Below are 113685 nucleotides of genomic sequence, written 5' to 3' on the forward strand. Positions count from 1 at the left end.
CGAGGATGACGCCTACGGCTTCATCCCCGATCACGGCGAGCCACCCTTTGCCGCGATCGCGCCCGACCTCACCTGGCACGTCGCGGGGCTTGCCAAATGCATCGGCGCCGGGCTTCGCGTCGCCTATGTCGTTGCGCCCGATGCGCGGTCCGCCTGGCCCTTCATGGCGGCGATGGCCGCCGCCAACGTCATGGCATCGCCGATCACCGCGGCGATCGCCACGCGGTGGATCGAGGACGGGACGGCCGACGCGATCCTTTCCTTCGTCCGCGACGAGGCCCGCGCCCGCCAGCGCATGGCGCGGGAAATCCTCGACGAGGGCTCGTTCCGCGGCGATCCGCTCGCCTTCAACATCTGGATGCCTCTCCCCGCCGGGTGGACCCGCTCCGCCTTCATCGGGCAGATGCGCGGCACGGGCATCGGCGTCGTCGCGAGCGACGTCTTCGTCGCCGACAGCGCGCCGCCGCCGGAGACCGTGCGTCTCTGCCTCGGCGGACCGATCACCCGGGAGAACCTGCGCAAGGTCCTCACCTTCGTGGCGCATTCGCTGGAGGATACGCCGGAGCGCGCACCGAGTTTCTGGTGAACGTGCTCCAGCCCCTCCAAGCCGCCTCGCCGAACGAGAGGCCCGAAAACCCGTGCCAGCGACAGCGTCTCGAGGCCATCGGCGGCTGGCGCGGGGTGGGCAGCATGGGCCTCGTCCGGCTCCGGCGGACGACGACAGTTTCCTGGGCCAGGCGGACAAAATGTTCGGCCTGAGGTGGCTCCTCGAGATCCGAGGTGCCGCAACGGTCATACCAGCGTCGAAGCTTAAACAAAGCAGGCGGATCCGGTTTTCAGCATAACGGATGCCGCAATATGGCACTTGTTCTGGCATACAGGGGAAGCATGTTTCGACCGACGCTCATCGCCCTCCTCGCCTGCGTGACCCTTCTCCCCGCCAACGGCGCCTCAGCTGCCGAGGGGGAGGAGAAGCCTCCTGCTCAAACGGCCGCGAATTTTGGCCGGGAAACCTGCCGCTCGATCGAGGACGAGGCGGCCCGCAATGGCTTGCCCGCCTCCTTCTTCGCCCGCCTGATCTGGCGGGAAAGCCTGTTCAACCCAAAAGCCGTCAGCCCGCGCGGCGCGCAGGGCATCGCGCAGTTCATGCCCGGGACGGCCTCGGAGCGCGGCTTGGATCCGTTCGACTCGACGCGGTCCCTTGCCGAGTCCGCGAAATACCTGACCGAGTTGCGGAGGCGCTTCGGAAGCCTCGGCCTTGCCGCCGCCGCCTACAATGCCGGTCCCGGTCGCGTGACGGCCTGGCGCAAGGGTGGGACGGTGCTGCCGGGCGAGACGCAGGATTATGTCATCTGGATCACCGGACATTCTGCCGAGGACTGGTCGGCCGCGAAGAAGTCGCTGGGCGTCCTGCCCATCGCCGACGACATGTCGTTTGCGACGGCATGCCGAAAGCTGGCCGCGCGGGGTCTTACCGCCAAACTGCCGCCTCCCTCCTTGCGGCGGTCGGGCTGGCAGGCGCTGTTCGCCGCGGGGCTCGGGATCACGCAGATCAAGGCATCCAAGCCTGGGCGGACGCGCGTCGTGATCGATCTCAACCACGCGCAGAAGTCCAAGGCGTCCCTGTCGAAGCCGAAATAAGCGATATCCGGGCGGGTGTCGTAGAGTGCGCCCAGCTCGAACTCATCCAGAGCGCGCCTCTGCCGCCACGCGCGGAAGGCGTCATCCAGAGGAGCGAAGGTCAAGGGACGCCCGACCTTCCGCATTCCATGACGCACCCTGGAGCCGACGCCTGGCCCCCTAGCCGGCGACCGGGGGCCGCCAGTCATTGGTCCGGGCCTAGGCGGCATTGGTCCGGGGACGCTATCGCGGACGATGCAGGCTGGTCATCCTCTTCTCACTGGAACGGCCGAACGGGCCGCCGGACAACGAGGAGACGATCCATGACAAAGATGAATTGCATCCGCCGCACGTTCGCGACCGCCGCGCTGGCCCTCGCCGTTGCCGCGTCGCCCTTGGCCCTGTCGCTGAGTACCGGGTTCCATGCCGCAACGGCCGCGGCCAAGGATGGCGGCTCCGGCGGAGATTCCGGCGGCAACTCCGGTGGCTCTGGCGGCGGAGGCGGCAACCGCGGCGGCGGTTCGGGCAACGGCGGATCCGGCAAGGACGGCGGTAGCCGGGGCGGTGAATCCCGCGGCGGTGGCGATGACAACGGATCCGACGGCAACGGCAGCAGCGGCCGGGGCGGCGAAGCCCGTGGCGGCGGCGACGACAACGGTTCCGACAGCAACGGATCCGGCAATGGCGGACGCGGTCGTGGTGGCGAGGCCCGCAGTGGTGGCGACGACAACGGGTCCAGTGGAGCCGGATCGCGCGGCCGCGGCGGGGAGGCCAGAGGCGGTCGTGAAAGCGAACGGAACGATGACGACAACGACGCCAATGACGACCATGGCGGCCAACGCAAGGGCAGCCGTGCCCAGCGCGACGATCGCGCCGCCAGCAGACTCGGCAATGTCGACGACGTCGAGGCCAGAACCGAGGATGGTTTCAAGTTCGAGATCGAGAACGGCCGCTTCGAAATGAAAGACCAGAGAGGCCGAACCGTCGTGGAACGGCGGGCGACTGCGGAGGATCGCGCCAGGATCTCCGACCTTCTGCAGTGAACGCCCGGCTCAACCGCTGGACACGCGGCTCTGCGCGAGGATCGCCGCTTGGGTGCGGTTGCGGACGTTCAGCTTGGCGAGAATGCTGGTGACGTGATGCTTCACCGTCTTCTCCTGGAGGTCCAGCCGCAAGGCCACCGCCTTGTTGCTGAGACCGCTGGCGACGAGCGTGAGGATTTCCTCCTCGCGCTCGGTCAGCCGCGCCATCGGGTCGGCGGGCGGCGTGGCGGCGGGCGTCCGCCGCCGCATCGTCGACAGGATACGGGCGGCAAGGTGCGGCGGGACATAGCTCTCGCCGCGCAAGACCGCATCGAGCACCTCGACGAGGCTATCGGATCCAACCCCCTTCAGGACATAGCCGCGGGCGCCCGCCTCGAGCGCCGCGAAGACGTCGTCATCGCTTTCCGAGGCGGTGAGGACGACGACGAGAATTGCGGGAAGGCTTTCGCGGATCCGGCGGACCGCCGACAGGCCGCCGCCGGGCATCGACAGGTCGATCAGCGCGACGACCGGCCTTGCCGACGTCGCCAGCGCCACCGCCTCGTCTGCGTCGGCGGCCTTGCCGACGACGGCATAGTGGCCCGTCTCCTCGAGGCTCAGCGCCACGCCGGCCCGGAAAAGCGGATGATCGTCCGCCACCACCACGCTCACGGGTTCGCTCATGCCGTCAACTCCGCGGTGGTGCCATGCCTCAGCGTCATTTCGAGCCGCGTTCCGGAAAAGCCGCTCTCGACGGCAAAAGTCCCGCCGAGGCTCTCGATCCGGTCGCGAAGCCCGGTGAGGCCAAGTCCCGACGCCGCGTCCGCCGCAAAGCCCGATCCAGCATCGCGGACCTCGACGACGACCGCCTCCCCCTCGACGCGTGCGGCCACCGCCTGCCCGCGGCCGTCCGCATGCCGGAAGGCGTTGCTGAGGCCCTCCTGAACGAAACGGTAGATGGCGAGCTTCTCGGCCGATGCGAGCACCGGATTGGTGCCGGGCGGTTGCAGCGTGACCTCGGTCGCCGTCCGGCGCTCATGGGCGAGCACCGCGTCGCGGAGCAGGGCGTCAAGTGCCAGCGTTTCGATGTTCGGGAGTGCCAAGCCGTGGCAGATGCGCCGGATCTCGATCAGCGCATCGCCGAGGAAGCTGCGGATGGGCAGAAGCTCCGCTGCCCGAGCCCCGAGCCCTGCGGCAAGGGAAAGGCTCCCGAGCCGGAGCGCCGCAAGGCCGAGCAGCTGCGCCGGTCCGTCGTGAAGGTCGGCGCTGAGCTGACGCAGCGTTCGCTCGTTGATCGACGAGACGCGGGTTGCGGCATCCCGCACGCGCCGGCCGAGCCGATGGTTCTCCTCGAGAAGGTCCTGCAGGTCTAGCACCTGCCTTTCCAGGGCGATGCGCTGGCGGGAGATGGTCGAGCTTCCGCGCAGGACGATGCCGAACAATGCCCCGATCATCGCGACCGTCACGGCGCCGACCACGATCCAGCTGCGCACGCGCGCGGCGAGGAGGCTGGATTCCAGTTCCTCGGCATGCTCGTAGAATTCGGCGACCGCGACGGTCTTACCGGACCAGGGGGCGCGGATCGGGTGGTAGATCTCGAGAAGCGGAACCCCGGCATCGCGCTCGAGGGCATCCTCTTCATCGGTCAGATCGTCGAACTCCGCCGCGACCTTTCCCTCCCAGGCCTCGCGCAGGCTTGTCGTCGGCTCGAAGCGCTTCCCGATCAGGCTGGGCTCGCTGCTGTAGATGATCAACCCGTCGCGCCCCCAGAGCTTGAAGGTCTCGATCCGCTCGCCCAGCGCCCCCGTGGACAGCGTCTCGTCGAGGGCGCTCCTGGCGCCTTCGCCAAGCACGTTCGATCCGTCGATGTCGGGCAGCAGCGGCGAGATCACGCCGTCGACGTAGAGCGCGGTCGCCGTCGCGGTGTTGCGCGTGACACTTTCGGTGATCTGGCTGGTGACCCAGAAGCCGATCGTCAACATGCCCGCCAGAAGCACGGTCGCGCCGCCGAGGAGATACTGGCGGGCGAGCGTCAGCACCCGCCATCGGCGGAGGGTGGGCGCAAGAAGGGATGCGAAAGACCTCATCGCCGACCATCCTAGCCGGTTTCGCTCGCCCGGACATGGGACCAATGCGCAGCGTTCCATGGGACCTTGGTCCGAAGCGTTGGCATGGCCCAGCGGTCATCCTGCCAGCAAGGGTATTGCTGGAGGCATGGACCCGCGATGCGATGGAGGGATGCCATGAAGACGGCCATGATGCGCAAGACGATCGCCCGGACCGGGCTTGCCGGTCTCCTCGCCAGCGCCCTGCTGGTCCATGCCGCTCCCGCCTTCGCCCTCGGCGACGACACGCCGGCGACACCGACGTGCAAGCGGGGCGAGGTCTATGACGGGAAGCTCAAGAAATGCGTGAAGCGCGCAGGCGCCAACCTTACCGACGACGCGCTCTCCGACTACGCCTACGCTCTCGCCAAGGAGACAAGGTTCGAGGAGTCGCTGGAGGTGCTGGACACCCTGAAGCAGCCCCATACCGCCAAGGCGCTGAACTATCGCGGCTACGCCACGCGCAAGCTCGGGCGGACCGAGGAGGGTATCGGCTACTACCTCCAGTCGGTGAAGCTCGATCCCCGCTATGCGCGGGTCCGCGAATATCTCGGCGAGGCCTATGTCATCCAGGGCAAGCCGGATCTCGCGCGGCAACAGCTCGCGGTCATCGAAACGCTCTGCGGCACCTCCTGCGAGGAGTACCGGGATCTCAAGGAGGCCCTCGTCGACTGACCGGACGGCCGGCGCGGGGCTTGCGACCCCGATGGCACCGACCTCAGCCGGGCGAGGCTGTCTGGCACGTCGCTTGCCACACCGGCCCGGCAAGACGCCACGTCTCGTCGCCGGCGCCCTGACAACGCGCGTGCGGTGTGCCGGGTTGTCTCATTTTCCGCGTTCCTGGTCGCATGATCAGAAGAGGATGGCGTCCATCGCTTCGTCCTGGCCGTGACCGGGACCTTCCGCGGCCACCGACGATGCCGCCGGGACGTTCCGGCCGACGACGGCGGCAAAGATCTCGCGTTCCTCGGCCATCGTGTAGTCTTGCGAGAGGATCTCGTCGATTGCCGCCATTTCCTCGTCGCTGGCGTCTGTCTGCGGCAGTTCCGCGGTGATTGCCGCCAGCGCCGCGCAGAGGGCGTGCAGCAGCGCGCAGCCCTCGATATGCGGCGTCATCATCTTGCGGATGGCGGTCACGTCGGCGGTCAGGGAAGACGCGGCGGAAATGGCGGAACCCAGTTCTCGCGACGACGACGCCTGGGCCTCGCCGAGAACCGCGCTCGTGCTGGTCAGCCGCTCCTCGACGAGGCTGTAGGCGGCAGAGATTCCGGGCAGGATGCGCAGGCTGAGGTCCGTCGTGTCGATCGCCGCCCGATCGACTCCCTCGCGCACGCGGTTGGCCTCGTTGCGCGCGATCGAGGCCTGCTCGCAGATGACGCGGGCGATGTAGCCGATCGTGTCGTCCTCGCTCTTTACATGTGCCGCGCGCACGGCGGCGTTGAGACCGGCGATCTTGAGGTCGTGCTCGAGCTGGTCGAGCTTGCCGGTCATGTCGATCAGCGACTGGGTCGCCTCGGCGCATCGCGCAAGGCTTTTGCCGAGGCGAAGGCGGGCCTGCTCGCCGTCCTTGAACTGCGCCTGAAGGTGCTGCGCCTCGGTGTCGAGCATGGCGCCACCGCCGCCGTGAACAAGCTGGCCGAGAATGTCTTGGCTTTGAACGACCTGGCCGCCGATCTCGGCCAGATGGCCGTCGAGTTCGCCCATTTTCGTTTCATAGAGGCGCCGGAGATCGTCGAGCTGGGCGATCTCGAGCGCGGCAATGCGGCGCAGCGCCGCCGGGCGCGAGTGCTCGGCGATCGGGGGGAGGCCCGCGTCGATCAGGCCCTTGCTGTGCAGATCGGCCATGCGGCCGAGATTGGCGATTGTGTGCTCGAGCCGCTGGCGCGCCATGTCGTGGAACTGCAGGCCGGCGACGATGCCGCCGATCGCCTTCCAGATCGAGGTGAAGGCGGCATGGGCCGCTTCACGCCGCTCGGACGACGCTCCTTGCTGCTCGTCAAGATGGGCCGCGAGCGCCAGGAAATCGTCGATCAGGCTGGTTCCGTCGAGGCCTGTCTGCGACTCGAAGGCGCGGCTCTGGGCAAGACAGCGACCGAGCAGCTGCGTGCTCTCGTCGATACCCCGCGCGACCCCCTCGCCGACCGAAACCAGCTCGGCGACATGGGCGGTGAAGGGGCCGAGCTCATACTGCCCGTCGCTCATGCCCTCGACATGCGCCCGCGCGATGAGAACGACATAGTCGAGAAGCCGGAAGACCAGGACCACCGCCGTGCTGCCGGAGACGGCGATCTCGACGGAGCCGCGCAGCCGCGCGAGCGCCTCGCTGCGCTCCCGGGAAAGATCGGCGGTGGTCTGCGAAACCGCGGCGGCGGTCGCCAGCCCTCGGCGCATCTCGCCGATCTCCTCGCCGACGAAGATCTCCGTCGAGCGGCGGATGCCGTCGCGTACCTGCGACACCTTGCGGTGAAGGTTCTGAACCTCCTCTCCGACCGCCATATAGACGGCCTCGCTCGAGACGCTCCAGCCATGGACCGCCGTCACAAGGCGGCCCACATCCTCGAAAGAGCCCGGTTGCGCAGCAGGGGACCTGTGTTTACGCAAAAATTTAGTCCCGTTCATTGTCGAAACACCATCCCGGGCATCCGGCTACGACGGCCCAGGCCGCGGCACCGATCGCCGGCGGGAATGCCAATGGTCAAAGCTTCAGAACCTGCCGGACCACGTTCATCAGCATGTCGCCCTGCGCTGGCTTAACCAGCCAGCCGGTGGCCCCGGCCGCCTTGGCTTCCTGTCGCTTGTCCTGCTGCGATTCAGTGGTCAGGAGAACGATCGGCAGGAACTGAAGACCGGCCATCTTTCGGACGGTGCGGATGAGATCGATGCCGTTCATGGCGCCCATGTTGAGATCGGTGATGATCATGCTCGGCTTCAAGCCGCCCTTCAGCTTGGCGACGGCCTCCTCGGCGCTCGCCGCCTTGGTGACGCCGATGTCGTTCATGCTGAACGTCATTTCGAGGCTCATCAAGATGGTGGGCGAGTCGTCGACAATCATAATGTTCGTGGCCATCTCCATCTCCTTGAAACGCCATGGTGCACGAACACTAGATCAAAAAGGTGGATGCCCAGTTTACTGCAGGAAGATGCCTTAATCACTCTACTATTCTTATTGACGGCACATAATACTATCTCGCAGGCTTCGCATTCCGGTTTAGGCGATAGCTGGAAAAAGGTTCGCAAGCTGGTGGGAAAGGCGGTGGTAGTCGGCAGCCCCGCGGCTCGACGGCGCGTGCGCCTGGATCGGCCGACGCGCAGCGAAGGCGTCGGCGATTTGAATGTCGGTGCGAATGCCGTCCATCAGGCGCTCGGGCCCGAACTCGCGCGCGAGCTGCGCGAGCGTTTCGGCGTGATGGCGAATGCGCAGGTTCAGCATGATCGGCACCAGCCCGAGGAGACGGATATCGGGATTGACGGTGGTCGCGATCCGCAGGAACACGCGGGCGAGTTGCCGGACGCCTTCCGCCGACAGCGCGTGCGGCATCAGCGGGACGAGCACGCCATCGGCCGCCGCCAGCGCGTTGACGAGGAGCATGTCGAGCGAGGGCGGCGTGTCGATGATGACGAGGTCGAAGGCCTTGCGAACCGCGTCGCTCCCAAGCTGACGCCTCAGCGTTGTCGGACTTTGCCCGCTGGCGTCGCCCATGAAAGCCTGGTCGGCCGGCGCGACCCACACCCCCGGATGTCCCGATGGCTGAACGGCCGACAGAAGGTCGAACCCCGAATCCGAGAAGATGTCGTGGACCCGCGGGACGCCCCGCTGCGCGACGATGCCGAAGCCTATGCCGGAATGACCTTGCGTATCGAGATCGACGAGCAGCGTGCGCAAGCCCCGCGCCCCGGTCTCGGCCGCCAGATTGACCGCGGTCGTCGTCTTGCCGCTGCCGCCCTTGCGGTTCGAGATCGCGATGACGCGGCTCGTCGTCATCTCATGCCGGCCGTCAGCGCCGGCATGATCGCACGGGCCAGCGCCACGTCCCCGGGCGCAGCGCAGACGCGCGCGCCACTGGCGATGACGGCCTGGAAAAGCGCGGTATGAAGGCTGGCGCAAGCCGAGAGGTCGACGTCCGCGGTTGGGGTGGCGCGAAGGAACTCCGTCAGATCCAGCGCTTCCTCAACGGCACAATGTCCTTCGAACCGGACCCGTCCTTCTTCGTAGCAGAGCGGCATCACAGCAGTTCCTTGAGATTGAGGACGAGGAGCACCCGGCCGTCGCCGAGGAGCGTCGTGCCGGAATAGCCGGGGATGCGCGACAGCACCCCTTCCAGCGGCTTCAGAATGACGTCGAGACCCTCGCGGAAATCGTCGATGACGAGCCCGACCGGGTGGCCGGCGACGCGGCAGACCAGCACCGCCTCCTCGTCGATCTCCGCAGGCGCAGACGCTACATCGCCGATGTGCAGCAGGCTCTGCAGGCGCACCAGCGGAATGACCGCATCGCGCAGGACGAAGGCCTCCGAGCGCTTGATGGTCCGGATGGCGGCACGCGGCACGCGCACGGTCTCGACGATCATGTCCATCGGCACGCCGTAGAGATTGTCCGCCGCCTCGACGACCATCACGCGCGCCACCGCCATCGAGAGCGGCAGCGTCACGCGGGTCAGCGTGCCGGAGCCGAGCCGCGTCGACACCTCGACGCTGCCGCCCAGCCGCTGGACGGTGGTCAGCACCACATCCATGCCGACGCCGCGGCCCGACAGGTCCGAGACGGTCGCCGCGGTCGAGAAGCCGGGGCGATAGATGAGGTTGACGGCGTCCTGCTCGCTCAAGGCTTCGGCCGTCTCGGCGTCGATCACGCCCTTGGCGACGGCAGCCTCGCGGACCCGCCGGTGGTCGATGCCGCGGCCGTCGTCGCTGACCTCGATGACGACGCTGTCGGCCTCCTGATAGGCCTTCAGCCCGATCTGCGCCTCCGGCGACTTGCCGGCCGCGGCGCGTTCGTCCGCGGTTTCGATGCCGTGGTCGAGCGAGTTGCGCACGATGTGGAGGAGCGGGTCGCCGAGCGCCTCGACGATGGTCTTGTCGGCCGCGGTGTCGCCGCCCTCGATCGTCAGCGCGATGCGCTTCGACAGCTTGCGCGAGAGATCGCGCACGAGACGGGGAAAGCGCGCGAACACCTCGGAGACCGGCAGCATGCGCACCTGCATGATCGCGCCTTGCATCTCCTGCGCCAGGCGGTCGATGACCGCGTACTGCTCCTTGATGTCGCGGCCCATCTCGCGCGAGCCGTAGACGTCCTCGGCCTTGCGGGCGAGGAAGGGCAGGCTGTTCTTCGAGACCACGAGCTCGCCGATGAGGTTCATCAGCCGGTCGATCTTCGCCTGGTCGACCTTCAGCGTCTTCTGCCCCGCTCCTGCGGTAGCGGCGACGGCGCCCTCCCCGGCTGGCGTCGATGCCGGCTCGCCGGGCGGCGCGGCGGCAGGCGGCGGCGTTTCACCCGCGTCGACCCCGGCGGTCGTCAGCCCGTCGATGAAGGCGATGACCCGGGCCGGCGACGCCTGGCGGACGGCCGCCGCGAGCGCTGCCTGGAGGGGCACGTTGAGATCCTGCCGGCCGAGCGCCGTCAGCACGTTTCGCAGCGTCGCGCCGACCGCGCCGAGGCGGCGGGCCAGATCGCCGGCCATCGACAGCTGCCGCCGTTGCGCTTCCAGGAGCTGCCGCACGACGACGCCTTGCCCGCCTGAAGGCATGGCGAGGGCTGTCGTGCGCGCGCCGCCCGCCGCGAGCGGCGCCGCCGCGCCGTTTTGGGGCAAGGCAAAACTGCCCGACGTGACGGCATCGACGAGCGCCGTCACCAGCGCCCGGTCCGGGCGATCGGCGCCGAGCCCCGACTCCAACCAACGCAGGGCACACGCCGGCCGCGAGGCGGGTCCCATCAGATGCAGGAGGACGCCGCAGGCCGCCTGCAGCGAGGCGAGATCATCTTCCGCGAGATGGGCATAGGCATTCTGCGTGAAATCGTCCCAGACAGGACTGTTGTCGGGATCGCCGGCGAGTTTCACGAGGTCGGAGATCGCCACGGTCGCGATCTCGATCTGCTCGATGTCGTAGCGGAAGAGGTGCTCGACCTCCGCTTTCGGCGCGACGGTCAGCATCTGCAGGTCGAGGAGGCAGCGATAGGGGTCGAACTCGGCGAGCGGCGGGAAAGGCTCGCGGGGGGTGGTATCGAGGCCGAGGAGATCGGGCAGCTGCAGGGCGGTGCCGAGCGGATCGGTGCCGTTGTAGAAACAGCCCTCGTCCGGCACGTAGCGGACGGCCAGCACCGTATCGCCGGAGAGGACATGCCGGAAGGCGGCGATCCTCTGCGCCTCGGAGAAGGCGCCGAGCCAGGCGATCGGCGGGCGGCGGGACGGGTCCGCGGCCTCGAGAGGCGCGGCATCGGCCCCGGGCGCGCTGCCGGCGCAGGCGCGCAGATCCGTCACCATGCCCCTCGAAATGCCGTCGGCCTCCAGCGGCAGCGTCTCGTGGCGTTCGAGATGATCGATCCATTCGCCGACGCGGTCGAGGCTTTCGAGCAGCCGGTCGACGATCTCCGGGCTCAGCGCGAGCTCATCGACCCGGATCGCGCCCAGAATGTCCTCGGCGGCATGGACGAGCCTCGTCAGCGCCACCACCTCGAACAGGCCCGACGAGCCTTTCAGCGTGTGCACGGCCCGGAACACCTCGTTGACGACGGCCGCATCCTGCGGGTTGTCTTCGAGCTTCAAGAGGCCGGTGGCCGAGGTCTGAATCAGATCGCGGGCCTCGGGGATGAATTGGGCGAGCAACGGGTTCGTCACAGCGGCACCCCGGTCATCAGGCGCGCGGCGGCGGCAAGCGCCACCGGCTGCGCGGGCTTCAACATATAGAGATTGGCGCCGAGTTCCAGCGCCCGGACCTCGTCGTCCGCGGCCGCCTCGGTGCTGATCATCAGGACGGGAACCGCGGCCAGCGACGGCTCGCGGCGCAGCCGGTCGACAAGCGTGAACCCGTCCATTTTCGGCATGTTCACGTCGATGAGGATCAGGTCGAAACGGCCGAGCATCGCGCGCTCCAGTCCTTCCAGGCCATTGACGGCCTCCTCGACGGCGAACCCCTCCTTCTCCAGGATGTCGCGGTAGAAGAGGCGCATGGTGATGCCGTCATCGACGACGAGGATGCGTTTTGGGTCCATGTGCGCCTCAATCGGCCCCTCTGGCCTTCTGGTAGATGATGGTTCCGGCAAAGCTGCGGGGGGTGAACAGCGAGGAGATGCGGCTCATGCTCTCGGAATGCCCGAGGCAGAGGAAGCCGCCGGGCTTCAGGCAATCGTAGAACGCCTCCACGGTCTGGCGCCGCGACAGATCGTCGAAGTAGATCAGCATGTTCCGGCAGAAGATCACGTCGATCTCGCGGTAGCGCGCCATTTGCGCGGGGTTGGCGACATTGACCGCCGAGAAGTCGACCGAGCCGCGGATCTCCTCGCGCAACTGGAACCGGCCGGGGCCCGCGGCGGAGAAATACTTCTCCCGCAGGGCCGGCGTCAGGCGGTGGATGGCCCGCTCGCCATAGCTGGCCTGCCGCGCCTCCATGAGAACGCGCGTATCGATGTCGGACGCTCGGATCTCAATGCCGAAATCATCCGCCCGGTCCCAGTTCTCCAGGATCTGGATGGCGATCGAATAGGGCTCCTCGCCGGTCGAGCACGGGACCGACCAGATCGAAATCGTCGAACCCTCCGGGCGGGTGCGGGCGATCTCCGGCAGCACCCCGTCGATCAGCGCCTTGAACTGGTAATCCTCGCGGAAGAAATAGGTCTCGTTGACCGTCATCGCGTTGACGAGATGCTGCAGCTCCTCGCCGGAGGCCTGGAACCGCAGCGTGTTGAAGTATTCGCCGAAGGAACGTGCCCCGGTCTTCTCCAGCCTCTCCTGGATCCGCCGCTCGACGAAATAGCCCTTTCGGTCGGTGAAGGAGATGCCGGTCTGCCGGTAGAAGAACTCGTTGAACTTGGCGAACTCCTCCTCGGAGATGACGCGCGCGCTGGCTCTCAGCGCCTGTGCGGCGACGGTCGTCATCAGGATGCCCTGATGCGGCGAAGCGCGACCTCGACGGCGAAGGCGATGAACGGCTCCCCGGCAAAGCGGTCCGCGAGCGCCTCGAGCGGCGCCACCGCGCGGTGGTCACCGATCTCCGTCAGGCCGTCGACTGCGGCGGCACAGACGTTGAGATGCCCGTCGGTCTCGATGACGCGCTGCAGAAGAGCCGGGGCGTGCCGGTGCGCCATCTTCGACGCGATGTTGACGGCGAGAATGCGCAGGTCGCTGTCATCGCTCGTCAAGAGCGTGCCGAGCAGCGGCTCGACCTCGTCGGGCATTGCAAGGAGCGCGTCGACGACGGCGCTGCGCAGCGCCGTGTCTTCGACCGAGAGATAGGCGGTCAGCGCCCCCGCGATCGCCGGCGACCGGTTGTCGATGAGGGCGTTGAGGATCGCGCCGCGCACGCTGACGGCAGGCTCTGCGGCGAGGTGCGCGACGAGGAGGGCCGCGCCCGCTTCGGTCGAGGCGAGCCCGCGCGCGGCGCTGCGGCGCTCGGCGGCGGCGGGGGATGCGAGAAGCCGGCTCTCGGCCTCGGCATCCCGCGGCAGAGGGGCCGGCGTGTCCGCCGGAGCGGCGTCGATCTTCTCTGGTCTAACGAGCGCCATGTCGGTTTCCTCTCGGTTCGGCGGACGGCGCACGCGACAGCCAGGCGCTCAGCTGTCCGGCGATGCGCTCGCTCGGCAGGACCAGCGAGGCCCCGCCGAGCTTGATGAGTTCGTTGGGCATGCCGAAGACGACGCAGGTGCGCTCGTCCTGGGCGATCGTCCGCCCGCCCCGCTGCTTCAACAGCGCCATCGCCTGTGCGCCGTCATTGCCCATGCCGGTAAGCTGGACGCCGATCAGGCTGGTGGCGGGCATGACGTCGAGGGCGCTGGTGACGAGCCGCTCGACGCTCGGGTGCCAGAGATGCTCGCGCGAGGCCGGCACCGGGCTTGCGACCGGCCCGAGCGGCCCGCGGGTGACCAGCAGGTCGGCATCGCCCTTGGCGATGTAGATCGTGCCCGGCTCGATCGGCATCTGGCGGTTGGCCTCGACGATCGGCAGCGCGGCGATGTCGTTGAGACGCCGCGCGAAGACGCCGGTGAAACTGCCGGGCATGTGCTGCGCGACGAGGACCGCCCAGGGAAACCCCGCGGAGAGTTTCGGCAGGATCTGTTCTAGCGTGCCCGGACCGCCGGTAGAGACACCGACGAGGACGAGGCCAAAACGGGCGGTGGTGGTCCCATCGGCTTTGCCCCCGGACGGGGCGGCGGCGGACGGACCGGCGCCGGACAGCGAACGGTCGGCACCGGCAAGGCCGGATCTGGCCTCGGCGATGCGCCCGCGCAGCGACGGCGCCCGGCGGACCCGCGCCTCGGCGGCGCCCCGCACCTTGGCGAGGATCTCGCGGTGGATCTTGTCGATCGACAGCGAGATGGTACCGCCGGGCTTGTGGACAAAATCGACGGCCCCGAGGCTCAGCGCCTGCAGCGTCGTCTCGGCGCCCTCCTCGGTGATCGAAGAGACCATGACGACCGGCCGCGGGCTCGCCAACATGATGCGGGACAGGCAGGTGATGCCGTCCATCTCGGGCATGTTGATGTCGAGCGTCACGACGTTCGGATCGAAGTCGTCGATGGCGGTCAGCGCCTCCACCCCGTTGCGCGCCGTGCGCACCTCGATGTCGGGCTGCGACCCCAAGAGGTCCGTCAGATGCTTTCGCATCAAGGCGGAGTCGTCGACGATGAGTACCTTGATCATGCCGTCCTCCGCTCGGCCACGCGCCTTTGACCCGTGCCGTCAGGCGGCCTGCGTCAGCGCTTCGCTCTCGCCGACGTTCAGAAGCTCGACGACGTCGAGGAGGAGGATCATCCGCTTCTGCTCCGCGAGATTGGCGACGCGCTTGATTAGCCGCTGCTGCTCGCCCGACAGGCTGGGCGCCGCGCCGATCGCCGACGCGGGAATGCGGATGACCTCGGAGACGGAGTCCACGACGAAGCCGGTGCGGGCGCCGCGGACGGTGAAGACCATGATGCGCTGCCGGTCGTTGCGCGTGGCCGTGGCGAGCTCGAAGCGGCGGCGCTGGTCGATCACCGGCAGCACGATGCCGCGAAGGTTGATCACCCCCTCGATGAAGGACGGCGTGTTGGGGATGCGCGTGAGCTGGTCCGGCACGCGCACGATCTCCTGCACGGCATCGATGCTGACGCCGTATTCCTCATTCATCAGGCGGAAAACGACGAACTGTTCCTCGTCGGCGGCGACCCGCTCGCGCGGTTCGCCGCTGTCGATCTCCATGGTGGTCATACCGTCCTCCGTTGCGCCGACGACCTCCTTCAGGTCCTGGATGTTGAACATGGTTTCCGCCGAGAGGACGGAGACCAGGCGCTCGCCGCCCTGCAACCGGCAGATCGCCTGGATGTCGTTGCCGGGCCCGGCCTGGCCGAGGAGGCTCGGCACCGGCTCGACCTGCGAGCGGGCGACGCGCAGGACTTCCTTGACGCTGTCCATCACGACGCCGACGGAAAAGCGCCCGTCGCCGCCGAGCGAGACGACGACGACCTTGTTGGCCTCGGTCAGCCGGACGGCCGGGAGCCCGAAGAGCTCGCGCAGCGAGACGAGCGGCAGCAGCCGGTCGCGCAAGGTGATGACGCCGAGCACATGGCCGGGCGCATTGGGGACGTGGGTGACGACCGCCGGCATCTGGACGATCTCCTGCACGGTCTCGATCGGGAAGGCGTATTCCTGCCCCGCCACCTCGAAGCTGACCAGCTGGTCCTCGTCGGCCAGACGCTCCTCTTGCGTGTCGGTGTTCGGCTTCTGGCCGCCGTCGGCCTGGCGTGCGGTGCTCGCCGGGCGGTCGAGGATCGCGCTGAACTCGCGCTGGACGAGGCGTTTGGCGTCGAGGATCATGACCATCGAACCGCCGTCCACCGCCTTGATCATGCCGGTGAGGACGTCGGTATCGACGAGCGTGCCGATGGTCTCGGCGGCCTCGATGCGGTCCGCCTCGACGGTGACCACATTGGCCATGCGGTCGACGACGAGGCCGACGGCATGGCCGCGGTCGAGCACGACGACGCGGGTGGAATCATCGTGGGCGAGCGCGGGAAAGTTGAAGGCATCGCGCAGGTTGATGACCGGCAGCACGGTGCCGCGCAGATTGGCAAGGCCCTCGAGCGAGCGCGGGCTGAGCGGCAGCCGGACGATGTCGGGGAAGCGGATGATCTCCTGAACTTCCGACAGCGACAGCGCGAACATCTCGTCTTCGATGTGGAAGATCACGAACTGTCGGGTCCCACCGGCACCGCTCTCGGCGCGCCCGGCACCCTTCTCTTCGCCCGCGGAGGGCGCCTCAGCCAAAACCGGCATGACGGAAATTCCTTTTCTGGGTGCAGGATGAAGCGCAGGCGGCGCGCGCTGGTGGAAAAAGGGCCGGGCAGCGTCCCGCCGCCCGGCCAAAGGCTCAGGAGGCCTGCAGCTCGTCGGCGAGCGAGGCGATCTCCTCGATCGCGGCCGCGAGCTGCTCGGCGCCCTTCGACTGTTCGCGCGCTGCGGCGGCGGCCTCGGTCGTCGAGCGCGTCGCCTGGTTGGCGGCGGCGCCGATCTGCTCGATGGCGACCTGCACCTCGCGCACCAGCCGGCCGATCTCCTCGGCACCGGCGAGCGTCTGCCGGTTGCCCTCGAGGACGGCGGCCATATCGGTGCCGACGGTGACGAGATTGGCCGAGATCAGCTTGTTGCGGTCGACCTCCACCTCCGCCGCGTCGGCGATGCTCTGAAGGTCCTCGCGCACCGTGACGATGGTGTCCTGGATCGCCTTGACGGTATCCTTGATGCGGTCGGCATTCTCGGCGGAGTCGCGGGCGAGATTGCGGATGTCGGTGGAGACGACGGCAAAGCCCTTGCCGAACTCGCCCGCCCGCGCCGCCTCGACCGAGCCGTTCACGGCCAGCATGCTGGTCTGGATCGAGACGGTGGTGATGGCGTCGACGATCTTGTCGATGCGCCGGCTGATCTGCTCGATGCCGCTGATCTGGTCGCGGCTGGCGCGGCCGGTGACGACCGAATGCGCCACGCCCTGGATCAGCGAGTCGATCGCCGCCTTGTTCTCGACGAGGCTCGCGGAAATCTCCTCGACCTGATCAAGCGCGGCGCGCGCCCTTGTCTGCGAGAGGTTGGAGCCCTTCTCGATCTGGCTGATCGCGGCGGCCGATTGCTGGGTCGCGGCGCCTTGCTGCTGGGCGCCCTGATTGATCTGGTCGAGCGCGGTCATGATCTGGGTCGAAGCCCGGGTGATCTCCTCAACCGCGCTCGACAGTTCCTCGGCGGCCGAGGCGACTTCCTCCGCGCTCTTGCCGACATTGGCACTGTTCTTCAGCTCATCCGACAGGGCTGCGAGTTCCTGTGCCGCCTGCTCGCTCTGCCCGAGCGCCGCGGTCTGCTGAGCGATGGTCTTGCTGACCTCTTCGCAGGCCGCTCCTTGCTCCTCGGCGGCGGCGGCGATGATCTCGGCGCCCTTGTGGGCCTCGCCCGCCGCTGTGTTCGACTCCTCGTTGGCCCGCGCGATCTCCCGGCACGCCGCGACCAGCTCGGTCATCGCACCGCGGATCTGCGTCAGCCGGTCGGTGACGACGACGCCCTTGCCGGCTTCCGCGCGCGCCGAGGTCGCGGATGTCGAGATGCCCTCGGCGACGAGCTTCACGCCCTCCTGGATCTGCGTGATGAGTTCCTGGATATCGCGCGCTGACTTCTCGCTGGTCTCGGCGAGCGTTCGCACCTCGTCGGCGACGACGGCAAAGCCCTTGCCGTGCTGCCCGGCGCGCGCCGCCTCGATCGCCGCGTTGAGGGCGAGGAGATTGGTCTGGTCGGCGATGCGGGCGACCGCCTTCACCACCTCGCCGATCGTCGATGCCTGGCGGTCGAGTTCCTCGACCATCTTGGCGGAGTTCTCCTGGCGTTCGGACGCCCGCGACACCGCCGAGATCGAGCTGGAGAGTTGGTTGCTGACATCCTGGATCAGGCCCTGCAGCGTCTCCGTCACCTTCACCGACGCATCGGCATTGTTGCGCGCGTCGAGGATAAGGGTAGCGCTGCGGGCGACCGCCTTGACCGATTCCTGCGCAGCACCCGAGGCCTCCTCGGCACCAGCGGCGATCTGATCTGCAGACTTGCGCAGCTCTTCGGCCGCCGAGGCCGATTCCGCGACGCCCGCCGAGAGCTGGTTCGCCGCCGTGGCGATGCGCTCGGCCGCCTTCTGGTGCCGCGCGAAGGTGCGCGCCTGACGCTTCTGCGCCTCGGCCACGAGCCTGACCCCGCCGACATGCGATTCCTCATGGTTGATGAACGATCCGGGCGTGGTCCGGACAGCACTTTTCTTCGTGAGCGCCATCGGCCTCATCCTTCCTGATAGTGATGGGTTTCGTTGCTGCGGTCGAAAGACGGCTGCCACGCGAGCCAGATCGACTTCCCGTCGATGTCGAGGCCGCATCGGTCCTCAGCGCTTGATCGGCCAACGTGGCGGCATCAGCAACTCATAGGAACGAAGGCTTGCGCAAGCCTGTTTTAATTTGAAATTATACTTGTAATGGAATATTCTAATCTGATATTATCGTTTTATATCGTAAAATAAATACAACTTACGAAAAGGTACGTATACAATTACTTTAAAGCGGGGATGGCTTTATAGACCCCCGTCGATCGCGGGGCCCTCCCTTCGCTGGGCCGAGCGCGACCGGAGACTGCGCCGCGCGCGCCCGGGACCCAAGACGCGTTATCGACCCGCGTTCACGCCGGGCGCTTGAGAAGGCCGTCGATGAAGATATCGAGGAGGCGCATGACGTTGGCTTCCCAGCCGGGCCCCTTGCCCATCATCGACATCCCGACCAAGGCATGGAGCACGTCCTCCGGCGCGACGTCGTGGCGGATTTGGCCTGCGGTCACGGCTTTCCCGAGAAGCAGTCCGATCGCCCGCGTCAGGTGCTGGAAGGAAAAGGCGTAGACGTCGGAAGACTTGTCCACCGCCAGGGCCAGCGCCGTCAGCATGCCGTGCTTGGTGGCGACCAGCTGGATGCCGCCGCGCGACCATTGCCGCAGGGCCTCGACGGGATCGGGCCCCTCTGAAAGGCGCTCGGCAAGACGCGCCAGCTCCTCGACCTCCCGGCGGTAGACGGCCTCGAAAAGTGCCTCGCGGGTCGGGAAATGCCGATAGAGGGTGCCGATCCCGACCCCGGCGCCCCGCGCCACCGCCTCGAGACTGGCCGCGGACCCGCCGCAGCGGAACACGTCGACTGCGGCGGCGAGCAACCGCTCCCGGTTCCGCACGACGTCGGCCCGCGGCTTGCGCATTCCCTTCTCCGGTTCGCTTGCCATCTTACAGTTTGGAACTCCTCGAAGCTTGTAAGCGGAGGCGCCCTCCGTATATGCTCTGCGAACGTCGCACGGGGATCCGTGTGGACGTGTTTTGCGGGCCAGCCGTGCAAAAGTCACGGATGGTCCCGGTTGATACCGCACGAGACGGGGGAAAGCATGGCCCACTCCATCCGACTGACCATTAACGGGGAGGAGCGGCGGATCGACCTCGACGATCCCCGCGTGACGCTCCTCGACCTCCTGCGCGAGCGGCTGGACCTCACGGGGACGAAGAAGGGTTGCGACCGCGGGCAGTGCGGCGCCTGTACGATCCTGGCAGATGGCCGGCGGATCAATTCCTGTCTCGCGCTGGCGCTGAGCTACGACGGCGCGGAGATCACCACCATCGAGGGCCTGGCGGAGAACGGCACGCTGCACCCGGTCCAGGCCGCCTTCATCGAGCATGACGGCTTCCAGTGCGGCTTCTGCACGCCCGGCCAGATCATGAGCGCCGTAGGTCTCCTCGCAGAGAACCAGGCTGGCGGGGACCCGGAGCGGGTGCGCGAGGGCATGAGCGGCAATCTCTGCCGCTGCGCCGCCTATGCCGGCATCACCGAAGCGGTGCTGGAGGCCGGCCGCCGGATGGCCGCGTCGGCCGGGGAGAAAGCGGCATGAGAAACTTCGACTACGTGCGGGCAATGAGCGTTGCCGAGGCGGTCGCCGCCGCGGCCGGGCCGGATACGGCGTTTCTCGCCGGCGGCACCAACCTCCTCGACCTGATGAAAGGCGACGTCGCCCGCCCCGGCCGCCTCATCGACATCACCCATCTGCCGGGCCTCGACAGCATCGAATGGCAGGCGGACGGATCGGTGCGCATCGGCGCAATGGTGCGCAATGCGGACCTCGCGCATGACCCGCGCTTTGCTGCGGCCTACCCGGCCGTTGCCGAGGCGCTCCTGTCTGGAGCGTCCGGACAGTTGCGCAATGCCGCGACGGTCGGCGGCAACGTGATGCAGGAGACCCGCTGCCGCTACTTCTACGACACCGCCAGCGCCTGCAACCGGCGCGAGCCCGGCAGCGGCTGCGACGCGCTCGGCGGCGAAAACCGGCTGCATGCGGTGCTTGGATGGAGTGACGCCTGCATCGCCACGCACCCTTCGGACTTCTGCGTCCCCCTCGCCGCGCTCGGCGCGATGGTGGAACTGGAAGGCGCGGCAGGTCGCCGGCAGGTGCCGATGGCAGACTTCCACCGCCTGCCCGGCGACACCCCGCAGGACCGGACGGTGTGCGCGCCGGGCGAGATGATCGTTGCCGTCCTGCTGCCGCCGGACGCATCGGCCTTTAGCGGTCATTCGCGCTACCTTAAGGTGCGCGAGCGGACGTCCTATGCCTTCGCCGTCGTGTCCGCCGCGGTGGGCCTCGACCTTGAGAATGGGCGCATCCGCGCGGCGCGCATCGCGCTCGGCGGCGTCGCCGCGCGCCCCTGGCGCTGCACGGCGGCCGAGGCGGTGCTCGTCGGCCAAACGCCGAGCCGTGAGGCCTTTGATCGGGCCGCCAAGGCCGCGCTCGAGGGGGCCACGCCCTCCGGCGATAATGCCTACAAGATCGTGCTCGCCGAGCGCATTGTCGCGCGCGCACTGCAGCTCGCGGCAGCCGGCACGCCGGAGCGCCTTCCGGCGCTTCCGGCATCGCCCTTCGCCGCGCAGTCCAAAGGGGACCTCCATGTCTGAGACCACCTTGAACGAGACCGGGACCCGCCGGCGGCACGGCTCCAACATCGGCCAGCCCCTCACCCGGCGCGAGGGCGTCCTGAAGGTGACGGGGGCTGCGACCTTTGCGGCCGACAATCATCCGGCCGGCATGCTTTATGCGGTCGTCGCCACCAGCACGATCGCCCGCGGCTGCGTCACCTTCCTCGACGAGGCGGCCGCGCGGGCGCATCCCGGCGTCGTCGAGGTCTTCACCCCGGCAAACCGCCCGCCGCTGGCGTCCGATCCGGACGAGAAGTCCAACCCCTTCATGTTCCGGATGGACCTCCTGCAGAACGCCAGCGTCCGCTATCCCGGACAGGCGATCGCGCTGGTGGTGGCAGAGACGCTGGAAGCAGCGACCGAGGGCGCCCTGCTTCTCGCCCCGCGCTACGAAGCCGAGCCGGCGCGCACCGGCCTCGACGGCGCCGAAACCTTCTCGCCCGACGTGGTCGGGGCGGGCAACCCCGCTTTTGAGGAGACCGGCGACCTCGACGGCGCACTCGCCGCGTCTGCCCACCGCATCGAGGCGGTCTACGAGACGCCCGCGCAATACCACAACGCGATGGAGCCGCATGGCGTCGTCGCAAGCTGGGAGGGCGACACTCTCTCGCTGGACATGCCGACGCAGGCGCTCGGCATGGCCCAGCAGCGCATCGCCGGCCTCTTCGGCATCGCGCCGGGCGACATCCACATCCGCAGCCCCTTCCTCGGCGGCGGTTTCGGCTCCAAGGGCTTTCCGGCCGGGCCGCAGGTGCTCGGCATCCTCGCTGCACGCGCGCTCGGCCGCCCGGTCAAGCTGGTGCTGCGCCGGGAGCAGATGTACGGCCCCGTCGGGCACCGCGCCCCGACGCGCCAGGCGATCAGCCTCGGCGTCTCCGAGGACGGGGCGCTGCGGGCCATCGGCAACCACACCCGCACCGCCTCCAGCACCTTCGACGACTTCCTCGAGCCGGCGGCGAGCGTTGCCCATACGCTCTATGCCAGCCCCGCCATCCGCACGAGCTATGAGGCGGTGCGGCTGGATACCGGAACGCCGATGTTCATGCGGGCGCCCGGCGAGGCGACGGGATCGATCACGCTGGAAAGCGCGATCGACGAGGCCGCCTTCGCGGTCGGGATGGATCCGCTGGACTTCCGGCTGAAGAACTATGCCGAGGTCGAGCCGATCTCCGGCAAGCCGTTCTCGTCGAAATCCCTGCGCGAATGCTACCGGCTGGGCGCCGAGCGCTTCGGCTGGAAGGGGCGCCCGGTCGAGCCGCGCGCGCGCCGCGACGACGCCGGCCTCCTCGTCGGCTCGGGCGTCGGCACGGCGACCTTCCCGGCGCTGATGTTCCAGGCCAACGCCCGTGCCACCATCCACCGCGACGGCAGCGGCCTTGCCGAAATCGGCGCGCAGGACATGGGGCAAGGCGCCTGGACCGCTCTCGCCCAGATCGCGGCGGACGCGCTGGGCCTCGGGATCGACGAGGTCGAGTTCCTGTCCGGCAGTTCCGATCTTCCCGATGCCGGGATCGCGGGCGGATCGGCGCATACCGCGACCGCCGGCATGGCGCTGCACTCAGCCGGCGTCAACGTGATCGCCAAGCTCGCCGAGATCGCCACCACCGACGAGCGCTCGCCGCTGTTCGGCGCCGGCAATGTTGGAACCGTCGCCGTCGATGGGCGCCTGGTGCGGCGCGATGACGAGAGCCGGGGCGAGAGCTTTGCCGACATCCTGCAGCGCGCGGGCCTCGACCTCGTCACGGCGGAAGGCAAGAGCGCCGGCGATCCGGCGGCGCAGGAAGCCTACGCCATGCATGCACACGGCGCGGTCTTCGCCGAGGTGAAGGTCGATCCCGATCTCGGGCAGATCCGGGTGACGCGCCTCGTCGGCGCTTTCGCGGCCGGGCGCATCATCAACCCCAGAATGGTGGAGAGCCAGCTTCTTGGCGGGATGGTCTGGGGCGTGTCCTTCGCGCTGCACGAAAAGGCGATCACGGACGCGCGCTCCGGTCGTATCCTCAACGCCGATCTCGCGGAGTACCACATCCCGGTAAACGCCGACGTCCCGTCGATGGAAGCCATCCTGGTGCACGAGGACGATCCGCACGTGAATGCCCTCGGCATCAAGGGCGTCGGCGAGATCGGCATCACCGGCACGGGCGGCGCCATCGCCAACGCGATCTGGCACGCCACCGGCAAGCGCATCCGCCGCTTCCCGATCGGCCTCGCCGATCTTCTCGACTAAGCCGGCGAGCCTCCTGCGACGGAGCGGTTCTCTCCGTCGCAGGAGGATTTTCGTGCGTTAGAGAGACGAAGCGCGGGACGGTAGAACCGCCCCTCCCTGTTTCGGGGTCAGCCGATATCGGCGTAGGTGCATCCGGCCTTTTCGAGGGCCTTGTCGACCCAGGACCGGTCGACCGTGCCGGCATCGGTCTCCTCCATCTGCCGCGTCTCGGCAGCGTGCTTCCTCTGCGCCCCCGCGAGCACGGCCGCGGTGTCGCCGCGGGCGACGGCGAGGACTCCGTCCATGTCGCCCAGCATCAGGTCGCCCGGCGCGATGGTCATGCCGTCGAAGGCGATGGGGTAGCCGATCTCGCCAGGGCCATCGCGGTAGGGGCCGCGGTGGTTGATGCCGAGGGCGAAGACGGGAAGGTTGCGGACGAGGAAGGCCTCGGCGTCGCGCACCGCACCGTAGAGCACGAAGCCGGCGACGCCGCGCTTGATCGCGTGTGCCAGCATCAACTCGCCCATCAGCGAATTGGTGAGGTCGCCGCCGGCGTCCATGACGATGATGTCGCTGGGCTCGGCCATGTCGATCGCCTTGTGCAGCATCAAATTGTCGCCCGGGCGCGTGCGAACGGTCAGCGCAGGCCCGGCAAGGTTGCCATCCTTGTGCATGGGCCTGAGGCGCGGGCCGGCGGAGGCGAGGCGCGACATGGAATCGCTGACATTGGCGACCGGCAGCGCGCGAAAAGCCTCGACGGTGGCGGCGTCGACGCGGGTCCAGTGGCGGTTGATTCTGAAGCCTACGGGCATGGTGGCACTTCCTGTTGGGGTCGGGAGATCAGGCGGCGAGGGTATCGGGATGCGACAGACTGGCGGCGTCCGGCGCCTTACCGTCGAGCACGTCAATGATGTGGCGGGCGGCAATCTCGGCCATGGCGCGGGCCGAGCCATTGGTAACGCCGCCGATGTGCGGGGTGGCGACCAGCGTGCCGAGCGGCCAGAGCGGGCTGTCGGCCGGCGGCGGCTCGACCGCAAAACTGTCGAGCGCAGCGCCGGCAATGCGCTTTGCGACGAGCGCCTCGGCCAGCGCCGCCTCGTCGATGATGCCGCCGCGGGCGGTGTTGACGATCAAGGCGGTCGGCCTCATCAGCGCCAGCCGGCGGGCGTCGATCATATGCCGTGTCTCGGTGGTCAGCGGGCAGTGCAGGCTGATTATGTCCGCGGCGGCGACGAGGTCGTCGACGGTCTTCGCCTCGGTATAGCCGGCAGCCAGAATCGCCGCGGACGACATCGGGTCGTAGACAGTGACCTCCATGCCGAGCGCCTCGGCAAGCCGCGCGGTGTGGCGGCCGATGGCACCGAAGCCGACGAGGCCGATCAGCGATCCCGCGATGTCGCGGCCGATGAAGGTCGGTTTCGGCCATTCGCCGGATTTCACGGCGCGGTCGAGCGGCAGGACTTCCTTGATCAGCGCCAGCGCCAGGGCAATGGCGTGCTCGGCGACGGCGAGCGAGTTGGAGCCGAGCGAACGCAGCACCGGGATGCCGCGGGCGTGGGCGGCGCGCAGGTCGATATTGTCGATGCCGACGCCATGCTTGACGATTACCTTCAGCTTCGGCGAGGCGGAAATGACGAGGTCGTTGACCTTCCCCTGGCGCACCATGATGGCGTCGACGCCAAGGTCGCGCGCCCGCTCCGCCACGACTTCCGGCGCGTCGTAGGGCGGCGAGAAGAAGACGTCGATGTCGTGGGCGTTGAGGAGGGCGATGGCGCTCGGGGCGATCTGCGTGTGGGTCACGAGGATCCGGCGGCTGCGGCCGCTGCCATTGGGGGTGTCGCTCATGGCGAGGGCTCCTGGACGGACAAAGGGTCTAGCGGCGTTCGGACAAAGCGATGACGGCTTTGGCGCGCGCGGCGATCGGCGCGTCGATGAACCGGCCCTCGAGGGTGAAGGCGCCGGTGCCCGCGGCAGCAGCCTCGGCATTGGCGGCGACGACCTTCCGGGCCCAGGCGATCTCCGCCTCGGACGGGGCGAAGGCCTCGTTGAGGACGGCGACGACGCTCGGGTGGATGCAACTCGCACCGTCAAAGCCGAAGTCGCGCGCCTCCCGGGCGGCGAGTCTCAGGCTCTCGACATCGCTGTAATCGGCGACGGTGCGCAGGAGGCCGAAGGAGAGGACGCCTGCCGCCTTCGCCGCCATGTGGATCAGCTGTTTCGGCAGCTTCAGCACCTCCGGCGTCGGCTGGGCGCCCATGGCGGTGGCGAGGTCCTCGGCGCCGGCGCTGAGGGCAAGCACGCGGGGACCGGCGGCGATCGGCCTTGCGTCGAACACCGAGCCCGGATCCTCGATCAGCGGCACGAAGACCATTGGCTTGCGGCCGAGCTCGGCCTCGATCGGCGCGATGTGGCGGACGATCGCATCAAGGAGGTCCGGCGTAGTGACCTTCGGGATATAGAGCCCGTCGGCGCCGGCGCGGCAGGCGGCTTCCGCGTCCGGCAGCAGGCGCTCGCCGGAATTGTTGACGCGCACGAAGGTGGTGGCGCCCTTCTGGCCGACGCTCGGCACGGTCCGCGACAGCGCCTCCCGCGCCGCCGTCTTTTCCGAGGGGGCGACGGCATCCTCGAGGTCGATGATGACCGCATCCGCCCCGCGCTCGTGCGCCTTGGCGATGAATTTCTGGCTGCTGCCGGGGACGTAGAGGAGCGAGCGGATCATGCCGCGGCCTTCGTCGCTGTGGCAATGGCGGCGATGGCTTCGGCATCGAGGCCGATCTCGCCGAGGATCTCGGCATTGTGCTCGCCAAGGGTCGGTGCCGGGCGGCGCCAGACGCCGGGCGTCGCGGAAAGGCGCGGCACGATGTTGTGCATCGGCAGCGAGCCGTTGTCGGCATCCTCGACCTCGACGACGATGCCGCGTTCCTCGAAATGCCGGTCGGCGGCGATGTCGGCGATGTCGAACACCGGGCCGACCGTCGCGCCGGCCTCGCGCATGATGGCAAGGCCCTCGTCCCGGTCCCGCGCGGCAAACCAGGCGCCGACGGCCTCGTCGACGAGGAGGCGGTTGCGCACGCGCTCGCTGTTGGTGGCAAAGCGCGGATCGGTCTTCATCTCGGGGTGGCCGATAATGTCGAAGATCCGCATCGTCACCGCCTGCATGGAGCCGGACAGCGCGACGAACCGGCCGTCGCGGCAGCGGTAGATGTTGCGCGGCGAGACGGTGTTGGAGCCGCTGCCGACGCGCTCCTTCACCTTGCCGGTGAGCCGGTGGATCGAGGCTTCCGGGCCGAGGACGGCGAAGATCGGCTCGAGCAGCGAGAGGTCGATGACCTGGCCGTGCGCCATGCCCTTCTCGCGGGCGAGCAGCGCCATGGTGGTCGCCTGCGCGCCGAACATGCCGGAGATCATGTCGGCGAGCGCCAAAGGAGGAAGCACCGGTTCGCGGTCGGGAAAGCCGGTGCGGGCGGCAAAGCCGCTCATCGCCTCGACCAGCGTGCCGAAGCCCGGCAGGTGCGCATAGGGGCCGGTCTGGCCGAAGCCGGAAATGCGGACGACGATGAGTTCCGGATTGAGCTGAAGCAGCGCGTCGGGGGCAAGGCCCATCTTCTCCAGCGTGCCCGGCCGGAAATTCTCGACGAGGACGTCGGCGGTGCGGATCAGCGTCCGCAGCGCCTCGAGCGTCGCCCCATCGCGCAGGTTCATCACCACCGAGCGCTTGTTGCGGCCGTAGGTCTTCCAGTGCAGCGACTGGCCGTCATCCTTCCAGTCGCGCAGCGAGTCGCCGGACGGCGGCTCGATCTTGATGACGTCGGCGCCGAAATCGGCGAGCTGCAGCGTCAGCATGTTGCCGGCGACAAGTCGCGAGAGATCGACGACGCGCACACCGGACAGCGGACCGGTGGCAGCTTTGTCGAAGCGGATGACGTCTTTTTCAGTGCTCATGGGCGCCTCACTTGCCGTCCGGTTCGGCCGGGAAGATCGTCGCGGCTTCGGGCGGAATGCGGATGAAGACCTCGCCTTGCGCGATCTCCTCGGCGGTCTGGATGCGGAAGCGCGAGCCGGCGCCGGCGACCTCGTACTGGTAGACCGAGCCGAGATAGGTGCCGTGCTCGATGCGGGCGGCGATCGCATTGTCCTGCGGGCCGGAGACGATCTCCAGCCGCTCGGGGCGGACGGCGACGACCAGCGTGCCGTCCGCCGCGGCGCGGCCGGGCAACGTGCGGATGCGCGAGCCGTCGGCCAGTTCGACGTTCGGAAGCCCGTCGACGTCGCCGCCGAAAAGCTTGCCGGACAGGAAGTTCGACGAGCCGATGAAGTCGGCGACGAAGGCGTCGGCCGGGGTGTTGTAGATCTGTTTCGGCGTGCCGAGCTGGCGCAGATGCCCCATGCTCATCACCGCGATGCGGTCGGAGACGGCGAGCGCCTCGGACTGGTCGTGGGTGACGTAGATGGTGGTCACCTTCAGCCGCTCCTGCAGCTCGCGCAGCCAGACCCGCGCCCGCTCGCGCAGCTTGGCGTCGAGGTTGGACAGGGGCTCGTCGAGGAGCAGCAGGCTCGGCCGGTAGACCAGCGCCCGGGCGAGCGCCACGCGCTGCTGCTGGCCGCCCGACAGCTCGAACGGATAGCGCTCGGCATAGGGCATCATCTCGACCAGCGTCAGCGCGTCGCGGATCCGCTCCTCGCGCTCGGCCTTGCCCATTTTCCTGAGCTTCAGCGGAAAGGCGAGGTTGTCGGCGACGCTCATGTGCGGCCAGAGCGCATAGCTCTGGAAGACGAGGCCGATGTCGCGGTGCTCCGGCGCGACGGAGATGCCCTTGGCGCCGTCGAACAGCACCTTGTCGCCGATGCGAATGGTGCCGGACGTCGCCTTGTTAAGGCCGGCGATGGAGAACAGCGTCGTCGACTTGCCGCAGCCGGAGGGGCCGAGAAGGGTCAGGAATTCGCCCGACGGCACGGTGATAGAGACATCGTTGACGGCGGTGACGTCGCCATACTGGATGGTCAGACGGTCGAGGACGAGATCAGCCATAGATCTTGGCTCCCAGTACGCGGCGCGCCAGAAGCACGAAGACCGCGGTGATGACGACTTGGATGGTGGCGAGGGCCGAGACCGGGCCGTTGTCGCCCTGGGCGACCAGCTGCAGCATCGTGGTGCCGATGATCTCGGAGCCGGGCTGGTACAGGAAGACCGCCGTCACGTATTCCTTGAAGAAGTGGATGAAGAGGAGCGCGAAGCAGGAGAACAGCGCCGGCTTCAGGATCGGCAGGATGATCCGCGTCACCGTCGTCCACCAGTCCGCCCCCGAAATGCGGGCGCCGCGGTCGAGCTCGTCGCCGACCTGCGAGAGCGCCGGTGCGATGGCCCCGAAGCCGACCGGGATGTAGCGCAGGATGAACGCCAGCATGAGAATCCAGATCGTGCCGCGGATGACGTCGAGACCGGGAATCCAGACCACGGCATAGAAGAAGCCAAGGCCGGCAATGATGCCCGGCAGCGAGCGCGGGAACAGCGCGACATATTCCAGCGGCCGGGCGAAGCGGAACTCCGAGCGCCGGGCGACAAGGGTGATGATGGCGATGAAAAACGTGCCGACGACGGCGCCGACGAGCGAGATCAGCACCGAATTGCCGATCGAGCGCATATAGGAACTGGAGTTGAAGATCAGCTCGAAATTCGCCGTCGTCATCAGCTTGTAGAAGGGGATCAGCGGCGTCAGGAAGGTGACGCCCGCCCGCATGAAGATGCCGGCGAAGATCGCGACGATGGTGGTGAGGACGTAGAAGGCGACCACGGCAAAGGCGACCCAGCGCCAGGGGCCGAGGTCGAGCGTCGAGGGCCGGGTCGCCTTGCCGCGCACGGTGACGAAGCGGCCGCTGCCCTTCATCAGCCGCCCCTGCAGCCAGACGAGGAAGCCGACGACGAGGAGGAGGATCAGCGAAGCCGCGCCGACAATGCCGTAGTCGGGCTGCACGGCGGCGTTGATGCCGCGGTCGTAGAGGAAGGTGGTGATGGTGTTGATGCCGCTCGGCGCGCCGAACAGCAGCGGGATCGCCAGCATCTCGATGCCGATGACGAAGTTGAGGACGGCGGAATAGATGATCGCCGGGCGCATCATCGGCACGGTGACCGACCAGAGCGCGCGGAACGGGCCGGCGCCGGCCGACCGGGCGGCATCCTCCAGCGAGGCGTCGGCCTTGGTGACGGCGCCGAGGCACATGAGGTAGGCGAGCGGCGCCTGACTGAGGCCGGCGACGATGCCCATGCCGGTGATGGAATAGAGGTTCCAGGGGATCGTGCCGATCCAGCCGCGCACCGCGAGCGAGACATATCCGGACGGGCCGTACATGGTGAACCAGCCGAAGGCGATCACGAGGTTCGACACGAACAGCGGCCAGAGCAGCAATTCGCCGAACAGGCGGCGGAACGGCAGGTTGGTGCGGCCGACGATCACCGCCATCACGGCGCCGAACACCTGCGCGACGACCATGGTCAGCACGGCGAAGGCCGCCGTGTTGAAGAAGATCCCAAGGATTTCCGGATCGCCGAACAGACGGCCGAAATTGCCGACGGTCATGCCCGCCGCGGTATCGTAGAGCGGCTTGTCGAGGAAGGCCTGGACAATGATCGGGGCGATCGGCCCCACCACCATCACGGTGGTGAGGGCAAAGACTCCCCAGAAGATCAGCCGCGAGCGATCGAAGCCCACGGTCGACCCCTTGTCGGCGGTCGTGGCTGTCATGGCGATGGTTTCCGGTGAAGGGTCGGGAGCGGGACGGACGTGGGTCCGTCCCGCAGCGGAAGCGCGGTTATTCGCCCTTCAGGGCGGCGTTCCACTTGGTGACGAAGGCTGGCGCCTCGTCGATCAGCTTCTTGTCGAAGCCGGCGAGGATGACGTTGTCGGGGCCGATCAGCTGCTCGATGCCCTGGAAAGTGTAGCGGACGTCAGCCTCCGCGACGTCGCCGCGGTACGGCACGAGCCCGCCCTTGCCGACGAGGGTCTGGCCGGCCTGGCTGAGGGTGTAGTCGACGAAGAGCTTTGCCGAGTTCGGGTTCGCCGCCTGCTTCGGGATGCCCATGCCGCGGAGCATGACGATGGTACCGTCGTCGGGGAAGGCGAAGCCGAGCAGTTCGCCGCCCGGCTGTTCCAGCCGCGGGAAGATGGTGATGCCGGAGACCGCGACGCCGATGACGTATTCGCCGGTGGCGATCTTCTCGTTCATCGGCCCGCCCGAGGTCTCGCCGCGGATCATCTTGCCGATCTGGCGAAGCTCGTTCCAGCCGGTGTCGCCCTTCTTGGCCATGTAGTTCCACCAGGCGGCGAGGCCGAACGAATTGCGCGCGGCGTCATAGGTGGTGATCTTGCCCTCGAAGCTCGCGGGATCGGCGACCGCCGCCGCGACCAGCGAGGCAAAGCCCTTCGGGCGCTGCTCCTCGGTCAGGAGCGCGGCATTGTAGGTGATGACCAGCGGGTCGGCCGAGAGCACGTAGACGCCAGCATAGGGATTGGCGAAGTCCGGCAGCTTGGCGAGCTCGGGGCTCTTGTAGTCGAGCATGCGGCCGTCGGTGCCGTAGTTCGCCCAGCGGTCGTTGGCGCCGGAGATGAGGACGTCGGCGGTGCGCGAGCCGCTGCCGGCCTCGGCTTCCCAGCGTGAATGCACGGTGCCGGAGCCGAGATCGAGGGTCTCGATGTTGATCCAGGGATAGGCCACCTTGAAGCCGGCAATCACCGGCTGCCAGTTGTTGTCGGCCATGTTCGAGTAGATCACCAGACCCTTTTCGGCCTTGGACGCCTCGATCGTGGCGGCATAGTCGGCGGGATAGCCCGCCGGCACGCCTTGCGCCGAGGCGCCGGTGGCAAAGCCCGCGACTGCGGCGCCGACGACGAACGCGGCCAGTTTCTGCTTCAACATTCTAATTCCTCCCAGGGTTCTTGCTGCTTGTCCGGCTCCGCCGCGCCAGCGCCTCCGATACGAGGCGGGCGGTTTCGACGACGATGCCGGTGATCCCGGGGACGTTGGCCTCGATGCGGTCCCGCGGCCCGGAAATGTTGATGGCGGCGACCGCCCGTCCTTCGGCGTCTCGTACCGGCGCTGCGATGCCCGCAGCGCCCTCGACCACGCCCTTGAGGTTGACGCAGAAGCCGTCCACCCGCGCCGCCGCGACCGTCGCCGCCACTTCGCCGCGCAGCTCGGGCGCCAGATGGCCGAGATAGGCGTCGAATTCGCACCGCTCGAGCCCGGCCAGCATCACGATGCCACTCGCCACCTGGTGCGCCTTGCGGAGCTTGGAGATGTCGCGGTCATAGCGGATCTCGCGGGCAGGCAGCACCTTGGTGAGGTAGCGCACCTCCTGCTTCTCGGTGATCGCCAGGAACCCGGTCTCGTTCGAGGCGGCGACCGCGTCGCGCAGCGGCGCTTCCGAGAGCCTCAGAATCGTGCCCCAGGCCTCGCGGCCGGGACCCGCCTCGCCGGGCAGGCGGATGAGCAGATAGGTGCCGTCGCCGAGCCGCTCGAGATAGCCCCGATCGGCCAGCTGGCGCAGCAGCAGCAGCGTGCTGCTCTTCGGCAGGTCCAGCGCCTGGACGACGGCCGCCAGCGAGACGGCGCCCGCCTGCAAGGCGAACCATTCGAGCATGTCGAGAACGCGTTCCGACCCTCGTCCACTCACTTTACATCCTCCCGCCGTTCATTATTTTGAACGTATTCATTACAATGAACGTACGGGTGGCGGGACACCCTGTCAACCGCAGCGGGAAACTCGACGAAATCCCGGCCGAACGGCTTGGGCATGTCGGCCTCCTGCAGAGGACGCCATCGCCGGTCGGGTCCTCTTCAGCCGTAAAGGCGGGATGTGATGCGCTGGCATGGTTCGACAAAGCCATGGAGCGCCGGAGCTCCAGACCAGTGCGAGCCGCGCTTTTGCATGTCCGCCTCCCCCATCCGCGAGCCGGCGCCCCTCTTCCGCCAAAAGCGGCCGTATGCTCTACGCGGCCGCATCGGCTTCCCCAGCCGACATCGTGGATGCGGGACGCGCAGAGAACCCGCAGGGGTCGGCGGGACTGGTCCGCGTCGATGATCGAGTAAACTCGGCGCCGGGATCCCTGGCAGCAGGCGCCGCTGCAAGGGCTGCTGGCGCCTACAGAAGGCGGTCGTTCCTGGCGATGGCTGGGCACCTCGCCACGGTGCCAAGCGCCCCAAACCCACAGGATGCTGGAAACCCGATGACGATGCTGCAAGCCTTCACCCTCGAGACCGTCCACCGGCTGCCGGACAGGCTGTCGACACGCCAGCGCTTGCGGTTGTGCCGCCATTCTTTTGACGCTGTGCTCCGCCTTGAAGGGACTGGCGATGCCTGCAGCGGTGTTGTCGCCAATGTCGTCGACGTATCCAACGTCAAAACCGCCTCCGGGCTGGTTCCCCTGTGTCGGCAGGTAGCAACGCTAGCAAACGAGGCGTGCTGAGATGGCGGCAACCGGCGAAACCGCCCTCGTCCTCTTCTCCGGCGGACAGGATTCCACGACCTGCCTCGCCTGGGCGCTCGAGCGCTTCGACCATGTCGAGACGGTCGGCTTCGACTACGGCCAGCGCCACCGCATCGAGCTCGACGTCCGCCCGCGCATCCTCGACAGGCTCAGGCGCGAGTTTCCGGAATGGGGGGCAAAGATCGGCGAGGATCACCTCATCGACATGGGCGTCCTCGGGCAGATCAGCGACACCGCGTTGACCCAGACGTCGGAAATGGCCATGCAGGCGAATGGCCTGCCGAACACCTTCGTGCCCGGGCGCAACCTTCTCTTCCTCGGCTTTGCCGCGGCGATCGCCTACCGGCGCGGCGCCAAGCACCTCGTCACCGGCGTCTGCGAGACCGACTATTCCGGCTATCCCGACTGCCGGGACGATACGATGAAGGCGATGCAGCTCGCCCTCAATCTCGGAATGGAAAAGCGCTTCGTCATCCAGACGCCGCTGATGTGGATCGACAAGGCGCAGACCTTCGCGATGGCCGAGGCCCTCGGCGGCGACGTTCTGCTCGATCTCGTCCGGGAGGAGACGCACACTTGCTACGCCGGCGACCGCACGCACCGGCACGACTGGGGCTATGGGTGCGGCGACTGCCCGGCCTGCCAGTTGCGGGCGCAAGGCTGGGAGCGCTTTCGAGCCTCCGCCGCAAGCTGAGGCCGGACGGGTCCCACGCGCATGGCGCTCGGCGACCGGGACGGGCTCGCCCCGGCGGTAAAGCGACACCAGCCCGTGCGGACGACGACAGGCCTTAAGCCTCAGAAACGGTAGCGGAGCGAGCCGATGACGTTGCGGCCCTCGTCGAGGTAGCAGTAGCCGGACGAGCAGGTGGCCTCGCGCTTGTCGAAGAGGTTCTTGGCGTTGATCTGCGCGCTGACGCCGTCGAACTTCGGGTTCGCCTTGCCGAAGTCGTAGGACAGCGAGGCGTCCACCAGGATGCGCTGCTCGTTGCGGAAGGTGTTGGTGTCGTCGCCGAAGCTTTCGCCGACATAGCGGACGCCCGCGCCGAAACCGAGGCCCTCGGCCGCCCCGCTCTGCACGGTGTAGTCGCTCCAGACTGAGACCTGGTGCGCGGGAATGCCAGAGGGGAACATGCCCTCGTTGTTGCCCGCCGTGATCTCAAGATCGAGATAGGTGTAGGCGGCCGTGAGGTTCAGGCCGGCCATCAGGCTGGTCGTCGCCTCCAGCTCGAAACCGCGGGACTCCACCTCACCGCGCTGGATTTGACCCAAGAGATTGTCCGGATCCTGTGCGAGGACGTTGCTCTGCCGGATGCGGAACAGAGCGGCGTTGACGGCGAGGTTGATGTCATCCGGCGCGTATTTGACGCCGATCTCCTCCTGCTCGCCCTCGGTCGGCTTGAAGGTCGCGCCCGTCGCGCTGCGCCCGATGGTCGGCGCGAACGAGGTGGAATAGCTGACATAGGGCGAGATGCCGTTGTCGAAGAGGTAAGCCAGACCCGCCCGGCCCGAGAACTTCTCGTCGTCCTGCTCGCTGCCAAGCGCGTTGATGTGGTCGAAGTTCTTCGTGGTCAGCCAGTCGTAGCGCCCGCCGAGCGTCAGGACGAAGCGCTGATATTCCATCTGGTCCTGCAGATAGAGCCCGGTCTGGCTCTGCTGCGTCGTCGTCGACACCAGGTCGAGCGACGGCGTCGCGATCGCCTGCGCACCGTAGTTCAGCCGGACGAGGTCGAGATCCGGCGCCGGACCGAAACCGAAGGCGTCGTCGACATCGACATAGGAATAGTCGACCCCGCCGAGCAGCGTGTGCTTGACCGGGCCGGTGTCGACATCGATCTGCGCCTGGTTGTCGACGACGAAGGAGTCCAGTGCGTCGACGATGCGCCAGGCCGAGCGGCTGGCCGTCAGCCGGTCCGCCGAGATGCCGTCGATCTGCGTGTACTTCACGTCGGCGTCGACATGGGCGTAGCGCAGGTTCTGGCGCACCGTCAGAGTATCGTTGAACCGGTGCTCGAACTCGTAGCCGATGCGGCCCTGCTTGCCGTCGAAGTCGCCGAAAGCGGGATCGCCGGACTCCAGACCGGTGATCCCGCCGTTTTCGTTGACGAAGGACGCGTTGCCGCCGGTCGTGAAGTCCATGTACTCGCCGAGGACGGTGAGCTGGGTGTTGCGGTCGTCGGAGCGCAAGGTCAGGGCGGGCGCGATGAAGACACGGTCGTCCGGCGCACTGCGCAGATCGGTATCGGCGTCGCGGGCAAGCCCGGTGATGCGGTAGAGGACGTTGTCGCTGCCGCCGAGCGGCCCCGAGGCGTCGAAGCTTGCCTGGGCACGGCTGTTGGAGCCGACCTGCGTCTCGATCTCGCGGAACGGCGTATCCGTCGGCCGCTTCGAGACGAGGTTGACGATGCCGCCGGGCGAGCCGCCGCCGTAGAGGACCGAGCTCGGCCCCTTGAGGACGCTGATGCCCTCGAGGCCGTAAGGCTCGGTCTTGAAGATCGAGAAGTTGCCGGTCAGCTCGCGCAGGCCGTCGCGGTAGACGCCGGTATAGGTCACGTCGAAGCCGCGGATGTAGAAGCTGTCGAAGCGCGGATCGAAGCCGAAAGCGCCGACGCGGACGCCGGGCGTATACCCCAGCGCCTCCTTCAGCGTCTGGACCTTGCGGTTCTCCAGCTGCTGGCGCGAGACGACGTTGACGGTCTGCGGCACCTTCTTCAGCGGCGTGTCCGTCTTCGTCGCGACCGTCGCCGACCGGGCGACGGCGCCGTCCGTCTGCAGCCCGCCGCCTTCGCCGTCGCCCATCGTCGCACCGCCAGCGCCGGCTTCGAGCGTCACGGCATCAAGGACGATCGTGTCCTGAGCAAGGGCCGCCGATGCTCCGACCATGGTGAGGCAGGAGCAGCTGAGCAGCGCGGCGCAGAGGGTGCGCGTCGGACGATCGGATGGCGACATGATCAGATGGGTCCTGCTGGCAACGGCTTGATGACGGGTGCCAGCACGATTAGAAAAACATGATAACGAGAGTCAACATTAATCAGCCGGCCGTGATAACCCTGAGACGGGCACAAACGGCGAAAGCTTTCCTTTCGTCAGGAACTTGGGCCTGTTCAGGGCTCGAGCAACCCGGAATGAAAACCAGCCACTGCGGCAAGAAGGACACAAGTATTGGACCCGTTCCAAACAGGCACCGAAGGCCGGCCGGCCCTCCTCTCCGACACGCAGATCTTCGATCTGACGGGAGAGTGCGGCGATGTCTGGCGGCTTTTCGTCTACTTTCCGAAAGGTGAGGCGCCGCCCGGTGGATGGCCACTTCTCGTCCTCACCGACGGCAATGCGGTGATCGCCACCGCCGTCGACGCGCTGCGTGTCCAGGCGGCCTACCCCATGGGGACGGATGTCCAGCCCGGCGTCATCGTCGCGGTCGGCTATCCCCGTGACGAGGCCTATGATCCGCTGCGGCGCTCCTATGATCTCTCGCCGCCGCCCGGCCGGACCTACCCGCCGTTCACCGAGAGGGGACCCGACGTCGTCACGGGCGGGGCGGACCGGTTCCTGCGCTTCATCGAGCGCGAGATGCTGCCGTTCGTCGCGACGCTCGCGCCGGTCGACCCGGCCCGGCGAACCCTCTTCGGGCACTCCTTCGGCGGGCTCTTCGCCTTGCATGCCCTGTTCTCGCGCGGCGCGACGTTCCAGCGCTTCGTCGCGGCCAGCCCGACCATCTACTGGGAGGACGGCCTGCTGCTGGAAAGCGAGGCCCGGTTCGTCGCCGCGGAGCGGGACCGCGACATCGAGGTCCATCTCTCCGCCGGGGAGCACGAGGGCGAGACGCTGGCGCCGTTCCAGTACGGACGTGACGATACGGACAAGCGGCTCGAGCATGCCCGGACCGCACAGACGCTATCGCTGACCCAGGCCATGGCCGCGCGCCTCGCCACTCTGCCGCACCTACGGCTGGCCTATGAGACCTATGCCGGCGAAACCCACATGACGATGCTGCCGATTGCAGTCTCGCGCGCCGTCCGCGTCGCCTTCCGCATCTCGGAATAGCGCATCCAAAAAGATAGAGCGTCCTTTGTGCGTCCTTCCGGACGCACGGCGCTCTAAAGCGGCACCGCAACGCCGATGGCCGACCCCGGCCGCGGCAGCACTTCCATCGCCATGCCGTAGACGCTGTCCAGCACCGGCGGCGACATGAAGCCTTCAGGCGTCTCGTTCGCGACGAGGCGTCCGCCGCGCAAGGCGACGATCCGGTCGCAGAAGCGGGCGGCCATGTTGACGTCGTGCAGCACGACGACGACGCAGAGCGAGCGCTCGTGCGAGAGGCGGCGGATCAGGCTGAGGATGTCGATCTGGTGCGCCACGTCGAGCGCGGAGATCGGCTCGTCGAGGAGGAGGCATCCGGCATCCTGCGCCACCAGCATGGCGAGCCAGACCCGCTGGCGCTCGCCGCCGGACAAGGTGTCGACGTCCCGCTCGGCAAGCTCGAGCGTTCCCGTCCGCGCCATCGCGCCTTCCGCCTCGGCGGCGTCGGCCTCGGTGAAGCGGCCGAGGGCGCCATGCCAGGGATAGCGGCCGAGGCGCACGAGTTCGCGGACCCGCAGCCCGGTGCCAGTCGGCAGGTCCTGCGGCAGATAGGCGACGCGCCGGGCAAAGTCGCGTGCGCCCCACGCGCCGAGCGGACGCCCCTCGAAGCGGAGAGTGCCGCTGGTCGGGCTATTCTGGCGTGCCAGCATCTTCAGAAGCGTCGACTTGCCGGAGCCGTTCTGGCCGACGAGGCCGATCACCTCGCCATGCGGGAAGGACAGGGTCAGCGGCGCGAGGATGGTGCGGCCGTCCGCCTCGAAACTGACGGCATCGAGTTCGAAGCCTGTCCGCGACATTTTCGTCGCTGGCGGGACGGGAACAGCAAGGTTCATGGCGTGCGCCTTTGCAGAAGCCAGAAGAGAACCGGCGCGCCGACGAGCGAGGCGACGAGGCCGGTGGGGAGCTGGAACGGAAAGGCAACGACGCGCGCCAGCCAGTCCGCCGCGATGAGGATGGCGGCGCCCGTGGCGGCGCTGAGGAGCAATGCCGGGGCCATGCCGCGAACGCCGACAAGACGCACGAGATGCGGGGCGATAAGCCCGACGAAGGTCAGCGGACCGACGACCGGGGTGGCCACCGCCGTCGCCAGCGCCGCGAGCGCCAAAAGGAGAAGCCGGCTGGCGCGCACGCCGAGGCCGAGACTGCCGGCGGTGGCGGGGCCGAGCGTCAGAAGGACGAGCGGCCGGCCGGTCGGGAGGGCGATCAGCAAGACGAGCGCGGCAGCGCCCGCCGCCATCAGCGCGCCGAAAGGCTCCACCGTCGTGGTCGCGCCCGCCATCCAGGAGAGCAGCTGTACCGCGCGCGGATCGCCGCCGGCCGACAGGACGCCGATCACCGCATCGAGCAGCGCCGAGATGGCGATCCCCGCCAGCAACATGCGCTCGGGCGCAAAGCCGGAGCGGCGCCCGAGCAGGAGGATCACGAGCAGCGTCGCGAAGGCGCCGGCAAAGGCGGCGAGTACCGTGCCGCCCGGCGAGAGGCTGCCGGCGGTGAACAAAGCGATGGCGACGGCAAAAGTCGCGCCGGCGCTGACGCCGAGGATTTCGGGACTGGCCATCTCGTTGCCTGTCAAGCGCTGCAGCACGAAGCCGGCCAGCGCGAGAAGAACGCCGGCGGCGCCCACCGCCATAACCCGCGGCCACCGCCAGGGCAGGATCGCCGACAGGTCGGACAGGCCAAGCCAGTGCCACCCGCCCGCTGGCGATCGCCCGAGGAGCAGCGCTGCGGTGACCAAGAGGAGCAAGCCGCAAACCATCGCGGCGACGACGAGCCATGACCTGTTCCCGCCGCCGATCGCCCGTGGCGCCCGCGCCTGCCGGGTCGGCGGCCGCAGGCCCGCCTGCAGGCGCGGCAGCAACCAGAGCAGGATCGGCGATCCGAGGAGCGCCGTCACGGCGCCGGTCGGCACGAGATCGGCGGACACGCCGGCCGCCAATTGGACCGCGAGATCGGTCAAGAGCAACAGCAGCGCCCCGATCACCCCGGACCACAGCAAGCGGGCGGAAAAGTCGCGGGCGCCGGCCAGCCGCGCCATGATCGGCGCGACCAGGCCGACGAAACCGATCACGCCGACGGCGCTGACGGTGACCGCCGAGAGCGCCACCGCCAGCGCGACCGCGCAGAGCCGCAGGCGCGCCACCGGCAGGCCGAGGCCCCTCGCCGCCTCATCGCCGAGCTCGATCAGCGACAGCGGACGCAGGAGGAGAAGCGTGAAGGGCGCGGCGATCGCGAGTCGTACGGCGAGGTCCGCGGCCGGGGCCCAGCTCTGCTGGCTGAGCGAGCCGCTGCCCCAGATGAACAGGCTGACCAGCCAGCGGCTGTCGATCAGCGTCAGCACCGAGGCGAGTGCCCCGCAGTAGAGCCCGACGAGGAGACCCGACAGGACCAGCGGCACCGGAGCGAAATCCTGCCGACGCGCGAGCGCGAACACCAGCGCTGCCGCAAGCGACGAGCCGAGGAGCGCCACGAGGTCGCGCCCCCAGCCCAGCAGCGCCGGGGCGAACAGCGTGGCGAGGGCGAGCGCCAGCCGCGCCCCGGCGTCGATGCCAAGCGTCGTCGGCGAGGCCAGCGGGTTGCGCAGCGCCTGCTGGAGCATCGCGCCGGCGGCGGCCAGCGCGGCGCCGCACATCACCGCCATCGCGAGGCGCGGCAAGGTGGAGTGGAGGAGGACGAGGCGCTGCGGATCGTACCCTGCGGCTCCCGTGCGCCACAGCGCGGGGAGATCGGGACCGAGGAGGATCGCGGCGAGGACGAGGGTCGGCAGCGCGAGCGCGAGGGCCAGGAGCGCGGGTCCGCGCCGCTGTCTCAGAAGGCCGGCGACCGGCATGGCGGCGGTCACGCGCTGCCCTCCAGCGCATCGAGCAGCAGCGCGGCGAAGCGGCGGGCCGACGGCACCCCGCCGAACACCAACACCGGCGGCAGGACGGGCACCGTGCCGCCGCGCACGAAGGGCAGTTCGCGCCAGAGCGGGCTGTCCGGCAAGGTCGCGGCGACGTCGTCGGGCATGTAGTCGGCCACCGCGAAGGCATCGCCCAGCGCCACCAGCTGCTCGAGGCCGACGGTCGAGAAGCCCCAGAAGTTGGCGGGTTTTTCCCAGGCATTGCGAAGGCCGATGCGGTCGAGAACGTCCTGGTAGAGGCCCGGCCGCCCGGTGACGCGGACATGGCGCGGGTCGATGAAGGAGAGGACGGCAACCGGGCGGCCGCGAAACCGCCGGGCGCGCTCGGCGCAGACGTCGAAGAAGCGCTCGGTGTCGGCAAGGTATCGTTCGGCCTCGAGCGCCCGGCCGGTGAGCGCGCCGACCTCCCGCACCGCCGCCATCGCTTTCGGCAGCGGCGAGCCGCCCTCGGAATAGACCGTGATGCGTTTGACCTCGGCAATCCGCGACAGGCGCTCTTCGGCCAGTCCGACATAGTCCGTGGTCAGGATCAGGTCGGGCCGGAGGGCGGCCAGCAGTTCCATGTTCGGATCGAGACTGGCGCCAAGGTCCACCGTGCCCGGCGCCAGCGGCGGCTCGGCGACCCATTTCCCCCAGTCGCGGGCATCGGAGATCGCGACCGGCGGACAGCCGAGAACGATGAGGGTCTGAGCGAGCGCGTAGTCGAGCGTCACCACCCGCAAGGTGGAAGCATCGGACGATCGCGCGCGCAGGACGAACGGGGAAGCGAGAAGGGCGGAGAGCAGCGCGCGACGGCAAAGATCCGGCGTTCGCGCCGGGCTGACGGGCGACAGCTCACCCGTGGCAGGCGGCACTCCGTGTCGCTTGGGAATGACGGATATCCGCGAACCTGGCGTCATCAAGATCTGGTATCCCCGATCAACCCTTCGAGCCCTAGGCCCTCCAGCGCTGGTCGAACAATAAGTAGAGTGTGCTAGTCAAGTTTATTGTGAGCGTCAGCGCCGATGATGAACCGGCGGCGGCCCAGTCGCGGGCGTGCCCGGGACGTAGGCCGAAAGCCCGTTTGCAGCGTCATCGCCTGCGGGAACAATCGGTTTTACAGGAGGCCTAAGACGATCACAGCCGCCGGGCGGCGACCCTTCCCATGGCCATGAAGGCCTTCTTCTGCTCGGGCGTCGGTTCGCTGCGCATCGGCTCGCGCGAGACCACGCAGACGGCGCCGAGCGGCTGTCCGGTCTCCGGGTCCGAGAAGGGCGCGCCCATGTAGGCGCGCATGCCGTCGCCGGTCACCAGGGGGTTCTCCGAGAAACGGCTGTCGCGTGCAAGGTCCGCGACGACGAGCGGCTCAAGCCCGGTCACCGCATGGGCACAGAAGGAGATGTCACGGGGCACATCGGCAGCATCGATGCCATGCCGCCCAATGAGGATCACCTTCTCGCTGCCGACCAGCGACACGAAGCCGATCGGCGCGTCCATGATCTCCGCGGCGCTGCGCGCGATGGCGTTCAGCGCATCCGTCGCGCCCGGCGTGATCCCGGAGGCGGCCTGGTCTGCCCGGACCGCTCTCTGTTCGTCGTCCACGACGATCGGCGGCTTCGGGTCGGACGGCATGTCGGGGGTGGCCATGACCCGGTTCCGGCCGGTCCGCTTTGCTTCATAGAGCGCTGCGTCCGCCAGCCGGATCATCTCCGCCGGATCGACGTCCTCAGGGGCCTCGGCCTGGCGCGTGGTACAGCCGACGCTGATCGTGACCACACTGTCCGGCGCCTCGTTGCCGCGATGGCGAATGCCGAGGCGCTCGATGGCCGACACGATCCGGTCGCCGACGATCCGGGCCGCCCTTTCGTCGCTGCCCGGAAGGATCACCGCGAACTCTTCGCCGCCGTAGCGGGCGGCCATATCGTGGGAGCGCACGCACTGCTCGACCGCCGCCGCCACCCGCCGCAGGCAGTCGTCTCCGGCCTGGTGCCCGTGCGTATCATTGAACCGTTTGAAGTGATCCACGTCAAGCAGCAGTAGCGACAGAGGCTTGCCATCGCCGGCTGCGCGATCCCACTCGAGCGCCATCTTCTCGTCGAACTGCCGCCGGTTGGCCAGTCCGGTCAGGCCGTCCTTGTTGGCCAGCTGCTCCAGGCGGGCATGAACCTTGTCGAGCTCGAGCTCCGCTGCCTTGCGCTTGGTGATGTCGCGCAGGACCACGAGATAGCCGTCCTTCTCGGAAATGCTGCCATAGCGTCCTTCGACCCAGACCTCCCGGCCGCTTTGGTGCCGCAGGCGATAGACCGCCTCTGCCGGCTCCTGACGCTCGCGGCAGGCCGCGACGATCCCCTCGACCAGCGGCCAGTCGTCGGGATGGATGAGATCGCGCGTCTTTTGGCCGATCAGCTCGCTCGGGTCGTAGCCGAGGACCCGGCGGCAGGCCGGCGACACGTATCGACGCGTCAGGTCGCTATCGAGCCGCATGATGATGTCGGACGCGTTGTCGGCCAGCAGCCGGTACTGCGTCTCGTTCTGCAGCGCCGTCTTCTCTGCCCGCGCCCGGTTCGCCAATTCCCGCCGGACCAGAAGCCCCAGGGCCAGCGCGATGACGGACAGCAGAACGAGCACGGCGCCAATCTGCGCGGCTCGGGTCCGCCAGCCCGCATAGACCGCCGCCTCGTCCAGCGCGACATTCATGATCAGCGGCAGGTCACCGACCCGGCCAAAGGTATAGATGCGCGGCAGGCCATCGACGGCGGCGACGCCGGAGAACGTGCCCGCACCCTCGGCGATGAAACGGCGGATGTTGCTGGTGGCGGAAAAGTCGCGCCCGATCTGGTCATCGCGGTAGGGCGTTCGCATCAGCATGACGCCCTTGGCCGAGAACAGGTTGATGCTGTCGCCCGGCTGAAGCGCCGCGCGTTCGAACAGGCTGCGGAAATAGTCCAGCCTGACCGTGCCGACGACGACGCCCGCAAAGGCCCCGTCCGCGCTCTCGATCCGGCGGCTGAGGGCGATCACGACGTCGTCTCCCGTCAGGCGGCGCCGGAACGGGTCGCTGAAGTAGATCCCCTCAACCTTTCCGTCCCGCTGCACCTGGAAATAGTCGCGATCGGAGAAGTTGTCGGACCGGTGCGGGTTCGCCCCGGCGTCGCGCACCACATTGCCCGCCGCATCGAGAACGAGAAGGCTGGTGAAATAGGGATCCACCAGCACGCCCTCGAACAGGTAGGCCTGCTGCAGGTCCGGCGCGAGAGAGGCGATCCGGCCGCCCGTCAGCTTCGCCGCAACGCCCGACAGAACCCGGTCGTAATTGCGCAGATTGCCCTCGATGTCCTGCGACAGCACGCGGCGAAGATTATCGGCGTTGGCGACGGCGGTACCATAGGTGTCCCGGCGCATCTCGAGGAGCGCGAACGTCGACGCGCCGCAGAAGCCCATCAACAGGACTGCCAACAGAATCCAAAACCGCCCGCGCTGTAGAAAAGACATCAAACCGAATCCCGACTGGCCTTCGCCGTCTTCGAGTGTGAGTTTGGCGACGCACCGCAAGCACTGGTAGCGATCTTCGATTTTCGATTCGTTACCAGCTAAGATAATATTCAGGGAGACTTCTGTTTGCCGGGCTAAACCGGCACAATTTTATGTGCTTTCGGATCGACCGGACGCCGCGTCGCGCGAAATGTCCTTCGGACAAGCCAGCCTGGTGACTGTCACGCGTGGGACGCTAGCCACAAAAGACTGAGGGAGCAGTTCCCCTGACCCAAGCAGAGGCTGCGTCATTCCTTAAGTTATTTGAGGCTAGACTCTCAGCATCAGCTTTCAGCGGCAGCATCGCATGTCCTACCCCATCCTCGACGGCGAAAGTGAGCGCCTAGCCGCGCTCGAAGCGTTTGGCATTCTTGGGACCGCGCCCGAACACGAGTTCGACCGCATCGTTGAAATCGCCTCGCACGTCTTCAGTGTCCCGATCGCCCTTGTTTCGCTGGTGGACCGGGACCGCCAGTTCTTCAAGGCAAACGTCGGCCTTCCCGTCTGCGAGACGAGCCGCGACGTTTCCTTCTGTACCTACGCGATGCTGGGCGACGAGGTGATGGTGGTGCCGGATGCCACCAAGGATTCCCGCTTCGTCTCCAACGCGCTCGTCACAGGCGAGCCGTTCATTCGTTTCTATGCCGGCGCCCCGCTTATTTCGGCCTCGGGCCACCGTCTCGGCAGCCTCTGTCTCATCGACCATCAGCCCCGGCCGGGACTATCAGAGCAGGAGCGCCTGTTCCTCGTGAACCTTGCCTCTCTGGTGATGGACCGCATGGAGTTGCGGCGGCTCGAGCTTGCCAACAGCGCCAGCCGAAGCCAGTTCCAGAACATTGCCATGACGTCGCCGGATGGCATCATCTGCGCGAACGGTCACAACATCATCACGTCCTGGAATAGCGCTGCCGAGCGGATGTTTGGTTATAGCGCGGAGGATGCAGTCGGGCGTTCGCTCGACATGATCGTCCCGCCGGAACTGCGCGCTCAGCACGGCCGCGGGCTTGCCCGCGTCGCAGCCGGCGGCACCGAGCGCATCATCGGGACCTCTCAGAACCTGATGGCGTGCCGCCGAGACGGCTCCGAGTTTCCGATAGAGCTTTCGCTGTCGCGCTGGGTCGAGAATGGCGAGCCGAAGTTTGGCGCCATCCTGCGGGACGTGACGGCGCGCAAACAGGCCGAGGAGCAACTCCGTTACTCCGCCGAACACGACAGCCTGACCGGCCTCCTCAACCGCGACAGCCTTCACAAGGCGATCGCAAAGGCCTCCGCCGCCGGCGTTTCGATGACGCTTCTCCTTCTCGACCTCGATGGTTTCAAGGACGTGAACGACACTCTGGGCCACGCGGTGGGAGATCAGGTCCTGCAAGTGGTGGCCCGGCGTCTATCGGGCATCATCGGCAAGAACGATCTGCTCGGCCGTCTGGGCGGCGACGAGTTCGTCGTGTTCAGTGCCGGATGGGGCGATCCGCTCTTGGCGGCTTCACTGGGGGAGCAACTCATCTCCTCCATCGAGGCACCCATCGAGCTCGACGAGCAGCCGATCTACATTGGCGCCAGCATCGGAATTGCCACCTCCTGCGACGATGCCGGCGACGCCTCCACCCTTCTGGGCGACGCCGATCTCGCCCTCTACCAGGCGAAGGCCGACGGCCGTCACCGGGTCCGCATCTTCACGCCGGGACTGCGCGCGGCCATGACGACGCGCAGCAGCGTAAGTTCGGGCCTGCGCAAGGCGTGGGAGGAGGAGGAGTTCGAACTCTACTATCAGCCGCAGGTCCGGCTGTCGGACAACAGCCTCTCCGGGGCCGAGGCGCTGATCCGCTGGAACCGCCCCGAACACGGCGTCGTCGCCCCCGGGGCCTTTTTGCCCGTCCTGGAAAGCGGCCTTCTGTGTGTTCCCGTGGGCGAATGGGTCTTGCGCACCGCCTGCGCGCAGGCCGCGGCATGGCGAAAGATGGGCCTTGCCGACTTCCGCATCGGGGTGAACCTCTTTGCCGCCCAGTTCCGGACAAACGATCTCGCTGAAACGGTCGAACGGGCGCTGTCCGATCACGATCTCCCGGCAAGGGCGCTCGAACTCGAAATCACCGAAAATACCATCCTGCGCAATGAACGCAGCATCACCAAAACGCTGCATCACCTCAAATCCATCGGCGTGGGCATCGCCTTCGACGATTTCGGAACAGGCTTTGCCTCGCTGAGCATGCTGAAGGACTACCCGGTGACACGCCTCAAGATCGACCGATCGTTCATCAGCGGGATCGGCGGGGATGCCAAGGGCCAGGCGATCGTCGAAGCCGTCATCCGGCTGGCGGCGGGCCTCGATCTCGACGTCATCGCTGAGGGCATAGAGATGGTGGACGAAGCGGATTACCTGCGGGCTATCCGCTGCCCCGAAGCACAAGGATACATGTTCGGCCGCCCCATGAAGGCCGTCCAGTTCGAAGGCCTGTTCTGTCCTGTACAATCGGACCGGTGGACGGCCTGATCGAGCCGTTTGCTGGCGACCGGATCAAGCCGGCTGAACGCTACCCGCGTTGGGAAGCGACCCAAACTAGTGCTTCAAGCGAAACAACGCGGCCAGCTTCTGCGGTTCCCTCGCAAGCCTTCGCAGGCGCGGGCCTCGCAACGGTCGCGGTCATCCCGCGATCGAGGTCGGATGAGCGTCTGGCTCACACTTTCTCCGTCTGCCCCTGAGGCGCCGGGATGACGCCCCGGATCCGCTCCGCCAGCTGGCGCATGGAGACCTCGGTCTTCGACAGAACCTCGTCCGCCGCCGCGTTCAGCGTCCGCCGCTCCTCGCTGGTCAGATCCATCGAGGAGAGGACGACGACGGGAATATCGGCAAGGTCCGGCCGCGCGCGGAGCTCGCCGAGAAAGTCGAAGCCGTCCATGATGGGCATGTTGAGGTCGAGAAGGATGAGATCGGGACGCCTTTCCTCCAGTCGCTCGAGACCGAGCCGGCCATTCGTCGCCGAGGCGAACTCGAAGCCGAGCCGGCGCAGCATGGCGCCATAGCGGCCGAGCGTGTCCTCGTCGTCGTCGATCGCCAGCACCAGCCCGCCGGGCGGCTCGCGAAACCGGTCCATCACGCCCTTCAGCTTATCCCACTCGACCGGCTTCACCAGGTAGTCCGTGGCGCCGAGCGCATAGCCGAGCCGCTTCTCGTCGAGGCTGGAGATCATCACCACCGGAATGCCCGACAGGACCGGGTCCTCCTTCAACTCAGACAGCACCGACCAGCCGTCCTTCTTCGGCATGGTGACGTCGAGCAAGATCACGTCGGGCACGATCGCCCGCGCCATTTCGAGGCCGGACACCCCGTCCGACGCCGTCCGCACGGCATAGCCTTCCTTGGTCAGGAACCGGGTGACGAGGTCACGGGCATGCGGATCGTCATCGATCGCCAGTACGGTCCCGGCGGGACCGGGCAGTGCGGGATCGCCACCCGTCGGCAGGATCGGCTGGTCATGCTCGTCCTCGGCGACGATCGCGGGGACGCGGATGGTGAAGGTGGTGCCCTTCCCTTCCTCGCTGGCGACGCCGATGTCGCCGCCGAGCAAGCGGCAGAAGGCGCGGGTGATCGCGAGACCGAGACCGGTGCCCCCGAACTTGCGGGTCGTTGTCTCGTCGGCCTGGGCGAAACGCTCGAACAGGCGCTCGACCTGCTCCTGCGTCATGCCGATACCGCTATCGGTCACCGCCAGCGTGATCCAGTCCCGCGACCCGTCCGACTTGCGCTCGGCGGAGAGAGTGATCGTGCCGCTCTCGGTAAACTTCGAGGCGTTCGACAGGAGGTTGAGGAGGCACTGACGGATCTTGACCTGATCGGTGTGCATCTCGCCGAGCGCGCCATTGTGCGCGATGACGAGCTCGTTGGACTTCTTGGCGACCAGCGAGCCGACGGTCGCGGCGACATCGTCGAGCACGGCAGCGAGATCGAAGGTCTCGGCATAGAGGTCCATCCGCTCCGCCTCGATCTTCGACAGGTCGAGCACGTCGTTGATCAGGCTGAGGAGGTGGCGGGCATTGCTCTCGATCTTCTTGAGGTCCGGCAGGAGATGGCTGTGCCCGAGATCCTCGACCTCTTCCTCCAGCATTTCGGCATAGCCGATCACCGCCGACAGCGGCGTGCGCAGCTCATGGCTCATATTGGCAATGAACTGGCTCTTGGCCCGGTTGGCGTTCTCGGCAACTTCCTTGGCCGCCAGGAACTCTTCCTCGAGCGCGCGCTGCTTGGTAACGTCGGTATGCGTGCCGAACCAGCGCAGGATACGTCCGTCCTCGCCCAGGATCGGCACCGCCTGCCCAAGGAACCAACGCAGGCTTCCATCCGCCGCCGTCAGCGGGAAGGTATCCTCCCACGGCTCACCGGAGGCGAAGGCGGCGCGGTAGCTGGCATCGACGCGCTCGGCATGGTCCGCAGCGATGACCGTCGACCAGCCTTCCGCGGCCATCCGTTCGGCGTTCGTGCCGGTGTAGTCGAACCAACGCCGGTTGTGCCAAAAAATCTCGCCGGACGGCCGCGCCATCCAGGCAAGCTGCGGAATGTTGTCGGCGACGGCGGTCAGGCGGTGACTGGTTTCGCTCAGCTCCGTGGCGGTGCGCAACTGCTCTGTCGTATCCAGCACGAAGACGCCGACGCCATGGGCGCCGGCTGTCGTTCCCTTGGTCGGGAAGGCCGAGATGACCGCCCGGCGCTCCCCGCCTTCGCCGAAAGCAAAAGCCCGGTCGGTAACGGTTTCCTTTGATTCGAGCACACGGTTTAGGATCGGCAGGAGCCAGTCCTTGGCCTTGTCGGTTCCGGTCGAGGCGATGATCCCGGCAAACTCGCGGTTGGCGCGCACCAGATGGCGGTCGGCGTCGAAAAAGGCTGTGCCGACCGGGGCAGCTTCCAGCAGATCGCTCAGGAGGTCGGCGGCGGCCCGCAGCTGCCTCTGCCTTCGCCGGGCGACGGTGACGAGGTAGAAGGCGGCAGCGATGGCGGGAAGGAAGAGGCCCACCTGGAGCCAGGTCAGGAAGCGCTCGAAACGGGTGTTGCCGTCGATCACCTCGCTGGACGCCTGCTTCATCTCGCCAATCGCCTCGCGCAACTGGCCCATGATCTCACGGCCGACCCCGCCGGTAATCAACGCCGAAGCCGCGTCAAAACCCTGTTCGCCACGGGTTGCGACCACCGAGTCGATGAAATCCATCTGCTGCTGCGCAAGATCCTGGATCACCTCAAGTTCCTCGCCGTCGGCCGAGGCGCTGGCCAGCGTCTGCGTCACCGCATCCAGCGAGACGGGAAATGTCTCTGCGGCCTGACGGTAAGGCTCGAGAAAAGCGTCGGTGCCGGACAGCACATAGCCCCGCATGCTGCTCTGGGCTGTCGTGACCGTCGCTTGCAGGTCGGACAAAGCCACATTCAGCGCCGCCTGCGCATTGCTCGACATGCTCCGGGCATGGCTGGCCCAAAGGCTCCAGGCGAACAGCGGAACGGTCACCACCAGAACGATGATACTGGCAACGAACCCTGCGGAATCAGCGCGGCGACCGGGGGCTATACCGCGACGGGCGGCACCCAACATATTGATCGCCATGGAGCGGCGGTATCCTTGTCTAGCGACGGATGCCGAAACGGCAACGCGCACGATTACGTGAGGCTAACTGCTTCATGATACACGCAGAACCGCCCGAGGTTCCGGCATTTTGATCGCTGCCCATTTCTTCGTCTAGCAGATGTGATCAAAGCGGGGTGATAAATTGCCTGACTAGGAGCGTTAGGAAGCGCGAACACCGGATGCAGAGCCGTGAAGGCTCAAGTCGCCGCGTGCGGCAAGTTTTCCCCGCCGTCGGCCCCTGTCGCGCCGTCAGTCACCCGCATGACCGCGGCGCAGGATTAGGCTCGACGGAGCGTCGCCGAGACGCCCCGCCGGTCCGGCGTCAGGCTTCGTGATGGCTCTCGCGACGAACATCCGCCGACTTCACACCATCCTTGCGGTCGACGGATACGTCGGCGCGCGTGTCCCTGCGGTCCATCGAGGGCGACAGGATGTCGACGGTCGCTCGACCCGACGACACCTCTCCGCGGCCGGAGACGTCGGCGACGTAGGAGCGGACGCGCGCGCGGCCGTGGCTGACGTCGCGCGTGCCAAGCCGGGGGTTCGCATCGGCCAGCGCCCCGGTGTCGGCATGATCCGTGCCGAGCGTATCCTGCCGGACCGGCCTGCTGCTTTCACCAAGAGAAGAGTGCCTCGGACGAACGCCCGAAAGCGCATTCAGGCGCTCGATCGAGCCGATCGCATAGTCGGTCGGACGGTTCCAGCCATCCGCCTCCCAGGACGAGGCCCTTTCGTCGAGGTCTGCGGCCCCCTCCGCCTCGAGGATATCGGAGACCGCATCGAACTGGGCTTCGGGACAGGTCACCGTCACGACGGACCCACCGCGTCGAACACCTTCGGCATAGGTGTCGCGGTCCTCGTCGCCCATGAAGAAGTCCGCAAGCGATGCGAGGAAACCCTTATCCGCGGGCTCGCCAGCGGAAGCGGTTCCGTCGTGCAAGGCGACGTTCGCGCCGGCAATGCCGAGGTGCGCCAGCCTGGCGACGGCGGCCTGGGCCTGCGTGCGGGTGTCGAAATAGGCGGTGATGGTCTGTGTCATGGCATCGTCTCCCCTTTGTCTTCGATGGGCTGCAAGTCTTGGTCGCCGCTGGTTCCCCCCGCCATTGGCGGATTTAATGGGACCGTCGGTTCAGCTGGCCTCGCCGATGCGCTGCGGCGGACGTGGATTTCTTCGCGCAGGAACAATCGCTTGGTAACCACGAGGACCTCCTCGACGAGTGAGATGATCGTGACATCCCCCTCCTGTCGAACCCGGGGCGCCTCATCGACCTCCCGGTCCACTCGAACCCGCGTTACCTCCACGGGTGCCGCATCGAGGTCATGAACGGTGGCGTGAACTAACGTTTCGGCCCCGGCAGCGGTCGGCATCCCCGCCCCGCCGGTCGTTACCGTGATCCTGTCGATCCGCACCATTTCTTCCCGGCGAAGAACGACAGGAGGCGTGACTGGCGCCTGATCACCGCAAGGCATTCAGGCCGTCCGGCGCGAGGGCATCAGGCGGTCGGCCCGGAAGGGATGGCCAAGGTCCGGACGCTGGCCGAGCCAACCCGTGATGGCCCGGGGAACAACGACAAGGCCGGCGATCCGGGTGCTTGCTATAACGTTGCCGAGCACGATCCTGCGCGCGTCGCCGCCGCCTTCTGACGAAAGCTTTTCAGCTTTGGCTGTGCTGGGAATCGCGATCGCATTCTTCATCTCGTCGATCATCTGCTGTCTCCTCCACCCACGGGGACGATCGACGGCGCGATGACGCGGCGAACGCCCCGATAGGACCGTCAAAGCCTGCGCTAAAGTGCAGCATGGCCCGTAGGTCACGAAAAAGATGGAGCGGCGTGACCAGATCAAAAAGGCTTAAAAGAACCAATTCGTATGGCTACTATTGGCTCTTCTTGGGATCTTTGGGGTCCTTGCGGGATGAACGCCCTGTCAGGCCGCGCTGGCGGGCCCAGACCACGGCGGCGCCGCGGCGCGCGACCTGAATCTTGCGGTACAGCGATCCGATGTGGTTGCGCACCGTATGCCGCGACAGGTTCAGCGTGGACGAGATGTCGGCATCGCTCAGCCCCTCGCAGATAAGCTCGAGCACCTCGCGCTCGCGGTGCGACAGCATGTCGAGTTCCGGGCTTGCAGCTTGGCCAGGCGTTCCAGAACGGGCATTCGCCAGTTTCTCGACGATCTTGCGGCTGAACCAGGTGGCATCCATCATCACCGCGTCGATGGCCTCGATCAGGTCGACCTCGGTTTTCTTCAATTCGGTCACGTCCGAGATGATGCTGAGAATGCAGTCTGCGTCGTCGATGACGATCCGTTCCGCCGCCAGCCGGCAGTCGCGTTCCGATCCATCGGCATGGCGGATGCGGAAATCGAAATCGCGCACGGACCCGTTTTCGAGAACCTGTCTCTCGAACGCAGTCCGGACCTCTGGATCGGCCCAGATATGAAGGTCCGGCGCCGACCGGCCGATAATCTGTTCGCGCCCGTATCCCGTCAGTGCGGTATAGGCGGCGTTGACTTCGATGAAGCGGAAGCCCGCTAGCCGGCTGATGGCGGAAGCGACCGGCGACAGCTTGAAGGCCTTCGAGAACCGCTCTTCGCTCTGGCGCAGCGCCTTTTCGGCGCGCCGCCGTGGCTCGAGATCGGCGAAAGTGAACAGCATGCAGGGCTCGTCCGACAGCTCGATGGGCTGTCCAGCGACAAGGACGCACTTGGTCGACCCGTCCGGCAGCGTGAGATCGGATTCGTTCTGCGGAATGGTCTTTCCCTCGCGCAGGCATTCCAGGGCATTGTCGCGCCCCCGCGAGCCCGCCAGCACGTCGAACTCGAGGGCGGTGCGGCCCAGGATATCGTCCGGGGAGAAGCCGGTCATGTCGAGGAAACCGCGGTTCACCCGGACGAAGCACTGGTCGGAGATGCGGCAGATCATGGCGGGTGCCGGATTGGCGTTGAAGGCGCTCTCAAAACGGTCCTCGGCGTCGTAGCGCGCGGTCTCGTCCTCGACGATGAGCACCAGGAAATCAGGTTCGCCATTCTCCCGGGTGATGACCTGAAAGCGCAAGGCATGGACGCGGGTCTCGTCCGGTTCGCCGTCCAGCCGAACCTCGGCAATGGACGGCTCGCAGACCTCACCCGCCATGGCCCGGGCAACCGACAGGCCTGCCTCGCCGTCGGCATGCCGGTCGCGGGCCGTCAGCCTGAAGCGTTTGCGGAAATCCTCAATGTCGAAGCCGAGATCCTCGATCCGGTCAGCTCCGTACATCTTGAGCACGGCTTGGTTCGCCCAGACGATGCGCTGATCGAGACCGACGAGGATGACACCGTCGCGCAGACCCGCAAACAGCTGATGGAGCTGATGGTGTGTTCGGTCCTTCGCGGCGGATGACTTCGTCATGGCGGCACTCTCAGGCAGATCTTGGCAGGTATCGGCAAGAGGGCCCACGGCCGGTCGGGCCACCCGCGGGCCTCCTCACCGGTGTTTGCGCCTCAGGCGGACTGGGGGATGACGCTGATCAGCCTGTCCTCGCCCGGCGCCTTCGACGGCTTCAGCTTCAAGGCCTGGTCAGGCTCGACGCCCCGGCTGCGGGAGCGCGGCTCCAGCGTCACCGTCTCACCGGTTTCGAGCGAGCGCTCGACCGCGGCGAGCACCCGCATGTCCATAAGCCCCTCTTCTCCATCCGCCTCCGGATCGCGCCCCTCGAGGATGCAAGCCGAGAAGTATTCCGTCTCGTTGCCGAACTGGTCGACTGGATCGAAGGCGTGCTCCTCCTTGGTCTTCTCCACCGTCTCGACGTAGGTGATGCTGGTCGTCGCGCCGAACATGAAGCACGGCGAGGCGTGGATGCTGGCCTTGGTGCCCATCAGATCGAAGGACTCCGATGCGGCCACCGCGTAGCTGACGGTGAACTGCGCGACACGCTCCTGCGGGAAGAGCAGCGTCACGGCGACCGTGTCGTGGAAATTGAAGCCGCGGCTCGGCGTCTTCGTGCCGACGGCATGCACGGCGATGGGCTCGGCGCCGAAGAGGTTGCGCACGGCATTGAGAGGATAGGTGCCCATGTCCGGCACCGGGCCGCCCCAGTAGCCGTTATGGCCGCGTGAGTTCTTCTCGGCGACGTCCTGGGTAAAGGTCGACACGAAGCTGCGGAGCTCGCCGAATTCGCCGTTGCGGGCGCGGGTGATCATCTCGACTGTGCCGGGCTCGTGGTGAAGGCGGTAGGCGATCATCAGCTTGGCGCCGCTCTTCTTGTGGGCGGCGATGATCTGTTCAGCCTCTTCGACGCTCGACGCCATCGGCTTCTCGAGGAGCACGTGAATGCCGGCTTCCAGCGCCGGGACAGCATACTCCAGATGGAGGAAGTTGGGGGTCGCGACATAAACGGCGTCGATCTCGCCGGAGGCCAGGAGCTCGCCATACTGCTCATAGCGCCAGGCCTTGATGCCATAGAGCTTGGCCAGCTTGTCGGCCTTGGCGGGATCGCCGGTGACCAGCGCCACCAGCTCCGAATTGCTGGTCTGGCCGATGCCGGGCATGAAAGCCTGCTGCGAGATCTGTCCGCCACCGACGACGGCATAGCGGATTTTCTTTTTCATTCCGAACATGGGGCTCTCGTTTGGGGAGGTGAAAAGTGGGGTCGAGGGTCGAAAGGGCGGGACCGGTCAATTGTTCCCCGGTACCAGCCAAGCGCGCTCGCCAATGCGCCGAGCCGGATCATTCGCAGGAGCACAGCGTGCCGCGACGGATAGGGTCGCGGAGCACGTCGACGTTGGAGAGGGTGGTGATGGTGTTCGTGCCGGTTTCGCGGGGCGGATCGGCCTGACGCATGGCGCCTGATGCTGCCGTCGGACGCTTGAAGCCGACACCTACGCATGACGCCTACGCTAACTTCACGCCTAAGCTTGGAGCGTACACTTCCGCTTCCACCGCTTGCGCTGCTGCGTCCGCTTCGTCATCCCGGGCTTGACCCGGGATCCATTCCAAATCGCCGTCACGATCGAGAACGGCGGACCGCTGTGATTGAACCGGAGCGGCGTAACAAGCGCTGAGGAATGGATCCCGGGTCAAGCCCGGGATGACGAAATTTCAACGACTACGCCAAGGAGGGAGACGCAACAGGGTAAGCATACGCACAGGGGAAGGCGGAGCAGGTCCACCCCGCCGGCGTCAGTCAGGCCACTCATGGTCTTCAGCGTATCGACCACACCACCTCCGCGCTGATCGTATCTTGGCCCTCACGCCGAACCGCCTCTCGCGCCGCGTGTCCTCACCGCGAAATACGTACGCCACCGAACCAAGACGCCGCGTGGCTCACGATCCGCGGAGCCGGAGGAACCTCCCCCTTCCCTTCGAGATTGGCAGGAACCGTTCGCCAGGTGGAAAGTCCGCCTTTCCTCTCGGCTCTTGCCAAAGACCCTCGCGTCGCCGGCCCCATTTCCGCGTTAGGATTTCCGGATGAAGACACTTCCCATCATGCTGCTGGCTGGCTTCGCCGCCTGCTCCGTCCCCGCGATCGCCGCGGCCCAGCAGAACTCAGCACCCGCCGCCCAGCTGGAGCAGGTCGCCGCCTTCCCGCACCAAGTCACCGGCGTCACCGTTGCCGAAGACGGCCGCATCTTCGTGAACTTCCCGCGCTGGACGGAGGATTCCCCGGTGTCGGTTGCAGAAGTCATGAAAGACGGCAGCATCAAGCCCTACCCGGATGACGGCTGGAACAGCTGGCGCAATGCCCGCAAGGACGAGATGACGGCGGTCGATCACTGGATCTGCGTCCAGAGCGTCGTCGCCGACGGCCGCGGCAGCCTCTGGGTGCTCGATCCCGCAGCGCCGGCGCAAGGCACGCTGGTGCCGACCGGGCCGAAGCTCGTGAAGATCGATCTGAAGACCAATGCCGTCGCCCAGACCATCGCCTTCGACGAGACGGCGGCGCCGCAAGGATCCTACCTCAACGACGTCCGGTTTTCGCCCGATGGCAAATACGCCTACATCACCGATTCCGGCGCCAAGGGTGCGCTGCTGGTCGTCGATCTTGCGGCCGGCAAGGCCAAGCGTCTGCTCGACGGGCACCCCTCGACGCAGCCCGAAAAGGGCCTCGTCGTCACGGCTGACGGCAAGCCGGTGCGCCGGCCCGATGGCCGCGGCGTGGAGTTTGCGGCCGACGGCATCGCGCTGACGCCGGACGGCAAGACGCTGTACTGGCAAGCCATCAAGGGCAAGACGCTCTACCGCGTACCGACCGAAGCGCTCGTCGCGGGCCTCGAAGACGGCAAGGATGTCGCCGCCAGCATCGAGCCTTACGGTGAAAACGGCGTGGCCGACGGCCTGATCATCGGAAGAGAGAGCGGGCACATGTACGTCTCCGCGCCGGAAGAGGATGCGGTCAAGATCCGCGACCTCACGGCCGGCCCGTCGGCCAAGCCCGAAATGCTGGTCAAGGACGCCCGTCTCCGCTGGCCCGACACGTTCGGAGAAGGGCCGGACGGGACGGTCTACGTCACGTCCTCGCACATCCAGGACTCGGCCTTCTACAAGCCGGGGGCACCGGCCAGCCTGCCGACGGAACTGTGGCGCATCGTCTTCGACAAAACCGCCGACGGCGCGGCACCGAAGCCGTAACGAAAACGGAAGCTGGCAGTGCGACGGCGCCATAGCGGCGCACTGCCTTCAATGCGAGCCTCCGTCCGAGGACGGAGGCTCCGTCCGCGGACGGCGGCTTTGCTTTACCGGCGGATGTCGCCGTTATCGGACAGCACGCCGGCGCTTTGGAAGAAGACGATGGCCGCGTTGATGTCGGCCTGGATGGCAGCGTCGGCTGCGGCGCCATCCCGCCGCTCAATCGCGGCAAGAATGTCGTAGTGATGGGCGATCATCGCCTCGCCGCCGCTGGCGTAGACCGAGGCGATGAGCGGCCCCATGCGCAGCCAGAGGCTCTGGATCATGCCATGCAGCACCGGCAGGCCGGCGGCCTCCGAAATACCGAAATGGAAGGCTCGGTTGAGCCGCACCGCCGCAGCGACGTCGCCAGACGAGCGCGCGGCCTCGTTCTCCTCGACGATCCCAGCGAGTATAGCGACGCCTGCGGCATCGACCGCGTCCGCGGCGAGCCTGGCGGCAAGCCCCTCCAGCCGCAACCGGATCAAACGAACCTCGTCCAGCTGGTGAGCCGTCATGCGCGGCACCCGGATATCCTTCGGGCCGCGCCACTCCAGTGCATGCGCCTCGACGAGCCGCAATATTGCGTCGCGCACGGGCGTCACGCTGACGCCGAGCTGGTCGGACAAGGTCCGGATGCGCAGCTTGTCGTCCGGCTTCAGCACGCCATCGGTCAGCGCCTGCGACAGCCGCGCATAGACCCCCTCGTAGAGATTGCGCCGGTCCATCGGCTGAAACCCGTCCATCGCCTTCCGTTCTTCCTCAGCCCGTTTCGACCCACTCCGACGATGCCGAACCGCCGCTTCCCATAAGCCACATCAATCTTGACGCATGATGCATCAAAAAGCTATCGTGGCCGCGTCGCCTGTACACGACGCCTCTCCCCGCTGGACCTTTGATGCAACAGCCGCCGGAAGACGACATCCTGAACGCCCACTGGGAACTCTGCGGGATGGCGGAGGTCGAAGCGCTGACCGCGTCCGTCTTTGGCGTCACCGGCGAGGCCAAGCGCCTGTCGAGCGAACGCGACGAGACCTTTCGGGTCGAGTCCGAGCACGGCCGCTTCACGCTGAAGATCGCCAATCCGCTCGAGGACGTCCGGGCCCTCGATTTTCAGGCGGATGTGCTGCTGCACCTGGAAGTCATGCCGCTGCAGGTCCCCGTGCCGAAGATGGTGAGAACGCTCGGCGGCGAGACGAGCTATGCCTTGCACACGGCGGGCGGAAGCCGCCGCTTGCGGATGATGACCTATCTCGACGGTGAATTGCTGGGCGCGACGCCGGCCAATCCCCAGCTTTGCCACCAGCTGGGGCTGGCGCTCGGCAGCCTGTCGGCGGGCCTTGCCGGCGCAACGGCGCGGCCGCCGGCGGGAAAGCTCCTCTGGGACCTCTCGCATTTCGCCGACCTCGCCTCGCTCGTCGGCTTCGTCGCCCCGGAGCGGCGGCCGGGCGTCGAGGCGGTCCTCGACTGCTTCCGCCGAACCGTCCTCCCCCTGCTCGGCGACTTGCCGGCGCAGGTGATCCACAATGATTTCAATCCCTACAACGTCCTTGTCGACCCCGCGGCACCGGATGACGTCGCCGGGATCATCGACTTCGGCGACATGGTGTTCGGGCCGCGGGTGGCGGATCTCGCGGTGGCGGCATCCTACCAGGTGTGGAGCGAGGACTGGGCGGAGAAGCTCGCCGCCCTGCTCAGCGGCTTCTCGGCGCGGCGACCGCTGGAGACGATCGAGATCGACGCCTTGCCGACCCTCATCGCCGCGCGGCTGGCGATGACGGTGCTCATCACCGAATGGCGGGCGGACCTTCGCCCGGCGGAAAGGGATTACATCCTGCGCAACCACCGCACCGCCTGGGGCGGCTTGCAGCGCCTGTCCGCCGTCCCGGACGCCGACCTCCACCGCCTCATCCACGACAGTTGCAAGGCCTAATCCGATGACGATGGTCAATGCTTTCAGCGCGGACGATTTCGCCCGCCTCAGCCCAGACGAGCAGAAGCTGATCGAGCGGCGAGAGAGGGTCATGGGTCCGGCCTACCGGCTGTTCTACGAGCGCCCCATCCACATTGTCCGGGGCGACGGCGTCTGGCTCTACGACAAGGCCGGCGATGCCTATCTCGACGCCTACAACAACGTCGCCTCGCTCGGCCATTGCCATCCCGGCGTCGTCGAGGCGATCACCCACCAGACCGCCATCCTCAACACCCACACACGCTACCTCCACGACAGCGTGGTCGACTATGCCGAGCGGCTGACGGCGACGTTTCCGGCCTATCTCAGCCAGGTCATGCTGACCTGCACCGGCAGCGAGGCGAACGACCTCGCCGTGCGGATGGCGCGCTCGGTCACCGGCGGCACCGGCATCATCGTCACGAGCCTCGCCTATCACGGCGTGACCGCGACGGTTGCCGAGTTCTCGCCATCGCTCGGCTCGTCCGTCGCGCTTGGGGCCCACGTGCGCACGGTCGCGCCCCCCGATCCCTACCGCCAGTCGCCGGAAGAAGCCCGCGAGCGGTTCGGCCGCGACGTGCAGCACGCGATCGACGATCTCCGGCGCCATGGCATCCAGCCGGCGCTCCTCATCGCCGACACCATCTTCTCTAGCGACGGCGTAATCCCGGAGCCCAAGGGGTTCCTCGCGCCGGCGGTCGAGGCGATCCGCCGCGCCGGTGGACTGTTTGTCGCCGACGAGGTGCAGCCGGGCTTCGGGCGCACCGGCGACACGATGTGGGGCTTCGAGCGCCATGGCGTCGAGCCCGACATGGTGACGCTCGGCAAGCCGATGGGCAACGGCTACCCCATGGCCGGCCTCGTGGTGAAGCCCGCGGTGATCGCCGAATTCGGCAAGCGCAGCCGCTACTTCAACACCTTCGGCGGCAATCCCGTCGCCGCATCCGCGGGCATCGCCGTCCTCGATGCCTTGGCCAACGAGCGCCTACAGGAGAACGCCCGGACAGTCGGCGCCTATCTCTGCGAAGGCCTCTCGGCGCTGGCGGAAGACTATCCCGCCATCGGCGACGTCCGCGGCGCCGGCCTGTTCATCGGCGTCGAAATGGTCTCCGATCCCGAGACGAAGACGCCCGACGCCGCCGTCACCACCCGGCTGGTCAATGGCCTGCGCGCACGGCGCGTGCTGATCTCGGCCTCCGGCCCGCACGCCAACGTCCTGAAGATTCGTCCGCCCCTGGTGTTCTCGCGCGACAACGCCGACACTTTGATCGCCGCGATGCGCGATACGCTGCAGGCGATGTAACCATCTACCCACCCCCCTTTTCCGCGCCCCCTTTCCCCCGCCGGGCGCATCGCCAGATAGGGCTGCATGGCCGATCTCGACGCGTCCTTGCTGGCCCGGTTCCAGCGCCTCCCCATCGGCTACAGCGAGGGCGACTACCGCGGCCGTCGCTATGGGCTGACGGTGCGCACTTCTGCGGACGGCCGTCGAAGCTGGCTTTTCGGGGAAGACCTCGGGGGCGGGCCGCATGTCAGCGGCAATCTCTACCGGTTGAGGGACCGCACGCTTCTGAAGCCGTGCGAGATGTCGCCGGACAAGGTGATCGACTTCATCCTGCATTTCCAAGTCGCGCCGTGAGCGGCAGCGCCGGCGCAGCCTCGTCCAAAGGCTTCAAACCATCAGGACTTGCTCGGCGTGGAAGTCGATGAGGGCCCGTGCCAGACCGACAACGGGGGCGGACGGATCGATGATGATGGCTTGAAGGGCGCATTTGTTGCCGAAGTTGGGGCCCTTCCCGGAACGCCGCTCGAGGCCATTTACTGAGGCACGGCGAAGGACGCATTGCACCGGCGCATCGAAGATCGCCCCCCGGCGTCGGCACGATCGAGGCGGTCGCTGCCTTCGATCGGCTGCTGGCGGGTCTCGCCGCAAGGGAACAGGCCTTGCCGATGAGCGCCCACGGCGACGGCCTGCATGCCGCAGCCACCGGCAACAAGGCGATGGCGGATGTCCATCGACCTCGACACCCCTTTTGGAGAGAAGCCATGAAGATCGACCTCACGGGCAAGACCGCCCTCGTCACCGGCTCGACCGCCGGCATCGGCTATGCCATCGGGCTCGGCCTTGCCAAGGCCGGCGCCGCCGTCGTCCTCAACGGCCGCGACAAGGGCCGCACGGACGCGGCGGTGGCGAAGCTGAAGAACGAGGCGTCCGGCGCGGATGTCCGCGGCGTCGCGGGCGATGTCGGGACCGCCGAGGGCTGCGAGGCCATTATCGCCGCGCTGCCGGACGTGGACATCCTCGTCAACAATGCCGGCATCTTCAATCCGCAGGATTTCTTCGACGTGCCCGACGCCGAGTGGGAGCGCTTCTTTGCCGTCAACGTCATGTCGGGCGTGCGCCTGTCGCGCGCCTACCTGCCGGGCATGCAGGCGAAGGGCTGGGGCCGCGTGCTCTTCCTGTCGTCGGAATCCGGCCTCAACATCCCCGTCGAGATGATCCACTACGGCATGACCAAGACCGCTGACCTCGCGCTGTCCCGGGGCCTTGCCAAGCGGATGGCCGGCACGGGCGTGACGGTCAACGCCATCCTGCCCGGCCCGACGCTGTCGGAGGGCGTCGCCGACATGCTGGCGGGCGAGGTCAAGAAGACCGGCAAGCCGCTGGAAGAGGTCGGCGCCGACTTCGTCAAGGCGCACCGCTCGACCTCGATCATCCAGCGCGCCGCGACCGTCGAGGAAGTCGCCAACCTCTGCGTCTACGTCACGTCACAGCAGGCCTCGGCCACGACGGGCGCGGCGCTGCGCGTCGATGGCGGCGTCGTCGACACCATCGCCTGAACTGACGAAAGAGGCCGGGCTGCGTCGCCTTGGATTTAGCGTCGCTGCGCGGTGCCTATTCCGCGGCTAGTTGGGAGACGTGAGCAGCCGCGGCGGCGTTGGCGGTACTGAGGTGATCGGCGAGGTCGCCCTGTCCGCCGACGAGCGCCGCCACCAGCGCGCCGACGAAGACGTCGCCGGCGCCGTGGGTGCTGACCAGCGTCACCGGCAGCGCCGGCAGCGAGACGACGGCACCGCCGCGTTCGAGGCCGGCGACGCCATCGCCGCCCGCCGTGACGACGACCACCGGATAGCGCGGCGACAACTGCCGTGCGGCGGCGGCGGCGCCCGCGAGGTCATCGATCGCGTCCGAGCCAAAAGCCTCGGCCTCGATGGCGTTGACGACGAGCACGTCGACGAGGGCCGCGAGGTCCTCCGACAGATCGCGGGCGGGCGCCGCGTTGAGGCAGACCAGCGCGCCCGCCTTTTTCGCGGCCTTTGCGGCGGCGACGTTGACGGCGTCCGGCACTTCGTTCTGCAGGATCAGGGCACGGGCACCATCCCATAGCGCCGGGTCCGCAACGGCATCATGCGAGATCTGGAGGTTCGCCCCGGAGACGATGACGGCGCCGTAATCGCCCTCGGCGTCCGAGATCGCGACGCTCATGCCCGAGCCGACGGCGGAGAGTTTGGCGATGTGCCGCGGATCGACGCCGCCGGCCTGCAGATTTTCCAGGAGGAAGGCGCCAAACCCGTCATCGCCGATGGCGCCGGCCATGCGCACATCGGCGCCCGCCTGTGCGGCGGCGACGGCCTGGTTGCCGCCCTTGCCGCCGAACTTCGGGCGCCAAGCGGTGCCGGTCACCGTCTCGCCCTTGCGCGGCCGGTCCGGCGCGTCGACCATGATGTCGTAATGCAGGCTGCCGACGACGACGACGACGGGAAGGCTCTGGCTCATGTGCGTCTCTTGGCCTTGACGGCCCCCATGGTGGCGGAAAGGTTCTGCTCGGCGGCGGCGAGGTCGCGCTGGGCGACCGCGGCGAAAACCGCGTCGAACAGCACGAGCTGCGCGATGCGCGCGGCGGCGTTCTCGCCGAGCAGCGGTGAACCTTGCGCCGTCGAGCAGAGCACGACGTCGGCGATCCCCGCGAGCGGCGAGCCGGAATAGTTGGTGAGCGCGATGGTGCGGGCGCCGCGCCGGCGGGCCAGCTCCAGCGGCTCGATCACCGCATTGGTGTTGCCCGAATGCGAGAAGGCGATGGCGACGTCGTTCGGCCCCAGCAGGGAAGCCGACATCAGCATCATGTGCGCGTCGTCGAAGACATTGGTGCGCACGCCGATCCGCAGGAACTTGTGCGCGACGTCGCGGGCGATCTGCGCCGAGCCGCCGATGCCGTAGAGGTCACGCTGGCGCGCGCCGTGGATGAGGTCGGCGGCTCGCTCGAAGGCGACGGGGTCGAGGATCGACAGCGTCTCCTCGAGCGCATGGATCGAGGTACGGAAGACCTTCTGTGCGATCATCGGCCCGGTATCGTCGGGCGACAGCTCCTGGTGCAGGTCGGCGGTCGGCAGCCGGTTGTAGTCGGTGATGCCGCTGCGAAAGTCCTTGAAGCCGGTGAAGCCGAGCTTCTTGGCGATCTTGACGATCATCGCCTCGGAGACCCCGGCATCCTCGGCGATGCTCTTCAGCGACGTCGCCCCATCAAAGTCCCGCCGTCCGAGGATCATGTCCACCACCCGCGCCTCCAGCGGCGTCAGGTGGGGCATCATCATCCGGATATGCGGCCCGATGGTCCTCGGATCGCTGTAAGAAATGTTCATCCCCGCCCCCGCGTCGCGCGATCGATCAGCATCGCGACGAGGATGATAATGCCGGTGGCGAGGAGTTGGTAGAACGCCTGGACATTCAGGAGCGTCAGGCCGTTGCGCAGCGAGCCAAGGATGATGGCGCCGAGCAGCGTGCCGACGATCGAACCCTTGCCGCCCATCAGCGAGGCGCCACCGATCGCCGCGGCGGCGATGGCATCGAGCTCCCAGAGATTGCCCATGGTGGGGTCGGCCGCGCCGAGGCGGCCGACAAGGATCAGCGCGGCGACCGCGGCGAGCGCGCCGGAGATGGTGTAGCTCGCGATCTTGGTCATCGCCACCGGCACGCCGGCGATGTGCGAGGCTTCCTCATTGCCGCCGACAGCGAGGAAATACTCGCCGAGCGGCGTCTTGTTGAGGACGATCCAGACCGCCAGCGCCAGGACGGCGACGATGATCACCGGATTGGGAATGCCGTAGACGCTGGCGTTGAACAGCGCGCGGAACTCCGGCGGAATGCCGAAGATCGGGTTGCCGCCGGTGTAGATCAGCGCGATGGCGCGGTAGAGCGACAGCGTGCCGAGCGTCACGATGAACGGCTGCAGGCCGCCGAACGAGACCAGCATGCCGTTGATGGCGCCGGCGGCCGCGCCGAACAGGATGGCGGCGGGAATGGCGAGCGCGATGGGCACGCCCGCCAGCATCAGCGCGGCGGCGACCACCGCCGACATCGCCGCGGTCGGGCCGACCGAGAGGTCGATGCCGCCGGCGATGATCACCAGCGTCATGCCGAGCGCCACGCAGGCGTTGATCGAGGACTGCTGCAGGATGTTGACGAGGTTGCGCTCGGTCAGGAAGTTCGGCGTCAGCACCGAGAAGACGACGACGATGACGACGAGGCCGAACAGCGTGCCGGCATCGCGCAGGCCGAAATTGAGGAAGCGGCGGCGCGGGGCGGCGGGGGCGAGAGTGTCGGTGGTAGACATCGGTCAGTGCTCCCGGGGCGACGAGACGGGGCTCGCAGCGTCGTTGGATTGGGGAATGGCGTGCGCGACGATCGCTTCCTCCGTGAGGTCGGCGCGCTCGATGGTGGCCGCGATCCGGCCCTCGCGCATCACGAGGACGCGGTCGGAAACCCGCAAAACTTCGGGCAGTTCGGAGGAAACGACGATCACGGCACGGCCCTCGGCGGCAAGCCGCTCGATCAGCGCGTAGATCTCGGCCTTGGCGCCGACGTCGATGCCGCGGGTCGGCTCGTCGAAGAGGAGGATTTCGGCGCCGGCGGCGATCCAGCGGCCGATGATCGCCTTCTGCTGGTTGCCACCGCTGAACTGGCCGATTGGCCGCTCGATCATCAGCGGGCGAAGGTTCATCTCCCGCATCAGCTTCTCGCTCTCGCGCTTCAGAGCGCGCTGCTGGACGAAGCCAAAGCGTGAGAAACGGCGCATCGACGAAAGGCCGATATTGGCGCGGATCGACCGGCGGGCGACGATGCCGTCGCGCTTGCGCTCTTCCGGCAGCAGCCCGAGGCCGGCGGCGATCGCGGTGCGCGGATTGCCGAGCTTCAGGCGCTTGCCCTTGACCTCGATCTCGCCGGCTGTCGGCCTGTCGACGCCGGCGACGAGGCGCAGCAGTTCGGTCCGGCCCGCGCCGACGAGGCCGGAAACGCCGAGCACCTCGCCCCTGTGGAGGCGGAAGCTCGCATCCTGCACCGCGGTGCCGCGCGACAGGTTGCGGACGTCGAGGATGACGTCGGACGTGGCAAAGCCCTTGTGTTCGGCCTGGGCGAGTTCGCGGCCGACCATGCGCGAGATCACGCCCGCCTCGGTGGTCTCGGCGAGAACCACGTCGTCGACCTTCCGGCCGTCGCGCAGGATGGTCGCCGTCTGGCAGACGGTGAAGACCTCGTCCATCTTGTGCGAGACGTAGATCACGGTGACGCCGCGGGCGGCGAGCTGGCGGATCAGGACGGCGAGGCGGTCGAACTCGGCCGGCGTCAGGCTCGACGTCGGCTCGTCCATGGCGATGACCTTGGCGTCCTCCATCACGGCGCGGGCGATCTCGACGATCTGGCGCTGCGCGACCTTCAAGGTGCGGATCGGCACCGAGGGATCGATCCCCGGATCGAGCGAGCGCAACGCCTCGGCGGCGGCACGTTCCTGCGCGGCCCAGTCGACGAGGAGGCCGCCGGCCTTCTTCAGCGGCCTTCCGAGAAACATGTTCTGCGCGACCGTCAGCTCGGCGACGTGCTGCAGTTCCTGGTGAATCATCGCGATCCCGGCCTGCCTTGCGCCGACGGGGCCGCGTCCGGCAACCTTGACGCCGTCGATCTCGACATGGCCCTCGGAGGGGTCGAAGATGCCGGAGAGAATGCGCAACAGGGTGGATTTGCCTGCCCCGTTCTCGCCGAGCAGGCCGTGCACCGTGCCCCGCGGCACCGACATGGTGACGCCGTCGAGTGCGCGGATCGCGCCGAAACTCTTGCCGACATTGGATAGCAGCAAACGTTCGCTGGTCATCTCCTGGCCCTCCCGACCGCAGTTGACGACACCCGGGCTGCCCGCATCGCGCGGGGCCCGGGTGCCTGTGGCTTACTTGGCCGGAGCGGCCAGCAGCACCTTGCGGAGCGCGTCGCCCTTGACCGCGTAGGTCTCAACGTTGTCCTTGGTGATCAGCGCCTGCGGCGTCGTGACGACGCGCGGCAGCGCCTGCTTGCCGACGAGGCGCAGCGCCGTCTCCATCGCGACTTCGCCGGTCAGCATCGGGAAGCTGTCGACCGTGCCGGTCAGCTCGCCGGCGCGGATCGAGGCATAGGCGTCGGAGATGCCATCGGTGCCGAACACCACGACCTTGTCCGACAGACCAGCAGCCTTGACCGCCTCGACGACGCCGAGCGCCATGCCGTCATTGTTGGCGTAGAAGCCGAGGAGGTCCGGGTTCTGCTGCAGGATGGTGGCGGCGGCATCGTAGGCGACCTGGCGATCCCAGTTGCCGGGGACGCTGGCGACGACGGTGAACTTGCCGTCCTTGGTCACCGTCTCGGTGAAGCCCTTGGTGCGCTGGCCCGCGGCGAAGACACCGGCCTGGCCTTCGATGACGGCGACCTTGCCGCCCTCTGGCCGGTTGTCGATGAACCACTGCGCGACCCGCACGCCGTTGTCCTGCTGGACATTGCCGACATAGTGGCGGGCGCCGGGAATGACGGCGTCGTTGACGTTGACCACCGGCACGCCCTGCTGCTCCGCTGACTCCAGCGCCGGCTGCAGGTTGTTGTCGGTCTGCGGCGAGAAGAGGAGCGCGCTGAAGCCCTGTGCCAGCAGTGTCTCGGCGATCGAGAGCTGGCCGAGCTGGTCGCCTTCGCTCGATGCCGCCTGGTAGGCGACCTCGACATTGTGCTTGGCCGCGAACGCCGCATAGCCCTCGCCGAGGGTGCGCCAGTATTCATTGGTCAGCGTCTTCGACACGCCGCCGACCTTGGTGCCCTCGGCAATGGCCGGAAGGTCGCCGAACTTCGCCTGAAGCTCGGACCAGGCGATGCGGTCGGTCTCGGTGTCCGAGTTCAGCGGGGCCAGTTCTTGCGCGAAGGCCGAACCGGCCAGTAGCGAAAGTGTGCACGCGGCGACGAGCGCCTTGATACGAAAGGTCATTCTATCCTCCACAGATATTCCCGGACACTCTCCCGCGGTCCGGTTCGCGATGGGTTCAGGCCGCGCCGATCAGCGCTGCGTTGACGATCGCCTGGCTGGCGACGGCGTCCTGCCGGGCCAGCGCATCGCCGAGACGGTTGTCGCCCTCGAGGCTGTCGGCGACGGCGAGCAGCCGGTTGACGGTGGCGATGTTCACCTCGCACTCGGCGACGGGATCGAGGCCGCTCGCATCGGGGAAGGTGTCGAAGTAGAGTGCGCCGTCATAGCCGTCGCGGCGGATCTGGCGGAGCAGCTCGAGCGTCGCGCGCAGGTGCACCGCGCCGACCATCAGGCCGTCGTCGCGCTTGGCGTAGCCGTCGTTGAGGTGGACGCCGAGGAGGCGGCTCTTGCGGTGGATCAGCGCTGCGGCAAAAGCCGGTTGCTCGTCGGCATAGAGCACGTGGGCGAAGTCGAGCGTGACGCCGAGGTTCGGCGAGCCGGCTTCCTGGATGGCGAGGAGCGTCGTCGCCGCATCCGGCAGGAGGCTGTAGGAGCGCGGCTCGTTCGGCTTGTACTCGATCGAGATCATGCACTCCGGATCATGCGCGGCGACCTCGCGGATGCCCTCGACCTCCCAGGCCCAGACCTGGGCGTAGTCGACCTGGAAATTGTAGTCGAAGCCGTCCTGGCCGAGCCAGATGGTCATCAGGTTCGAGCCCATTGCGCGCGCAGCGTCGATGCCGCGCTTGGTGAGGTCGATCGCCTCGCGCCTCACAGCTTCGTCGGGATTCGTGAAGGCACCGAGCTTGTAGGCGGGATTGGTGTAGTAGCGCATGGCCAGGCCGTTGACGGCGAGGCCGATGTCGCCGATGCGCCGTCCGACCGCGACCGGATCTTCCGAGACATGATCGGGATAGTTGAGGTCGAGGTCCGTCAGCCCCTTCGCCGTTGCAGCACGCTCGGCCATCTGCAGCATGCTGGGCTTGCCATTGAGGTCGGGCCAGTAGGTGTGCTGCGACGAGGCAAAGGAGTTGAGCCGTGTGGCGAAGCGCGTGATTGACATCAAAACCGTCCAAGTCCGTTCGTGTTGTTCAACACAAAATCTAGAATACTTGTGAAGTTGTCAAGTCAGTCTAGCGCAAGCTGGCGCGATCGGTCACGGGCTCGCGCGGCCGGACAGCCGGTGGCGCGGCCGTTCCGACGGCAGACGCCGGCGATATCTTTTCCAAGGGAAGAAGTTCGAAACGGGATCGAGTCGCGTCGAAGGCGCGCGGACGCTGTGCGGGGCGTCGCGGCGGGACGGAGCCTCGTGCGACGGACGGCCTTTTAAAGGCTGGCGTCTCGGCCTTTACGGATGAGCGCAAAAGTGTGGGGACGGCCGAGAAATCGGCCATCCCCGCTTCATCGGGTACCGCGATCGATCAGACGGCGAGGAAACCGCCGTCGATCGGCAGGACGACGCCGGACACCATGCGGCTGTCGTCCGACAGCAGCATGGCGATCGCGGAGGCGACCTCCTCGGCTTCGGCAAAGCGGTTGAGGGGATGGCGCACCTTCATCGGTGCGCTCTTGACGTCGTCGCTCCAGGCGGCGAGCGCAAGCTCGGTCAACGTGATGGTGGGCGCCACAGCATTGACGCGGATGCCGTGCGGGCCGAGTTCCTTGGCCAGCACCCGCGTCGCGCCCTCGAGCCCCGCCTTCGAGGCGGCATAGGCAAGGTGGTCCTGGAAGCCGCGGTGGCCGGCGATCGAGGTGATGTTGACGATCGCCCCTCCCCCGCCGGCGGCAATGCGTGCCTTGGCGAAGGCCTGGCTGGTGACGAGCGCCGCGCGCAGGTTGATCCCGACGACCGCATCGAAGCCTTCGTCGGTCATCTCCAGCACGCTTTCGAGGACGTTGATCCCGGCGCTGTTGATGAGGTAGTCGCACTGTCCCGCTTCCGTCATCGCGGCCCGTGTGGCCGCCGTGTCGGCGAGATCGACGAGGATCGTCTTGGCGCCGATATCTGCCGCCAGGCGGTCGAGGTCGGCGGCGGTCCGGCCGAGCGCCACGACGCTCGCGCCGCGGGCGGCCATCAGCTCGGCACAGGCCCGGCCGATGCCCTTGCCGGCCCCGGTGATGATGACGCTCTTGCCGGCGAACTGCATGGTGATCCTTTCGGTTGGCGAAACTGCCTCCCGCGGGGCTGCCGGGACGTGGCTGTTCCCGCGGGAGGCGACTGCGGCTTCAGACGCGATCGAAATTGGTCGGCAGGACGATCATGTCGCGGATGGTGACCGTGCGCTTGCGGGTCAGCATGTACTCGACGGCATCGGCGACCTCAGAGGGATCGATCAGGCTGCCGGACTCCTTGGCCTTGCGCAGGTTCTCCTCCGGCCAGTCGGCCAGCAACGCCGAGACGACGGGACCCGGCGAGACCTGGCCGACGCGCACGCCATGCGGGATCATCTGCCGGCGCATGGTCTGGACGAAGCAGTTGATCGCCCATTTCGAGGAGGCGTAGACCGGCTCCCAATAGGTCGGGTAGTGGCCCGCGACCGAGCAGGTGACGATGATGTCGCCGGTCTTGCGCTCGATCATGTGCGGCGCGACGGCATGGACGTTCTTGATGACGGCGTTGACGTTGAGGTTCAGCATCTTGTCGATGGCCTCTGGCGTCGTCTCGGTGAGGTCGCCGCCGATATAGGTACCGGCATTGCAGTAGAGGATGTCGATGTGATCGACCTTGGTGAGGATCTCCGGGACCATCGTCGAGCAGCTGTCGGCGTCCAGGAGGTTCGTCACCTGCGGGATGGCCTTGTCGCCGAGCCGCGTGGCGATCTCGGTGAGGCTCTTCTCGTTCCAGTCGACCATCACCACGGTCGCGCCCTTCTCGAGAAGAAGCTCGGCGGTGGCGAGGCCGATGCCGGACGCCGCGCCGGTGATGACGGCGATCTTGCCGTTGAGGGATTCAGACATGTCGTGCTCCGTTTTCGGGTGTTGTTTGCGGCCGGCGGTCAGCGCCACTCGCGGCCGATGTAGATGGCGATGAGGATGATGCCGCCCTTGATGACGTCCTGCAGGTACGGGTTGATGCCCACGAGGTTGAGGCCGTTGTTGAGGATGCCGAGGAGGACGGCGCCGATGAGGGTGCCGATGATCAGGCCGCGGCCGCCGGCGATCGCCGTGCCGCCGAGGACGACAGCGGCGATGGCGTCGAGTTCGAAGCCGACGCCGGCATTCGGCTGCCCGCTCATCAGGCGGCCGGACAGGATGACCGCGGCGAGCGCCGAGGTCAGGCCCGAAATGCCGTAGACCGCAAGCTTCACCCGCCGGGTCTTCACGCCGGAGAGCTGGGCGGCCAGTTCATTGCCGCCGAGCGCGTAGACGTGGCGCCCGAAGGCGGTGCGCTGCAGGAGGACCCAGGCGATGGCATAGATCGCCAGCATGATGAGCACCGGGACCGGCACGATGCCAACACGGCCGACACCGAACCAGGAGATCCAGCTGGGCAAGCCGCTGATGGGATAGCCGCCGGAATAGATCAGCGCCAAGCCCCGCGCCATGCCCATCGTGGCGAGCGTGACGATGATCGCCGGCATGCGGCCCCAGGCCACCAGCACCCCGTTGGCCAGGCCGATGGCGATGCCGAGACCGATGGCGACGACGAGCGCGAGACCGGCAGGCAGGCCGGAATTGACGATCAGGCCGGCCGTGACGGTGCCGACGAGCGCCATCACCGCGCCGACGGAGAGATCGATGCCGCCGGTGAGGATGACGAAGGTCATGCCCACCGCCAGGATCCCGACGATCGAGACCTGGCGCAACACGTTGAAGATGTTGCTGATGGTGAAGAAGTTGTCGCTGGCGAGCCCCATCAGGCAGGACACGACGATAAGGCCGACCAGCGGCAAGGTCAGCTCGGATCGCAGGATCCGCCAGACGCCGGCCAAGCGGTCCTTGCGCTCGGTTACTGTTGCATCAAGCGACATGTTCTGCCCTCCCGGTCGTCGCAAAAGTCATGATCCGTTCCGCGCTGATGTCCTCGCCCTCGACGGTCGCGACGACCGCCCCGGAGCGGAAGACACAGACGCGGTCGGACATCCCGATCACTTCGGGCAGCTCGGACGAGATCATGATGATCGCGTGCCCCCGCGCGGTGAACTCGCGCATCAGCGCGTAGATTTCGGCCTTGGCCCCGACGTCGATGCCGCGCGTCGGCTCGTCGAAGATCAGGACGCGCATCTGGTGGTTCAGCCAGCGGGCGATGACCACCTTCTGCTGGTTGCCGCCCGACAGCGTGTCGACGCGCGCATGCGGGCCTTGCGCCTTGACCTGCACCTGCGCCATCGCCGTCTCGGTACTGGCCTGCTCCTTCTTGCCGTCGATGAACCAGCCGAGGGTGCGGTACTTGCCGTAATTGTTCAGCGAGACGTTCTGTAGAATCGAGAAGCGGGTGATGAGGCCCTGTTCCTTCCGGCTCTCCGGCAACAGGCCGATGCCTTGTGCCAGCGCATCGTCCGGCCCCGACAGCCGGGTCTCGCGCCCGTCGACCTTCATCTGCCGGCGGGACGCCGGATGGGCGCCGAGCATGGCGAGCACCGTCTCCGTCCGCCCGGACCCGACGAGGCCGGCAAAGCCGAGGATCTCGCCCTTGCGCAGCTGGAAGCGCGAGGACGGCCCGTTCTTCTTCAGCTGGATCGCCTCGACGTCGATGACGACGGGCGCCTGCGCATCACGCGGCGGCTTGGGCGGGAAATTGGTCTCCAGCTTGCGGCCGACCATCATTTCCACCAGCCGGTCGTTGTTGATTTCCGACACATCGCAGTCGGCGACGTAGTTGCCGTCGCGCAGGACCGTGATCCGGTCGCAGATCTCGAAGATCTCCTCCAGGTGGTGGGAGATGAAGACCACCGCGACACCTTGGCGCCGGAGCTCGCGCATGACTTTGAAGAGGTGCTCGACCTCGCTCGGCGTCAGCGTCGCCGTCGGCTCGTCCAGCACCAGGATACGCGCGTCGAGCGACAGCGCCTTGGCGATCTCGACGAACTGCTGCTGGGCGACCGACAGGCGCTTGACGGGAACGTCCAGCGGCACGTCGACACCCAGCCGCTGCATGATTTCCGCAGCCCGCCGGCGCATCGCCTTGCGGTCGAGCAGCCGCAGCGCCCCCCGTATCTCGCGGGCGAGAAAGATGTTCTCGACCGCGTTCATGTGCGGGATCAGGCTGAATTCCTGGAAGACGATGCCGATCCCGGCCTCGATCGCCTCGTCGTAATTGGCAAACGCGTGGATCTTGCCGTCGATGGCGATCGTCCCCTCGCTCGGCTTGATGATGCCGCAGAGGATCTTCATCAGCGTCGACTTGCCGGCGCCGTTCTCACCCAAGAGCGCATGCACCTCGCCGGCGCGCACCGTCAGGTCGATCCCGTGCAGCACCTCGATCCGGCCGAAGCTCTTCTTGATCCCTCGCAGTTCCAGCATGTGAACTCCTGTCGCGATTGGGAAGGCCCCCGCCGCCGGGGCGGGGGCCCAAGGAACTACCAGCTGAATTCGGCAGCGTTCTTGGAATCGACCACCATCACGTCGATCGGCACTTCCTTCGGGACGACGCGCGCGCCCCACTTCTGCGCCAGCGCCATCGCGAGGCCGACACGCACCTGGTCGCGCGGGAACTGGGCGGTGGTCTCGATGAACGGCGAGCCGTCGGCGATGGCCTTGACCGCTTCCGGCGCGCCATCAACCGAGGTCAGCTTGACGTCGCGGCCAGAGCCCTGGATGGCGGCGAGCGCGCCCATGGCACCGCCGTCGTTGACGGAGAAGATGCCGGCAAGGTTCGGCTGCGACTGCAGGATGTTCTCGACCACGCCGAGCGCGACCGAGCGGTCCTGGCGGCCGTTCTGCGTCGTCACGAGCTTGATCTCGGGCGACTCCGCGAAGGCCGCCTTGCAGCCCTCGACCCGCTGCAGGATCGGCACGACGGCGATGCCGTCGAGGATGGCGACCTCGCCCTTGCCGCCGAGCGCGTCGGCCAGATACTTGCACGACTTGTAGCCGGCATCGCGGTTCTTGGAGCCGACGAAGGTGTCGACCGGGCCGTTGGCGTTGGCATCGACGGCAACGACGATGACGCCCTGGGCCTTGGCAGCCTGGACGGCGGCCTCGACGCCGGCGCTGTCGGTCGGGTTGAGGAGCAGGATGTCGATGCCCTGCTGCAGCATGTCCTCGACGTCGGAGATCTGCTTGGTCACGTCATGGCCGGCATCGGTCACCACGACCTCGGCGCCAAGCGTCGCGGCGGCTTCCTTGAGGGCCTCCTGCATCGAGACGAAATAGGGGTTGTTGAGCTCCTGGAACGTCATGCCGATCTTCAGCTTGGCATCCTGGGCGGCCGCCGGCATGGCGGTGGTGGCGGCGAGCGCCGCCATCGAGACGGCGAATAGGGTCGACTTCAGCATGGTATTCCTCCCGGGTAGAACGCGGATATCGTCCGCAGATGTCCGAGCAGCCGTGACTGCCGGATGTGACTGCCCCTCGGCGAGCGGCAGGATTCTTCAGTCGGCGACGACGTGTTCGCGGTTGGCGGCGAACGTCGCGCGAAATTGCGAAGGCGACATGCCCTTCAGCTTCAGGAAGTATCGGTTGAAGTTGGACAGGTTGGAGAATCCGACCTCGTAGCAGATGCCGGCGACCTTCGTGCCCGGCTCCGTGAGCAGCATCTGGCAGGCGAGATCGATGCGCAGCTGGTTGCGGTAGCGGACGAGGGTCGTGCCGGTATGCCGCTTGAAGGAGCGGGAGAAGACGCTGGTGCTCTGCCCGACCATGTCGGCGAGCTCGGCCTCCGGGACGGGCTGCGTCAGGTGCTCGCGCAGATGGGCGATGGCACGGTTGATGCCGCTGTCCTTGGTCTGCGTGAGGTTCGGCTCGAAACTGAGGCTGGCGAGCACCTCGTGCTCTCCGGCCGCGAGATGACCGAGGATATCCCAGAAGAGCGCGATCCGGCGCAGCCCCTGCGCGTCGAGCAGCTGCTGCATCAGCGGGTACACATTGGCGCTGGTCGCCCGGTCGAAGAGCAGACCGCGGCGGCTGCGCACCAGCAGCGGACGCAGCGCATGGAGCTCGGCGATTGCCGCTGACGACGCCTCGATGAACTCCTCCGGAAACTGGATGACGATCGAACGGACAGGAACGGTGTCGCCCTCGGCGACGTCACTGATCCAGTTCTGCGGCAGATTGGGACCGGTCATGATCAGCTGGCCCGGTGAAAATTCACCGGCGAAGTCGCCGATGCAATACTGCCCGGACGTCTCCACGACCAGGTGAATCTCGTATTCCGGATGGTAGTGCCAGCGCACCGTCCGAAACGGATAGCCGTGAGCCCATGCCGCAAAGGACTCGCCCTTGCGGATATGAACCAGCTCAAGGTCCGGTTGCATCAGTGATTTCCTCCCCTGCCTGTCGCCCCTTTCGGGAGGACGGACCTTGGCTCCTCAACCAAGTTCCGCGCGACCTGCATGTAGGGAGGATACGGGCGGAGGGCGGCGTTCCGCTACATTCCCACGCCGCTAAGCCTGATACTTTTTTGGCCGACCAACATCAAAAATTCGGTAGACCCTGTTTGGTGGGAATGGACATCGGCAGTGTCTTCCGGAGAGCGCCGCGCTCTCAGCCCGCGCTTGCCGAGCGTTCGTCGTAGATGAGTCCGGCGAACGCCGAGCGGCGTCAGCGTCCGGTCTTGGTCGAGGAATGGAAGTCCGGAGCCTTTCCGGCGACCCATTTCACGAAGCGCGCGACGGTCTCGTTGTCCGTCAGCGGCGTGCCGCTCTCGGCATGGCGGACGAGTTCGCTCGCCGAGAAATTGGCGTCGATGGTTTCCCGGCAGATCGGGTGAACCGGGACGGTGTCGCGCCCGCCGCGGCTCTTCGGGATCGGGTGGAAGCGGTCCACCGTCTTGCCAAGCGGGCGTCCGCAGAGCCAGCAAGGCTCTGCCGGCGCGATGGCCGCAGCCTCGTCTTCGAGCCAGCTCGCGTCGCGGATCTTTCGTGCCATGTCTCAACTCCCGGTCGATCTTGCCGCGTCCGCGGCATCGGGTCCTGTCATCCCGTTTCGGCGGGAGTGATGGGCCGAACCCGCGGGCGGGGTCAAGCCGGCAGGCGTCAGAGCAGCATCACCCTCGGGACACGCCTTGCCCCGTTCACGCGGCGGCGCCGGCCGGCGGGCGCCGTGTCAGGCGCCGAGCCGGTCGAGCAAGCGGGCCCAGGCGGTGAGGCCTGTGCGGAAGCTCGAAAGGCGGAAGAACTCGTTCGGCGCATGATAATCCTCGTCGGCGGTGGCGAACGAGAAGAACACCGTGCCGACGCCGAGATGCTCGGCAAAGACCGAGCCGATCGGGATCGTCGCGCCCATGGCGACGCGGAGCGGCCGCGCCCCCAGAAGCTCGCCGAGGATGTCCTCCGCCAGAGCCAGCGCCGGCATCGCGGGATCCAGTGCGAAAGCGGCAGAGCCGGGGCCGTGACGCGTGATCTCGAGGCGGTAGCCGGACGGCTTTGCCGCCTCGAGGTGGCGGCTGATGGCGGCGGCGACATCCTCGGGCTCCTGGCCAGCGACGAGGCGGCAGGTGATCTTCGCGCTGGCGACCGAGGGAATGACGGTCTTGGTGCCGATGCCGGCATAGCCGCCGGAAATGCCGTTGAACTCCAGCGTCGGCTGCAGCCATTGCCGCACCAAGAGGTCTTCGCCGGACGGCAGAGGGTCCGGCCGCGCGGCGCCGATCTCGTCGAAATAGGCGGCGGGATCGAAGTCCGCGACTTTGATCGCCGCGAGGATCGCCGGATCCGGAAGCGTCGCGCCGTCGGCAAAACCGGCGACGGCGACGTGGCCGTCGGCATCGTGCAGCGAGGCCAGCATCCGCACCAAAGAGCGCACCGGATTGGGCGCCGAGCCGCCGTGCCGGCCGGAATGCAGGTCCTTCGCCGCGCCGGAGAGGACGACGTCGAGCGCCAGCATGCCGCGGCTGGCGACCGTCACCGATGGGAGGTCCGCCCGCCACATCGCGCCGTCGGCGGAGACGACGAGATCGCAGGCGAGCCGCTCCTTCAGCTGGGCGATGCTCGGCGCGAAGTGCGGGCTACCGGACTCCTCCTCGCCCTCGATGACGAATTTGAGGTTCACCGGCAGTGCGCCGCGCAGGCTGAGAAACGCCTCGGCGGCGAGAATCGGGATCATCACCGGCCCCTTGTCGTCCGCGATGCCGCGGGCGTAGAGCCGGTCGTTGCGGATATCGGGCTCGAAGGGCGGCGTCGTCCACTTGTCCAGTGGGTCCGGCGGCTGCACGTCGTAATGGCCGTAGACGAGAAGGGTCGGTGCCCCCGGCGCATGCAGCCAGTCGGCCAGCACCAGCGGATGGCCGCCGGTCTCGAACAGCACGGCGTTCTCGAGGCCCGCCTTCTCCAGCCGGTCGCGCACGAACTCCGCCGCTCGCCGGACCTCGCCGGCAAAGGCCGGATCGGTGCTGACGCTCGGGATCCGGCAGAAGGCCTTCAGCTCCTCGATCGCCGCCCCGGTGCCGGCCGCCAGATGGGCCTCGATATCCGCCGTCACTTGCCGCCGTCCACGCTGAGGATCTGCCCGGACACCCAGCCGGCGTAGTCGGAGGCGAAGAACAGCACGGCATGGGCGATGTCATCGGCGCTGCCAAGCCGCTTCAGCGCGATGTTGTCGAGCAGCCGCGCCTGGCCGTCCTCGCCCATCGCCGCCCACTGCCGCTCGGTCGTCGGGTTCGACCGGACGAAGCCGGGCGCGACGTTGTTGACGGTGATGCCGAAAGGTCCGAGCTCGTGCGCCAGCTGGCGGGTCAGCCCGATCTGCCCGGCCTTGGCGCTGGCATAGGCCTGGATGCCGGTGAGGCTGATGCCAAGCCCGGCGCCGCTGGCGATGTTGACGATGCGGCCGAAACCCTTCGCCTTCATCGACGGGGCGGCGGCCTGCGCCATGAAGAAGGCGCCGGAGAGATTGACGCCGAAGATCGACTGCCAGTCGCTCTCGGTGATCTCCTCGATCGGCCGGCCGACCTGCCCGAGCACGCCGCCAGCATTGTTGACGAGGATGTCGACGCCCTCTCCGCGCGCCGAGAGATCGGCGAAGGCGGCCTGGACCGCCCCGCGATCGGACACGTCAAGCACGAGCGAGCGGCAAGATGCACCGCCGAGCCGCACCGTCTCGGCAAGGTCCGCGGCGTTGATGTCGCAGGCGATGACGTCGGCGCCGCGCTCGGCAAAGCCGAGCGCGATGGCGCGGCCAAAGCCGTGCGCCGCCCCAGTGACGAGCGCGCGGCGGCCTTCGAAGCTGATGTTCATGCGGGCAGGTCCTGAGGGGCGGTGGCGCGGTCGAGCTCAGCGAGGTTTTCGAGGGCGAGCGGACGCACGCCATCCTCGATCTCGTGGATCATGGCGATCAGCCGCGTGACGATCGGCGTCGCGATGCCATGGGTGGCGGCAATCTCGGCGACCGGGCCGAGCTGGGCGTCGACCTCGGTCCGCCGCTTGCGGATGGCGAGGTCGCGCCAGATGCCGCTATGGGTTTTCGCCGACTTTCGGTTGTGCACCACCATCTCGTCGAACGAGCGCATGGTCTCTTCCAGAGGGGCGCTGGACAGGAAGGCCTGCGGGTCGAAGCCATCGAAAGACTCCAGCGTCACCCCCTCGGCCTCGGCAACGGCCCCGACCTCGTGTGCCAGCCGCGTCAGCAGCGGCCGCATCTCGGGCATGGCGAGGACGTCGGCAATGCTGTCGTCGGTGACGGCGGTGGCGAACAGCAGCCCGCCGTAAACGAGCTTGGCAAAGAGATAACCTGAAATGTTGCGGGTGAGCACCGCACGCGGCTCGAAGGCAAGCAAAGCCTGGTGCAAAGCCGTCACCCGCGGCGAAAGACGGCCGTCCATCTCGCCGACCACCACGGCGGCGCGACCGCTGTACTGGACGACGCCGGGCTCGAGATAGTCCGCACCGAAATTGACGAAGCAGCCGACCACCCTCGCCTCGCCGGTCTGGCGGGCGATGACGCGTTCGTTGAGGCCGTTCTGGGCCGAGAGCACGTAGCCGCCGGGGCCGAGATGCGGCAGCAGCTCGGCCGTCGCGGCTTCCGTATGGTGCGCCTTGACGCAGAGCAGGATGCGCTCGAAGCTTCCCGCGACTTCATCCGGCAGAAAGGCTTTCGCCGTGACGTGGTGCGGGTCGATCGGCCCGACGATGTCGAGGCCGCGCTCGTTGATGGCGGCGACATGGGCCGCGTCGACGTCGACGAAGACCACCTCTTCGCCGGCCCGGATCAGCGCGGCGCCGAGCGTCCCGCCGATGGCGCCGGCGCCCCAGACGAGGATCGGGCCGCCCGGCAACGCTTCGCTCATGCCCAGGGCCCTTCCAGCAGTTCGCGGGCTTCCGCGATGGCAACGTCCCAGATCGCCTGCATCTCGGCATCGTCGCGCTGGGGGTAGCCGCCGAAATTGCCGTCACCGAGATAGGCGCGCACCGCTTTCGGGTCCATCAGCCGCATCCGGGCGAGGTCGACCATCGGCTTCTGCTCCTTCGGCAGCTCGACGCCCGGCAGCCGGGTCCAGGGAAAGTTCTCCATCCAGGAGGCGTGCGAGGCGACGGGGTCGATCTCCTGCACCTTGGCGAAGGTCTTCGGAGCGTTCCACCAGTTGTGGAATTTCACCGCAGTGCCCGGATTGTCGGCCATCCACTCGATGGCGAAGGCACCGGCCGGCTGGTTGCCGCCATGGCCGTTGACGATGAGGATCTTGCGGAACCCCTGCGCCGCAAGGCCATCGAGAATGTCGCGGATGATCCGCACATAGGTCTCGACGCGCAGGCTGATCGTCCCGGGAAAGGCGAGAAAATAGGGGGTCAGGCCGTAGGCGACGACCGGGAACACCGGCACGCCCAGCGTCTCCGCCGCCTCGGCGCCGACGCGCTCGGACAGGATGGAATCGACGGACAGGCTGAGCCCGGCATGCTGCTCGGTCGAGCCGAGCGGCAGCACGACGCGGTCGTCATGCTTCAGGTAGTCCTCGACCTGCCGCCAGTTCATCTCCGAAATCTTCATGAGGCCTGCCTTTCCAGAACGGTTGAACCCGCATCGCGCACGGCGGGCCGGACGATGCGGTCGATGTCGACGGGGTCCGGCACGTGCCGGTATTCGATCGCGCGGGTCTCGCGGCCGAGCTTCTCGAGGATCGCCTCGGCGCCGGTGGCGTAGACAACAACGTCCGCCGCGCCGACCACCGCCTCCGCCGTCGGTGTGTCGAGATTGACAGCGGCGAGGTCGGCGACATGCGGGGCGAAGCGCTGGACGCCGCTCTTCATGATCGGCAGGAAGTCGGCAAACCGCGAGACCACGGCAAGCTTCAGCAGAGGATCGAGCGAGGCCAGCGCGAGCCGCGTTTCCTCCGAGGGGATGAAGCTGATGGCGACGACGCGGGTGTTCGGCAGGAAGCTCTCGACCTCGCGGTGCCGGTTGACGAAGGTGACGACGAGATCGGCGGAGGCGGCACGCGCCTTCATCGCGGGATCGCGCTGCAGGGCCGACAGCGTCATCGGCGCCACCGTCGCACCGTCACCGAGCCGGGCGGCGATCGCCCTGGCATAGGCGACGGTCGCCGCCTGAAACAGGCCGACCATTACCACCGCGGTGCGCCGCCCGAGACTGGCGCGGTAGAACAGCCGGGCGTTGACCAGCGAGGCGAGGTCGCTGGTGCGCACGCCCATGGCGAGGCTGTCGTCGATCAGCGCGTCGATCTGCTGGCGCAGGTGCAGCGCCTCGGGCCGCCCGGCGGTTCGCGCCGGCAGGCTGTCGGCGACATAGGTGCCGGCGCCCGGCCGCGCCTCGATCAGGCCCGCCGCCTTCAGCTCCCGGTAGACCTGGCTCACCGTCATCGGCGCGACGCCGACGCGTTCGGCGAGTTCGCGCACCGAGGGCAAGGCCTCGCCGACCCGCAACTCGCCGCAGGCGATGCCGTATTCGATCAGGCCCTGCAGCTGCAGCCTCAGCGATACCGGCAGATCGCGGTCGACGTGAAAGATCATGCGGCGCTCCAACTGTCCTACTTGGCTATCACAGCCACCCGAGGGCTCACAAGAGTGCATCGGGCGCCGCCTTGGGAACATCGAGAATAGCGTCTTTCGGTGCGTTGACAGCCGCGCTGGCTTAGGCAACGTTACACCCGACTAGAACAGTTCAACTCTGACACAGAAGGCGAAGGCTCCATGAGAAACCTGCTCCAGGCCGGCTTTGCTGCCGCACTGCTCTTCAGCGCCAGCCCGTCCGCCCTTGCCGTGGAGCGGGGCGGCGTCCTCAGCTATGGCCGCTACGCCGACAGCCTTTTCCTCGACCCGGTCCTCAACGACGCCAATGTCGACATCTGGATCCTGTCCAACCTCTACGACACCTTGCTGCAGCCGACCGACGACGGCAAGGACGTGCGTGCCGGGCTCGCCAGCGCCTGGAAGGTCGCCGAGGACGGCACCTCGGTCACGCTGACCTTGCGCGACGGCATCAAGTTCTCCGACGGCTCGGCAATCACTCCGGCCGACGTCGCCTGGTCGCTGAAGCGGGCCTCGAAGCCGGACAACGGCGCCTGGACGGCGCTGGTGGAATCGATCGCGGACGTCACCACCGAGGGCGACAAGACGGTCGTCGTCAAGCTGAAGCATGCCGACCCGGCGATTCTCGCCGCCCTCACCGTGTTCAACACCGGCATCATGCCGCAGAAGCTGTTCGAGGCGGCACCCGGCGCGACCGAGAAGGAGAAGGCCGAGGCCTTCGCCGCCAAACCGGTGACCTCGGGCCCGTTCACGCTGGCCTCCTGGGAGCGCGGCGCGACGATGAAGCTCGTCAAGAACCCCTACTACTGGGAGAAGGGCGAGGACGGGCAGCCGCTGCCCTATCTCGATGGCGTAACGTTCGAACTTTTGCCGGACGACGCGACGCGCATCCTGAAGCTGCAGTCGGGCGAGATCCAAGGCGCCGAGCTCATCCCCTATGCCCGCGTCGCCGAGTTGAAGTCGGCCGACGGCATCGCCATGGAAATGTTTCCCTCGACCCGCGTCCAGTACGTCACGATGAACGTCCGGCCGGAGCTTGGCGGCAAGAAGAACCCGCTGGCGAACGAGAAGGTGCGCCAGGCGCTGAACTACGCCACCAACAAGGAGGCGATCATCCAGATCGTCACGCAAGGCGTCGGCACGCCGATGACCTCGTTCATGTCCACCGCGACGCCGCTGCACACCGGCGACGCGCCGCTCTACCCCGTCGACATGGAGAAGGCGAAGGCGCTTCTGGCCGAGGCCGGCTATGCCGACGGCTTCTCGACCAGCCTCCTGGTGCTCGCCGGCAGCCAGGACGAGATCGGCATCGGCACGGCCCTGCAGCAGATGTGGGCGCCGCTCGGCGTGAAGCTGGAACTGCAGCAGGTCGACAACGCCTCGCGCACCGACCAGTACCGCGCCGGCACTTTCACCATGCGCGTCGCCGCCTGGACCAACGACATCTCCGACCCCAGCCAGATCACCTCCTACTTCGCCTACTCACCAACCATCGACGCCTTGCATTCGGGCTGGAAGAGCCCGGAGGTCGACAGCCTCTACGAGCAGTCGCAAAAGGAAATGGACCCGGCCAAGCGCGCCGAGGACTACGCCAAGATTCAGGAGATCTACAACACGACCGGGCCGATCCTGCCGCTCTACGAGACCCCCTACCCCGTGGCGCTGAGCACCAAGGTGCATGGTTTCCTGCAGATCCCGCTCGGCAACAACGTCTTCGTCAAGACCTGGCTCGACAAGTAAGCCAGCTTCCAGTGATGCCGGCGCGCCGTCCCTGGGCGGCGCGCCTTTCCTGCAATTCTTTCGATCGGGATCGGCTGTTTGGCTCTTCCAGGCTTCATTCTTCGCCGCGCACTGCAGCTGATCCCGACCTTCGCCTTCATCCTCGTGGTGGTGTTTGCCCTCGTCCGGCTGCTGCCGGGCGATCCGGCCAGCGCCATTCTCGGCGACCGGGCGCTCGACAAGGACGTCGCGCGGATCAACACCGAGCTCGGGCTGGACCAGCCGATCCCGGTCCAGTTCGCGCTCTTCGTGCGCAATCTCGCCGAGGGTGACCTCGGCACCTCGATCCACCTCAAGGTGCCGGTGCTCGACCTCGTCCTGCAAAAACTGCCGGTGACGCTGCTCCTGACCGGCCTGGCCGGCCTGATCGCGCTCGTCCTCGCGCTGCCGCTCGCCTTCGTCGCCGCGCTGCAGCGCGACCGGGCAGCCGATACGGCGATCCGCGGCGTGTTCCAGGTCGGGCTGTCGATGCCGATCTTCTACATCGGCATCATCCTCCTCACCGTCTTCGGCGCCAAGCTGCGCTGGTTTCCCGTCGGCGGCTATGGCGAGGGCTTTCTCGACCATCTTCATCACCTCTTCCTGCCGGCGGTGACGCTGGCGCTGAGCCTTTCGGCGGTGCTGATGCGCAATCTGCGCGCGTCGATCATCGGCGTCGTCGGCGCCGAATATGTCGATTTCGCCCGCGCCAAGGGGCTGTCCGCGCGGCTGGTGATGGTCCGCCACGTGTTGCGCAACGCGCTGATCTCGACGGTCACGCTGTTCGGCCTGTCGATCGGCACCCTCCTCGGCGGCGCCGTGATCACCGAGACCGTCTTCGCCGTCCCCGGCGCTGGCCGGCTGATGATCGATTCGATCTACGGCCGTGACTATCCCGTCGTGCAAGGGCTGACGCTGGCGCTGGCGCTCCTCGTCTCGCTGACCTTTCTCCTCACCGACATCGTCCAGGCATGGCTCGACCCGAGGGTTGCCCGATGAGCGCCGTCGCAGGCTCCCTTCCCAAGCGCCGCGCCCGGCTGCCGAAGACGCTGATCGGCGGCGGCGCGATCATTCTTGCCAGCCTCGCCCTCGCCTTCTTCCCCCACCTGTTCGCGCCCTATGATCCGCTCGCCTTCGACTATACCGCGATCATGGCGCCGCCGAGCCTCGCGCACCCTTTCGGCACCGACAATTTCGGCCGCGACGGCCTGTCGCGCGTCATCCATGCCTACCGCATCGACATGCAGATCGCCGTCTTCGCGACCGTTCCGGCCTTCATTTTCGGTACGCTGGTCGGCGCCTTCGTCGGCTATGCCGGAGGACTGGCGATGAGCATCTTCGGCCGGGTGGTCGACGCCGTCATCACCTTCCCCTTCCTGGTCCTCGTCATCGCCATCGTCGCCGCGCTCGGACCGGGCCTCGGCAACATGTACATCGCCGTCGGCATCGTCGGCTGGGTGTTCTATGCCCGGCTCGTGGCGGCCGAGATCGCGGTGCAGAAGCGTCTCGACTATGCCGATGCCGGCCGCGCCATGGGCTACGGGCCGCTGCGGATCATCTTCCGCCACCTCCTGCCGAACGCCATCACGCCGGCGCTGGTCTACTGGATGACCGACATGGCGCTGGCGATCCTCCTCGGCTCGAGCCTTGGCTATCTCGGCCTCGGCGCCCAGCCGCCGGCGGCCGAATGGGGCGTGCAGATCGCCGACGGCAAGAACTTCATGGCGACCGCCTGGTGGATCGCGGTCTTCCCGGGCATTGCCATCGTCCTCACCGGCCTCGGCTTCAGTTTTGTCGGCGATGGCCTTGCCGAACTCCTGAGGACCAAGCGATGACCGCCCTCGCCAACGCTCCCGCTGCCGCTTCGACACTGGCGCCACTGCTGAAGGTCGCCGGACTGACGACGCGCTTCGAGACCGGACAGGGCACGGTGACCGCGGTCGACGATGTCGGCTTCGAGGTGATGCCGGGCGAGATCCTCGGCCTCGTCGGCGAGTCCGGCTCGGGCAAGAGCGTGACGCTGCGCTCGCTGACGCGGCTGATCCACGCTCCCGGCAAGGTCTCCGGAAGGGTGGAATGGCAGGGGCGCGACATCCTCGCCTTGCCCGAGCGCCAGCTTCGGCAGGTGCGCGGCGGCGAGATCGCGATGATTTTCCAGGAGCCGATGGCCGCCCTGAACCCGGTGCTGACCGTTGGCCTGCAGATCGGCGAGAACCTCAAGGCGCATACCGGGCTCGACCGGCAGCAGCGCCAGGCTCGCGCGGTCGAACTGCTTGACATGGTTGGCATCCCCGCCGCCGCCAGCCGGCTCGGCGACTATCCGCATGAATTCTCCGGCGGCATGCGCCAGCGGGTGATGATCGCCATCGCGCTTGCCAGCAACCCGAAACTCCTGCTCGCCGACGAGCCGACGACGGCGCTCGATGTCACCATCCAGGACCAGATCCTCCGACTGATCCTCGACCTCCGTGACCGGCTGGCGATGAGCGTCGTCTTCGTCACGCACGATCTCGGCGTCGTCGCCGGCCTCTGCGACCGGATGGCGGTGATGTATGCCGGCCGCATCGTCGAGACCGGCACCGTCGCCGATGTCTTCGCCCGGCCGCTGCATGGCTACACCCACGGCCTGCTCGGCTCGGTGCCGCGCGGCGGCGCCGGCCGCACCCCGCTCTTCTCGATCGAGGGAACGCCGCCGCCGCTCTCCGCCATCCCGCCGGGCTGCCCGTTCCAGCCGCGCTGCGTGTTCTCGACGGAAATCTGCGCCCGGGAGAGGCCGGCTCTCGTCGAGGTCGCGCCGAAGCGTAAGACCGCGTGCTTCAACGCCGATGCCGTGGCTGCCGCAGCAAGGCTCGTCGCATGAACACCGCCCGCGAACTGCCGCTGCTCTCGGTCGAGGAGCTCTCGAAGGAATTCCGCATGCCGCGCAGCATGCTGTCGGCGCTCCGCGGCAAGCCGGCGCGTGCCGTGCACGCGCTCAACGGCGTCAATCTGCAGGTCATGCGCGGCGAGACGATGGGCATCGTCGGCGAATCCGGCTGCGGCAAGTCCACGCTCGCCCGCTGCCTGGTGCGGCTGCTCGAGCCCGACGACGGACGGGTGCGCTTCGAGGGTGGCGACATCGGCGAACTCGCGCCGCTGGCGCGCCGCAGCTTCAACCGCCGGGTCCAGATGATCTTCCAGGACCCGTACTCCTCGCTGAACCCGCGGATGACCGTTGGCCAGATCCTCGGCGAGGCGATCGCCGTCCACCGCATGCGGCCGAGGGCCGAAATCCCCGCCCGCATTGACGAGCTCATCGCCATGGTGAGGCTGCCGGCGGATGCGGCCGGGCGCTACCCGCACGAGTTCTCCGGCGGGCAGCGCCAGCGCATCGGCATCGCCCGGGCGCTGTCGGTCGAGCCCGAGGTGCTGGTCGCCGACGAGATCGTCTCGGCGCTCGACGTCTCGGTGCAGGCGCAGGTGGTGAACCTCCTGCTGCAGCTGCAGGAACAGCTGGCGCTGACCATCGTCTTCGTTTCGCACGACCTCAGGATCGTCCGGCACATTTCGCACCGCGTAGCGGTGATGTATCTCGGCAAGATCGTCGAGACCGGACCGACCGAGGCACTGTTCGAAAACCCCCGCCACCCCTACACCCGCGCCCTCCTCGACGCGGCGCCGGTGCTGGAGCCCGGCCGGCGCCCGGGCCGTGCCGCGGCCCGCGGCGAATTGCCGAGCCCGATGAACCTGCCGCAGGGCTGCCTGTTCTCGACCCGGTGCCCCCTCGTCTTCGACCGCTGCCGCGTGGAGCGGCCGCACCTGATGGACCGCGGACCCGGCCACCGCGCCGCCTGCCACTTGCCCGATGGCGGCGACCCGGCGATCGCGCTGTCCGCCGCCGGCCTTTGACCCCCGGAGCCTTCATGACCCTTGCCGCCTTCAACCGCGAAACCGCCCGCCTGCACGACATCCTGGCGGCGATCAACCTTCTCACCTGGGATGCGCGGGTGATGATGCCGGCCGGCGGCGCCACCGCCCGCGGCGCGCAGATCGCGACGCTGACCGGTCTTGCCCGGGACCTCGCGACGGGCGACGCCTTCGCCGGGGCGATCGAGGCCGCGCGGCAGGAACTGGGCCAGACACCCGGCGACAGCCTCGACCGCCGCGCGGTCGAGACGACGGCTGCGGCCGTCGCCACGCTGAAGCGCATCCCGGCGGCACTGATCGAGGAGGCCGCGAGCCTGAAGACGGTGGCGCAGTCCGCCTGGGCGGCGGCACGGCGCGACGATGATTTCAAAGGCTTTGCGCCGCTGCTCCAGCGCACCATCGCCATCCAGCGCGAGATGGCGGAGGCGATCGGCTATGTCGGCCACCCCTATGACGCGATGATCGCGCTGTACGAGCCGGAGCTCGACTGGGCGCGCCTGCAGTCGGTCTACGCCGAACTGAAGACAGGCCTCCTGCCGCTGGTGGCGAGAGCCCGCGAGATCGACCAGCCGGCGGCGGACTTTCTCACCCGCGCCTTCCCGGTCGAGCGGCAGAAGCAGTTCGGCCAGGCCATAGCGGCACGCATGGGGTTCGACTTCGCGCGCGGCCGGTTGGACGAGACCGTCCACCCGTTCGAGATCAGCTTCTCGCCGCAGGACGTGCGGATCACCGCGCGCTACCGCGAGAATTTCCTGCAGGGCGGGCTGTTCGCGGTTTGGCATGAGGCCGGCCACGGCATCTACGAGCAAGGCATCGCGCCGGAATTTTCCCGCTCGGCTTTCTCTTCCGACCTCGTCAACCTCTATGCCGTCGGCGGAGCAAGCTTTGCCATGCACGAGTCGCAGTCGCGGCTCTACGAGAACCGCGTCGGCCGGTCCCTCCGCTTCTGGGAGCTGCATTTCGGCGAGCTGCGCGACCATTTTCCCGAGCAGCTTGCCGGCGTCGATGCCGATGCGTTCTGGCGCGGCGTCAACGCCGTTCGCCCAAGCCTCATCCGGGTTGAGGCGGACGAGCTGACCTACGACCTCCACATCATGCTGCGCTCGGAGATCGAGGCGGGACTGATGGCCGGCGACATCGCCGTCAACGACCTGCCGGCGGTGTGGCGAGAGAAGATGCGCGACAGCCTCGGCCTCGACGTGCCCTCCGATACGCTGGGCGTCCTGCAGGACGTGCACTGGTCGTCCGGCATGGTCGGCTCGTTCCCGACCTATACGCTCGGCAACATCATGTCCTCGCAGTTCTTCGCGGCGGCAGAGAAGGATGCGGGTGTCGCGACTGGTCTCGAAGACGGCGACTACCGTCCGCTGACCGCCTGGCTCGGCGACAAGGTTCATCGTCACGCCCGCGCCTCCAGCCCGGCCGAGACGCTGCAGCGCGCGACGGGCTCCGGCCTCGACCTTGCCCCCTACCTCGCCGATCTCACCCGCAAGGTGGATGCGCTGTCGGCGGCGTAGCCGGGAGTCGCGACCTGTTCAGCCTACAGCTGCAGGCCGTGCTTGCCGTTCAGCCGCGTCCTCGCCGCATCGATCTCGCGCGCCGTGCGGGCCGGCTGCCAGCCGAGCGCTCTTGCCATGACGCCGGCGATCACCTCGAGGTTGCGCGGGGTCAGCGATCCCGTCACGGCCAGCGTCGTCCGGCGCATCACGAGGTCTTCGAGGTGTACCACCTGCTCATGCCCGGCGATCCAGCCGATCTCGGCAAAGCTGACACCCTCGGCGTCCGGCAGGCGGGCATCGTCACCCTCAGCCGCGCAGTGCCGGGCAATGACAGAGGCCGTCGTGCCGTAGCGCGCCAGCAAGGCGTCGATCCTTGCCGCCGGCAAGCCGGTCTCGCCCGCCAGCTTTGCGACCCAGCCCGACCGGTCGGCGCTAGCCGGAAAGTCCCGCCCGCCGCCAATCGCCAGCTCGCGCGTCGAGCGCTGCCGCGCCTTCGCAAGGCGGGCGAGGATCGTGTCGGTGACCTCCTCGGCAAAGCCGCGGAACGTCGTCCATTTGCCGCCGACGAGGGAGATGATCGGGAACGGCCGGGCCGCGTCCGGCTCTGCGACCGGCGCCGAATGGTCGCGGCTGATCAGGCCGGGCTCGGCGGCGTTGGAGGCCGGCAGCGGCCGGATGCCGCTATAGGCATAGACGATCTGCTCGCGGGAGAAGGTGAGGCCCGGCAGCAGCATGCGCAAGCATCCGAGGAAATAGTCAATCTCCTCCGCCTCGCAGGTGACCGCCTCGGGATCGGTCGCGGGAATGTCGGTCGAGCCGACCATCACCTTGCCGAGATGGTCGTAGACGAGACAGATGCGGCCATCATCCGCTTCGAAGTAGATCATCTGGCCGCCGAGCTGCCGGCGCAACTCCTCGTGGTCGAGGAGGATGTGCGAGCCCTTGGTCCCGCCGATCATCTTTGAGGGCGCGCCGAGCGCGGCGTTGACCTTGTCGATCCACGGGCCGGCGGCGTTGACGACGAGGCGCGGCCGGACCGTGAAGCCCGCCTCCTCCTCCGGCTGGAAGGAAAGGATGCCTTCTTCGCACTTCGTCAGTGTCGTCCAGTTCGCGGCGGCCGAGCCGGGGCTAGCGGCAAGACCGTCCTCCACCAGTTCTAGGACCAGCCGCTCGGGCGCTGTGATCTGCGCGTCGTAATAGGTGCCGGCGGCGACGATGGCGCCGGTCAGCGCCGGCATCTCGCGCAGCGCCTTCTTGCGGCCGAGCATTCGGTGGCGCGGCATCACCCGGCTGCGGGCGCCGTAGAAATCGTAGAGGGCAAGGCCGATCTTGATCAGCACCGCGCCGCGGCTGCGGGGGGCGGTGGTCGACCCCAGCAGCGTGCGCAGCGCCGCGCCGATGCCGCGGCCCCAGCTGAAGATCGGGATCAGCGTCGGCAGCGGGGTGACGCAGTGCGGCGCGTTGCGCAGCAGCAGATTGCGCTCCAGCGTCGACTGCGCGACGAGGCCGAACTCGCCGGTCTCGAGATATTTGAGGCCGCCATGAATGAGCCGCGAGGGCGCAGCGCTCGTGCCGCCGCCGAAGTCGCCTTTGTCGACGATGAGACAGCGCAGGCCCTGCTCGCAGAGATCGCGGAACAGGCCGGCGCCGTTGACGCCGCCGCCAAGGATGACGACGTCGACCTCACCGCCGTCGAGCGCGGCACGCCGCGCGGCGTGGTCTGACAAGGGCGTCAGAAGCCCGCTCATCGGATGTCCCCGCCGACCGCCGCCAGCGCCTCGATCTCCGGCCAATGGCTCTTCATCGATTCCGTGATCCGGTTGTAGAGGGCGAAGCGGTTGTCATAGGCGGCGCTGCGGGCGTCGTCCGGGCGATAGGTGATGGCGTCTTCCTCCTGGTTCCGCGGATCGTCCGCGACCGAGGCGTAGACGCCGGCCGCCTGGCCGGCGCAGAGCGCAGCGCCCCAGGCAGCGGCCTCGTCGGTGCCGGTGACCGTGACGGGCAGGCCGAGCACGTCGGCGAACATCTGCGCAAAGGCCGGGTTGCGCGCCGCGCCCCCGGTGAGCCGCGCCGCCTCGACGGGAAAGCCATCCCGCAAGGCGTCGACATGGGTGCGGTGGTTGAAGGCGATGCCCTCCAGCACGGCGCGCAGCATGTCGCCGCGATCGTGCCAGCCGTGCAGCCCGACGAAGCTGCCGCTGGCGCGGTCGCCATGCGGCGAGCCGAAGAGATAGGGATGAAAGAGGAGCGTCGACGGGCGGTTCAAGGCGGCGCCGATCTCGCGCGCGAGCACCGCGTGGATCGAGCCGCCGTCGGTCAGCGCCGCGTCCTGCTCGCGCCGGCAGAGGGTATCGAGGAACCAGTCATAGTTCGCCGCCGAGGCCGGCGAGATCGACATGTTGTTCCAGAGGCCGGGCTCGATGGCATTGCGGCAGAACCAGCGGGGGTCGACCTTCGGTTCCGCCGATACCACCTCGTTAATCGAATAGGTGCCGGCGACGACGCCGACGACGCCCGGACGGTGGGCGCCGATGCCAAGCACCGAAGCCGTCACGTCGTGCAGGCCGGCGGCGACCGGTGTGCCCTCGCGAAGGCCGGTCAGGCTTGCTGCAGCCGCGGTGACGCGGCCGACAATCTCCGCCGAGTGGGAGATCTTCGGCAGCGCGTGTTCAAGCGCCTCCAAGCCGTAGAGCGCCAGCGCCTCGCGCGAATAGTCCTGGGTGTGGACGTTCGTGAAGGAGGTGCTGGCCTCGGTGCGGTCGGTGCCGATGACGCCGGTGAGGCAGAAGCGCAGCCAGTCCTTGCAGCCGATGATGTGGCCGATGCCAGCGAAGCGCTCGGGCGCGTTTCGGGCGATCCAGACGAGCAGCGCCGAGGGGGCCGAGACGTGCGGCTGCTGTCCGGTGAGCGTGAGGGCCCGTGCCGGTACGCCGTCCCTCGTCCATTCATCGATGATGTCGCCGGCGCGGCTGTCGAGCGAGAGAATGCCGGGCCCGAGCGGCTGGCGGTCGCGATCGAGGAGATAGAGGCCGTCACCATGGGCCGTCGCGGCGACGGCGACGATGTCGTCCGCCGGCCGGCCACTGGCGGCGATGGCTTCCGCGATGGCTTCCGCCGTCGCACTCCAGAGGCCCGCCATGTCGCGCTCGACGTGACGGGGGCGCGGGATCGACTGTGGCACTCGGCGCCGGGCGACCGAGAGCGGCGTGCCGTCGATATCGAACAGGGCGGCCTTGGTGACCGTCAGGCCGTTGTCGATGCCGAGCAGACTGGGCATGGCGTTCTTTCCGATGAGGAAACGGGGGCGCCGGCGCGGCGCCCCCGTCCTGACATTACTGCTTGAGGACGAACGGGCCGGTGTAGTCGCCGACATTGTCCTTGGTGATCATCAGGCAGTCGAACAGCTGCTTCTCGGTGGCGACGCCGGTCTTGCCGGTCTTGATGAAGCTGTCAGCCTGCTTGACGGCTTCCTCGGAGAAGATCGCGACCGGCTGCAGCACGGTGTACTGGAGTTCGCCCGCCTTCACGGCGGCGACGGCGTCCGGCGAGCCGTCGAAGCCGCCGACCTTGACGGTCGAGAGCTTGCCGGCTTCCTTCAGCGCGGCGATGGCGCCAAGTGCCATCTCGTCATTGCCGGAGATGACGCCCTGGATGTCAGGGTTCGCCTGCAGCAGGCTCTGCATCTTGGTGTAGCCCTTGGTGCGGTCCCAGTCGGCGACTTCCTTGCCGACCTTTTCGAGGTCCGGATACTGGCTGAGCACGGTCTCGTAGCCGTTCGAGCGGGTCTGGGCGTTGTTGTCGGACGGCGAGCCGAACAGCTCGACATACTTGCCCTTGTCGCCGACGCTCTCGACCCACTGCTGGGCACCGAGCGCGGCGCCCTGCGCATTGTTGGAAACGAGCTGGGCCTTGGCGAGGCCTTCCTTGTTGATCTCGGCATTGACCAGGAACACCGGAATGCCGGCATTGACGGCCTTCTGCACCGCGCCGACCGAGCCGTCGGCATTGGCGGGATCGAGGATGATCGCGACCGACTGGTTGGTGATCGCGGTGTCGATCAGGTTGCTCTCGCTGTTGGTGTCGCCCTTGTGGGCGCCGACGGTCGCGGTGTAGCCGAGCTTCTCGGCGGCGGCCTTGGCGACGTTGCCTTCGGTCAGCCAATAGGGGTTCGACGGATCGTTGACGATGATCGAGATCTGCCCCGCGGCCCAGGCGGGCATCGCGAACGCGGAAATCGTCACGGCGGCCGCCGCCGCCATCAAAAGGCTCTTACCTCTGCTCAGCATAGTCTCTCTCCCTGGTTGATCGGTCATTGTGCCGGTGATCCCGGCGGTACCCCTCGCCCGCGGCCTTCAGGCCGCGGTTCCCTGCGAGGCAGTCGGTGGAACGCCTGCGGCCTTCACGTGCTTGGGCCGCTTGGCGTACTGGATTGAGTTCAGGAGCACGGCGAGCACGATCACCGAGCCCGTGAACACGGTCTGCCAGTAGGACGAGACGCCGATGATGACGAGCCCGTCGGACAGGAAGCCGATGACGAAAGCGCCGAGCATGGTGCCGCGAATGTTACCGCGGCCACCGGTCAGCGCCGCGCCGCCGATCACCACCGCGGCGATCGCGGTCAGCTCGTAGGTCGTGCCCGCTGTCGGGCCGGCCGAGGTCAGCTGCGAGGACAAGACGAGGCCGGCGATCGCCGCGCAGACGCCGGACATGACGTAGACGAGAACCTGGACCCGCTTGACTGGCACGCCGGAGAGTTCGGCGGCGCGCGCATTGCCGCCGGTCGAGTAGACCCAGCGGCCGAAAGCGGTGCGGGTGAGGATCAGGCTGCAGACGATGGCGACGACCGCGAGGATCAAGACGCCGATCGGCACGCCGAACAGACGGTCGAAGCCGAGCGAGTTGAAGCCGGTATTGCCGAGCTCTTCCCGTCCGCCGAGATTGTTGTAGGTGAGCCCGTTGGTCATCAGGAGCGCGATGCCGCGCGCGACGTAGAGAAGGCCGAGCGTCGCGACGAAGGCCGGGACCTTGAAGAAGGCGATCAGCGCGCCGTTGATGAGACCGACGAAGGCCCCGACCGCGCAGGTGATGATCACGACGACCCAGACCGGCGGGTAGAGCACCACGCCGAACCAGTCGAGCGAGACGCCTTGCATGAGATAGCCGGCGATGACGCCGGCAAGACCGAGCGTCGAGCCGACGGACAGATCGATGCCGCCGGTGAGGATGACCAGCAGCATGCCGACGGCCAGGAGGCCGAAGATCGCCACGTGCGAGGACATGATGAGGAAGTTGGCGGTGGAGAAGTAGAAGGGCGACAGCACCGAGAACACGACGATGATCGCGATCAGCGCGAAGAAGGCGCGCCCCTCGAGCAGCAGGCGCCCGATGTCCACGCCGTCGCCGGCGGCTTCCAGGCGGGAGCGTTTGTTGGCTTTGGTGGTGTCGCTCATGGCCGAAACTCCGGATGTCTCATAGGGTCAGTGGACCACGGCTTCGCCAGAGGCGGCCATGATCTCTTCCTTGCTGGCGTCCGAACCGAACTCGGCGGAGATCCGGCCCCGGTGCATGACGATGATGCGGTGGGCGATGCTGAGGCACTCGCCGACCTCCGACGTCGAGTAGATGACCGCCAGCCCCTTCTGAGCACCCTCGCTGAGGAGGCGGAACACCTCGGCCTTGGCGCCAATGTCGATGCCACGGCTCGGCTCGTCCAGAAGCACGACCTTCGGCCCGGTCGCCAGCATCTTGCCGATGACCACCTTCTGCTGGTTGCCGCCCGACAGCGAGCCGATCGGGGCTTCGCCGCCGCCGGTCTTGATGTGGACGTTGCGGATGGCGTCGGAGATCAGCCCCTGCTCGCGTTTGCGGGAGGTGAAGAGCCCCTTGGTGAAGGTGCCGATACTGGCGAGCGACAGGTTTTCGCCGACAGACATCGTCTGCACGAGACCGTCGCGTTGCCGGTCCTCGGGCACCAGCACCAGCCCCCGGCCGATGCGCTCGGCAATGGTAAGCCGCGATATGTCCTGTCCGTCGAGGAGCACGCGGCCGCCACTGACCTTGCCACGGCCCGCGACGCATTCCAGAAGCTCGGTGCGGCCGGCGCCCATCAGGCCGTAGATGCAGACGATCTCGCCCGTCCGCACCGACAAAGACAGGCGGTCGACCACGGACCGCTCGGCATTGGCCGCGTCGGGCACGCTGACATCCTCGATCGACAGCGCGACCTCGCCCATCGCATGGCCGGTCGGCGGCGAGCCGAGGTCAAAATTCTCGCCGACCATGTTGCGCACGATCCATTCGAGATCGATGTCCTTGCGCTCGGCATAGGCGGTCATCGCTCCGTCGCGGAGGACGACGGCGTGATCGGTGATCTGCAGCGCCTCTTCGAGGTGGTGCGAGATGTAGACGATGGAGACGCCGCGGCTCTTAAGGTCGCGGATCACCGTGAACAGCACCTCGACCTCGGAGGCCGACAGCGCCGAGGTCGGCTCGTCCATGATCAGAATGCGGGAATTGACCGAGAGGGCGCGGGCGATCTCGACGATCTGCTGCTGGCCGAGGCGGAGATCCTCGACCGGCGTCAGCGGATCGATGTCTTCCTCGAGCTCCTCCATCAGCCGGCGGGTCTGGCGCTCCTCCTCGGCGAAGTCGACGCCGGTCGCGGTGCGCAGCTCGCGGCCCATGAAGATGTTGTCGCGCACGCTCATGTTCGGCGCGAGGCTGAGCTCCTGGTGGATGATCGAGATTCCTTGCGCCCGCGCCTCCGACGCGTTCGAAAAGCTCACCGGCTGGCCGTCCAGGAGGATCTCGCCCGAGGTCGGCGGGGTGACGCCCGAGAGGATCCGCATCAGCGTCGACTTGCCGGCGCCGTTCTCGCCGAACAACGTTGTCACCTGCCCGCGGTGGACATCGAAATTGACGCCCTTCAGCGCATGGATGTTGCCATAGGCCTTGGCGACGTTGCGCGCCGAGAGCGTCACGGTGCCGATGGCGGGCGTAGACGCCGCGCTCATGGGACGCGGATCCGCACTGGCGTGACCAGCCAGTTCTTCGGGTTGACCAGCTTGAACACGCCGACGACCTCAACGGTCTTGCCGGCAAGGCCCGTGGTATCGAGGCCGGACAGGACGACCTTCTTCATCTCGTTGTTGAGGGCCGCGCCGGCGTCCTGGTATTCGATCTGGTTGACGAACTGGCCGAACACGATCTTGCCCGTGGCATCGCGCAGGTCCGTGCCGTTGATCGCGGGGCCGGTCTGGACGCGCACCTTCACTTCGGGTGGGAGCCCCTCGACCGCCACGGGGTAGATGCCGGACTTGCCCTCGCCGACGACGCCGGTGAACTTGACGGGGATCACCGGCCCGGCACCGGCGGCGACGCCGTACTGCTTGCCGGCGGCGGCCTTGTCGGCGGCAATCGCGGCGGCGAGCGGCGCGGCATCGGCCGCCCGCTTCTCGACGTCGGCCTGAACCTCGGGGAAATGCGCGGGGCCAAAAGCCTCCGCCGAGAAGACGTCGGCCTGGACATCCTGCTCGGAGCCTTTGTGGACGACCGTGGTGTCGAGCGCCATCGCCGCGAGGAGCGCGATGACGAACACCGATGCGACGACGGCCTTCGTGCTGACCGCCGGCCTCGATCGCTTGGCGATGCTCTGGTTCATTTCGTGCCTCCCATTACCGCCCCGTCGATCGCCCTGATCGCCGTGCCCCGATCCGCCCTCGAGCCTGGCGAGATCCGAGCCGTGCTCTCATCCGCCGGCCCCGCCTCCACGGGCAGTGCGTCAACGACCTTCGATCGTTGCACACCCTTTGCCGGACGGGCCCGCGCCATGCCTTCGACGTCTGCCGCCGCGGCTGGAGCGTATGCTTACGCTGCGCCGATATTGTTGACATGTCGCCGTAAAATGCAATAAATTTCTTTTTGTGAAAGATATTGCACTGCACAGTGCGGCAAGGCGAATGAATGGCACGGGGCGGGACGAAGCGGGACGTTGACGACAGCCTCGCCATCCGGGCGGCCTGGCTGCACTATGCCGCCGGCCTCACCCAGGTCGAGGTCGCCGAGCGGCTCGGCGTCTCCAGCGTCAAGGCGCACCGGCTGATCAGCTGGGCCTATCAGAACGGCGCGGTGAAGGTGTCGATCGTCGGCGACATCGCCGACTGCATTCTCCTCGAAAGCGCGATGGCGGAGCGTTTTGGGCTCGCCTCCTGCGAAGTGGTGCCGGACCTCTACGAGGACGGGCTGCCGCTGCGGGCGCTGGGCGCCGCCGGCTCGGCCTTTCTCGGCCGCCAAATCGACCGGCTGAAGAGCGGCATCATCGGCCTCGGCCACGGACGCACGCTGGCAGCCGCGGTTGCCGACATGCCGCGAACCGATCCGGGCGCGGTGCGCTTTGTCTCGCTGACCGGCGGCCTGACCCGCAACTACGCCGCCAACCCGCACGACGTCATGCACCGCCTGGCCGAGAAGACCGGCGCTGCCGCCTATGTCATGCCGATCCCGTTCTTCGCCAACAGCGCCGGCGACCGGGCGATCCTGCGCGACCAGCGGGGCGTCAGCGACATCTTCGATCTGGCCCTCAGCGCTGACCTGATGTTCATCGGCCTCGGCTCGGCGCAGCCGGACGCCCAGCTCGTCTCCTCGCAAATGATCTCGACCGAGGAGATCGAGGAAGTCCGCGAGCGCGGCGGTGTCGGCGAGATGCTCGGCCACTTCTTCGACGAGGCCGGCCGGCCGGTCGAAACCTCGCTGACGGCACGCACCGTCTCGCTCGGACTGGAGCAGCTGAGCGGCCGACGCATCGTCGCGCTCGCCGGCGGCGCCAGTAAGATCGCCGCCATGCGCTCGGTGCTGAACAGCGGCTACCTCACGGGCCTCATCACCGACGAGCGGTCGGCCAAGGCCCTGATGGAAGATTCTACGCCATGACCCTCGACGCCATGACCCTTCACGACGGGAGCCCCCGGCATGGCTGACATCCTGATCGGCATCGACGCCGGCACCTCGGTGATCAAGGCGGTCGCCTTCGACCTGAGCGGACGGCAGCTGGCGTCGGCCTCCGTTCTCAACCGCTACGCCGAGACCATCGACGGCGCGGCGACGCAGTCGCTCGGCCGGACCTGGGACGACTGCGCCGCCGCGCTCCGGGCGCTCGGCGACAAGGTGACGGACCTCGCCCGGCGCACCGCCGCCATTGCCGTCACCGGCCAGGGCGACGGGACCTGGCTCGTCGGCCGCGACAACGTACCGGTGAGCGATGCCTGGCTCTGGCTCGATGCCCGCTCGGCGCCGACCGTCCGCCGGCTGGCTGCGCTCGGGACGGAGCGCCAGCGCTTCGAGGCGACCGGCACCGGTCTCAACACCTGCCAGCAAGGCGCCCAGCTGGCGCACATGGCGGCTGTGGCGCCGGAGCTTCTCGACCGCACCGAGGTCGCGCTGCACTGCAAGGACTGGCTCTACCTCAACCTCACCGGCATCAGGGCGACCGACCCGTCGGAGGCGAGCTTCACTTTCGGCAATTTCCGCAACCGCCAGTACGATGACGCCGTGATCGACGGGCTGGGCCTACGGGCGCGGCGCGGGCTGTTGCCGGAGATCGTCGACGGCACGATGACGACGCATCCGCTGTCGGCCGAGGCGGCCGCCGCGACGGGCCTTCTTGCGGGCACGCCGGTCAGCCTCGGCTATGTCGACATGGTGATGACGGCGCTTGGCGCCGGCGTCCACACCGGCGATCGCGACGCCGCCTGCTCGACGGTCGGGTCCACCGGCGTGCACATGCGCGCCGTGCGGAGCGAGGACATCGTCCTCAACGCCGAGGGGACGGGCTACGTCATCGCCTTGCCGCTGCCGGGGATCGTGACGCAAGTCCAGACCAACATGGCGGCGACGCTGAACATCGACTGGGCGCTGGGCCTTGCCGCCGACCTCATCGCCGAATTCGGCCCCGCGGTGCCGAAAGCCGAGCTGGTCGGCCGGATCGAGGGCTGGCTGGCGCGGAGCGAGCCGGGCGCCCTCCTCTACCACCCCTACATCTCCGCCGGCGAGCGCGGCCCCTTCGTCAACTCCGATGCCCGCGCCGGCTTCATCGGCCTGTCCAGCGGCCACCGCTTCCCCGATCTGCTGCGCGCCGTCGTCGAGGGCCTCGGCATGGCCGCGCGCGATTGCTACGCGGCGATGGGCGACATGCCCCGCGAGCTCCGGCTGACCGGCGGGGCGGCCCGATCGCGGGCACTGCGCGCGGTCCTCGCCGCCGCCGTCGGCGCACCTGTGCGGGTGTCCGAGCGCGAGGAGGCGGGCGCCGCGGGTGCCGCGATGATGGCGGCCGTCGCCATTGGCGCCTACCCCGACATGGAAGCCTGCATCGCCGAATGGGTGGTGCCGCTGATCGGCCCGCCGGAGATGCCGGACCCGGCGCTGGCGCGCACCTATCGGCGCCTCTTCCCCGTCTACGCCACCGCCCGCCGGGCGCTCGAGCCGACTTGGCAGGCGATGGCCGAAGGGCGGCAAATGACCCCGCGCGCCGATCCCGGCGCTCCCCCTGCACGGAACCCGCCGACAGCCTCTTGTCGGTGGACTCCGCCGATACCGCGCCGTCGGCCGACCCTGCCGACACCGTAGCGTCGGCAGACCCTGCCGACACCGTAGCGTCGGCAGACCCTGCCGACACCGTAGCGTCGGCAGACCCTGCCGACACCGTAGCGTCGGCAGACCCTGCCGACACCGTGATAACGAACAAGACGGAACAAGCCCGATGACGGAAACCATGGTCGATCTCCTCGTCATCGGCGGCGGCATCAACGGCGCGGGCATTGCCCGGGACGCCGCCGGTCGCGGCCTCTCGGTCATCCTCTGCGAAAAGGGGGATCTCGCCGAAGGCACGTCGTCTCGCTCCGGCAAGCTGGTGCATGGCGGCCTGCGCTATCTCGAATATTACGAGTTCCGGCTGGTGCGCGAGGCGCTGATCGAGCGCGAGGTGCTGCTGGCATCGGCCAGCCACATCATCTGGCCGATGCGCTTCGTGCTGCCGCACAGCCCGGACGACCGCCCGGCCTGGCTCGTCCGGCTCGGCCTCTTCCTCTACGACCATCTCGGCGGCCGCAAGCGCCTGCCGGGAACGCGGACCCTCGACCTCACCCGCGACCCCGAGGGTGCCCCGATCCTCGACAAGTATCCGAAGGGTTTTGAATATTCCGACTGCTGGGTGGACGATGCCCGGCTCGTCGTCCTCAACGCCGTCGGTGCTGCCGACAAGGGCGCCGAGGTTCTGACCCGCACCGCCTGCACCAGCGCCCGCCGCGTCGACGGCGCCTGGACGATTGAGCTGACCGACCAGGCGACGGGCACCGTGCGCACCGTCCGGGCCCGCTGCCTCGTCAACGCCGCCGGCCCCTGGGTCAACGACATCGTCGGCCGTGTCGCGGGGCGCAACAGCCGGCGCAACGTGCGCCTCGTCAAGGGCAGCCACATCATCGTGCCGAAGTTCTGGGAAGGCCAGCACGCCTATCTCGTCCAGAACCACGACAAGCGGGTGATCTTCATCAACCCCTACGAGGGCGACCGGGCGCTGATCGGCACCACCGACATTCCCTATGAGGGACGCGCCGAGGAAGTGACGGCCGATGCGGCCGAGATCGACTACCTGCTGACCGCGGTGAACCGCTACTTCAAGGAAAAGCTGCGGCGCGAGGACGTGATCGAGACGTTCTCGGGCGTCCGGCCGCTGTTCGACGACGGCCAGGGCAATCCTTCGGCGGTGACGCGCGACTACAGCTTCGATCTCGACGAGGGCGACGGCGCGCCGATGCTCAGCATCTACGGCGGCAAGATCACCACCTTCCGCGAGCTCTCGGAGCACGCCATCGAGAAGATCGCAAAATTCTTCCCCTCGATCGGCGGCAGCTGGACGCGGGAGGCGGTGCTGCCGGGCGGCGACATCGCCAATGCCGACTTCGTCCAGTTCGCCGAGGACATGCGAGCGGCCTATCCCTTCATGCCGCGGGGGCTGATCCTGCATTTCGGCCGTCTCTACGGCACGCGGACGCGCGAGATCATCGGCACGGCGCAGTCGGTGGAGGGCCTCGGCCGGCATTTCGGGGCGCAGCTCTACGAGAGCGAGGTGCGCTACCTCGTCGCGCGGGAATGGGCGAAGACCGCCGAGGACGTCCTGCGGCGGCGCACCAAGCAGGCGCTGCACATGAGCCCGGCCGAGCAGGCGGGCTTCACGCAATGGTTCGACGAGACCTTCTCGTCCGCCGCCTGACCACCCGCTGCCCTCCCCGCTTGTTCCTCTCCCGGAGACCCAACGCATGCCGTTGACGCTGTCGCTGAACACCAATCCGCTGGTCAACCGCTTCGCCGACCCGGACGACCTGATCGACACCGTCGCCCGCGACCTCAGGATCCGCGACCTGCAGCTGACGCACGAGTTCATCAACCCGTCCTGGCCAGCGCCGGTGATCCGCCGGCTCACCCGGCAGATGGGCGCGGCGCTCGCGCGGACCGGCGTCCGGGTAACCAGCGGCATGACCGGGCCCTATGGACGGCTCAACCATTTCGGCCATCCCGACCGCGACGTGCGCCGCTACTATGTCGACTGGTTCAAGACCTTCGCCGACATCACCGCCGACCTCGGCGGCACCTCGGTCGGCACCCAGTTCGCGATCTTCACCTATGCCGATTACGACGATCCCCGCCGGCGCGAGGAGCTCATCCGCATCGCCATCGACTGCTGGGCGGAGGTCGCCGAGCACGGGCAGAAGGCGGGCCTCACCTCCGTTTTCTGGGAGCCGATGTCGGTCGGCCGCGAGTTCGGCCATACCATTGCGGAAACCATGGCGCTGCAGGACCGGCTGACGGCAGCCGACATGGCGATCCCGATGTGGATGATGGCCGACATCGACCATGGCGACGTCTCCTCGGCCGATCCCGACGACACCGACCCCTATGCCTGGGCGCGGGCGGTGCCGAGGGTCTCGCCGATCATCCACATCAAGCAGAGCAAGATGGACAAGGGCGGTCACCGCCCGTTCACCGCCGAGCACAACGCCACCGGCCGCGTCCAGCCGGCGGCGCTCTTGGAGGCCTTTGCGCAAGGCGGGGCCGCGGACAACGAGATCTGCCTCGAGCTCTCGTTCAAAGAGCGCGAGCCGGACGACCGGCGGGTGATTTCAGCCATCGCCGAGAGCATCGCCTTCTGGGCGCCGCACATCGACACCGGCGCCGGCGACCTCACGGCCTGATCAGCGCAAGGCCGGTAGACGCTGGCCCGCGCCTCAGTGGGCCCGGATGGCCTGCCTTTCGACCGCTTGGCTCCTCAGGAGGTCGCGGGCGGCGGCGGCCGGCATCGGGCGCCCGAGCAGGTAGCCTTGGGCCGCGTCGCAGCCGAGCCGTTCCAGCAGCGCCAGTTGCTCGGCGGTCTCGACGCCCTCGCCGATGGTGAAGACATCGAGGTCCCGCGCCATCTGGACGACCGCGCGCACCACGGCACGGGCGCTGTCCTTGCCCGGCGCCGCCTGGACGAACGAGCGGTCGATCTTGATCCGGTCGAGGTCGAAGTCGACGAGGTGGGCGAAGGAGGAATAGCCGGTCCCGAAATCGTCCATCGAGACGCGGATGCCAAGCTGGCGGAGCGCCTGGAGGCTGGCGGCGATCTGCAGGCCGTCCTCGACCAGCGCCGTCTCGGTCAGTTCGATCTCAAGGCGCGAGGGGCTGAGGTCGCAATCGGCGAGCGCCTTCGCCACCGAAAGGACGAACGCCTTGCTGCGGAGCTGCACCGGCGAGACGTTGACGGCGACATGCACGTCGACCGGCCAGGCCGCGGCCTGGAAGCAGGCTTCCCGGAGCGCCCACTCGCCGATCTCGAGGATCATCCCGGTTTCCTCCGCCAGCGGAATGAAGCGGTCGGGGGGAACCGGCCCGTGTTCCGGATGGCTCCAGCGGATCAGCGCCTCGAAGCCGATGATGGCGCCATCGGCGATCCGGCACAGCGGCTGGAAGACGAGGCTGAACTGGTTGCACGACAGCGCCAGACGAAGATCCCCCTCGATCCGCCTCCGTTCCTTGGCCGCCTCCTGCATGCCGGCCTCATAGAGCTGGCTCCGACCACGGCCCTTCGACTTGGCCCGGAAGAGTGCGAGATCGGCATACTGGATCAGCGTATCGGCATCGCGCGTGTCCCGCGTGGTGGCGACGCCGACGGTGCAGCCGATGACGATGCTGTGGTCGCGGATCGAGAACGGCTCGGCGATGGCCGCCACGATCGCCCCGGCCAGCTGGTTGACGGCCTCGTCCGCCGTCCCCCGCGAGATCATCGCCAGCTCGTCGCCGCCCAGTCGTGCCACATACTCGCCTTGCGAACAGAGCCCGCGCAGGCGGTATCCGACATCGATGAGGAGCTGATCGCCGACGGCATGGCCCAGCGTGTCGTTGATGGTCTTGAAGTGATCGAGGTCGATGAACAGCAGCGCGATTTCCTCGCCGACATTCAAGGCCGTGCCCAGCTCCTGCTTGACCGCCCGGCGGTTCGGAAGATCGGTCAGCGAGTCGACGAAGGCGAGGCGCTCCAGATCCTTCTGCGCCTTCCGCTCGACGGTGACGTCGTCATAGGTGAGCACCGCACCGCCGCCGCTCATCGGCCGGCAAGCGACGCTGATCACCCGCCCGTCGTCGAGCGAATGCTCGAGATAGGTGGTGTCGGAACGGGCGAACCAGGCGATGTGGTTCTCGATCACCCGGTTGATGCGCATGGCGCTCCAGCCGAGATGGACGCCAAGGCGGTTGAGGTATTCGCGCAACGACATGCCGATCGTCACATGGCTCTCGTCGATGCCGAAGAGCTTTAAAAGGCGGTCGTTGCGCAGGATGACCTTGCCGGCGGGGCTAATCAGCAGGAGGCCGTTGGACATGTTGTTGAGCGCCGCACTGAGGAGCACGCCCTGCCGCGTCTGCTCCTCCAGCTTGGCGGAGGAAACCGCGGAGCTGGAGGCCGTGGCGAAGAGACAGAGGGCGATGACCGCGACGACCGTGCCGAGCGTGACATGGTCGACCCCCGCCAGAACGCCGCCGCCGATCGGCTCGATCGAAACCCCGGTCATCGCCAGAAAATGCACCGTGCAGACGCCGGCAACGATCAAGGCGGCCACAACGCCCTTCGACCGCGGATGGGCGGGAATGGCGAAGGCAAGGGCGAAGAGCGTAATGCCGAGCAGCGTGGCGAAAATGACGACGGTCGGCGAGTGGGAGACGATGCATCCCTGAAGCGCCAGCATACCGGTGAAGTGCATGGCCGCCACGCCTCCGCCGGCGACGGCCCCGCAGCCGATCCGGACAAGGCGGTTTTCGGTCAGCGCGGTGGCGGCGAGCGGCAGTCCGATGAGGCCGGTGCCGATCATGGCGGAGGCGACGGTGATCGAGGCGTTGTAGCCGAGGGGAAAGTCAGGCCGAAAACCCAGCATCGCGATGAAATGGGTCGTCCAGACCCCGAGCCCGCCGCCGAGGGCAACGCCCGCCAGCCAGTTGAGCCGCTGGCGCCCCGACGAAACGCTGGCCTGCTCAAGCAGCGACAGGATCAACCAGGCGGTGATCGCGCAGATGATGGCAGCGCCGACGACGAAGAGCGGCGAGTGGCTGCTCGCAAGATTGATAAGGAAGCTATCCATACCGCCAGTAACACGCCGAAGAGTTGCATTCCTCTAAACATGAAACCGCGGATCGGCAAAATAGAATGCAAAGCATGGCGTCCTAACAACAGTTTTCGCCATCCTGCCCAAAGTGCCGCCCCTCAAGGGTGGAAGCGACCGGCCGGCGCCAGACGTTCAGCCTGTGCGCCGCCGGCTCGCCAGACGAAGGGTCGCAGCCCTCCGCCGTTGCCTTGTCATGGTCGAGGGCCAGATGCGGTTGTACGCGGCCCGCCAGGCCGCCTGTCCATTTCTCTCGCAAGGGCTGACGCCGTGGCGCCTCGAAATCCCCCATCGTCGGGCTCCCCGGTTCCCAGCCGCCGTCTGTCGCGGCTGGCGCGGTTGGGTGGCATGGCGACGGGCATTGCCGGGGGCATGCTGCTCGACGGAGCCCGAAGGTTCGCGCGGGGCGACCGTCCGCGTCTGGAGGATTTGCTCCTGACCCCGGCCAATGTCGTCAAGGTGACGGAACAGCTGGCACAGTTGCGCGGGGCGGCGATGAAGATGGGCCAGCTGATCTCGATGGAGGCCGGCGACATCCTGCCGCCCGAGCTCGGGGCCATCATGGCGCGGCTGCGGGCCGATGCCGAGCCCATGCCGCGCCAGCAGGTGCAGGCGGTGCTCGACGGTGCCTGGGGGCCGGGCTGGCAGCAGCAGCTGGAGAGTTTTTCGTTCCGCCCGATCGCGGCCGCCTCGATCGGCCAGGTGCACCGGGCCTTCACCCGTGACGGACGGGACCTTGCCGTTAAGATCCAGTATCCCGGCGTCCGTCGCAGCATCGACAGCGATGTCGACAATGTCGCGACGCTGCTGCGGATGTCCGGCATGGTGCCGCGGCACCTCGACGTCGCCCCGCTGCTCGGCGAGGCGAAGCGGCAGTTGCACGAGGAAGCCGACTATGGGCGCGAGGCCGATTGCCTCGAACGCTTCGCCGGTCTCCTCGGGGACGATCCGGACTTCATGCTCCCGGCCGTCCATCGCGATCTCAGCGGCCCCGAAGTGCTGGCGATGGACTATGTCGACAGCGTGCCGATCGAAACGCTGGAGAGTGCCCCGCAGGAGGTACGCGACCGCGTGGCCGCGCTCCTCCTCGACCTCTCGTTTCGCGAGCTCTTCACCTTCCGGTTGATGCAGACCGATCCGAACCTTGCCAACTACCGCTACGATCGGGAGAGCCGCCGGATCGTCCTCCTCGACTTTGGCGCGACGCGGGCCTTCTCGGAAGCATTCTCTGAAGATTGCCGACGCCTCGCCAAGGCGACGCTCGCCAACGACCGGCCAGCTGTGAAGGCGGCCTTGACCTCGATGGGTCTGATCGACGCGTCCGTGCCGCAGCGCCACCAGGACAATGTGATGGCGATGTTCGATCGAGCAGCCGAGCCCCTGATGCGCTCGGCGCTTTTTGACTTCGGCGATACGCGAATTCTCGGCGAGCTGCGCGAACAGGGCATGGAGTTTGCCGGAGAGCGAGATGGATGGCGCCTTCCCCCCACCGATGCGCTCTTCCTCCAGCGCAAGTTCGGCGGCACCTACCTCCTGGCCGCCCGGCTGAAGGCGCGGGTCGATGTGAAGGCGCTGCTCCAGCGCCATCTTTGAACGCAGCGCCATCTCGATCGCCGCACCGGCGGGCTGGCTAGGCAGTCTCGGCCAGCGTGGCCGAGGCATTGGGGGCCCGGAGCGAGGAAGCGCTGTCGATGAAGTTGCGGATTTCGCGCATCCGGAAGTCGGCGTCGATCACTTGCCTGTCGAGACCGAGCTGCCAGGCCAAATCCTTCCGCTCGGGATCGGCATCGAGGGCGTCGATCCGGCCGGCATGGTCGAAGACGGCGCTGTCGTCGGCCGCAAGCTTTTCTTCGACAAGCTCGTCCGACTGCCGGCGCAGCGCCGCGGCGATTTCCGCGAGAGTCAGTTCGGGGTGATACTGGACACCCCAGAACGTCCCGCCGGCGTGGCGGATCTCCGCCGCCTGGATCGGGGTGGTCGTGGTTCTCGCCAGTATCAGCGCCGAAGCGGGTAGCTCAGCCACCTCGTCCGAGTGCATGGCCGGCGCATCCCAGGCGAGCGGCCTCCCCTGCAGCAGCGGATGGTCGCGGCCGGCATCGGTCGCAACAATGCCGCGCGCGAAAGCTGCTTCCGTCCGCGGCTCTCGCGGCTTGGTCGCGCCACCGGCCGCGACGGCTGCGATCTGCAGGCCCGCGCAGGAGCCGAAGGAAGGAACGCCGGACTCGAAGACGCGGCGCATGAAGGCGGCAGCCTCCAGCGTCTCCGGCGTTTCCTTGTTCATGCTGATCGGCGAGCCCGACAGGAAGACCGCGTCGTAGCGCCGGAGATGCGCGACCGACGGCGGTGCATTGCCGTCGACGCAGGACATCTCGTCGACGCGGCACCCCGGCACGAGGCTCGCCAGCGTCGTTGCGAAGGTCTCGCTGGAGGTCGCGCCGACGTCCTGGCGGCGCTCCTCCCGCTGGTCTGCGGTCTCACTGGCGACGACGAGGTAATGGGGTGGCAAGCGCGTTCCGATCGATGTCTGCTGGTTCGGCAGGGATATGGACAGGTCCCGCGCCGCCGACAGTCATCGCCCGATCAAACCGGCGGCATTCCGGCGCGACCCTCAGGCCTCCCGCCGGCAGGCCGCGCGCACCCGCTCGCGGTTGAGCGGCAAATCGTAAATGCGGCGCCCGGTCGCGTGGGTGACGGCATTTGCGAGCGCAGCGCCGCCCGGCCCTTGCCCGCATTCGCCGGCGCCAAGGAAGGGCGTGCCCGGCCGCGGCATGATCTCGACGTCGACCGAGGCCGGCAAGGCGTCGAACCGGAGGATCGGGTAGGTCGACCAGTCGACGCTCGTCACCCTCGTATCGTCGAAGGTGACGCCCTCGTATAGCGTCCAGCTGGCCGCCTGGACGATGCCGCCTTGCACCTGGTTGCGCACGCCATCGGGGTTGACGATCTCGCCGGCATCGACCGCGGCGTTCGCCCGCAGCATCCGGACCCGGCCGGTATCGGGCTCGACCACCACCTCCATCGCCACAGCGCAGTAGGCGGCAAGGTTCTTGTAGCGGGCGAAGGCGAAGCCATAGCCATGGTTCTGCGGCGGCTTTTGCCCGGCCTTCCAGCCGAACTTCTCGGCGGCCAGCGAGACGACGTCGCGGGCCCGCGGATCCTGAAGGTGACGCAGGCGGTATTCCACCGGATCGGCGTTCGCGGAGGCAGCGAGATCATCCATGAAGTTCTCGATCGAGAAGACGTTCATGTAGGCGCCGAGCCCCCTGAGCGCCGAGACCCGCAGCGGCATTTCGGTCAGGAAATGCCAGACCACGTTTCGGTGGGGGAAGGCGTAGAGCGGGTTGGAGTTGCGGTCGCCATTGCCCTCGGGCGTGATCTGCAGTTTCGGCGGGTTCGGCGTAAACGGTGTCGCAATGTGCTGCGCCGCTAGGAGCGCGCCCGCCGTTCCCGGCCGGGAATTGTGCGTGCTGCTCCAGACCTCGTAGGTCCAGTCGACGACCGAACCCTGATCGTCCAGTCCGGCTTGGACCTTCGTCACCATGCCCGGCGAGAACGGCTCCCAGGCATGTTCCTGCTCACGCATCCACTGCAGCCGCACCGGCCGCCCCGGCAGCGCCTGCGCCAGGAGCGCGGCATCGGCGGCCGCATCGTCTGCGCCGTTGTGGCCGTAGCAGCCCGAGCCCTCGGCATGGATGCAGCGCACCTTGTCCATCTCGACGCCCAGCATCTCGGCAATCGCCTTCTGGTCGGGATAGACCCCTTGTGTGTGCGTCCAGACCGTCGTCACGCCGTCGGCGAGCACGGCCAGCGCGCAGGATGGCCCGATCGAGCCGTGCAGCTGGTAAGGCCGCGTGAATGTCGCCTCCTGCCGGCGAACGCCCGGGGTGGGCTGGCCCTCGTCGGCAACGATGCCGTCCTCGTGCGGCATCGCCATCAAGGTAGCCGGAAGCGTCGCGATCGCCGGCAGGCCCGGCCGCTCGTCCCAGACGACGAGGGTCGAGAGCGTGCGCATGGCCTTGATCGCCTGCCATTCCCGCTCGGCCAGGACGCCAATGAAGTTGCCGTTGCGAATGACCTTGAGGACGCCCGGCAGCGCCTCGACGGGCGCGAGATCGGCGCTTCGAATGACCGCGCCGGGGCTCGGCGGCCGGACGACGCGGCCGTGGACCATTCCTTCCGGGCGCATGTCCTGGACATAGGCGGCGCCGCCGGTGACCTTGCCCGGAATGTCGATGCGCTGGCGCGGCTTGCCCATCTCGCGAAAGCTGGCCGCCGGCTTCAGTCGCGACGTCGGCTGGGCGCGGACATGGATGAGCTCGGCCGAGACCAGCTCGCCATAGCCGAGCCGCCGCCCGTCGGGCGACAGCACTGCGCCGGCCTCGGCGCGCAGGCCCTCGACCGGCAGCGACAGGCGCAGTGCCGCCTGGCCGAGGAGGATCTCGCGCACCTGCGCGGCCGCATTGCGCACCGCGGTGCCGCTGTCCTGCACCGAATGGCTGCCGGCGGTGAACCCCTCGTTCGGGCTGCGCGCGGTATCGGGACCAACGAGCGTCAGCTGCTCGAACGGCACCTCCAGCTCCTCGGCGGCGATCTGCAGGATGGCGGTCTTAATGCCTTGCCCGAGCTCGGCCTTGCCCGTGAACACCGTTACCGTCCCGTCGGCGTCGACCCGGATCCAGGAATCGAGGTCGGGCGTCGTCTTGAGACTTCCCGGCAGGTCCGGGGCGGCTTCCGGCGTCGCCTCGAAATTCTGCGTCTCGTCGCCGGCCTTCTCGGCCGTCTGCGCCAGCGCGCCGCTGGAAAAGCTGAGGACAAGAGCGCCGCTGCCCATGAGCAAGGTGCGGCGGTTGATGCCAGTGGACGACGTCGCCATCAGCTCGCGCTCCCCGTCTGCTTCGGCGAGGCGATCTGCATCAGCGCCCCCGCCCGCTTGATGGCCGCGACGATCCGCATGTGGGTCCCGCAGCGGCAGAGGTTCGGCTCCATGTGCGCGCGGATGTCCGCCTCGGAAGACGCCGGATTGCGCTGCAGCAGGACTTGGGCCCGCATCATCATGCCGGGGATGCAGTAGCCGCACTGTGCCGCCTGTTCCTCGATGAAGGCCTGCTGCATCGGGCCGGGCGCGTCGACCGTGCCGAGGCCCTCGACCGTCGTCACCTGCCGGCCGTCCAGCAGCATCACCGGCACGACGCAGGACAGCACCGCCTCGCCATCGACCATCACCGTGCACGCGCCACACTGGCCGAGACCGCAGCCATATTTGGCGGCGTTGAGCTGGAGCTCGTCGCGCAGGACGTAGAGGAGCGGGGTATCGGGCTCCGACGTAATCTGGTGCGACCGGCCGTTGACGGTGAGGGCTACCATGCTGTTTCTCGTCTCGTCGGGTTGGCGGGGGCGGACGAGGTGCCGTCGGAGGCGCGCAGCTGCGTGTCCGCATGGCCCGCCCGGATCTCGGCGACGGCGGCCTTCACGTCCGTCCAGGCCGGCTGGTCGCTGAACGTCTTGCGGATGTAGTCGAGCAAAGCGGCCATCTGGTCGTCGTCGAGGGAGCCAGCAAAGCCCGGCATCATCGGCCCCGCCTCGCCCTCTGCGGCGGGAAGGCCGTAGAGGACGACGTTGATCGGGTTCTGCGGGCTTGGCCCGTAGACCGCGGTGCTGAAGCGCAGCGGCAGGCCGCCATAGGGCACGGGGCGCCCCGCATCATGGCAACTGGAGCACGCGGCAGCGTAGATCACCGCACCCGGATCGCTCGCCTTGGCGGCCGGCGGAACGGACTGGCTGCCGGCGGACTGCGTCTGCACCGGCGGCGGAGAGGCAAGCGCCTTCAGCGCTTCAGCCTCCGCCGTCTTTTCCGGCGATGGTTCTCCCATCACCGAGGCGACGTAGGTGGCGATCGCCCGGACATCCTCGGGCGATGCGGAGGCGAGATTGCCGGTGACCGGCGCCATCGAGCCGCGCGAGACGCCATGCTGCGCCTCCCAGCCGGTCGAGAGATAGTGTGTCAGGCTGTCGACGGTCCACGGGATCGGCGCGGGCGATGCGCCGTTCAGCGCATAGGCGGTCCAGCCCTCAGCCTCGCCGCCGGCGAAATGCGCATCGGCCTTTTCGGCGCCGAGGAGGTTGCGCGGGGTATGGCAGGCGCCGCAATGGCCGAGGCCCTCGGCGAGATAGGCGCCGCGGTTCCAGACGGCGTCGCGGGCGGGATCGTTCTCGTAGGGGCCCTTGTCAAGGAAGAGCAAATTCCAGCCGGCCATCGCGAGCCGGATGTTGAACGGGAACGGCATCTCGTTGGCGGGCGTCTCCGCCGCCACCGGCGTGCGGGTCATCAGGTAGGCGTAGAGCGCGCGGTTGTCCGCGTCGGTGACCTTGGTGAAATGATCGAACGGAAAGGCGGGATAGAGGTGACGGCCCTCGCGGTCGACGCCCTCGCGCATGGCGCGGCCGAAGGCTGCCTCCGACCAGCGGCCGATGCCGGTAGCGGGGTCCGGCGTGATGTTGGTGGCGTAGATCGTGCCGAAAGGCGTCGGCAGCGCGAGGCCACCCGCAAAAACCTCGCCGCCGGGCTTGGTGTGGCAGACGATGCAGTTGCCGATGGCGGCAAGCTGCTCGCCCTGGCGGATGACGGCGGCGTCGAACGCCCCGACCGCTGGAGGCTCGGCTGCCGCGATCTCGGCGCGCCAGGCCAGGGCGCCGAAACCGGAAGCACCCGCGGCGAGAACCAGCGCGACGCCGACGAGAATGCGTTGAAGCCTCATGCGTCTTTCACCAATCGATCGCCCCCCGTTTCGGCGCTGCCGTCCACCTCTTCCGAGGGCAGGCGGAACCGGACGGACGCGCCCGGATGAATGGCGCGACCATGAGGAAACTTCTCGAATGATGGCAAGGGCTTGACGGACACTTTTAGAAGAGCGGCCACCGTCTTGGCAGATGCGGCGCACCGGCTCGGTGCCGTGCGCGGCCTTGCCTGCAGCGCAAGGCCGCGCGGTTACGGGTCCGTCAGCGCGGCTTGGCGGGAAGACGACGGCGCGTCACGGCGAACACGAGGGCGAAGGCAGCAAAACCGGCCACCGCCCACTTGACCGGCAGCACATCCGCCGTCTCCGAGCGGACCGGCAGCATGGTGACCGAGCCGCGGCCGTCCTCGACGCCGAGCTTGCCCTCCGCCTTCGCCGCCGCGATGGCCGCCGGCGACACCACCCACTCCGCATCCCGGGAACGATCGAAGGCCATGTAGCCACCGCCGACGATCACGGCGGCGACGAGGGCGAGGACGAGCCGGGGAAGGAGGGACATGGTAATGCCTTTCAACAGGGAATGCGATGGTCGGCGGGAGTATGACGGCGCAGGACCGCCACGGCCTTTGCGGCCTTCGCGGAGAGCCGCCACCGCCTCCTAGGGGGCGGAGGCCGGGTTTCAAAGCACCGTCGTCCACCGCCTCGCACCATCCACAGCACTTGTATGCCCACAGCACTTGTATGCAAAGCTTAGGGGCGCGATCATCGAAAGGGCCGCTCGCACCCCGGCACTCCGGCCTGAAAGACAGCCAGCCCATGTTCCCTCGCACGCCCCACCGCTTCCTCCGCTGCAGCGTCGTCATCCTCCTGCTATTTGCCACCCCGACGCTCGTGCGGGCTGACGACTTTCCCGCGGGCGCCGAGACCGCCGCAACGCTGCATCCGAGCCAACTGATGCTGAAAGCGCCGCCGCTGATGGCGGCCGGGCAGCAGAAGGAGGCGAGCTTCTGGTATTATGCCGGGCAGCTGCGCTGGCGCACGCGCCTTGCCGCCGATCCCGGCCAGGATCCGACGGGCGAGCCCGCCTTGTTCGCGTCGCTGATCGAGACGATCGGGCCGTCCGTCAACGGCTGGGCTTTCGGCGATACTCACGAGCTCGGGCAGACCATCGACGCGGTGCTGGCGTGGGACGAAGCCTATCCCGACCCATCGCTTCCGGCCGCCCCGAGGGCCACCACCCGCGCCGGACTGGTCAAGCTTCGCGACCAGATCAGCCGAGAAACCGACGCGATCCGTGCCGAGCGCACCGCCAACGGGCTGGACAACCGGTAGGGCATCGCAGCCCGCCAGCGGAGGCCTCGGCTCTTACTTCATGTTGGACTGGAAGATCTTGTCGAACTCGCCGCTCGCCTTGGCGAGATGCAGCCACTGGTCGACATAGGCCTTGAAGACGACGTCGCCGCGCGGCAGCAGGAAGCCCATCTCGCCGTACTGCAGCGGCTTGTCGGGGTTCACCGCGCAAAGCCCGTCATGCAGCTTTTCCTGCAGCTTCACCTCGACGGATTCAGCCACCATCACGTCGGCGCGGCCTTCGAGGATCTCCTTGAAGATCACGCGGTTGTCGGGAAACAGCTGGATCTGAGTTTTGCCAAGGCTGGCCCGCGCGAACTTCTCGTTGGTGCCGCCCGGATTGACGATGACGCGGGTCTCCGGCTGGTCGATGGCCTCGACCGTCTGGTACTTCTGGAGATCGCCGCAGCGCACGATCGGTGCCTTGCCGTTGACGAGGTACATCTCGCTGAAGAAGGCGTCGCGCTGGCGCGCCAGCGTCACCGAGATGCCGCCCATGGCGATGTCGCACTTGGCCTTGAAGTCGGCCATCAGGTCCGACCACTTGGTCTGGATGAACACCGGCTCGGCCTCCAGGGACTTGGCCAGCGAACGGCCGAGATCGATGTCGATCCCGACGAAGTCATTGGCGCCGTCGGGACGGTAGGAGAACGGCCGATAGTCGCCGGTGGTGCAAATGTTCAGCACCTTGCGGCCGGCGACGTCGTCGAGCCGGGAGGCGGTCTCCGCGGCCGTCGCAGGCCAGGATGAAACGACGGCCAGCGCCGCCAGCACGACCCGCATTTTCAACGCCATCGCCACCATTCCTTATTGTCTCAGGCCCAGAGCATTCTCGCCCGCAGCAACCTAGACGGCAGGCGATGCAGCCAACAAGCGGGATCGCCGGCGTCGCATGGCTTTCCTCATCTATTCCACCGAACAGGCCAGGGCGAGCGCCTCCGCCACCTCCTCGCATCGGTCCGTCAGGCTGCCCGTCGCGATCCGGATGCTGCTGATCGGAAGCACCGAGAACTTCGTGCCGGGATGCACCGCGATGCCCCGCGCCGCCAGCGTGACCAAGGCGAACGGCTCCGACGGCACCTGAAGCCAGACACAGAGCCCTCCTCCCTCCGCGACCGGCACGTGCCGCCGGCGGAGCGCGTCAGCGAGAGCGTCGCGCCGTTGCTGGTAGAGGCCTCGCGCTTGCGCCAGCGCATCGGCAATGGCGGGCTCACGCATCAGCCAGGCACCAGCCGCCTGCAGGACCCGGCTTGTCCAGCCGGCGCTGAAGCTGCGGTAGGACTGGATCTGCTCGACGATGACGGCAGAGCCTGAGAGCACCGCCAGGCGCAGATCGGGACCCAGCGTCTTCGAATAGGAGAGAATGTGAACCACCCTGTCGGGAAAGCGGCCGCCGAGCGACTGCCGCGGCGCACTTGAGATATCGGCGACCCCGTCGTCCTCGATGATCAGCGTGTCGCTGCCGTCGAGCACGTCGCCGAGCGCGGCGAGGCGCGCCGCTCCGACGGTCCTGCCGGTAACCGAATGCAACCGGGGCTGGAACAGGAAGGCCGCCGGCTTGCGCGACAGGGCATCGGCGAGCGAGGCCGGCAATGGCCCCTCCGCATCGCATTCCACCGGCAGGATGTGAACGCCGAGATCCTCGAGAATATCGAGCAGCCGCATGGCCGTCGGATCCTCGATGGCAACGAGCGATCCCGGCACGACCAGCGCATGAAGCAGAGCGTAGACAGCATTGTAGCCGCCATTCGTCGCCAGGAATGCCCCCGGCTCGTAGGGCCATGTCGGTCGAACCGCGTCCTCCAGCTCCGGCAGGATACGGATGCGGTCGTAACTGTTGAGGTTCTCGGCCGAGGCGCCGTAGGCGAGAGCATCCGCGAGCGGCGGCAGCAGGCGGACGTCGGGAACGGCCTTCGACAGATCGAGCACGTCGGCGCCGTAATGTCCCGAGCTTGCCAGCCGCTCGGGCTTGGCGCCGTAGCGATCGCCGCTGACGAAGGTGCCGTTCCGGCCGCGACCGGAGATGATCTTCTGGCGCCGCAACTCGCTCCAAGCCTCCGAGATCGTCGCCGGGCTGACCCCCAACACGAAGGCGAGCGCACGGATCGGCGGCAGCTTGGTGCCGACCGGCAGTGATCCCATCCGGATCAGTGCGCTGGTCTCGCGCGAGATCCCGCGCATCGTCCTGTTGCCTATCTTTTCCGCAAACCAGGCGGCGGAACCGACATCGCTCATTTTGTTCGCTCTTTCGAATGTTCAGGTACGTAATAGCATTTGTACGGGGAGGTCTGAACATTTATCACAAGCGTGGCGCGAATATTGCGGGAGCAGGTAAGTGTATGGCTCTAAAGCTTAGATTGGCCGTCCGGGACTGGGACTACCTTACCCCTCTGGCGCTGGGGGACGTCGCCTCTGCGCGACTCGACCTCACCGTCAATCGCGTCGGCACCTTGATCGCCCATGTCGGCAAGGACCCGACCTACGACGCTGCCGAAACCTCCTTTAGCCGCTACGCCCAGCTGCGCGCCGACGGCGACGACAGCGTTTTCGGCATTCCGAACTTCATCATGCGCGGCTTCCGCCACCGCTGCATCATCACCGCGAAGTCGAGCGGCATCACCACGCTCGGCCAGCTCGCCGGCAAGCGCATCGGCGTCACCGGCTGGCGGGACTCGGGCAACACCTGGACACGGGCGGCCTTGCGCCGCGAGGGCGTCGGCGTCGACGACGCGCTCTGGTTTGCCGGCCGCCTGACCGCCGCGCATCCCATCACGGATCGCCTCGATGGTTTCGGTCGCCCCGGACGTATCGAGGCCATGCCAAGCGAGCGCCCGATGATGGAAGCCCTGGAGGACGGTTCGCTGGATGCGGTGTTCACGCCGTTCATGCCAGACGGCTTCTTCGACGAGGGCTCGAAGTTCCGGCAGGTCGTGGAAGACTTCCGTGGCGCCGAGATCGATTACTTCAGGGATGTCGGCTATGTCCCGGGCATGCATCTGATCGGGCTCAAGGCCGGGATCGCGGACGAACACCCTTGGCTTGCCGAGGAGCTGAGCACGCTGATCGACGAGTCGCAGCGCGTCTGGCTGCAGAAGCGCCGCAAGTATGCCGATACCACGCCTTGGATGATCGACGAGCTCCGCCGCGTCTCGCGCGACTTGCCGGAAGACTGGAACGCCAACGGCCTGGTGGCGAACGACCGGATGATCCGCGACTTCGCCGAGGAGCTCCATGTCCAGGAAATCCTGCCGAAACGGCTGTCGCCCGGCGATCTCTTCCCTGGTGTCTCGGCCTTCGCGGCGGTGCCGGCATGAGGGTCGCCCTCGGCCAGTTCGCGGTCGCCAAGGTCTGGCAGGAGAATGCCGACACCTGCGTGCGGCTGATCTCCGAAGCCGTCGCCGGCGGGGCCGACCTCCTGGTGCTGCCGGAGGGCATCCTCGCCCGCGACATCACCGACCCCGCGCTGGTGCGCAAGTCCGCCCAGACGCTCGATGGCCCGTTCATGGCGCAACTGCTCGCGGCCAGCCGCGGCCAGAGCCTGACGATCATGATGTGCGTGCATGTCCCGACGGACGGCGAGCGGGTACACAACAACCTCGTCACCCTTCGCGACGGCGCCATCGTCTCGCAGTACCACAAGCTCCACCTTTACGACGCCTTCACCGGGCGCGAGTCGACCAACGTCGTGCCCGGTGATGCGGTGCCGGACCTTATCGACGTTGACGGGCTGAAGCTCGGCCCGATGACCTGCTACGATCTGCGCTTTCCCGAGCTTGCCCGCCGCCTCGCCGTCGACGGCGCCGACGTCCTGGTGCTGCCGGCCGCCTGGGTAAAGGGTCCAGGCAAGGAGGCGCACTGGGACGTTCTCGTGACGGCGCGCGCCCTCGACAACACCTGCTACGTCGTCGCCGTCGGCGAATGCGGCGAGCGCAACATCGGCGCCAGCATGGTGGTCGACCCGCTCGGCGTCGCCGTCGTCAAGGCCGGCGAAGGGCCTTGCCTGGTCTTCGCCGAGATCGACCCGGCCCGCATCGCTCATGCCCGCGCCGTTCTGCCGGTCCTCGCCAACCGCCGGTTCGTCCGGCCGGAACTCGCCTGAACCATCCACACGCCC

Annotated in this window: 96 protein-coding genes (1 of these 96 running past the window's edge); 30 read left to right on the forward strand and 66 right to left on the reverse strand. The window is 67.6% G+C overall.

Annotation, left to right across the window (positions count from 1 at the left end; translation table 11 throughout):
• From ACZLZQ_RS00520 to ACZLZQ_RS00530, 3 genes are all read left to right on the forward strand, one after another.
• Window positions 1-586, forward strand: partial view of an aminotransferase-like domain-containing protein gene (locus tag ACZLZQ_RS00520; protein WP_472948421.1) — the 3' portion only. The gene continues 827 nt to the left of window position 1, outside the view; the window shows 586 of its 1413 coding nt (coding positions 828-1413); its start codon lies beyond the left edge, outside the window; the stop codon is at window positions 584-586.
• Window positions 587-888: 302 nt separating this feature from the next.
• Complete coding sequence (locus ACZLZQ_RS00525) at window positions 889-1641, forward strand: lytic transglycosylase domain-containing protein (RefSeq protein ID WP_472947583.1); 753 nt, start codon at window positions 889-891, stop codon at window positions 1639-1641.
• Between the two features lie 302 nt (window positions 1642-1943).
• Window positions 1944-2663 carry a hypothetical protein gene (locus tag ACZLZQ_RS00530; protein WP_472947585.1) on the forward strand — a complete coding sequence of 240 codons (720 nt, stop codon included), beginning with the start codon at window positions 1944-1946 and terminating at the stop codon, window positions 2661-2663.
• 9 nt (window positions 2664-2672) lie between these two features.
• Here the strand turns inward: ACZLZQ_RS00530 and ACZLZQ_RS00535 are convergent, their stop codons facing one another.
• Both ACZLZQ_RS00535 and ACZLZQ_RS00540 read right to left on the reverse strand, forming a co-directional pair.
• Window positions 2673-3326, reverse strand: coding sequence for a response regulator (locus tag ACZLZQ_RS00535; protein WP_472947587.1), 654 nt, complete (start codon window positions 3324-3326; stop codon window positions 2673-2675).
• On the reverse strand, window positions 3323-4729 hold the full coding sequence (locus ACZLZQ_RS00540) for a sensor histidine kinase (RefSeq protein WP_472947588.1): 1407 nt from the start codon (window positions 4727-4729) through the stop codon (window positions 3323-3325). The genes ACZLZQ_RS00535 and ACZLZQ_RS00540 overlap by 4 nt, the downstream gene beginning before the upstream one ends.
• Window positions 4730-4885: 156 nt before the next feature.
• On the opposite strand from ACZLZQ_RS00540, the gene ACZLZQ_RS00545 reads away from it, so the two are divergent.
• Window positions 4886-5422 carry a tetratricopeptide repeat protein gene (locus ACZLZQ_RS00545; RefSeq protein ID WP_472947589.1) on the forward strand — a complete coding sequence of 179 codons (537 nt, stop codon included), beginning with the start codon at window positions 4886-4888 and terminating at the stop codon, window positions 5420-5422.
• A 177-nt stretch (window positions 5423-5599) separates the two neighbouring features.
• Here the strand turns inward: ACZLZQ_RS00545 and ACZLZQ_RS00550 are convergent, their stop codons facing one another.
• The 12 genes from ACZLZQ_RS00550 to ACZLZQ_RS00605 all read right to left on the reverse strand — a co-directional run bounded on the left by ACZLZQ_RS00550 (window position 5600) and on the right by ACZLZQ_RS00605 (window position 19209).
• On the reverse strand, window positions 5600-7288 hold the full coding sequence (locus tag ACZLZQ_RS00550; protein WP_472947590.1) for a hypothetical protein: 1689 nt from the start codon (window positions 7286-7288) through the stop codon (window positions 5600-5602).
• A 154-nt stretch (window positions 7289-7442) separates the two neighbouring features.
• Complete coding sequence (locus ACZLZQ_RS00555) at window positions 7443-7814, reverse strand: response regulator (protein WP_472934866.1); 372 nt, start codon at window positions 7812-7814, stop codon at window positions 7443-7445.
• Window positions 7815-7955: 141 nt separating this feature from the next.
• On the reverse strand, window positions 7956-8729 hold the full coding sequence (locus ACZLZQ_RS00560) for a ParA family protein (protein ID WP_472947591.1): 774 nt from the start codon (window positions 8727-8729) through the stop codon (window positions 7956-7958).
• Complete coding sequence (locus ACZLZQ_RS00565; RefSeq protein ID WP_472947592.1) at window positions 8726-8971, reverse strand: hypothetical protein; 246 nt, start codon at window positions 8969-8971, stop codon at window positions 8726-8728. The genes ACZLZQ_RS00560 and ACZLZQ_RS00565 overlap by 4 nt, the downstream gene beginning before the upstream one ends.
• Window positions 8971-11568, reverse strand: a complete 2598-nt coding sequence (locus ACZLZQ_RS00570) for a chemotaxis protein CheA (RefSeq protein WP_472947593.1) — start codon at window positions 11566-11568, stop codon at window positions 8971-8973. Before ACZLZQ_RS00570 ends, ACZLZQ_RS00565 begins: the two co-directional genes overlap by 1 nt.
• A gap of 8 nt (window positions 11569-11576) precedes the next feature.
• Entirely contained in the window at window positions 11577-11954 is a 378-nt protein-coding gene (locus ACZLZQ_RS00575; protein ID WP_472947594.1) for a response regulator, read from the reverse strand.
• 7 nt (window positions 11955-11961) lie between these two features.
• Window positions 11962-12837, reverse strand: a complete 876-nt coding sequence (locus ACZLZQ_RS00580) for a CheR family methyltransferase (RefSeq protein ID WP_472947595.1) — start codon at window positions 12835-12837, stop codon at window positions 11962-11964.
• Window positions 12837-13463 carry a HEAT repeat domain-containing protein gene (locus ACZLZQ_RS00585; protein ID WP_472947596.1) on the reverse strand — a complete coding sequence of 209 codons (627 nt, stop codon included), beginning with the start codon at window positions 13461-13463 and terminating at the stop codon, window positions 12837-12839. Before ACZLZQ_RS00585 ends, ACZLZQ_RS00580 begins: the two co-directional genes overlap by 1 nt.
• Window positions 13450-14598, reverse strand: a complete 1149-nt coding sequence (gene cheB / locus ACZLZQ_RS00590) for a chemotaxis-specific protein-glutamate methyltransferase CheB (RefSeq protein ID WP_472947597.1) — start codon at window positions 14596-14598, stop codon at window positions 13450-13452. The genes ACZLZQ_RS00585 and cheB overlap by 14 nt, the downstream gene beginning before the upstream one ends.
• 39 nt (window positions 14599-14637) lie before the next feature.
• A complete protein-coding gene (locus ACZLZQ_RS00595; RefSeq protein ID WP_472947598.1) occupies window positions 14638-16209 on the reverse strand; it encodes a chemotaxis protein CheW in 1572 nt (523 codons plus the stop codon).
• Window positions 16210-16303: 94 nt separating this feature from the next.
• Entirely contained in the window at window positions 16304-18229 is a 1926-nt protein-coding gene (locus ACZLZQ_RS00600; RefSeq protein ID WP_472947599.1) for a methyl-accepting chemotaxis protein, read from the reverse strand.
• A 395-nt stretch (window positions 18230-18624) separates the two neighbouring features.
• Complete coding sequence (locus ACZLZQ_RS00605) at window positions 18625-19209, reverse strand: TetR/AcrR family transcriptional regulator (protein ID WP_472947600.1); 585 nt, start codon at window positions 19207-19209, stop codon at window positions 18625-18627.
• 156 nt (window positions 19210-19365) lie between these two features.
• On the opposite strand from ACZLZQ_RS00605, the gene ACZLZQ_RS00610 reads away from it, so the two are divergent.
• The 3 genes from ACZLZQ_RS00610 to ACZLZQ_RS00620 are packed head-to-tail and all read left to right on the forward strand — an operon-like array spanning window position 19366 to window position 23166.
• Window positions 19366-19863 carry a (2Fe-2S)-binding protein gene (locus ACZLZQ_RS00610; RefSeq protein WP_472947601.1) on the forward strand — a complete coding sequence of 166 codons (498 nt, stop codon included), beginning with the start codon at window positions 19366-19368 and terminating at the stop codon, window positions 19861-19863.
• Window positions 19860-20918, forward strand: a complete 1059-nt coding sequence (locus ACZLZQ_RS00615) for an FAD binding domain-containing protein (RefSeq protein WP_472947602.1) — start codon at window positions 19860-19862, stop codon at window positions 20916-20918. The genes ACZLZQ_RS00610 and ACZLZQ_RS00615 overlap by 4 nt, the downstream gene beginning before the upstream one ends.
• Entirely contained in the window at window positions 20911-23166 is a 2256-nt protein-coding gene (locus tag ACZLZQ_RS00620) for a xanthine dehydrogenase family protein molybdopterin-binding subunit (protein ID WP_472947603.1), read from the forward strand. Before ACZLZQ_RS00615 ends, ACZLZQ_RS00620 begins: the two co-directional genes overlap by 8 nt.
• A gap of 107 nt (window positions 23167-23273) precedes the next feature.
• On the opposite strand, the gene ACZLZQ_RS00625 is transcribed toward ACZLZQ_RS00620, so the two are convergent.
• From ACZLZQ_RS00625 to ACZLZQ_RS00660, 8 genes are all read right to left on the reverse strand, one after another.
• Window positions 23274-23957: an RraA family protein gene (locus ACZLZQ_RS00625; protein WP_472947605.1), complete on the reverse strand. Its 684-nt coding sequence runs from the start codon at window positions 23955-23957 to the stop codon at window positions 23274-23276.
• Window positions 23958-23985: 28 nt separating this feature from the next.
• Window positions 23986-24990 (reverse strand): hydroxyacid dehydrogenase, encoded by a 1005-nt coding sequence (locus ACZLZQ_RS00630; RefSeq protein ID WP_472947607.1) that lies wholly within the window; start codon window positions 24988-24990, stop codon window positions 23986-23988.
• 28 nt (window positions 24991-25018) lie between these two features.
• Window positions 25019-25864 (reverse strand): HpcH/HpaI aldolase/citrate lyase family protein, encoded by an 846-nt coding sequence (locus ACZLZQ_RS00635; RefSeq protein WP_472947608.1) that lies wholly within the window; start codon window positions 25862-25864, stop codon window positions 25019-25021.
• Complete coding sequence (locus ACZLZQ_RS00640) at window positions 25861-27087, reverse strand: CaiB/BaiF CoA transferase family protein (protein WP_472947609.1); 1227 nt, start codon at window positions 27085-27087, stop codon at window positions 25861-25863. The genes ACZLZQ_RS00635 and ACZLZQ_RS00640 overlap by 4 nt, the downstream gene beginning before the upstream one ends.
• A gap of 7 nt (window positions 27088-27094) precedes the next feature.
• On the reverse strand, window positions 27095-28174 hold the full coding sequence (locus tag ACZLZQ_RS00645; RefSeq protein ID WP_472947610.1) for an ABC transporter ATP-binding protein: 1080 nt from the start codon (window positions 28172-28174) through the stop codon (window positions 27095-27097).
• A complete protein-coding gene (locus tag ACZLZQ_RS00650) occupies window positions 28167-29885 on the reverse strand; it encodes an ABC transporter permease (RefSeq protein WP_472934846.1) in 1719 nt (572 codons plus the stop codon). Before ACZLZQ_RS00650 ends, ACZLZQ_RS00645 begins: the two co-directional genes overlap by 8 nt.
• A gap of 67 nt (window positions 29886-29952) precedes the next feature.
• A complete protein-coding gene (locus ACZLZQ_RS00655) occupies window positions 29953-31056 on the reverse strand; it encodes an ABC transporter substrate-binding protein (protein WP_472947611.1) in 1104 nt (367 codons plus the stop codon).
• A gap of 1 nt (window position 31057) precedes the next feature.
• On the reverse strand, window positions 31058-31813 hold the full coding sequence (locus tag ACZLZQ_RS00660) for an IclR family transcriptional regulator (RefSeq protein WP_472947612.1): 756 nt from the start codon (window positions 31811-31813) through the stop codon (window positions 31058-31060).
• A gap of 553 nt (window positions 31814-32366) precedes the next feature.
• Between ACZLZQ_RS00660 and ACZLZQ_RS00665 the strand changes: the two genes are divergently transcribed.
• Together ACZLZQ_RS00665 and queC are read left to right on the forward strand one after the other, a co-directional pair.
• Window positions 32367-32606 carry a hypothetical protein gene (locus ACZLZQ_RS00665; protein ID WP_472947613.1) on the forward strand — a complete coding sequence of 80 codons (240 nt, stop codon included), beginning with the start codon at window positions 32367-32369 and terminating at the stop codon, window positions 32604-32606.
• A 1-nt stretch (window position 32607) separates the two neighbouring features.
• Complete coding sequence (gene queC / locus ACZLZQ_RS00670) at window positions 32608-33321, forward strand: 7-cyano-7-deazaguanine synthase QueC (protein ID WP_472947614.1); 714 nt, start codon at window positions 32608-32610, stop codon at window positions 33319-33321.
• A gap of 101 nt (window positions 33322-33422) precedes the next feature.
• Here the strand turns inward: queC and ACZLZQ_RS00675 are convergent, their stop codons facing one another.
• Window positions 33423-35573 carry a TonB-dependent siderophore receptor gene (locus tag ACZLZQ_RS00675; protein ID WP_472947615.1) on the reverse strand — a complete coding sequence of 717 codons (2151 nt, stop codon included), beginning with the start codon at window positions 35571-35573 and terminating at the stop codon, window positions 33423-33425.
• Between the two features lie 213 nt (window positions 35574-35786).
• Here ACZLZQ_RS00675 and ACZLZQ_RS00680 point away from each other — a divergent pair, with 213 nt between their 5' ends.
• Window positions 35787-36668 carry an alpha/beta hydrolase gene (locus ACZLZQ_RS00680; protein ID WP_472947616.1) on the forward strand — a complete coding sequence of 294 codons (882 nt, stop codon included), beginning with the start codon at window positions 35787-35789 and terminating at the stop codon, window positions 36666-36668.
• 53 nt (window positions 36669-36721) lie between these two features.
• Here the strand turns inward: ACZLZQ_RS00680 and ACZLZQ_RS00685 are convergent, their stop codons facing one another.
• The 4 genes from ACZLZQ_RS00685 to ACZLZQ_RS00700 all read right to left on the reverse strand — a co-directional run bounded on the left by ACZLZQ_RS00685 (window position 36722) and on the right by ACZLZQ_RS00700 (window position 43038).
• Window positions 36722-37537: an ATP-binding cassette domain-containing protein gene (locus ACZLZQ_RS00685; protein WP_472947617.1), complete on the reverse strand. Its 816-nt coding sequence runs from the start codon at window positions 37535-37537 to the stop codon at window positions 36722-36724.
• Window positions 37534-39531, reverse strand: a complete 1998-nt coding sequence (gene fhuB / locus ACZLZQ_RS00690; protein ID WP_472948422.1) for a Fe(3+)-hydroxamate ABC transporter permease FhuB — start codon at window positions 39529-39531, stop codon at window positions 37534-37536. The genes ACZLZQ_RS00685 and fhuB overlap by 4 nt, the downstream gene beginning before the upstream one ends.
• Before the next feature lie 8 nt (window positions 39532-39539).
• The gene (locus ACZLZQ_RS00695; protein ID WP_472947618.1) at window positions 39540-40457 is read right to left on the reverse strand and encodes an ABC transporter substrate-binding protein; all 918 of its coding nucleotides are present in this window, start codon (window positions 40455-40457) and stop codon (window positions 39540-39542) included.
• Between the two features lie 262 nt (window positions 40458-40719).
• Window positions 40720-43038 (reverse strand): diguanylate cyclase, encoded by a 2319-nt coding sequence (locus ACZLZQ_RS00700; RefSeq protein WP_472947619.1) that lies wholly within the window; start codon window positions 43036-43038, stop codon window positions 40720-40722.
• A gap of 382 nt (window positions 43039-43420) precedes the next feature.
• On the opposite strand from ACZLZQ_RS00700, the gene ACZLZQ_RS00705 reads away from it, so the two are divergent.
• Window positions 43421-45604 carry a putative bifunctional diguanylate cyclase/phosphodiesterase gene (locus ACZLZQ_RS00705; protein ID WP_472947620.1) on the forward strand — a complete coding sequence of 728 codons (2184 nt, stop codon included), beginning with the start codon at window positions 43421-43423 and terminating at the stop codon, window positions 45602-45604.
• Between the two features lie 184 nt (window positions 45605-45788).
• Here the strand turns inward: ACZLZQ_RS00705 and ACZLZQ_RS00710 are convergent, their stop codons facing one another.
• The 6 genes from ACZLZQ_RS00710 to ACZLZQ_RS00735 form a co-directional block, all read right to left on the reverse strand.
• Window positions 45789-48698: a response regulator gene (locus ACZLZQ_RS00710; protein ID WP_472947622.1), complete on the reverse strand. Its 2910-nt coding sequence runs from the start codon at window positions 48696-48698 to the stop codon at window positions 45789-45791.
• Between the two features lie 343 nt (window positions 48699-49041).
• Window positions 49042-49758 (reverse strand): hypothetical protein, encoded by a 717-nt coding sequence (locus ACZLZQ_RS00715; protein WP_472947624.1) that lies wholly within the window; start codon window positions 49756-49758, stop codon window positions 49042-49044.
• The gene (locus tag ACZLZQ_RS00720; protein WP_472947626.1) at window positions 49755-50132 is read right to left on the reverse strand and encodes a DUF2382 domain-containing protein; all 378 of its coding nucleotides are present in this window, start codon (window positions 50130-50132) and stop codon (window positions 49755-49757) included. Before ACZLZQ_RS00720 ends, ACZLZQ_RS00715 begins: the two co-directional genes overlap by 4 nt.
• Window positions 50133-50189: 57 nt before the next feature.
• A complete protein-coding gene (locus tag ACZLZQ_RS00725; RefSeq protein WP_472947628.1) occupies window positions 50190-50426 on the reverse strand; it encodes a hypothetical protein in 237 nt (78 codons plus the stop codon).
• 169 nt (window positions 50427-50595) lie between these two features.
• On the reverse strand, window positions 50596-52107 hold the full coding sequence (locus ACZLZQ_RS00730) for a PAS domain S-box protein (RefSeq protein ID WP_472947630.1): 1512 nt from the start codon (window positions 52105-52107) through the stop codon (window positions 50596-50598).
• 92 nt (window positions 52108-52199) lie between these two features.
• Entirely contained in the window at window positions 52200-53315 is a 1116-nt protein-coding gene (locus ACZLZQ_RS00735) for a Gfo/Idh/MocA family protein (protein ID WP_472947631.1), read from the reverse strand.
• A gap of 850 nt (window positions 53316-54165) precedes the next feature.
• Between ACZLZQ_RS00735 and ACZLZQ_RS00740 the strand changes: the two genes are divergently transcribed.
• The gene (locus tag ACZLZQ_RS00740; RefSeq protein ID WP_472947632.1) at window positions 54166-55326 is read left to right on the forward strand and encodes an SMP-30/gluconolactonase/LRE family protein; all 1161 of its coding nucleotides are present in this window, start codon (window positions 54166-54168) and stop codon (window positions 55324-55326) included.
• A gap of 104 nt (window positions 55327-55430) precedes the next feature.
• Here the strand turns inward: ACZLZQ_RS00740 and ACZLZQ_RS00745 are convergent, their stop codons facing one another.
• The gene (locus tag ACZLZQ_RS00745) at window positions 55431-56108 is read right to left on the reverse strand and encodes a GntR family transcriptional regulator (RefSeq protein ID WP_472947633.1); all 678 of its coding nucleotides are present in this window, start codon (window positions 56106-56108) and stop codon (window positions 55431-55433) included.
• Between the two features lie 152 nt (window positions 56109-56260).
• Between ACZLZQ_RS00745 and ACZLZQ_RS00750 the strand changes: the two genes are divergently transcribed.
• The 4 genes from ACZLZQ_RS00750 (at window position 56261) to ACZLZQ_RS00765 (ending at window position 60154) form a co-directional block, all read left to right on the forward strand.
• On the forward strand, window positions 56261-57295 hold the full coding sequence (locus ACZLZQ_RS00750; RefSeq protein ID WP_472947634.1) for a phosphotransferase: 1035 nt from the start codon (window positions 56261-56263) through the stop codon (window positions 57293-57295).
• Between the two features lie 4 nt (window positions 57296-57299).
• Window positions 57300-58616, forward strand: coding sequence for an aspartate aminotransferase family protein (locus ACZLZQ_RS00755; protein ID WP_472947636.1), 1317 nt, complete (start codon window positions 57300-57302; stop codon window positions 58614-58616).
• A 66-nt stretch (window positions 58617-58682) separates the two neighbouring features.
• Window positions 58683-58952, forward strand: a complete 270-nt coding sequence (locus ACZLZQ_RS00760; protein WP_472947637.1) for a hypothetical protein — start codon at window positions 58683-58685, stop codon at window positions 58950-58952.
• A gap of 407 nt (window positions 58953-59359) precedes the next feature.
• Window positions 59360-60154, forward strand: coding sequence for an SDR family NAD(P)-dependent oxidoreductase (locus ACZLZQ_RS00765; protein ID WP_472947638.1), 795 nt, complete (start codon window positions 59360-59362; stop codon window positions 60152-60154).
• A gap of 55 nt (window positions 60155-60209) precedes the next feature.
• Here ACZLZQ_RS00765 and ACZLZQ_RS00770 read toward each other — a convergent pair whose 3' ends face one another.
• From ACZLZQ_RS00770 to ACZLZQ_RS00855, 18 genes are all read right to left on the reverse strand, one after another.
• Window positions 60210-61091 (reverse strand): PfkB family carbohydrate kinase, encoded by an 882-nt coding sequence (locus ACZLZQ_RS00770; RefSeq protein WP_472947639.1) that lies wholly within the window; start codon window positions 61089-61091, stop codon window positions 60210-60212.
• Complete coding sequence (locus ACZLZQ_RS00775) at window positions 61088-61954, reverse strand: MurR/RpiR family transcriptional regulator (protein ID WP_472934823.1); 867 nt, start codon at window positions 61952-61954, stop codon at window positions 61088-61090. The genes ACZLZQ_RS00770 and ACZLZQ_RS00775 overlap by 4 nt, the downstream gene beginning before the upstream one ends.
• Window positions 61951-62925 carry an ABC transporter permease gene (locus tag ACZLZQ_RS00780; protein WP_472947640.1) on the reverse strand — a complete coding sequence of 325 codons (975 nt, stop codon included), beginning with the start codon at window positions 62923-62925 and terminating at the stop codon, window positions 61951-61953. Before ACZLZQ_RS00780 ends, ACZLZQ_RS00775 begins: the two co-directional genes overlap by 4 nt.
• A gap of 3 nt (window positions 62926-62928) precedes the next feature.
• Window positions 62929-64458 carry a sugar ABC transporter ATP-binding protein gene (locus tag ACZLZQ_RS00785; RefSeq protein WP_472947641.1) on the reverse strand — a complete coding sequence of 510 codons (1530 nt, stop codon included), beginning with the start codon at window positions 64456-64458 and terminating at the stop codon, window positions 62929-62931.
• A 72-nt stretch (window positions 64459-64530) separates the two neighbouring features.
• Entirely contained in the window at window positions 64531-65586 is a 1056-nt protein-coding gene (locus tag ACZLZQ_RS00790; RefSeq protein WP_472947642.1) for a sugar ABC transporter substrate-binding protein, read from the reverse strand.
• 55 nt (window positions 65587-65641) lie between these two features.
• Window positions 65642-66628, reverse strand: coding sequence for a sugar phosphate isomerase/epimerase family protein (locus ACZLZQ_RS00795; RefSeq protein ID WP_472947643.1), 987 nt, complete (start codon window positions 66626-66628; stop codon window positions 65642-65644).
• 358 nt (window positions 66629-66986) lie between these two features.
• Window positions 66987-67712, reverse strand: coding sequence for an SDR family oxidoreductase (locus ACZLZQ_RS00800; RefSeq protein ID WP_472947644.1), 726 nt, complete (start codon window positions 67710-67712; stop codon window positions 66987-66989).
• A 79-nt stretch (window positions 67713-67791) separates the two neighbouring features.
• Window positions 67792-68523, reverse strand: a complete 732-nt coding sequence (locus ACZLZQ_RS00805) for an SDR family oxidoreductase (protein ID WP_472947645.1) — start codon at window positions 68521-68523, stop codon at window positions 67792-67794.
• A gap of 38 nt (window positions 68524-68561) precedes the next feature.
• Window positions 68562-69536, reverse strand: a complete 975-nt coding sequence (locus tag ACZLZQ_RS00810; RefSeq protein ID WP_472947646.1) for an ABC transporter permease — start codon at window positions 69534-69536, stop codon at window positions 68562-68564.
• Window positions 69526-71028: a sugar ABC transporter ATP-binding protein gene (locus ACZLZQ_RS00815; protein ID WP_472947647.1), complete on the reverse strand. Its 1503-nt coding sequence runs from the start codon at window positions 71026-71028 to the stop codon at window positions 69526-69528. Before ACZLZQ_RS00815 ends, ACZLZQ_RS00810 begins: the two co-directional genes overlap by 11 nt.
• 56 nt (window positions 71029-71084) lie before the next feature.
• Window positions 71085-72002 carry an ABC transporter substrate-binding protein gene (locus tag ACZLZQ_RS00820; RefSeq protein ID WP_472934814.1) on the reverse strand — a complete coding sequence of 306 codons (918 nt, stop codon included), beginning with the start codon at window positions 72000-72002 and terminating at the stop codon, window positions 71085-71087.
• Window positions 72003-72098: 96 nt separating this feature from the next.
• Window positions 72099-72980, reverse strand: coding sequence for a helix-turn-helix domain-containing protein (locus ACZLZQ_RS00825; RefSeq protein ID WP_472934813.1), 882 nt, complete (start codon window positions 72978-72980; stop codon window positions 72099-72101).
• 286 nt (window positions 72981-73266) lie between these two features.
• Window positions 73267-73593: a hypothetical protein gene (locus tag ACZLZQ_RS00830; protein WP_472934812.1), complete on the reverse strand. Its 327-nt coding sequence runs from the start codon at window positions 73591-73593 to the stop codon at window positions 73267-73269.
• Window positions 73594-73770: 177 nt separating this feature from the next.
• Window positions 73771-75144 (reverse strand): dipeptidase, encoded by a 1374-nt coding sequence (locus ACZLZQ_RS00835; RefSeq protein ID WP_472947648.1) that lies wholly within the window; start codon window positions 75142-75144, stop codon window positions 73771-73773.
• Window positions 75141-75899 (reverse strand): SDR family NAD(P)-dependent oxidoreductase, encoded by a 759-nt coding sequence (locus tag ACZLZQ_RS00840; RefSeq protein ID WP_472947649.1) that lies wholly within the window; start codon window positions 75897-75899, stop codon window positions 75141-75143. The genes ACZLZQ_RS00835 and ACZLZQ_RS00840 overlap by 4 nt, the downstream gene beginning before the upstream one ends.
• On the reverse strand, window positions 75896-76948 hold the full coding sequence (locus ACZLZQ_RS00845) for a ketopantoate reductase family protein (RefSeq protein ID WP_472947650.1): 1053 nt from the start codon (window positions 76946-76948) through the stop codon (window positions 75896-75898). The genes ACZLZQ_RS00840 and ACZLZQ_RS00845 overlap by 4 nt, the downstream gene beginning before the upstream one ends.
• Entirely contained in the window at window positions 76945-77646 is a 702-nt protein-coding gene (locus ACZLZQ_RS00850) for a creatininase family protein (protein ID WP_472934808.1), read from the reverse strand. The genes ACZLZQ_RS00845 and ACZLZQ_RS00850 overlap by 4 nt, the downstream gene beginning before the upstream one ends.
• Window positions 77643-78626 carry a GntR family transcriptional regulator gene (locus tag ACZLZQ_RS00855; RefSeq protein ID WP_472947652.1) on the reverse strand — a complete coding sequence of 328 codons (984 nt, stop codon included), beginning with the start codon at window positions 78624-78626 and terminating at the stop codon, window positions 77643-77645. The genes ACZLZQ_RS00850 and ACZLZQ_RS00855 overlap by 4 nt, the downstream gene beginning before the upstream one ends.
• Window positions 78627-78806: 180 nt before the next feature.
• Between ACZLZQ_RS00855 and ACZLZQ_RS00860 the strand changes: the two genes are divergently transcribed.
• From ACZLZQ_RS00860 to ACZLZQ_RS00885, 6 genes are all read left to right on the forward strand, one after another.
• Window positions 78807-80384, forward strand: coding sequence for an ABC transporter substrate-binding protein (locus tag ACZLZQ_RS00860; RefSeq protein ID WP_472947653.1), 1578 nt, complete (start codon window positions 78807-78809; stop codon window positions 80382-80384).
• Window positions 80385-80462: 78 nt separating this feature from the next.
• Window positions 80463-81401, forward strand: a complete 939-nt coding sequence (locus ACZLZQ_RS00865; RefSeq protein ID WP_472940450.1) for an ABC transporter permease — start codon at window positions 80463-80465, stop codon at window positions 81399-81401.
• Window positions 81398-82237, forward strand: a complete 840-nt coding sequence (locus ACZLZQ_RS00870; RefSeq protein WP_472947654.1) for an ABC transporter permease — start codon at window positions 81398-81400, stop codon at window positions 82235-82237. Before ACZLZQ_RS00865 ends, ACZLZQ_RS00870 begins: the two co-directional genes overlap by 4 nt.
• Complete coding sequence (locus tag ACZLZQ_RS00875) at window positions 82234-83262, forward strand: ABC transporter ATP-binding protein (protein ID WP_472947656.1); 1029 nt, start codon at window positions 82234-82236, stop codon at window positions 83260-83262. The genes ACZLZQ_RS00870 and ACZLZQ_RS00875 overlap by 4 nt, the downstream gene beginning before the upstream one ends.
• A complete protein-coding gene (locus ACZLZQ_RS00880; protein WP_472947657.1) occupies window positions 83259-84290 on the forward strand; it encodes an ABC transporter ATP-binding protein in 1032 nt (343 codons plus the stop codon). The genes ACZLZQ_RS00875 and ACZLZQ_RS00880 overlap by 4 nt, the downstream gene beginning before the upstream one ends.
• Before the next feature lie 14 nt (window positions 84291-84304).
• The gene (locus tag ACZLZQ_RS00885; RefSeq protein WP_472947659.1) at window positions 84305-85825 is read left to right on the forward strand and encodes a carboxypeptidase M32; all 1521 of its coding nucleotides are present in this window, start codon (window positions 84305-84307) and stop codon (window positions 85823-85825) included.
• A 23-nt stretch (window positions 85826-85848) separates the two neighbouring features.
• Here the strand turns inward: ACZLZQ_RS00885 and ACZLZQ_RS00890 are convergent, their stop codons facing one another.
• From ACZLZQ_RS00890 to ACZLZQ_RS00915, 6 genes are all read right to left on the reverse strand, one after another.
• A complete protein-coding gene (locus ACZLZQ_RS00890; protein WP_472947660.1) occupies window positions 85849-87555 on the reverse strand; it encodes a glycerol-3-phosphate dehydrogenase/oxidase in 1707 nt (568 codons plus the stop codon).
• A complete protein-coding gene (locus tag ACZLZQ_RS00895; RefSeq protein WP_472947661.1) occupies window positions 87552-89084 on the reverse strand; it encodes an FGGY-family carbohydrate kinase in 1533 nt (510 codons plus the stop codon). Before ACZLZQ_RS00895 ends, ACZLZQ_RS00890 begins: the two co-directional genes overlap by 4 nt.
• Before the next feature lie 55 nt (window positions 89085-89139).
• Entirely contained in the window at window positions 89140-90093 is a 954-nt protein-coding gene (locus tag ACZLZQ_RS00900; RefSeq protein ID WP_472940444.1) for a D-ribose ABC transporter substrate-binding protein, read from the reverse strand.
• Between the two features lie 66 nt (window positions 90094-90159).
• Window positions 90160-91257: an ABC transporter permease gene (locus tag ACZLZQ_RS00905; RefSeq protein WP_472947662.1), complete on the reverse strand. Its 1098-nt coding sequence runs from the start codon at window positions 91255-91257 to the stop codon at window positions 90160-90162.
• A 27-nt stretch (window positions 91258-91284) separates the two neighbouring features.
• Entirely contained in the window at window positions 91285-92820 is a 1536-nt protein-coding gene (locus ACZLZQ_RS00910) for a sugar ABC transporter ATP-binding protein (RefSeq protein WP_472947663.1), read from the reverse strand.
• Entirely contained in the window at window positions 92817-93467 is a 651-nt protein-coding gene (locus ACZLZQ_RS00915) for a DUF2291 domain-containing protein (protein ID WP_472947664.1), read from the reverse strand. The genes ACZLZQ_RS00910 and ACZLZQ_RS00915 overlap by 4 nt, the downstream gene beginning before the upstream one ends.
• Before the next feature lie 302 nt (window positions 93468-93769).
• On the opposite strand from ACZLZQ_RS00915, the gene ACZLZQ_RS00920 reads away from it, so the two are divergent.
• The 4 genes from ACZLZQ_RS00920 to ACZLZQ_RS00935 all read left to right on the forward strand — a co-directional run bounded on the left by ACZLZQ_RS00920 (window position 93770) and on the right by ACZLZQ_RS00935 (window position 99048).
• Window positions 93770-94735, forward strand: coding sequence for a sugar-binding transcriptional regulator (locus ACZLZQ_RS00920; RefSeq protein ID WP_472947666.1), 966 nt, complete (start codon window positions 93770-93772; stop codon window positions 94733-94735).
• Window positions 94736-94774: 39 nt separating this feature from the next.
• Window positions 94775-96427 (forward strand): FGGY family carbohydrate kinase, encoded by a 1653-nt coding sequence (locus tag ACZLZQ_RS00925; protein ID WP_472947667.1) that lies wholly within the window; start codon window positions 94775-94777, stop codon window positions 96425-96427.
• Between the two features lie 133 nt (window positions 96428-96560).
• Window positions 96561-98069, forward strand: a complete 1509-nt coding sequence (locus tag ACZLZQ_RS00930) for a glycerol-3-phosphate dehydrogenase (protein ID WP_472947668.1) — start codon at window positions 96561-96563, stop codon at window positions 98067-98069.
• A gap of 46 nt (window positions 98070-98115) precedes the next feature.
• Complete coding sequence (locus ACZLZQ_RS00935; protein WP_472947669.1) at window positions 98116-99048, forward strand: sugar phosphate isomerase/epimerase family protein; 933 nt, start codon at window positions 98116-98118, stop codon at window positions 99046-99048.
• A 33-nt stretch (window positions 99049-99081) separates the two neighbouring features.
• Here ACZLZQ_RS00935 and ACZLZQ_RS00940 read toward each other — a convergent pair whose 3' ends face one another.
• Window positions 99082-101466 carry a putative bifunctional diguanylate cyclase/phosphodiesterase gene (locus tag ACZLZQ_RS00940; RefSeq protein ID WP_472947670.1) on the reverse strand — a complete coding sequence of 795 codons (2385 nt, stop codon included), beginning with the start codon at window positions 101464-101466 and terminating at the stop codon, window positions 99082-99084.
• A 369-nt stretch (window positions 101467-101835) separates the two neighbouring features.
• Here ACZLZQ_RS00940 and ACZLZQ_RS00945 point away from each other — a divergent pair, with 369 nt between their 5' ends.
• A complete protein-coding gene (locus ACZLZQ_RS00945) occupies window positions 101836-103080 on the forward strand; it encodes an ABC1 kinase family protein (protein ID WP_472947671.1) in 1245 nt (414 codons plus the stop codon).
• A gap of 37 nt (window positions 103081-103117) precedes the next feature.
• Here ACZLZQ_RS00945 and ACZLZQ_RS00950 read toward each other — a convergent pair whose 3' ends face one another.
• From ACZLZQ_RS00950 to ACZLZQ_RS00970, 5 genes are all read right to left on the reverse strand, one after another.
• Window positions 103118-103993 (reverse strand): type 1 glutamine amidotransferase, encoded by an 876-nt coding sequence (locus tag ACZLZQ_RS00950; RefSeq protein ID WP_472947672.1) that lies wholly within the window; start codon window positions 103991-103993, stop codon window positions 103118-103120.
• A 102-nt stretch (window positions 103994-104095) separates the two neighbouring features.
• Window positions 104096-106360, reverse strand: a complete 2265-nt coding sequence (locus tag ACZLZQ_RS00955) for a xanthine dehydrogenase family protein molybdopterin-binding subunit (protein WP_472947673.1) — start codon at window positions 106358-106360, stop codon at window positions 104096-104098.
• Window positions 106360-106851: a (2Fe-2S)-binding protein gene (locus tag ACZLZQ_RS00960; protein WP_472934786.1), complete on the reverse strand. Its 492-nt coding sequence runs from the start codon at window positions 106849-106851 to the stop codon at window positions 106360-106362. The genes ACZLZQ_RS00955 and ACZLZQ_RS00960 overlap by 1 nt, the downstream gene beginning before the upstream one ends.
• Window positions 106845-108242, reverse strand: coding sequence for a c-type cytochrome (locus tag ACZLZQ_RS00965; protein ID WP_472947674.1), 1398 nt, complete (start codon window positions 108240-108242; stop codon window positions 106845-106847). Before ACZLZQ_RS00965 ends, ACZLZQ_RS00960 begins: the two co-directional genes overlap by 7 nt.
• A 241-nt stretch (window positions 108243-108483) precedes the next feature.
• On the reverse strand, window positions 108484-108780 hold the full coding sequence (locus ACZLZQ_RS00970) for a hypothetical protein (RefSeq protein WP_472947675.1): 297 nt from the start codon (window positions 108778-108780) through the stop codon (window positions 108484-108486).
• 257 nt (window positions 108781-109037) lie between these two features.
• Between ACZLZQ_RS00970 and ACZLZQ_RS00975 the strand changes: the two genes are divergently transcribed.
• The gene (locus ACZLZQ_RS00975; protein ID WP_472947676.1) at window positions 109038-109553 is read left to right on the forward strand and encodes a hypothetical protein; all 516 of its coding nucleotides are present in this window, start codon (window positions 109038-109040) and stop codon (window positions 109551-109553) included.
• Between the two features lie 33 nt (window positions 109554-109586).
• Here the strand turns inward: ACZLZQ_RS00975 and ACZLZQ_RS00980 are convergent, their stop codons facing one another.
• Together ACZLZQ_RS00980 and ACZLZQ_RS00985 are read right to left on the reverse strand one after the other, a co-directional pair.
• Entirely contained in the window at window positions 109587-110366 is a 780-nt protein-coding gene (locus ACZLZQ_RS00980) for a transporter substrate-binding domain-containing protein (protein ID WP_472947678.1), read from the reverse strand.
• Window positions 110367-110477: 111 nt separating this feature from the next.
• Window positions 110478-111806, reverse strand: a complete 1329-nt coding sequence (locus ACZLZQ_RS00985) for an aminotransferase-like domain-containing protein (protein WP_472947679.1) — start codon at window positions 111804-111806, stop codon at window positions 110478-110480.
• Between the two features lie 104 nt (window positions 111807-111910).
• Between ACZLZQ_RS00985 and ACZLZQ_RS00990 the strand changes: the two genes are divergently transcribed.
• Together ACZLZQ_RS00990 and ACZLZQ_RS00995 are read left to right on the forward strand one after the other, a co-directional pair.
• The gene (locus ACZLZQ_RS00990) at window positions 111911-112885 is read left to right on the forward strand and encodes a substrate-binding domain-containing protein (protein ID WP_472947681.1); all 975 of its coding nucleotides are present in this window, start codon (window positions 111911-111913) and stop codon (window positions 112883-112885) included.
• Window positions 112882-113670, forward strand: a complete 789-nt coding sequence (locus ACZLZQ_RS00995) for a deaminated glutathione amidase (protein ID WP_472947682.1) — start codon at window positions 112882-112884, stop codon at window positions 113668-113670. The genes ACZLZQ_RS00990 and ACZLZQ_RS00995 overlap by 4 nt, the downstream gene beginning before the upstream one ends.
• The last annotated feature ends 15 nt before the right edge of the window (window positions 113671-113685 follow it).

Source organism: Mesocryomonas lacus (assembly GCF_055730105.2).

Excerpts from the sequence above, each read along its gene's own strand:
- ACZLZQ_RS00525 (WP_472947583.1), top strand. The coding sequence starts at position 889 with ATGTTTCGACCGACGCTCATCGCCCTCCTCGCCTGCGTGACCCTTCTC.
- ACZLZQ_RS00530 (WP_472947585.1), top strand. The coding sequence starts at position 1,944 with ATGACAAAGATGAATTGCATCCGCCGCACGTTCGCGACCGCCGCGCTG.
- ACZLZQ_RS00535 (WP_472947587.1), bottom strand. The coding sequence starts at position 3,326 with ATGAGCGAACCCGTGAGCGTGGTGGTGGCGGACGATCATCCGCTTTTC.
- ACZLZQ_RS00540 (WP_472947588.1), bottom strand. The coding sequence starts at position 4,729 with ATGAGGTCTTTCGCATCCCTTCTTGCGCCCACCCTCCGCCGATGGCGG.
- ACZLZQ_RS00545 (WP_472947589.1), top strand. The coding sequence starts at position 4,886 with ATGAAGACGGCCATGATGCGCAAGACGATCGCCCGGACCGGGCTTGCC.
- ACZLZQ_RS00555 (WP_472934866.1), bottom strand. The coding sequence starts at position 7,814 with ATGGCCACGAACATTATGATTGTCGACGACTCGCCCACCATCTTGATG.
- ACZLZQ_RS00560 (WP_472947591.1), bottom strand. The coding sequence starts at position 8,729 with ATGACGACGAGCCGCGTCATCGCGATCTCGAACCGCAAGGGCGGCAGC.
- ACZLZQ_RS00565 (WP_472947592.1), bottom strand. The coding sequence starts at position 8,971 with ATGCCGCTCTGCTACGAAGAAGGACGGGTCCGGTTCGAAGGACATTGT.
- ACZLZQ_RS00575 (WP_472947594.1), bottom strand. The coding sequence starts at position 11,954 with ATGGACCCAAAACGCATCCTCGTCGTCGATGACGGCATCACCATGCGC.
- ACZLZQ_RS00580 (WP_472947595.1), bottom strand. The coding sequence starts at position 12,837 with ATGACGACCGTCGCCGCACAGGCGCTGAGAGCCAGCGCGCGCGTCATC.
- ACZLZQ_RS00585 (WP_472947596.1), bottom strand. The coding sequence starts at position 13,463 with ATGGCGCTCGTTAGACCAGAGAAGATCGACGCCGCTCCGGCGGACACG.
- cheB (WP_472947597.1), bottom strand. The coding sequence starts at position 14,598 with ATGATCAAGGTACTCATCGTCGACGACTCCGCCTTGATGCGAAAGCAT.
- ACZLZQ_RS00595 (WP_472947598.1), bottom strand. The coding sequence starts at position 16,209 with ATGCCGGTTTTGGCTGAGGCGCCCTCCGCGGGCGAAGAGAAGGGTGCC.
- ACZLZQ_RS00600 (WP_472947599.1), bottom strand. The coding sequence starts at position 18,229 with ATGGCGCTCACGAAGAAAAGTGCTGTCCGGACCACGCCCGGATCGTTC.
- ACZLZQ_RS00605 (WP_472947600.1), bottom strand. The coding sequence starts at position 19,209 with ATGGCAAGCGAACCGGAGAAGGGAATGCGCAAGCCGCGGGCCGACGTC.
- ACZLZQ_RS00610 (WP_472947601.1), top strand. The coding sequence starts at position 19,366 with ATGGCCCACTCCATCCGACTGACCATTAACGGGGAGGAGCGGCGGATC.
- ACZLZQ_RS00615 (WP_472947602.1), top strand. The coding sequence starts at position 19,860 with ATGAGAAACTTCGACTACGTGCGGGCAATGAGCGTTGCCGAGGCGGTC.
- ACZLZQ_RS00620 (WP_472947603.1), top strand. The coding sequence starts at position 20,911 with ATGTCTGAGACCACCTTGAACGAGACCGGGACCCGCCGGCGGCACGGC.
- ACZLZQ_RS00625 (WP_472947605.1), bottom strand. The coding sequence starts at position 23,957 with ATGCCCGTAGGCTTCAGAATCAACCGCCACTGGACCCGCGTCGACGCC.
- ACZLZQ_RS00630 (WP_472947607.1), bottom strand. The coding sequence starts at position 24,990 with ATGAGCGACACCCCCAATGGCAGCGGCCGCAGCCGCCGGATCCTCGTG.
- ACZLZQ_RS00635 (WP_472947608.1), bottom strand. The coding sequence starts at position 25,864 with ATGATCCGCTCGCTCCTCTACGTCCCCGGCAGCAGCCAGAAATTCATC.
- ACZLZQ_RS00640 (WP_472947609.1), bottom strand. The coding sequence starts at position 27,087 with ATGAGCACTGAAAAAGACGTCATCCGCTTCGACAAAGCTGCCACCGGT.
- ACZLZQ_RS00645 (WP_472947610.1), bottom strand. The coding sequence starts at position 28,174 with ATGGCTGATCTCGTCCTCGACCGTCTGACCATCCAGTATGGCGACGTC.
- ACZLZQ_RS00650 (WP_472934846.1), bottom strand. The coding sequence starts at position 29,885 with ATGACAGCCACGACCGCCGACAAGGGGTCGACCGTGGGCTTCGATCGC.
- ACZLZQ_RS00655 (WP_472947611.1), bottom strand. The coding sequence starts at position 31,056 with ATGTTGAAGCAGAAACTGGCCGCGTTCGTCGTCGGCGCCGCAGTCGCG.
- ACZLZQ_RS00665 (WP_472947613.1), top strand. The coding sequence starts at position 32,367 with ATGACGATGCTGCAAGCCTTCACCCTCGAGACCGTCCACCGGCTGCCG.
- queC (WP_472947614.1), top strand. The coding sequence starts at position 32,608 with ATGGCGGCAACCGGCGAAACCGCCCTCGTCCTCTTCTCCGGCGGACAG.
- ACZLZQ_RS00675 (WP_472947615.1), bottom strand. The coding sequence starts at position 35,573 with ATGTCGCCATCCGATCGTCCGACGCGCACCCTCTGCGCCGCGCTGCTC.
- ACZLZQ_RS00685 (WP_472947617.1), bottom strand. The coding sequence starts at position 37,537 with ATGAACCTTGCTGTTCCCGTCCCGCCAGCGACGAAAATGTCGCGGACA.
- fhuB (WP_472948422.1), bottom strand. The coding sequence starts at position 39,531 with ATGCCGGTCGCCGGCCTTCTGAGACAGCGGCGCGGACCCGCGCTCCTG.
- ACZLZQ_RS00705 (WP_472947620.1), top strand. The coding sequence starts at position 43,421 with ATGTCCTACCCCATCCTCGACGGCGAAAGTGAGCGCCTAGCCGCGCTC.
- ACZLZQ_RS00710 (WP_472947622.1), bottom strand. The coding sequence starts at position 48,698 with ATGGCGATCAATATGTTGGGTGCCGCCCGTCGCGGTATAGCCCCCGGT.
- ACZLZQ_RS00715 (WP_472947624.1), bottom strand. The coding sequence starts at position 49,758 with ATGACACAGACCATCACCGCCTATTTCGACACCCGCACGCAGGCCCAG.
- ACZLZQ_RS00720 (WP_472947626.1), bottom strand. The coding sequence starts at position 50,132 with ATGGTGCGGATCGACAGGATCACGGTAACGACCGGCGGGGCGGGGATG.
- ACZLZQ_RS00725 (WP_472947628.1), bottom strand. The coding sequence starts at position 50,426 with ATGATCGACGAGATGAAGAATGCGATCGCGATTCCCAGCACAGCCAAA.
- ACZLZQ_RS00730 (WP_472947630.1), bottom strand. The coding sequence starts at position 52,107 with ATGACGAAGTCATCCGCCGCGAAGGACCGAACACACCATCAGCTCCAT.
- ACZLZQ_RS00735 (WP_472947631.1), bottom strand. The coding sequence starts at position 53,315 with ATGTTCGGAATGAAAAAGAAAATCCGCTATGCCGTCGTCGGTGGCGGA.
- ACZLZQ_RS00740 (WP_472947632.1), top strand. The coding sequence starts at position 54,166 with ATGAAGACACTTCCCATCATGCTGCTGGCTGGCTTCGCCGCCTGCTCC.
- ACZLZQ_RS00745 (WP_472947633.1), bottom strand. The coding sequence starts at position 56,108 with ATGGACGGGTTTCAGCCGATGGACCGGCGCAATCTCTACGAGGGGGTC.
- ACZLZQ_RS00750 (WP_472947634.1), top strand. The coding sequence starts at position 56,261 with ATGCAACAGCCGCCGGAAGACGACATCCTGAACGCCCACTGGGAACTC.
- ACZLZQ_RS00755 (WP_472947636.1), top strand. The coding sequence starts at position 57,300 with ATGACGATGGTCAATGCTTTCAGCGCGGACGATTTCGCCCGCCTCAGC.
- ACZLZQ_RS00760 (WP_472947637.1), top strand. The coding sequence starts at position 58,683 with ATGGCCGATCTCGACGCGTCCTTGCTGGCCCGGTTCCAGCGCCTCCCC.
- ACZLZQ_RS00765 (WP_472947638.1), top strand. The coding sequence starts at position 59,360 with ATGAAGATCGACCTCACGGGCAAGACCGCCCTCGTCACCGGCTCGACC.
- ACZLZQ_RS00770 (WP_472947639.1), bottom strand. The coding sequence starts at position 61,091 with ATGAGCCAGAGCCTTCCCGTCGTCGTCGTCGTCGGCAGCCTGCATTAC.
- ACZLZQ_RS00775 (WP_472934823.1), bottom strand. The coding sequence starts at position 61,954 with ATGAACATTTCTTACAGCGATCCGAGGACCATCGGGCCGCATATCCGG.
- ACZLZQ_RS00780 (WP_472947640.1), bottom strand. The coding sequence starts at position 62,925 with ATGTCTACCACCGACACTCTCGCCCCCGCCGCCCCGCGCCGCCGCTTC.
- ACZLZQ_RS00785 (WP_472947641.1), bottom strand. The coding sequence starts at position 64,458 with ATGACCAGCGAACGTTTGCTGCTATCCAATGTCGGCAAGAGTTTCGGC.
- ACZLZQ_RS00790 (WP_472947642.1), bottom strand. The coding sequence starts at position 65,586 with ATGACCTTTCGTATCAAGGCGCTCGTCGCCGCGTGCACACTTTCGCTA.
- ACZLZQ_RS00795 (WP_472947643.1), bottom strand. The coding sequence starts at position 66,628 with ATGTCAATCACGCGCTTCGCCACACGGCTCAACTCCTTTGCCTCGTCG.
- ACZLZQ_RS00800 (WP_472947644.1), bottom strand. The coding sequence starts at position 67,712 with ATGCAGTTCGCCGGCAAGAGCGTCATCATCACCGGGGCCGGCAAGGGC.
- ACZLZQ_RS00805 (WP_472947645.1), bottom strand. The coding sequence starts at position 68,523 with ATGTCTGAATCCCTCAACGGCAAGATCGCCGTCATCACCGGCGCGGCG.
- ACZLZQ_RS00810 (WP_472947646.1), bottom strand. The coding sequence starts at position 69,536 with ATGTCGCTTGATGCAACAGTAACCGAGCGCAAGGACCGCTTGGCCGGC.
- ACZLZQ_RS00815 (WP_472947647.1), bottom strand. The coding sequence starts at position 71,028 with ATGCTGGAACTGCGAGGGATCAAGAAGAGCTTCGGCCGGATCGAGGTG.
- ACZLZQ_RS00820 (WP_472934814.1), bottom strand. The coding sequence starts at position 72,002 with ATGCTGAAGTCGACCCTATTCGCCGTCTCGATGGCGGCGCTCGCCGCC.
- ACZLZQ_RS00825 (WP_472934813.1), bottom strand. The coding sequence starts at position 72,980 with ATGCAACCGGACCTTGAGCTGGTTCATATCCGCAAGGGCGAGTCCTTT.
- ACZLZQ_RS00830 (WP_472934812.1), bottom strand. The coding sequence starts at position 73,593 with ATGGCACGAAAGATCCGCGACGCGAGCTGGCTCGAAGACGAGGCTGCG.
- ACZLZQ_RS00840 (WP_472947649.1), bottom strand. The coding sequence starts at position 75,899 with ATGAACATCAGCTTCGAAGGCCGCCGCGCGCTCGTCACTGGGGCGGCG.
- ACZLZQ_RS00845 (WP_472947650.1), bottom strand. The coding sequence starts at position 76,948 with ATGAGCGAAGCGTTGCCGGGCGGCCCGATCCTCGTCTGGGGCGCCGGC.
- ACZLZQ_RS00850 (WP_472934808.1), bottom strand. The coding sequence starts at position 77,646 with ATGAAGATTTCGGAGATGAACTGGCGGCAGGTCGAGGACTACCTGAAG.
- ACZLZQ_RS00855 (WP_472947652.1), bottom strand. The coding sequence starts at position 78,626 with ATGATCTTTCACGTCGACCGCGATCTGCCGGTATCGCTGAGGCTGCAG.
- ACZLZQ_RS00860 (WP_472947653.1), top strand. The coding sequence starts at position 78,807 with ATGAGAAACCTGCTCCAGGCCGGCTTTGCTGCCGCACTGCTCTTCAGC.
- ACZLZQ_RS00870 (WP_472947654.1), top strand. The coding sequence starts at position 81,398 with ATGAGCGCCGTCGCAGGCTCCCTTCCCAAGCGCCGCGCCCGGCTGCCG.
- ACZLZQ_RS00875 (WP_472947656.1), top strand. The coding sequence starts at position 82,234 with ATGACCGCCCTCGCCAACGCTCCCGCTGCCGCTTCGACACTGGCGCCA.
- ACZLZQ_RS00880 (WP_472947657.1), top strand. The coding sequence starts at position 83,259 with ATGAACACCGCCCGCGAACTGCCGCTGCTCTCGGTCGAGGAGCTCTCG.
- ACZLZQ_RS00885 (WP_472947659.1), top strand. The coding sequence starts at position 84,305 with ATGACCCTTGCCGCCTTCAACCGCGAAACCGCCCGCCTGCACGACATC.
- ACZLZQ_RS00890 (WP_472947660.1), bottom strand. The coding sequence starts at position 87,555 with ATGAGCGGGCTTCTGACGCCCTTGTCAGACCACGCCGCGCGGCGTGCC.
- ACZLZQ_RS00895 (WP_472947661.1), bottom strand. The coding sequence starts at position 89,084 with ATGCCCAGTCTGCTCGGCATCGACAACGGCCTGACGGTCACCAAGGCC.
- ACZLZQ_RS00900 (WP_472940444.1), bottom strand. The coding sequence starts at position 90,093 with ATGCTGAGCAGAGGTAAGAGCCTTTTGATGGCGGCGGCGGCCGCCGTG.
- ACZLZQ_RS00905 (WP_472947662.1), bottom strand. The coding sequence starts at position 91,257 with ATGAGCGACACCACCAAAGCCAACAAACGCTCCCGCCTGGAAGCCGCC.
- ACZLZQ_RS00910 (WP_472947663.1), bottom strand. The coding sequence starts at position 92,820 with ATGAGCGCGGCGTCTACGCCCGCCATCGGCACCGTGACGCTCTCGGCG.
- ACZLZQ_RS00915 (WP_472947664.1), bottom strand. The coding sequence starts at position 93,467 with ATGAACCAGAGCATCGCCAAGCGATCGAGGCCGGCGGTCAGCACGAAG.
- ACZLZQ_RS00920 (WP_472947666.1), top strand. The coding sequence starts at position 93,770 with ATGGCACGGGGCGGGACGAAGCGGGACGTTGACGACAGCCTCGCCATC.
- ACZLZQ_RS00925 (WP_472947667.1), top strand. The coding sequence starts at position 94,775 with ATGGCTGACATCCTGATCGGCATCGACGCCGGCACCTCGGTGATCAAG.
- ACZLZQ_RS00930 (WP_472947668.1), top strand. The coding sequence starts at position 96,561 with ATGACGGAAACCATGGTCGATCTCCTCGTCATCGGCGGCGGCATCAAC.
- ACZLZQ_RS00935 (WP_472947669.1), top strand. The coding sequence starts at position 98,116 with ATGCCGTTGACGCTGTCGCTGAACACCAATCCGCTGGTCAACCGCTTC.
- ACZLZQ_RS00940 (WP_472947670.1), bottom strand. The coding sequence starts at position 101,466 with ATGGATAGCTTCCTTATCAATCTTGCGAGCAGCCACTCGCCGCTCTTC.
- ACZLZQ_RS00945 (WP_472947671.1), top strand. The coding sequence starts at position 101,836 with ATGGCGACGGGCATTGCCGGGGGCATGCTGCTCGACGGAGCCCGAAGG.
- ACZLZQ_RS00955 (WP_472947673.1), bottom strand. The coding sequence starts at position 106,360 with ATGGCGACGTCGTCCACTGGCATCAACCGCCGCACCTTGCTCATGGGC.
- ACZLZQ_RS00960 (WP_472934786.1), bottom strand. The coding sequence starts at position 106,851 with ATGGTAGCCCTCACCGTCAACGGCCGGTCGCACCAGATTACGTCGGAG.
- ACZLZQ_RS00965 (WP_472947674.1), bottom strand. The coding sequence starts at position 108,242 with ATGAGGCTTCAACGCATTCTCGTCGGCGTCGCGCTGGTTCTCGCCGCG.
- ACZLZQ_RS00970 (WP_472947675.1), bottom strand. The coding sequence starts at position 108,780 with ATGTCCCTCCTTCCCCGGCTCGTCCTCGCCCTCGTCGCCGCCGTGATC.
- ACZLZQ_RS00975 (WP_472947676.1), top strand. The coding sequence starts at position 109,038 with ATGTTCCCTCGCACGCCCCACCGCTTCCTCCGCTGCAGCGTCGTCATC.
- ACZLZQ_RS00980 (WP_472947678.1), bottom strand. The coding sequence starts at position 110,366 with ATGGCGTTGAAAATGCGGGTCGTGCTGGCGGCGCTGGCCGTCGTTTCA.
- ACZLZQ_RS00985 (WP_472947679.1), bottom strand. The coding sequence starts at position 111,806 with ATGAGCGATGTCGGTTCCGCCGCCTGGTTTGCGGAAAAGATAGGCAAC.
- ACZLZQ_RS00990 (WP_472947681.1), top strand. The coding sequence starts at position 111,911 with ATGGCTCTAAAGCTTAGATTGGCCGTCCGGGACTGGGACTACCTTACC.
- ACZLZQ_RS00995 (WP_472947682.1), top strand. The coding sequence starts at position 112,882 with ATGAGGGTCGCCCTCGGCCAGTTCGCGGTCGCCAAGGTCTGGCAGGAG.